The organism is Pseudoalteromonas sp. Xi13, from assembly GCF_003952205.1.
GTDB classification, from domain to species: domain Bacteria; phylum Pseudomonadota; class Gammaproteobacteria; order Enterobacterales; family Alteromonadaceae; genus Pseudoalteromonas; species Pseudoalteromonas atlantica.
In genome coordinates this window covers 1,075,589-1,190,931 of the sequence record NZ_CP034439.1, presented here as the reverse complement: position 1 = coordinate 1,190,931, position 115,343 = coordinate 1,075,589, and the positions used below count along the sequence as shown (strand labels likewise).

The window sequence follows — 115,343 nt, the reverse complement described above, 5'->3', positions numbered from 1 at the left end:
CGTCTGCGCTTGTAAAACCTCTGCTTTAGAAAGTTTACCGTTTGTGTTGGTATGAAACTTTGCAAATGTGCCAGAAAATACCAGCGCGATTGCAAGCAAAGTTGGGTATCGCTTTTACATAACGATTCCTTCGCTATGCGTTTATAATAAAGTGCCCTGTGTATTACACTGTCCTTGTTATTCTTTATGGTAAGCTCCCTTGCCTACTTAGGTTGTCTTTGGCAACTCAGAATTAACGTGCCACTGGGCGTTAACTACTCAAAGCACTCACTTATGCTTTGTCGAACTCACTCTTAGATAGCTCGTTGTTTTTGTCAGTATCAAGTTTTGTAAACTGACTCATTAATTCAGCATCAGCAGATGCTTCTAACGGGCTTAATGTGCCACTGCCATCTTTATCGAGTGTGTCAAAATCTGTTACTGCAAAAGCCGCTGATGAAGAGGCTAAAGCCATTAATACCAATGTTGATTGTGCCTTTTTCATAATGAAAACCTTCATAGGGTTAGGGGAGTAGCCAATTGGCGTTACCCACGTTTTGCTTAATACAGCTTAGCTATTACAACTTCAGTGCCATGTTTTATTTTTACTTAATAAACAATGAGTTATATGATAAGCATATGAAAAAATTAAGTTTCGAGGGGTATTTTTGTCGCTTTTTAGCAACAGCTAGATGAGCCACTTAAAATAAACCATTAGAATCAACAGCTTATGATTTATAAAAAAGCCACACATGAGCTAAAAGCTAACTAAAAACATAATGTGGGGAAGTTTAAGAATAAACTAAAGCTGAACAGCTTAATTAAAATGATTAAACGTCATAAAATCTAAAACATAACCAATTGAAATATATTGATATTTAAAAAATATTTAGCGTTTATTTTTTAAAAGTATGGCAAGCCTGTAAAAAACAGGCATTTGTTGCCAAATGGCGAATCTAGTAAAAGGCAGAGATTAAAAAGGGAGCGCATTGCATTTTTTTGGGCATAACAAATTGGTGTTTTTAAAGTATAAAAACAATTTAACTACTTCCAGCCTTGACGCCATTTTTGTGTGTCTTTTAAATCTCGCCAACGTATTGAGTACTGATTTTTAGAAAATACCGACTCGGTAATGCATTCAATTACATGACCCTCTTCATCGTATTCTACTTCTACAATGATAAAGTGTTTTTCTTTGTTGATAGCTGGAGTGGCAGTCCACTTACTGTTTAGTAATTTTTTAGGGTTTAAGTTATTCATTAATTAATCTAGTGTGCTTAATTAACACTAATACGACATAACCCGTTGTTTAGCTCAACATAAAGTTAGACCGTATTAATGTTACTTCATCAACTCACTGGTTACTCAGCGATTAACTTACCTTTATACATTTTCATTTGGCAATGAAAGTCGTACTCACCTGCTTTAAGTGCAGGCAAAGTGATTTTATTATCTCCCATTGCAAGGCTTTCGCTTACATCAAGCTGCGGGAACACCATAGTTTCGGCGCACGGTGCACTGTCTTTTCTATCAAATGTAAGTGTTATTTTTTTATTCGCCGCCACCTTTATATGACTTGGTTGATAAACGCCGTTATCTACCACTATGGTTTGCGTATTATCATTACTGTGTATTTGCTTTGGCTTATAAAGCCAAAACCAATAAATAATGGCCACTATTAATACTGCACCAAGTAAATTTATCATTAACATTATCGACTCCTTAGCGCTTATTGGGTTTATAAAAACGTAAGCGATTAGCATTGGTGACTACTGTCAGTGATGAAAGCGCCATAGCTGCGCCCGCCACTACTGGGTTTAGTAGTACACCAATAAACGGATACAACACACCGGCTGCAATAGGAATGCCCGCAACATTATAAATAAAGGCACCAAACAAGTTTTGTTTAATGTTTTTAATTGTTGCGCTGCTAATGGCAATAGCATCGGCAAGGCCATGCAGTGAGCCACGCATTAAGGTAATATCGGCGCTTTCTATGGCTACATCTGTACCTGTGCCAATTGCAAAACCGACATCTACTTTAGCAAGCGCGGGGGCATCATTGATCCCATCACCCGTCATGCCTACAATCTCGCCTTGCTGTTGACGTTTAGTAACTTCGTTTACTTTATCCTCTGGCAACACTTCTGCGATAAAATCATCAATACCGACTTTTTTAGCCACAGCGTGTGCGGTCGCTTTATTATCGCCAGTGAGCATTACTAGATGAATACCTTCATTTTGCAGGCGCTTGATGGCCTGTATTGAGTCTTCTTTTAACGGGTCCGCCACCGCAATTAAGGCCATTAGTTGATTATTACAGGCAAAGTACATCGGGGTTTTTGCATCATTTGCAAAGGTGTGTGCTTGCTCTGTGGCGTTATCGACTGCAATCTCGTATTTATCCATAAGCGCTTTATTACCAAATAACAGTGTTTGCTCATTCACCGTTCCACTCACACCTTTACCGGTAATGGCATCAAAGTCGGTAACTTTACTCAAGGTTACGTTTTGCTTTTTAGCGTACTGTGTAATCGCCTCCGCAAGTGGGTGCTCAGAGCTACTCTCTAGGCTTGCAACTAATTGCATTATGTTATTTTCATCTGCGTTATTAAACGTTACAACATCTGTTACTTGTGGTGCACCTTGGGTGATGGTGCCGGTTTTATCTAAAATCATGGTAGTAATTTTAGAGGTCGTTTGCAGTGACTCGCCATTGCGAATTAATATACCAAACTCGGCGGCTTTACCTATTCCCACCATTACCGACATAGGCGTTGCTAAACCCAGCGCACACGGGCATGCAATAATTAGCACGGTGGTTAACGCTACCACTGCATAAGCAATTGAAGGGGCTGGGCCAAAATTCAACCATGCAAGGGCTGCTAGTATCGCAATTATCATTACTGTGGGCACAAAAATGCCCGATATAACATCGGCTAATCGCCCTATTGAAGGCTTAGAGTTTTGCGCGCGTTTTACCATATTAATAATATTGGCAAGGGTTGTTTCTTGCCCTATATGTGTGGCTTCAAATAGTAATGTACCACTTTTATTAATGCTGCCAGCAACCACTTTATCGCCAGCTTGCTTACTCACTGGCATAGGCTCACCCGTGAGCATAGATTCATCTAATCTGCTGCTACCTTCGAGCACATCACCATCTACCGGGATTTTTTCGCCTGGGCGTACCCTTACATGGTCGCCTTTTTGCACATCACTAATGTCTATATCTTGCTCTGCGCCATCGCGTATTACACGGGCTGTTTTTGCTTGTAAGCCAATTAAACGCTTAATAGCCTGCGAAGTACGTCCACGCGCTTTCACTTCAAAAGCCAAGCCTAAACTAATTAAACCAATTATCATTGAAGAAGCTTCAAAATAAACGTGCCTTGCAACCTCAGGTAGTAAGCTAGGCGCAAGTACAACAAACATTGAATATAACCACGCAGTGCCCGTTCCCAAAGCAATAAGCGTATCCATGTTAGCACCATGATTTTTAAATGACTGCCAAGCGCCTTTATAAAATTGCTTACCTGCTACAGCCATAACGACAAACGTGATAATACCGACCACACCCCATGCAATTCGCTGGTTAGTGGTTGTCACGCTCATATCAAAAATAAGCCCATAAATCATAAGCGGTACGCCCACACCTAAAGCCAGCATCATGTTGCGCATTAGCTTTTTGTAATGTGCCTCGTCTGACTTGGCTTTTTCATCAAGCGCATCTTGCTCTGATGTGTTATCCATAGGTTTTGCGCCATAACCTATATTTTCAACGGCGCTAATTAATGTGCTTTGCTGCGCGCTGCCCTCTACTCGTACCGTGCGATCTGCAAAGTTCATTTCGACATTGTTTGCGCCTTGCACACTATTGAGGGCTTTTTCTATTTTGGCTACACAACTGCCACAATTAGCACCTTCAATAATAAAGTTTTGCTCTGTTGTTTTACTGCTACTCATTGCACATCTCCGCTTTTATTTGGCTCAACAAGTGGGTCAACAAACGTCTCTATTAAGCTACACACATCACTTGCAACAGCGCCGTCTGCCGATGTTTCCCACTGTTTTAACGCCGCTTGCATACGCACTCGTAATTTAAGGGTTTCTTGAAACAAGGCTTCGGTTTCTTCTAAACGTTTTGCAATAATTTGCCGTGTAAGTGGGCATGGGCAATGCCCTTGTTCTGACTCGCCAATGATATGCTGTATATCTTTTAGGGAAAACCCGAGCTTTCGGGCGCTTATAATAAACTGTAAACGTTGGCGGTCTGCTTTTGTATATTGTTGATAACCATTACTTTGGCTACGTATGGGCGTTAAAAGGCCTATTCGTGTGTAATGACGAACTGTATCAGGCGTTACACCCATTAACTTCGCTAATTGCTTAACATACATAATTTAGCCCCCTTAGATTTTAGAGCTCAATTGTAAACCTATGTGTGACACACAGGTCAATAGAGGGGAGCATTAAAGCATAATTTAAATTTACTGGAGCTGATAAAATAAAAGCGCGCTAATGAGCGCGCTTAAAAAGAAGCAGAGAGATTAATTTTCTTGTTGGCGAGAGGCTTTTAGCTCTTCACTAAGCTCACCGGCTATTTGCTGAATTTTTGGCATTGCATCTTGCACTAAGCTTTGCGACATTTGCATAGACTCTTGCATTACTACAGGCATTTTTTGAAGAATTTTTTGCCCTGTTTCAGTTTTATAAAACGCCAACATGTCGGCAATTTCTTGCTCGTTAAAATGTTTATCGTAAACGTTAACCATCATCGGCTGCATTTTTTTCCAGCTCATTTCGGTTTTAAGTACGTTGGTCATATCTGCGTAGTATTTATCAAAAATAGCTTGCTCAGAGGGCTTAACACCCATTTGTGCAGACATGTTTTTCATCATGCCTTCAACTTGCCCGTACATAGAGTCAACCATAGCATCCATGTTCATCACGTTTATCAGCTCATCTATTTTTTGCTGCTTAGTTGCCTCGTCAGCCAATACGCTGCCAGAAAATATAAGTAACGAAAGTAATAGTGCCTTAGCCATTGTCATATCCTTAAATATAAAAAGTAAGACCATACTCACATGATTAATATCAATCCGCAATAATACTTACTCATTTTGCGGGGCTAAACGGGCCGTTACTTACGTTAAAAAATGCTCATTCAGAACAACTAAATAGCTAATTTTTTACTAAATTATCAACACGTTTTACCAGCCTCAGAATAAATCACTTAATTAAGCGAACGGGTATAAAATAGTTTGTAAATGTGTAAACCCATACTAAAAAGGCCAAATAAAACGTGTTTATTTGGCCTTTTTATCAGTGCACAGGGGCTAATCGTCTTCTACGTTATCGAGCCCTTTTGTGCCTTCTTTTGCTTTAAGCTTATGATGAATCGCTGATTTTATTAACATATACCCACTAATAGGGGCAGTAATTAATAAAAACACGGTAATTAAAATCTCTTTTACGCTTATGGTGTGCACCGACGTTGCAAAAAACACCATTGCAGCAATTAATATGCTGGCCATACCTAGTGTTGTTGCTTTAGTAGGGCCGTGTAAGCGCATGTAAAAATCAGGTAATTTAATTAAGCCCAGCGATCCTATTAAAATAAATAGCCCACCAAATAGTAGTAATATTGATACAACCCACTCGCTTATCATTTTAATATCCTATTCAATTAAGTCGCCGCGTAGTAAATACTTACATACTGCAACAGTACTTATAAAGCCAAGCATCGCGATTAATAACGCTGCTTCAAAGTACAAACCAGTGCCCATACTAATACTGTATAAAATAATTAACGCGATAACATTAATGTACATAGTATCTAGGGCTAAAACTCTATCAGGCACTGAGGGGCCAATAATTAATCGCCATAGGTTTAACAGTAACGATAAACCAATCATGGCAAATACAATAAGTAATACAGTATCTAACATTGAAATATCTCCTTTAGTGGAGCTTCGTAGCGCTGTTTAATTTGTTTAATAAGTGCCTCTTCATCTTTTAAATCAAGCACATGTATAAGTAAATAGCGCTGTTTAGGCTTTTCGCCTTCGTCTAGTGACTCAGGAATAGGATATACCTCGGCACTTACTGTACCAGGTGTAAGAGATACACAACTGGCAAGAATAGTAATGGGCATATCGTGTATTAAATCTATAGGCACTTTAACAAAAGCAGGACGTAACTTTTTAGCTGGACCAATGATTAATAAGGCTACCTGTAAATTAGCAACCACTATATCGTAAAGTACAATGAGTAATTGTTTTAGTGCCAAACCTGGTTTTAGTATTAAAGGTTGCGGATCACGTAATGAAACACTTAATAGCGGTATAAATATCGCAAAAAACGTAGCTAATACTATATGCCCTGCGGATACACTATTATTAAGCAACAACCAAATTAAAAATAAAAACAAACTACGAAACGGCGTTGGCAACCAACGATAACGGGCTTGTAACCTCATTACTCACCTCCCTTCATAACTGCATTAATGCCACCACTTATGTCATGCAATTGCGTAGCAGCACTAACCATGTATTCACTTATTGGTCCGCCAAAAACAACTAACAAAGGTGAGCACGCAAGTAACCCTACAATTATCATCACTTGTAATGGGTGAGCATTTTCGCCCTCGGCGCTTTCTGCTTTATTGCCTTTTCTTTCCCAAAACATACTTGTACCAGCACGAGAAAGTGCAACTAATAAAACAAAGCTAGCAATTAAATAGACAGGCCAAAATAGTAAGGCTTGCTCGCTATTTAAGGTTGTTTTGAGGATCCAAACTTTTCCAACAAATCCAGATAGCGGCGGCATACCTACTACGGTTAATGCAGCAATTACAAAGCATGCTCCCAATAAGTAAGGTTGGTTTACGGCTCGTCCGGCAACCAGTCTATCCCCTACTTTGCCCCTTTGTGTGGCAATTAAATCAGCTAATAAAAATAGAGCAGCGCTGACTAAGGTGGAGTGCACTAAATAATAAAGCAGTGCAGCTGTTGCAGTTACGTTTTGCAGTGCAATTAGAGCGACTAACGTGCCCACTGATACAACAACTAAATTTGCCGTTAACTTACGTAAATCTTGCGCAGCCATTACGCCAATTGCACCAACCACTATAGTAGCAATGGCTAAGCCCCATAACCATGATTGCGCCATATGCTCAAGCTCACCGGCTTGCTCACCAAAAATAACGGTATAAACGCGCAGCATGGCGTATACACCCACCTTGGTCATAATAGCAAATAAAGCGGCAACCACAGGCTTTGCACTGGCATAAGTATTAGGTAGCCACAAGTGCAAGGGGAGCAATGCGGCTTTTAAAGCAAATACAACTAACAGCAGTAAGCCGCCGGCCTTTGCCAAATAGACATCATCGCCCGTTAACAGGGCTACTTTTTGCGTCATATCAGCGATGTTTAATGTACCCAGTACGCCGTATAAAATACCTAAACCAATTAAAAATACGCTCGAGCCAACCAAATTTAATATGACGTATTGGAGCGCTGCACGGGTATTTTGTTTATCTCCGGCATGCATAAGTAGTGAGTATGAGGCAATCAACAACACCTCAAAAAATACAAATACATTAAATAAGTCACCCGTTAAAAATGCCCCATTAACGCCTAATATTAAAAAGTGAACTAATGGATGAAAAAAGTTTCCTTTTGCATCATCGCCGGCACAGCCATATAAAATGACTCCCATTCCTAAAAAGGATGTAAGTGCAACCAATAAAGTAGAAAGCATATCAGCAACAAGCACTATGCCAAAAGGAGCAGACCAATTACCAATAGCGTATACATTGATACCACTGTTATATATATGGATTAACAGCAATGCACTGACAACAAATGTGATCACCGCCATAATTGAAGAGGCAATGCGGCGAATACGTAAACTTTTACCACAGGGTGGTAAAAGCAATATTACCGCTGCCAACATAGGTAATAAAATAGGCAAAGAGGTTAAATGTTGAATCATTTTTGCTCCTTGCTATCGGCTGCGCTTTTGATGATTTGCCCATCAACATGATCGCTCCCTAAATCGGCTCTACCACGTATGGCCAAAATAACCACAAACGCAGTCATTGCAAACCCTATCACTATTGCAGTAAGTACTAGTGCTTGAGGTAAAGGGTCGGCATATTCAGCCCCTGTACCAAGCACAACCGCTTTATTTATGGTTAAGCGACCCGCAGAAAACAAAAATAAGTTAACGGCATAGGAAATCATAGTAAGGCCAAGCACTACCGGAAACGTACGGGCCCTTAGCAGTAAAAACACACCACAACTAACTAATACACCAACGCAAGATGCGTACAATAGCTCCATTAAATATTTACCTCTTTTTTCTGGGTATCTGCTGTCATGTTGCCAAGGCTTGCTAATATCATTAACGTGGCTCCCACCACTGTTAAATAAACGCCTAAATCAAACACAATTGCGCTTGCAAGTTCTGTTTTGCCAATAAATGGGATATCGAAATAATCAAACCACGTAGTTAAAAACGGCCGTTCAAAGAACCAGCTACCGACTCCAGTAAACAAGGCAATACCGATACCTGATGCAATAATTTTCCGGTAGTTGACTGCAAAGCGCTCGCTTATCCAAGCTGAGCCATGAGCCATATACTGCAATATAAAGGCAATTGATGTTACTAACCCTGCAATAAAGCCGCCGCCAGGTAAGTTATGACCACGTAAGAAAATATAAGCCGATACTAATAATGCAAGCGGTAATAAGCTATGCGAAATACTGGCAAGTAGTATAGGGTGGCGCTCGCGTGCCCATGGGCGCCCTTCACCATCACTTGCTGGCATGAACAATGGAATACGAGAAAGCACTTTAAATATACCCAACGCTGCAATACCCAATACGGTTATTTCGCCTAGGGTGTCAAAGCCCCTAAAATCAACCAAAATAACGTTTACTACATTGGTACCGCCACCTCCTGTTTTGGCATTGGCTATGAAAAAATCTGATATGGATTCGAGTGGGCGTGTAAGTAATGCATAACATATACTTGCCACCACAACACCTAATGTTGAGGCTATCCCTAAATCTCTGAGTACTCGTAACGAACTAGACTCTTTAGGCGTATGTTGTGGTAAGAAAAACAACGCCAACATTAATAAAATAACGGTTGCTACTTCTACCGTTAATTGCGTAAGCGCTAAGTCGGGCGCAGAAAAACGCGTAAACGCCACCGACACCATAAGTCCTACAATAGAAATCATTAGTAACGCAACTACGCGTGAGCGATGCCAAATAACGGTAGCAAAAGCACCTATAATCAGTAGGCCTGCACCTATTGCGTTATGCACATCAACCGGAATACGCGGCATACTGCCCGCTAATTGTTGCATTTCAAATAATGGCCAACCGGCACATAACAATACCACCGCCAGCATTACAAAAATGTAGCGTTGTAATGAGCCGTTTTCGATAGTGTTTACCCTGCTTTGGCACCAATTAATAACTTTAAGCACAATTAGCTCAAAGGTTTTTTTAGCATTAAGTGGCGGTAATGATGCTTGAAATTGAAATAGGTATTTACGATTTATATAAATAAACAAACCACCCACTACCGCCATGGCGCTCATTAATAGCGGTAAGTTAAAACCATGCCATATAGCCAGTTCGTACTCTGGTACCTTTTGACCAAGTACAGCCAAAGACGCAGCAGATAAAATGCCATCGACTGAAAAATGCGGGAACAAACCAACCAGCACACACAGCACAACCAATACTTCAATAGGGAGTCGCATGTAACGCGGAGCCTCATGCGGCTGGCGTGGTAAATCAATTGGTTCGCCATTAAAAAATACATCGTGAATAAAACGCGACGAATAAGCCACCGATAACGCCCCTGCAATAGTGGCTAACACCGGGATTAACCACGACATAGAGCCAAGCACTTGCTGATGTAAGGTTTCGGCAAAAAACATTTCTTTAGATAAAAAGCCGTTAAGCAATGACACACCCGCCATTGAAGCAGCCGCAACCATGGCAAGTGTGGCCGTATACGGTAAATACCGCCACATACCATTAAGCTTACGCATATCACGAGTGCCGGTTTCATGGTCAATTATACCTGCTGCCATAAATAGCGAGGCTTTAAACGTGGCATGATTAATAATATGGAATATTGCCGCCACAGTAGAGAGCTCAGTATCTAGGCCCAATAACAGGGTAATTAACCCTAAATGGCTAATGGTTGAGTACGCTAACAGGCCTTTTAAATCGTGTTTAAATAAGGCGATATAAGCGCCAAATAAAAGCGTTGTTAAACCGGTTAAACCAACCAGTAAAAACCAAGTATCTGTACCCGAAAGTACTGGGTGAAAACGCGCTAATAAAAATATACCTGCTTTTACCATAGTCGCAGAGTGTAAATACGCGCTAACAGGGGTTGGGGCTGCCATAGCGTGAGGTAGCCAAAAATGAAACGGAAACTGCGCCGATTTAGTAAATGCACCTAGCAAAACTAATACCAGTGCTGTTTCGTATAAATCATGTGATTGAACAATTGCCTTGCTAGCTAAAATTACATCTAGGTCGTAACTGCCAACTATATCGGCCACTAACATTAAACCTGCTAGCAATGCTAAGCCACCGGCACCGGTAACAGCTAGCGCCATGCGAGCGCCCTTTCGTGCTTCTGTTTTATGCCACCAATAGCTAATTAATAAAAACGAGCTAATGCTGGTCAGTTCCCAAAACAGCCAAAGCTGAATAACATTGTTAGACATAACAATGCCCAGCATTGCGGTCATAAACAGCAATAAGTAACTATACAGCTTAGCTAAGGAGTCGTTTTTACTCAGATAATAACGTGCGTAGGTAATTACCAGTATGCCTATGCCTAAAATCATAAACATAAACAGTAAGCTCAAGCCATCAAGACGAAATGATAAGTCCAGTCCAACAGCGGGGATCCACGTTACAACATAACGAATCGTTTCACCTGCCAAAATAGCGGGGGTGTGGTATAGCGTAATACCTAATGCTGCTAAAGGGGCAAGTACAGTGACAGCTGCAGCTTGCGTACGGGATAGTTTGCCGGTGCATGAAGAAATAACACTGCCAATTAAGGATAACAAAGGTATCCAGAGCAAAGTCATAATGTAGGGCCTTTTATAATCATAAGTTTATCCTTACGTTTTATACATCACGAAAAGATGCTTTTACTGTCTGTTTTTAAACGACATTAATACGTACAGTTATACTTATAAACGGCCATTTTGTCTATAGATAGCAAGCCTAATCGATTTAAATTTAATCAAGCTGAGCGGTTTTAGCAGCATTGATTTGATCAACCCACAAAGCCCTGTACCGCTTTGATAAACCGAGTTGTTGATACTGCATAATTGACCATTGCTTAGCTGGCTTATATGCCACGCCGCCTTGCTGGCAACTTAAGCTTTTGTACCATCCATTTGGCGCAGCCTCACCTTGCGAAATATATAAATTTGGGGCCACGTATCCTTGGCGTTTACACAACCAACGCTGTTTAGAAATAGGTAGCGTATATTCATCTTCAAAACCACTAAAGTGCATTAGCTCATGCAAAAATACATTATAGTTTGCTTGGGTACTTAGCTGCATTTTTTTACCTGTTACATTGGCGCTGCCGCTCGTACCCATAATTACAGTGTAGTCATAGCCGTTAGTAGACTGCGCTTTTAAGTGCGCGTTTTGCCATAGGCAATTAGACATGCCCGAGGTGGTAGCGCAGTCAATTGCGCCCCCAGCGTAAACCGGTTTACTTAAACAATACGCCCCGCTTTGCGGCTCAGGTTTTTTATTATACTGCGCGGCAAAACTTGATAACTTAAACAAGGCTTCTCTATTTACACCCAATAGCAGCACATTGTAACTACAGCTATTATTAATCGGCGGGCGTGTATTTAACGCTGCAAAACCAAGCTGATGTAAAAAGGAAGGCGAAACTTGCTCATAGTCACTCCCTTTGTGCAGCGCTAAATGGTTAAATGCTGCGCCTTTAGGCAGTAAGTTTTGAGCTAACAATAGTTGAAGGTCATTCCAGCGCTCTTGCTTTAAAAGAGCATGCGCGAGTTGTTGGCGCTTGTTATGCCCAATATGCTCAATACTTTGTAACCAAAATAACTTTGCTTGCTCGTTTTTGCTTGCATTAATCAGCTTTAAAGAATAATTGTACTGAGCTGATGGGATATTTTTACGCGCTAAAAAGCCTAAGGTCAGCTCGGGAAGATGTGCAATATTATTTGAAAAGTAGCGGGGAAATTGCCAATAACTTTGCAGCGGATTAGCCTGAGCGTGAAGTACATGCCAAAAGCTAATGCTGCTTAACTGGTTGCTAGAGCCTGCAATAAGCAGGCTAATTAGCAAACCAACTAGCGTGCTTAAACGTTTAGCTTGCGTCAACACCAGCCATCAGCTCAAGCTCTAAGCGCGCATATTTATATTCAATAAATTCGTGCACATTTGTGGCTAGTGCCAGTCTAAAGTAATCAGCTGCTAAAAATTGCTCACCTGCTGCTTGGTGCATTTTTGCTAGATAAAAATATGCCTCACATAAACGCTGTGCGTATTCTTGCTCAGATTTAACGCCATCGCTTATCCCAGATAAAAACGTATGTTCGCTCATATCACCGGTATAAAGCGAAATCAGCTGATACGCCCACTGCGACTCATCAAGTGCCGCTGCATTAGTTTTAAGTGATTCAAGTGCTTGTGCTTTATCTTCTTGTGATTGAGCAAGGTAGAGCCATAAAACGCGGTAAGGGTCGTTTGGTGAGCGCGCTAAAAACTCGTCAAAATCGCTTTGCGCAAGCCCTGCTCTTTCACCATAATATAAAGCAATACCACGGTTTAAATAAGCATACTCATGCTCTTCGTTAAGCTCTAAGGCTGAGTCAAAAAACTCATAGGCTTTTTCGTATTGCTGCATAAGCGTATGTTGAATACCCAAAAAATTATACACTTCGGCTAAATCAGGCTTTAATTTTATCGCGCGATTAAAATCTATTCTCGATAACGTGGTCATGCCTAAGCTATCAAATAATACCCCACGGTCGTAATAAAGCTTAGCTTGTTGCTCGGTGCTTAAATCGGCTCTGTTTAATAACTCAGAATAACGAGCTATGGCAATTTCACTTCTAAAGTCTGAGGCAAGTGGTGCTGTAAAAGGCACATTCACTATCGGCGTAGGCTTTGATTCGGTCGTTGTTTGGCAAGCGCTTAAAGACAAAATAGCAAAAGATGCCAAAGCTAAATGTTTGAGTATCATTAAAATCCTTAATACCAAGATATATCGCAATAAAAATAAGACAGACCTTGTCTAATAAGGTTTCATTAAAGCATAAAAAAAGGGGCTAAACAGCCCCTTTTTTATTATCCCGCTAATATAGCCGGGTTAAAGTTTTGCAATTATGCGTCTTTTGACTCATCAGCAGCTGGTGCAGCTGAATCCATTGCTTCTTTAATGCTTAGACGTACACGGCCTTGGCGGTCTACTTCTAGTACTTTAACTTTAACTTCTTGACCTTCGCTTAGGTGGTCAGTCACGTTGTTAACACGTTCTGTGCTGATTTGTGAGATATGCACTAAGCCATCTTTACCAGGAAGAATGTTTACAAACGCACCAAAGTCAACAATACGTACAACTTTACCAGTGTAGATAGTACCTACTTCAAGTTCTGCTGTTAATTGCTCAATACGTGTAATTGCGTTTTGTGCGCTTTCACCGTCTGTTGCAGCAATTTTAATTGTACCGTCGTCTTCAATTTCAATAGTAGTGCCTGTTTCTTCAGTAAGTTGACGAATTGTAGCGCCACCTTTACCGATAACTTCAGCGATCTTCTTAGCAGGAATTTGCATAGTGTAGATACGCGGAGCAAACATTGATAATTCTTCAGAAGGTGCAGAAATCGCTTCATCCATTACACCTAAAATGTGTAAACGTGCAGCTTTTGCTTGTTTAAGCGCAATTTGCATGATTTCTTGCGTGATACCTTCAATCTTGATATCCATTTGTAGTGCAGTGATACCGTTTGAAGTACCTGCTACTTTAAAGTCCATGTCACCTAAGTGATCTTCATCACCTAAGATATCTGAAAGCACTACGAATTTTTCGTCTTCTTTAACTAAGCCCATCGCGATACCCGCAACAGATGCTTTAATTGGTACACCTGCGTTCATAAGCGCTAGTGACGTACCACATACAGAAGCCATTGAAGAAGAACCATTTGATTCTGTAATTTCAGAAACAACACGGATTGAGTAAGGGAACTCAGTAAGTGTAGGCATTACAGCAGAAATGCCACGCTTAGCTAGGTTACCGTGACCGATTTCGCGACGCTTAGGAGAACCTACAAAACCAGTTTCACCCACACAGAATGGAGGGAAGTTGTAGTTAAGCATAAAGTGGTTTTTGTGTGTGCCAGTTAAATCATCGATTAACTGTGAATCACGTTCTGTACCAAGTGTAGCTGTAACTAGTGCTTGAGTTTCACCACGTGTAAAGATAGCAGAACCGTGAGTACGCGGTAATACGCCAGTCATTACGTCAAGAGCACGGATCATATCTGGTTCACGACCATCGATACGTTTTTCGCCTGCAGCAATGCGGCCACGTACAATTTTCTTCTCAAGTGAACCGAATACTTTACCCACTTCTTGCTTATCAAGCGTTTCGCCTTCAGCAAGTTCGCCTGTTAGTGCTTCGATTACTGCATCTTTAGCTACGCCAAGTGCTTCTTTACGCGCTACTTTATCAGTAATGCGGTAAGCTTCGCCTACTTTATCTGATGCAAGTGATGCTACTTTTTCTTCAAGAGAAACGTTTTTCTCAGGTGCAGTCCAATCCCATGTAGGCTTGCCTGCTTCTGCTTTAAATTCGTTAATTGCTGTAATGATAGCTTGAGATTGCTCATGGCCATATACAACAGCACCAAGCATTACGTCTTCTGCAAGTACGTCAGCTTCTGACTCAACCATTAATACTGCGTTATCAGTACCAGCTACTACTAAATCAAGTTGGCTTTCTTCAAGCTCTTTTAGCGTCGGGTTAAGTACGTACTCACCGTTGATGTAACCAACGCGAGATGCGCCAATTGGACCACTAAACGGGATACCAGAGATAGCAAGTGCAGCTGAAGTACCAATCATCGCAACCATATCTGGTTGGATTTCAGGGTTAACAGAAACAACTGTAGCAATAACTTGTACTTCGTTTACGAAGCCATTTGGGAAAAGTGGACGAATTGGACGGTCAATAAGACGTGCAATTAGTGTTTCGCCATCGTTAGGACGACCTTCACGCTTTAAGAAACCACCTGGGATACGACCAGCAGCGTACATACGCTCTTGGTAGTTAACTGTTAGTGGGAAGAAGTCTTGACCTGGCTGAGCTTCACGCTTACCAACAACAGTAACAAGTACTGAAGTGTCGCCAATGCTTGCTAATACTGCGCCGTCTGCTTGACGTGCGATAGCACCTGTTTCTAGGGTTACTGTGTGTTGACCTAGTTGAAATTCTTTAATAATTGCTTGCACTTAAAATATTCCTTAAATGTTTTTATATTTCATTAAGTAAGTGTCATTAAAAGGGCCAATTACAGTACATAATTGTATTCAGTTGGAAATCAATTAAGTACTACAATTGGCAAAATTTTTAATGACTGCAGATAACCTATTTATCTACGCGCATAGTATATACCAAAGCGACGTAAAATTGCGAGTCTACCCCAAGATAAAAGTAATCGCTTTTATCTCATTATTTATCAATTACTTTATATAAAACGGTTTATAGCAATTCGCTTAATTAAGGCAGGTTTTTTAAGGAGAGATATTCGTGCTGGTAAAACGCTAAAGTTCTTTGTTTTGTTAAACGAATGAGTATTTTAAAACATCGTAAAGCCAGCTGGTAAAGCTATTATGGATGATTTTAAATTACAAAATTTAGGCACAAAAAAAGGAGCTATAAAGCTCCTTTTCTCGTAATCAAGTTCTTAGCGACGTAGGCCAAGCTCTTGGATTAACGCAGTATAACGCGAGATATCTTTACCTTTAAGGTAATCAAGCAATTTACGGCGAGTACTTACTTTACGAAGCAGACCACGACGTGAGTGGAAGTCATGCTTGTGGTCAGCAAAGTGACCTTGAAGCTTGTTGATATCAAAAGTAAGTAAAGCTACTTGTACTTCAGGTGAACCAGTGTCGCCTTCAGCACGTGCAAATTTAGCAATGATATCGATTTTTTCTTGATTGCTTAGTGACATAATAACTCCAAAAGTTAAATTTAATAGGTGCTTTAGCCGATCACTAATTCAGCCAAAACGATTAAGCGGGCGTATTCTATCAACTATGAGAATAACTACAAGTTAAAGTTTACTCTGGAAGCTGATTAGACAAGCCACGCTTTGATTTTAAATGTCCATCGGGGTTGCGCTCACCGGTGCCAATAAACACACCATCAGCAAGTACTTTAATTGCCCCTTCAGGTAAAGTGGTGCCTAACACCACAGCTTGGCCATGACTAAACGCAACACCCTGCTCTTTGGTTATTTCAACCACAGGTAAATCTACCAAGGCGCTATCCATTGGTAATAGCAACTCATCTAGGTAAGTAGATGGTGCAACATCCTCTTCTTTAGCTTTCGCTAGTAGAGCCTCAAGCTGTTCAAGAGAGACCATTTTATCTGCAGGATAATGCCCAACCGCTGAGCGGTGCAGCATAATTACATGTGCGCCACAGCCTAGGTTTTCGCCTAAATCATCAACAATGGTACGAATATACGTGCCCTTTGATACATGCGCGGTCATTTGTACTTCGTTGTTTTGCTCATCAAACTCATCTAGCGTTAAGCTAAACACGTTGATTTTTCGGCATTTACGCGGTACTTCAATACCTTCTCGTGCGTACTTGTACAAAGGTTTACCCTCATACTTAAGCGCTGAATACATTGATGGATACTGATCTGATACACCTAAAAAGGCTGCAATTTCGCTTTTTAGTTGCTCAATAGTGACATTAACATCTTTGGTGCTAACAATTTCGCCGTCAGAGTCTGATGTTGTTGTACGCTCGCCTAATTTAGCACGCACTACGTAGGTTTTATCAGTGTCGAGCAAAAATTGAGTAAACTTAGTCGCCTCACCAAAACAAATAGGCAGCATGCCTGTTGCTAGTGGGTCTAGCGCACCGGTATGCCCTGCTTTTTGCGCAAAGTAAATACCTTTAGCTTGCTGTAGGGCTTTGTTCGATGAAATGCCTTGAGGTTTGTTTAACAACAAAATACCATCAATCGGACGGCCTTTACTGCGTCTTGCCATTAGTCTTTAGTGCCTTCTTCGCTATCTGTTTCGTCGTTTACATGCTTAGCGTTATCTTCGCGAATAACCGAATCTACTAAGTTAGAGATACGCATCCCTTCCATTAGCGAGTTATCTACAACAAATTTAAGCTCTGGCATGATACGCGCACGAATACGCTTACCTAGCAGCGAGCGAATATAACCGGTTGCTTCATTTAGTATTTTTGCGCTTTCTTTTGCTTTGTTTTCATCTTCGGTATTGAACACCGTGATGAACACTTTTGCGTAAGATAAATCGCGCGATACTTCTACCGCAGACACTGTCACCATGCCTAAGCGCGGATCTTTAATTTCGCGTTGTAAAATAACAGCAATTTCTTTTTGAATTTGCTGAGCAACACGATCAGTGCGAGAAAATTCTCTCATGATTGTTTTCCTAAAATCATAACCTATTGAATTAAATTAATAAGTTAATTAAGTAATGGATACAGAAATGGGGGCAAAGCCCCCATTTACAATCTTAGCTTACAAGCAATTAAAGTGTACGTTGTACTTCAACTGTCTCGAATACTTCGATTTGGTCACCAACGCGAACGTCGTTGTAGTTCTTAACGCCGATACCACATTCCATGCCATTACGAACGTCTTGAACGTCATCTTTAAAGCGACGTAGTGACTCAAGCTCACCTTCGTAAATAACCACGTTGTCACGTAGAACACGAATAGGCGCGCTGCGCTTAATGGTACCTTCAGTAACCATACAACCAGCAATTGCGCCAATTTTTGGTGACTTAAATACGTCACGTACTTCTGCAAGGCCGATAATCTCTTGCTTAAACTCAGGAGCAAGCATACCAGACATGGCTTGCTTAACTTCTTCGATTAATGCGTAGATTACGCTGTAGTAACGAAGGTCTAAGTTTTCAGTATCAATCACTTTACGTGCAGATGCATCAGCACGCACGTTAAAGCCAACTACGATTGCATTTGATGCAGCAGCTAGTGTTGCGTCGGTTTCGGTGATACCACCTACGCCAGAGCCAACAATCTTCACTTTTACTTCATCAGTAGAAAGCTTAGTTAATGAGTCTGAAATTGCTTCGATTGAACCTTGTACGTCTGCTTTAAGTACCACGTTAACTTCAGATACATCGCCTTCAGCCATGTTAGTAAACATGTTTTCAAGCTTCGCTTTTTGCTGACGAGCAAGTTTAACGTCGCGGAATTTACCTTGACGGTATAAAGCAACTTCACGCGCTTTACGCTCATCTTTAACAACAGTCGCTTCATCACCTGCAGCCGGAATACCCGATAGACCTAAAATCTCTACTGGAATAGAAGGACCAGCCGATTTAATGTCTTTACCGTTTTCGTCTTTCATTGCACGAACACGGCCGTATTCAAGACCACACAGTACGATATCACCTTGGTTAAGGGTACCAGATTGAACTAGGATAGATGCAACCGGACCACGACCTTTATCAAGACGAGATTCAATTACAACACCTGCTGCCATGCCTTCTGAAGGAGCGCGAAGCTCTAAAAGCTCAGATTGCATAAGAACAGCTTCTAGTAGGTCATCAATACCTAAGCCTGTTTTAGCTGAGATATGAACATATTGCGTATCGCCGCCCCAATCTTCTGGGATTACGTCTAGCTGAGCTAGCTCGTTTTTAACGCGATCTGGATCTGCGCCTTCTTTATCCATTTTGTTTACAGCAATGATTAAAGGAACGCCAGCTGCGCGAGCATGCTGTACCGCTTCTTTAGTTTGTGGCATTACACCATCATCTGCTGCAACCACTAGGATTACGATATCTGTTGCTTTAGCACCACGAGCACGCATTGATGTAAACGCGGCGTGACCTGGAGTATCTAAGAAGGTGATCATGTTGCCGTTAGTTTCAACGTGGTATGCACCTATGTGCTGTGTAATACCACCGGCTTCGCCTGATGCAACTTTAGCTGAACGAATGTAATCAAGCGTTGACGTTTTACCGTGGTCAACGTGACCCATTACAGTAACTACTGGCGCACGCGGCTCAGATTGACCATCTTCATGACGGTCATTTAGTACTGTTTGCTCTAATTCGTTTTCTTTAACGATGATAACTTTGTGACCCATTTCTTCAGCTACAAGTTGTGCTGTTTCTTGGTCAATCACTTGGTTAATGGTAACCATGTCACCCATTTTCATCATTGTTTTAACAACTTCAGCGCCTTTAACAGCCATGCGCGATGCAAGCTCAGCTACTGTAATTGTTTCGCTAATGCGTACTTCATTTTTGACATCAGCCGTTGGCTTTTGGAAACCATGCTGTAGTGAAGTCGGTGCTTTTAGCTTGCCTTTACGGCCTTTAGCGCCTGCAAATTTATCTTTTGCTGGGGCTTTTTTCTTTTTCTTCGCACGGCGTGAACCTTGCTCATCACGCGCATCAGCAACATCTTCTGCTTCACGTGCGTAAGTAGAAGTCGTAAGGTGGTGATCCGCTGTTTCTTCGCGTTTCTTACGTTCTTCTTCTTCTTTCTTCCAGCGTGCTGAATTCTCTTCAGCTAGCTTTCTTGCCTCTTCTGCTTGACGTTTCGCTTCTTCTTCAGCTTTCTTCAATGCGGCCTCTTCTGCTTCTTTCTGCAGACGCTCAGCTTCGATGCGATCTTTCTCAGACTTAGCACTTTGCTCTGGGGTCATCTGCTGTTGTTTAGCTTTACGCTCAGCATCTGCTTTGCGTTTAGCTTCCTCTTTGGCTTTACGATCAGCGTCTTCTTTTGCTTTACGCTCTGCCTCTTGTTTCGCTTTTAATTCAGCGGCTTCTTGTGCAGCTTTTTGCTGCTCTTCGATACGCGCTTGTTCTTCAGCGGCTAGACGTTGCTGTTCTTGTTCTTGCTCCATTGCGCTTTTCTTCACGTAAGTACGTGTTTTGCGAACTTCAACTTGAACAGCTTTTGCTTTACCTGTAGAGCCTGTAACACTTAATGTGCTTTTGCTCTTACGTTGTAAAGTCATACGTGCTGGGCCATCTGAACCAGTACCACCATGCGATTTGCTTAAGTGATCAAGTAACTGCGCTTTTTCAGCTTCTGTTACGTTGTCACCCGCTTTTTTAGTGATACCCGCTTGTGAAAATTGCTGTAGCAATTTATCAACAGTTGTACCTATATCGCCGGCTAGTTTTTCAACATTTACTTCTGCCATAGTGTGTAATACCTCCGTTAATAAATTACTCGTCTGCGAACCAACAAATATTACGTGCAGCCATAATTAACTCACCTGCTTGTTCAGGCGAAAGCTCTGTAATATCTACTAATTCATCAATACCTTGCTCAGCTAAGTCTTCAAGTGTTACTACACCTTTGCTTGCCATAACAAATGCTAGATGACGTTCTAAACCGTCAAGCGCAAGTAAGTCTTCAGCTGGCTCTACGCCTTCTAAGCTTTCTTCCGTTTTAAGTGCTTTCGTTGTTAGTGCATCTTTTGCACGTGAACGTAACACATCAACAGTTTCTTCATCTAAGCCGTCGATTTCTAAAAACTCTGAAGCAGGTACATACGCTACTTCTTCAAGTGTTGAGAAACCTTCGTTGATAAGTAATGATGCAAATTCATCATCAATATCTAAGTTTTCAGTAAATAAGTTAATTAACTTATCTGACTCAGCTTCATTTTTAGCGCGCATGTCATCAACAGTCATTACATTTAGTTCCCAACCAGTTAACTGGCTTGCTAAACGAACATTTTGACCATTACGACCGATTGCTTGTGCTAGGTTATCGGCTTCTACCGCGATATCCATTGAGTGAGTGTCTTCATCCATTACGATTGAAGCCACTTCTGCTGGTGCCATTGCGTTAATAACAAACTGCGCTGGGTTGTCATCGTAAAGTACGATATCAACACGCTCACCACCAAGTTCTGATGATACAGCTTGTACACGTGCACCACGCATACCTACACATGCGCCTACTGGGTCAATGCGCTTGTCGTTAGATTTAACGGCAATTTTAGCGCGAGAACCAGGATCACGTGCTGCGGCACGAAGCTCAATCATTTCTTCGCCAATTTCTGGCACCTCAATGCGGAATAATTCCATCAGCATTTCTGGTTTAGAACGCGTTACGAATAACTGAGCGCCACGCGCTTCTGGCTTAACTTCGTAAAGAAGACCACGGATACGATCGCCTGGGCGGAAGTTTTCGCGTGGCAGCATGTCGTCACGGTAAATAACCGCTTCTGCGTTGTTACCTAAATCAAGTACGATTGCGTCACGAGTGGCTTTTTTAACCACACCAGTTACTAACTCGCCTTCTTGATCTTTGTATGCTTCTACCACTAGCGCACGCTCAGCTTCACGTACTTTTTGTACGATAACTTGCTTAGCCATTTGTGTAGTTATGCGGTCAAATTTGATAGATTCAATCTGTTCTTCAACATAATCACCCATTTGCAAATCAGGTTCTTCAACTTGAGCTGCTTCTAGCGTAATTTCGCTGTATGGGTTTTCTAATGAACCATCTTCTTGAACTTCTGCAATCTGCCAACGACGGAATGTATCGTAATCACCAGTTTTACGGTCGATTGATACACGTACTTCAATTTCGCCATCGTGTTTTTTCTTTGTCGCTGTCGCTAGAGCGAACTCTAGAGCTTCAAAAATCTTTTCTTTTGGAACCGCTTTCTCATTGGAAACGGCTTCAGCAACCAATAATATCTCTTTTGCCATGGGTAATGCCTCGCTTGCCCTATTCCTTCGCACTCGAATTAAAACTTTGCGATGATGTTCGCACGCTCGATATTGCTAAGCATGATTAAGTGCTCTTCGCCATCGCTTTTAAGTGTGATCATATCACTGCTAACTGCTACTAAGTCGCCTTTAAAATTACGGCGACCGTCTTGTGGAAGCTTAGTACGCACACGTACTTCCTCTCCTTGCGCCTTCTCGTAGTGATCTTGTTTGAATAATGGACGATCAACACCAGGAGACGATACTTCCAAATCATATTCGTTTGTAATTGGGTCTTCGACATCTAAAATCGCACTTACTTGGCGACTCGCATCCGCACAATTATCTACTGATATTCCGTCCTCATGGTCAATGTAGACCCTTAAGGTAGAATGGCGACCTGCTTGTACAAACTCAAGACCATGTAATTCAAAGCCTAACATTTCTACCGCAGGCGTAAGCATGGTTAATAAATCTTGCTCAAGTTTTGTCACGAAAATCCTCCATACAAACAAAAAAAGGGCTTATAGCCCTAAAATACTGAGTTTAAGTTTTGATTTAATGACAAAGCCATAAATCAATGGTGCAGATACAACAACGCCCCGAACCAAGCGGGGCGTCACACCAATAAAGCATAAAACTGTGTGGCCTCAGGCCAAGCTTGGCTGCGGGTCATAGTACTGACCAAATTAAACTACATTAGCTTAAACGCAAAACGCGCATTACTTAGAATGCGCGATACAGAATTAGTAAGGTTTATACCTACTATAAAGATTGGTTGCGGGAGCCGGATTTGAACCGACGACCTTCGGGTTATGAGCCCGACGAGCTACCAGGCTGCTCCATCCCGCGCCAATAGATATTAAACCTAAAATTCAATATCGCTGTTAGCTGTTAATTAACCGCTAAACAATGGCGGCTATTATAAGGATGTACGGGGTAATTAGCAACCATAATAACGAATAAGTTTGATAAAACCGCCGATCCTACGTTTTAAGCTTAGCCTGTATGTATTATGATTATGGCGGCTTTAAAAATAAAAATTTACCCTCATAAAAGCTACGTAAAATAAAGCATATTAATTAACTAAATATTTAAAATTCATAAAACTGATACATTTTTATGCTTTTTACGTTTAGATTACGTGCGATATTTGAGCTAAGCACTATAATAAAGGCTCACCGATGTGGATAAAAATAAAAATTATAAATACTTAATGAGATAGCAAATGAATACTTATCAGCCACAATTAATTAAAAGCTTGAACGCAATCAAGCCTAACTTCCATGCTTTTACAGCACGGTTTCATGGCAAGCTTGAAGCATCTGCCATTACAATGCAGTACCCAAGTGCAGCTTACTTTAATGAGAAAAGCTACATTTTGTACTGTGTTTTAGAGCGTATTGTAAGGCATTTAGATAACCCGTCTTCTGTTGCCCCTTTTTTGACGCACCACTTACAGTATTTAAAAAAAATGAATGCAACTGCCAAAGACATTACAATATTGTGTGATGCTTTTTATGACACGCTAAGTGAACATTTAGGACGTTTATTTACTTCGCAAACTCAATCGGCATGGCAACAAGCACTTAGATACTTTGAAAGCTTTGCTAATACTGCATTATTTAAAAAATCTAACGTGGTATCGCTTGAGCAAAAAATTAGTGAGCTTCGTAGTAATAAACTATAACTGGAAAGCTAAAAGCTTAGTTGTTTACAAAAACAGTTAAGCTTTTAGCATTCTTCTCCCCCATACCCCCTAACCCGCATGCAATTCAATATCATCGCTTGCTTAGCAACGCTTTTATTACTTGATAATGAAAATAGACATAAGATCGCTATATTAAATACTTACGTATGATTCAAATTTAGGTTTGTTATGGCTAACTTCAAAGTATTGCGTCTTATTCTAGGCGACCAACTTAACGCGTCACATTCTTGGTTTAAAGAAAAAGACCCTGACACACTTTATTTAATCGCAGAACTGAAACAAGAAACACACTACGTTAAGCACCACGTTCAAAAATTGTGCGCTTTTTTTTATGCCATGGAGCGATTTGCTGTTGCATTAAAAACTGCAAATTATAATGTGCTTCATCTTAGCTTAGATGAAACCTGCCAAGATAAAACATTACCAGATTTGTTAACGCGTATTGCCAATACTCACAACTGCAAAGAAATACACTACCAATACCCTGACGAATACAGGCTTAAAAAACAATTATCTGATTTTAAAAAAAGTAGTACATTTGAAGTGACTTCCTTTGATACAGAACATTTTATGTTGCCGTTTGAGCGTATTACAGAACGTTTTGAAAAAAATAAGCATGTCACTATGGAGCACTTTTATCGCTCTATGCGTAAGCAATACAACATACTGATGGACGGCGATAAACCACACGGTGGAAAATGGAACTATGACACTAATAATAGAAATAAATTTAAAAAAGCTGATATTGCAGCCATTCCGCAACCTAAGCTCTTTAATAATGATGTAAGTTCTATTTTATCTCGGCTTAAAAAACACAATATAAGCTACTTTGGTGAGCTAGAAAATAACCAAGTACCTTGGCCACTTACACGTAAACAAGCACAAAGTTGCCTTGCTTATTTTTGCGAGCATTTACTTAAACATTTTGGTCAGTTTCAAGATGCTATGACTGACCAAGTAAACAATAACGCAAGTCTGTACCATAGCCGTTTGTCGTTTGCGCTAAATGCTAAGTTAATTCACCCTCTGTATGTTATTGAATGTGTGATGCGGGAATTTAATGCCAATAAAGACACGATTTCTATTTCTCAAGTAGAGGGTTTTATTAGGCAAATACTTGGCTGGCGGGAATACGTGCGCTGCGTATATTGGATAAACATGCCTGAATACGCAGATAAAAACCAATTAAATGCCACACAGACCCTCCCCACTTACTTTTGGGATGGAAATGTAAAAATGAATTGCCTAAGCCATGCATTAACGCAAAGCTTAGAAACAGCGTATGCCCATCATATTCAGCGATTAATGATTATTGGTAATTTTTGCTTACTTACAGGTATACACCCTGATGAGGTAGATAGTTGGTATTTAGGAGTTTACATTGATGCAATTGAATGGGTTGAAATGCCAAATACACGTGGCATGAGCCAATTCGCAGATGATGCAATTATAGCTACTAAACCCTATGCAGCCAGCGGAAATTACATTAATAAAATGAGCGACTATTGTAAAAAGTGCCAATACGACGTAAAACAAAAAGTAGGTGAAAAAGCATGCCCATATAATAGCTTATACTGGCAATTTATGAATAAGCACCGCTCTTTACTCGAGAAAAACCCGCGCATAGGCATGGTTTACAAAAACTGGGACAAACAAGATGAACAACTCAAAGAGCAAACACTAGCACAAGCCAAGCACTATTTAACAAATTTAAATAAGTTATAAAAATTAAAAAACCGCCTCATTGAGGCGGCTATATCCAGGGAAATTTAACGGTTATTATTTACCTTCGAGTAGGTTACCACCGCCAATTTCTATTTTACGTGGTTTGAGTGCTTCTGGAATTTCGCGTTCTAAGTCAATGCTTAGTAAACCATTAGCGAGATCTGCACCCAATACTTTTACGTGATCCCCAAGTTGGAATTTGCGCTCAAAGTTACGCTCTGCAATGCCTTGATGAATAAATTTTCGCTCAGCGTTTTCATCTTTATTTGCTTTAGTGCCCGCAACTTTTAACGTGTTGTTCTCTGACTCAATAGTCAGCTCTGTTTCACTAAAACCAGCTACAGCCATAGTGATTCGGTATTTGTCTTTATCTAGTGCTTCGATGTTATATGGAGGAAAGCTAGGCTGCTTGTCTGTGCGAGCCGCGGCATCCATTAAAGATGCTAAATGATCGAAACCAATAAATGAACGATAAAGTGGTGATAAGTCTACAGTACGCATAATAATATCCTCATATTTAAGCGATATAATGTTGTAACTTTTCGTTTGAACAAGCACAACATAATTAAATTAATAATATAAATTTCAATTACTTCTGTTTATTTTGGGACCCATCAGGCGTCCTCACTAAACTATTTATGGGCAGTAAAATTGTTTTCAAGTAAATAAAGTAAAAAATTTTTAAAATAATAAAAAAAGGCACAAAATGTGCCCTTTTCAATCGTTAGTATTCATTATTTTATAAACGTACCACGAATTGGATAATCGTTTTCCCGTGAAAATTTAATTCCTGCTAATACCTGCTTAAGGCTTGGGCGAACAAACGGGCTATTTGATTTATCTAGCATCTGAACTTGGTTATCTTCATTTAGAACAATAATGCATGGCTCTGCAAATGGATGGTCGGTTTCGGCATCACTACGAGGCTCGCTTATGTATAAACCTAAGTCAGTCATTTGCTCTATAGTCAAATTATAATAAAGCGGAAAGTTCACATCTATTTTTTCAAAGTGCTTTTTAAGCTGTGCTTCACTGTCAGCACTTACTGCTACAACTTCAACACCGGCTTGAGAAAAATCATCATGCATGGTTGCTAATTCGTTAAGTTGCTCAGTACATTTAGGGCAATGCTGCCCTCTGTACACCACTATCATTTTCCACGGTTTTTCGCTTACGCGGTCAACTATATTCACATCATTGTGATCTAAATCGCTTACTACTAACGGCTGCATTACGCTGGCTGGTTGTAAATTAACGTTACTCATTGTGATCTCCTTTTACTATTAAACTTGGGGTGTAGTAATAGAGCTTAGGGTATCTTTTTTTATTTCAACCATGAAAATGTAACCAAGACGTTTTTTTGCTCACGGTGTCGTTTTAATTACACCGCTAATATGGAGGGATGTTAAGACCAACCTTTTATTTTTCTATATATTGTAGATGCACTTACACCTAAATAAGCAGCGGCGAGTGGAATGTTATCGTCACAAATTTCTATAGCAGATTCAATAGCACGCTTTTCTATTTGCCATAATGGCTCTATGTCATGTACACCCATTAGTGCACCTGCTTGTGTGGGGTTGTTTGCAGGTAGTGTACTCGTTGTTTTTACAGAAGCGGTAGAGTCAACCCCGAATGAGCTAGGTAGCATATCTAGCTCGATGACTTCGCCTTCATTAATCACAACTGTATTTTCAATTACGTTTTGTAGCTCTCGGATATTTCCTGGCCAGTCATAATTACAAAACAGCTTTTCTACCTCTGGTGAAAAACCTATAAACTGCTTTGCATTACTCTCACTTTTTTGTTTTAAAACATGTCGAGCAAGTAGCAATATATCGTTACCACGCTCTCGCAGTGGCGGTAATTTAACAGGAATAACATTAAGTCTATAGTATAAATCTTCTCTGAATCGCCCTTCAGCAACCTCTACAACAGGGCTACGGTTAGTTGCACAAACAAGCCTGACATTACTGTGTAAAACTTCGCTACTGCCCACACGATTAAATACGCCTGTTTGCAAAAACCGCAGTAATTTAGCTTGCAGGTTTAGCTCCATTTCGCATAATTCGTCTAAAAATAAAGTACCTCCGTTTGCAACTTCTACCGCACCTTTTCTGTCACTTAATGCGCCGCTAAAAGCGCCTTTAACATGGCCAAAAAATTCTGACTCAAATAAGTCCGCAGGTATAGCTGCACAGTTTATCGCGATAAATGGACCTTTACTTCTTGGACTTGCATCATGTAACGTTTGTGCACATACCTCTTTACCTGTGCCGCTTTCGCCAGTAATAAATACGCACGCTTTACTTCGAGCGGCGCTATCTAACAGCCTAAAAACTGTTTGCATCGCTAAAGATTCACCAATAAACCCAGATGCGCTATGAGACTCTTCTTGAGGAGCATTTTGAGGTAATGATTCTTTTTGGGTAGAGGCACTTTCTACCGCGCTAACTAGGCGCTGGCCTGAAAATGGCTTTTCTAAAAAATCGAAGCCACCTAAGCGCATAGCCTCAACGGCCACATCAATAGAACTGTTAGAAGTTATCATCACTACATTAGCTGGGGTAGATTGCTTTTTAACAAACTGAAGAACTTCAAGCCCGCTTATATCTGGTAAACATACATCTTGTACAATTACATCCGGCATAACTTCTTTTATAGCAACTAATGCAGAGTAACCGTCTGTAAAATGTTTACATTCATACCCCGCTTGCTCTAATTGGCTAGCATATAGTGCACCACTAGCAATACTATCTTCTACTACATACACCAACGCTTTTTGTTTGGTTTGATTCATAGCACAGCCTCTTAGGTAATATTTTTTGCCATAAGCTGATACGCATCATGGGTCTTTTCTAAGTTATGCTGAACTATTTGTGCAGCGCTAATATTCTCTTTGGTATTTACAGGAGGTGAATCATGTAGCTGACTTGCAAGGGCGGCGAGCGTCATAGCCCCATAAAGCGCTGCAGAATTTTTAAGGACATGCATTATCTCTTTAATTTTATCTACATTTTTCTCTTCAATAGCAGCGTCTAAGCGTGTAAGCATTTCTTCAAGTTCATTAATAAATAAGTTTACCAACCTAACAAGCGTAAGTGAGCCAACGTCTTGCTCAAGCTGGGCCAAAACATGTGACTGGGTAATACTATTATCGATGTATTCTTCTGGTATTGGCATAAAAGGCCTTTATTTATTATTGTGCTAAACAGCTGTATTTTATGTTTTATACTTTTAGAATAAGTTGTTTTTCGCATTTTGCAAATCAAGACATACCACTTTACACATCATTTAAGCCACGTTGCTGTGCTATTTTCCAAACTACTTGGTCTACCTAATAAATAACCTTGCGCTACATCGCAGCCTAACTGCTCAAGGATTTGTAATTGCTCTCGCTGTTCAATCCCCTCTGCTATCGTTTCTAAGCCTAATCGCTGGGCCATAGCTATAATCGCACTGCATAAAGTAAAGTCTTCATTATTAGTTGCAATTCCATTAATAAAGCTGCGGTCAATTTTCAATCCATCAATGTTAAACTGCCTTAATAAGCCAAGCGAGGCGTAGCCAGTCCCAAAATCATCCAGCCAAACCTTTACACCTTCTTTATTAAATTGCTCGAAGGTTTTAGCAATTTTATGAGGGCTATGGATCAAGGCCGTTTCAGTTAATTCTACTTTTATTGAAGCCGGATCAACATTGTGTTTTTTTAGTAGCTTCATTACCTTAGAAAACACATCACCTTCAATAATTTGTACCGGCGAGATATTTAAAGAAATAGTGATGTCCTCCATCCCTATTTTTTTCATTTTGCTAAAATCATGCAGCGTTTGCTCTAATATCCAATCACCTAAATCGAGTATCATTCCTGACTGTTCTACATGCGGAATAAATTCATCAGGTCCAACAATACCGTAGCGAGGAGACTCGCATCGGACCAAAGACTCAAAGCCCATAAGTTGACCCGAGGTTAACGACACAAGTGGTTGATATACCATTTTAAAGTAATGGTTTTTCATAGAGTGAGCCATTATTTGCTCAAGTTCATGCCACCGAGCCATATTGACCGTATTTATAGACTCTAAGGTATTAAAAGCATTCATGATTTACTCCAAAATTAATGACTCACGAGAACTACTTGTAAATAGCAAATTGCAGACCATATTCGCCCACTAACAAATAAAAATAAAGCCTTTAAAAACAACTAGCTACATAAACAAAAAAACCTAACCTCAATTAGTTACACTTTTTTGCATTTTGCAAATCACCCTGAATTGCAAGTTGATGGCCTAAAGCTAATTTTTAGGTGGGAGTGAATTAATTACAAAAGCCTATTTTTGAGAGGGCATAAAAAAGCTGGCCTAATTGCTTAGAGCCAGCTGAAAAGTAAATACTAAAGGAGAAGTATTAATTAGTTATTCAAACCTTGCGTGTTTTGAATTGCGTTTTGCTGTTCGATATTTTGCGCGAAATTTAACGATTCACTTTCAAGGTCATTGGTATTTGAGGTAGATGAATTGTACTTAGTAGCAAAAATTTCAGTATTCGCTTTATTAACGGGCTCAATTGTCACTGTGCCTCTTAACGCTGTTGTACCTACTATTACTGCTGCAACAATAATAATAGACAGAACCATTAATTCAGGTGTTAATACAAAAGACATCTTTTTTGGTTGCTGTTTTACTTTAGTGTTAGTTTGCATAATGAGTACCTTTAAAATTAATAGCGACTAAATTTGATTACGTATCAGCGATGAAAACGCTTTACTTACCTGTACTATTGCGAAGGTTGTGCCAAAACGACGAAGTTTTTAATTAAAAAATTTAATATATTAAAATTCATATACTTAAGTTTAAATTAAAATAATTAGCTTAAATTTTATTTAATCTTTATTAGTCCGGTTAAAGTGAGGTGTCATTATGGTTTGCAAAATGCAAATCAAATTAAAAAACATACCTAAAAACTAGGTGAGTTTTAGTAATTAGTTAAAAGTAATTAGTTTTTGTGCCGTTTTTTAATTATTTTATCGTTTACATGCCTTTAAATAGAAGAAATACAATTTAAAGAATAATAAATAAGCCCTCTCTAGCATTTTAATAAAAGCGTCATTTTTAAAGCCTTTACCTAATTTATAGCTAAAGAGCCTAAAACCAAGGCTAAGCACTAAAAATGGGTAATAGCAGCTTTATTTTAAAAGCGTCCATATTTCGCTCATACGCTCAAGTTTTGTATGTTTTAAGTTACTTAATTTAGGCAGGTGCTTATCTAATAACGCGTTAAGCTTATTACCAATAATAGGTTTTGCTAAATAGTCATTCATACCCGCTTCAATAAAACGCTCTTTATCGCCATGTATTGCATTTGCAGTTAAAGCAATAATTGGCGTAACTATAGATAACTCCCTTATTTTTTTTGTTGCAGAAATACCATCTAAAATTGGCATTTGTATATCCATAAAAATTAGGTCAACTGTTTGATATTGCACTTTTTCGAGTGCTTCTTGTCCGTTATTTGCTATTTCTACAGAGCAGCCTTGTTGCTCTAAGAGTTGTTTAACGACAATTTGATTGTTTTTATTATCTTCAACTACAAGAACATAAGTACCTTTAAATGGCTGATTAGCCTTTTTTTGCCCGTTGATAGCTGTATCTTTTTTATTCGTAAATATTATATCTAAATGAAACAGTTGTTCGTCTAATATAGAAATAGCACGAGGTAGATGTGAAGGCTTAAAAGGACCATTAACTCTTAACATTCCATCGCTAGGGGCAGCTGCTTTTTGAGTTTTACCAAGCAAATCTATAAACAAAAGACAGGGCTTATTTAGGCAGTCATAACTTTTTAAAAAATGCTCGGCTGCCAATAAATCATCTTTATTAGTAACAACAATAGCGTCCGGTGTAATAATATTTTTGGGTAACGCATTAATATCGCTAAACCCGGTAAAAGCAATCGAGTGACGCGTTAACATATGCTCTATCGCTTGATTTAAAATAGAGTAGCCACTAAATATCCATACTTGCGGCTTTTTGCTTCTAGCCGAAAACCCTTCCCTTTGCACACTGTCGGTTGTATCAATTGAAAGTGGGTAATTTACAATAAACTCACTGCCTTTGTTGAGCTCAGAACTGACCGAAATACTCCCACCAGCTGCATCACATATTTGCTTGCAAATAGCTAACCCTAAACCACTACCACCGTGCTCTCTGGTAATTGAGTTGTCTGACTGAATAAATGGCTTAAACATGCTATCAAGTTTATTTTTAGCTATGCCTATCCCAGTATCTTTAATGCTAAGTTGCAGGGTAAAATTATTATTATCAAATTCTATACATTTTGCTTTTATAATAAGCGAGCCGGTTTGCGTAAATTTAATTGCATTAGAAAGCAGGTTTATAGCAATTTGCCTAATCCGCACATGATCCCCCACTACTTGTGCAGGCACATCGGGGTAAAAATCGAATATTAATTCTAGGCCTTTTTGGACGGCGCTTTCGCTAACAATATCGATTGCTTCTTCTAGACAGGTGTCGAGGCTAAAGGGTTGGTTATCTATAGAGATAGCTTGCGCTTCAAAACGCGAGTAAGTTAAAACATCGTCTAAAATACTAAGCAACGCATCTGAGCTTGTTTTTATCATTTGTGTATAACGTTTTTGCTCAGTAGTTAGCCCAGTGTCGTGCAGAATGTCGGCACACCCTATTACCGCATTAAGCGGCGTACGTATTTCATGGCTAATATTGGCCATAAAACGACTTTTTGATTCGGCTAAGGTTTCTGCTTGGTGCTTAGCATCAAGTAATATTTGCTCTGCCACTACACGCTCTTGAATATCAACAACGGTTGCTGCTATTGATGTTAAGCTGTCGTCGTTATAAGACTTTATTGGTGTTAGGGTCATTTCAACCCAGTTCTCTTCACCTGTAGTCTTAGTAAAACGTACATCAAATCGCTCTATACCACGGTGTCCATTTTGATACCGGTTTAAAACATCCCTAACCTGCTGCGCATCTTCAGTAACTATAAAATCATCAATTGGCAGGCCTATATTTTTGGCTATATCAGTCTGAAAAAAGTCTTGCCACGCTTTATTCATAAACAAAAGTTTACCCTGCTCATCTAACCTTAAAACAATCTCAGGGATATTATCGACCACTGAATGATAGTTGTATTCTATCTCTGCCATTGCTTGTTCGGCTTTAACTCGCTGCGTAATATTTGTTTCAATTGCTATAAAATGCCTAACTTTATCGTTTTCATCTTTTACTGGCGTGGCATCTATTGCAACCCAGTATTCATTGTTATATTTATCGTAATTAACTGTTTCTATTTGAAAAGGCTGACCATTTTTAACCGCTTTAGCCATTAACTGGCGCGACTCTAGGCTGGTTTTAGGCCCTTGCAACAGTTTACCGGGGCTAAGCCCGATGACTTCTTCACATTTATAACTAGTAAGCGTTTCAAAGCTTTTATTAACCCATTCTATTTTGCCAAATTGGTCGGTAATAATAACTAAATTATTTGTGTGGCTGGCGACTAAAGATAAACGCTTTGCGTACTCTTGCTGCTGGGTAAGAAGATATTGAAAATCTTTATGTCTTTGGATGTCGTGTAACGACCCTATAAAGCCACCATTGTCATCACACGCTAGACGAAGCTCAAACCAATTAGCTAAACCATCACTATTATTTATTTTAAGTTCTAAACTGGTATTTGATTCACCATCAAGTACAGAGCATGTATACGCACTAAGTTTTAAAGCATCTTGCTTAGTTAGTAACGATGTTATTTTTTTACCTATTAGCATTGGGGATGTAAAACCGAGCTTACTTTGCCAAGCTTCATTTATGTAACTAAATGCTAAGTTTTTATCGCATTCAAACACGCACTCATCTAGTAATGCTAATAACTTAGATTGCCTGCGCGTATTAGCAGAAAGCTGCTCAATTAACGCGTAATGTACTTGTACTTGAAGCTCATCTTTCTCTTCCATATACGCCTCATTAGTCTATTAGTTCTTGATGGCTACACACTGTGGCGTATAGAGGAAAAACTTCTTCGCAATAAAATGATTGCTCAAATGGTGTTCTACTCGAGGTACAGTCACTTAAAACCGTTACATTAAAGCCAAGTTCAACTGCTGAACGCGCCGTTGAATCTATACAAATTGAGGTAACAGTGCCTGCTAAAACAATATTAGTGATGCCATTTTTATTAAGCACATTTGCAAGCTCTGTATGAGTAAACGCATTTAACCCGCGTTTACCGGGGATTTGCATAATACGTTTGCCATATTTATCAAATTCTTTAATGCCTTGAGCACCATAAGAGTCGGCTTTAAAAGCCCCTACTTCGGCAATCACTTTTAAAATACCAATTGGGTTTTTAAGCTCGCTATAATCTTGTGTAAAGTGAATAGGCGTACTGAGCACTAATGCAAATTTATCTATGTATTTGTCTAGCAGCGCTAACGTGTTATTTACCACGCCGGTTACTCTTGATGACTCTTCAACCACTTGGTATAAAATGCCATCAGGCGAAAAGTAATCATTTTGAAAACCAATGAGCAGCAAAGCTGTTTTTGATAAATCGTTCATAACGTCCTCCTAAACGGGCCTTTAGGCAGCTTGCCAAGGCTTAATAAACTCTTCTAATACAGCTTTTGTTACCGGTTTTTGAAGATAGTGCGTCACCCCTTTTTCGAACAACTTAGCAATTTGTTGCTCCTCAGTAATGCCCGTTAAAATAACTTTTGGCGTGTTATCGTTTGGGGTGTTTTGTTTAATGAGCTGCTGAGCCACATCACTGCCAAACATACCTGGCATACGCTCATCTAACAGCAGTAAATCGAAAGGTTCTTGCTGGGCAATAAGTAAGGCACTTGAGCCATTTTCTGCACAGGTTACTGCGCAGCCAAGCATTTCAAGCATGACTTTGGTCGCAACTTGGCTTGGCAAGCTGTCATCAGCAACCAATACAGATAATTTGCTGTGGGTATTTAAATTATTAACCGCATTTACTAAGTCAGTATCAAAAAACGGCCACGCCAATACAGGTTGAGAAATAGCGTGATGGCTTTGCAGCTCACTGAGCGCATCAAATGCGCAAATTTTTATACTCTGAGACGCCCCATTATTTAAAAAGTTACTCGCAAGTTGCTCTGCAGATAGGTGACGCGCATCTTCAATTTTTAAAGCGTTGGTGTGGTTGCTATCGGCGAGTTTTAAACCATAGTTTTTCGCACTAAAGTTAACTAGGTAATGAATGCTTTGCTCTAAGTCGTCTTTACTATTGGCTGCGCTAATAAACTCTTTGTTTGTATCTACCGATGAAATTGGCTCACGGGTTGCTAGTAAACCGTGTATATCAATGGTGTGCATTTGAGGATTCGAATCTACCCAGTAATTTAAATTAATGCCCTGTAAATTGGCCTCTACTGTTAGCAAAAAATGGCTTTTAGCGGCTTTTAGCGAAGGCAAAATAAACGCTTCACACTGGATAATCATTTGTTCAGGAGACACCTGTAAACAAATATAATTACACTGTAATTTGTTGATGAGTGTAATTGCCACATTTGTGTTGTCTGCTTTGCAAAAGCGGGCAATTACCCCTTGAATAATTTCTAAAACATGGCTGTTATTACTCATCATCGTTCCTAATAAGAATGGCTCTGTAGTTAAATATCAATTTACATGCCACTTGCAGCGTCTTTACTAATACGATGAATTCATTAGATTTAAAAATTACACATCCTTTAAATAAATGCGCTTTTGCAAATTGCAATTCAAAATGCATGGCAAATGAGTAATTAAGCAGTTAACACTAAAACAGAATTAACCAATCGATTTTTTGCGCTTTAAATTATTAATTAATCGTTTAATATGAACCCAACTAAATTGAGGAGAGTATTATGCTTACAGTAATTTTTGGCCGCGAAGGCTGCCCATTTTGTGTACGTGCTAAAGATGTTGCCGAGCAACTATCAAATGAGCGTGATGATTTTAAGTTTCGTTACATCGATATTATCAAAGAAGGCATTAGCAAAGCGGATTTAGAAAAGTCTGCAGGAAAACCATGCCCAACTGTGCCGCAAATTTTTGTAGATCAAACTCACATTGGTGGATTTACTGAATTTGAAGCTTACGCAAAAGAAAATCTAGGCCTATATAAATAACGCTTTGTATATAGCTTGTTAACCAGTTTAAAAAATCAAATATTTAAACTGGTTAAATTTCGACCAACATCAACCACATACAAATTAGTTGTAATTTATACAAGCAATTGCCTCGTATTTCCTATACAATGCGCGCCTCTTTAAATTCGTTGAGGCGTATTAATGTCAGAACCAGTCACGTTTGAATCTCTAAATCTTTCTCCTGCAATTTTAAAGGCAGTTGAAGAGTTGGGTTACAAGACACCATCTGAAATCCAAGCTCAATGTATACCGTTATTGCTAGAAAGAAAGGACGTACTGGGACTAGCACAAACGGGTACAGGTAAAACTGCAGCATTTGCACTGCCGTTACTAAACAATATTGACCCGTCTGTGAAACAGCCACAGATCCTTGTACTCACACCAACACGTGAGCTTGCGATCCAAGTTGCTGAGGCATTTGAACAATATGCAAAAGGTACTCGTGGTGTTGAAGTATTAGCACTGTACGGTGGCCAAAGCTACAGCATTCAATTAAGCGCACTTCGTCGTGGCGCACAAATTATTGTTGCTACTCCGGGTCGATTAATCGATCACATAAACCGTGGCACTATCAAGTTTGATGCTTTACAAGCACTTGTACTTGATGAAGCCGATGAAATGTTACGTATGGGCTTTATCGATGATGTTGAAAACATCATGGAAAAAACACCGCGCGAAAAGCAAACATGTCTTTTCTCTGCGACCATGCCTAAGCAAATTCAAAACATTAGCAGCAAATATATGAATAACCCTGAACAGGTTCATATTTCTGCGCGTAACTCAACTGTATCATCTGTTGAGCAAGTGTTTTGGAATGCACACGTACATAAAAACAAAGCCATTGTTCGTTTCTTAGAAGCAGAGCAATACGAAGGTGCTATTGTTTTCGTACGTACACGTAACGACACAGTGCAACTTGCTGAGTTACTAGAACGCGAAGGTTTCTCTGCTGCGCCACTTAATGGTGACATGAACCAGCAAGCACGTGAACGCACGGTAGATCGCTTAAAAAGCGGTATGCTAAACGTTGTTATTGCAACAGACGTAGCAGCACGTGGTCTTGATGTAGACCGTTTAAGCTTAGTTATCAACTACGACATTCCGCAAGACTCAGAAGCCTACGTTCACCGTATCGGCCGTACAGGTCGTGCTGGACGTACTGGTAAAGCAATTTTATTTGTTAAGCATAACGAACGTTATTTACTTAAAAATATCATTCGTCATACTAAGTCTGAAATTGCACAAGTTGAGCTACCTACAGCTAAAGTAGTTGAAGAAAAACGTATTAATGCGTTAAAAGAAAAGCTTACGCTTGCTCTTGAAAACAAAGACATTACGTTCTTCAATGAAGTTGCTGCTAGCATGGCACAAAAACTAGACTTATCTTTAGAAGACCTAGCGGGTGCATTACTGTGTTTAGCACAGCAACAGTCGCCAATTAAAGTTGAAGAAGTTAAGATTCAACCTCGCAACGAGCGTAATACACGTAACGAGCGTGGCGATCGTAATGACCGTCGTCGTAACGAACGTGGTGACCGCCCTGAGCGTAAACCTCGCGAGCGTAACAGCCGCGATGCAGGCCCTATGGATACTTACCGTATCGAAGTGGGTCGTGAGCACGGTGTACAGGTTAAAAACATTGTTGGCGCGATTGCTAACGAAGCTGATATCTCAAGCAAGTTTATTGGTGACATTCGTCTACACGACAGTCACAGTACGGTACAATTACCGCAAAACATGCCTAAAGATGTACTTGATCACTTCCAAAAAGTGTTTATTTGTAAACGCCCAATGGGTATGACACTAACACAAGATCAAGGCCCAGCTGAGCCACGTGGTGAACGCGCTGAGCGCCCAAGTGGTGATAAAAAGCGTAGCTTTAACAAAGACAACCAACGCGGTGATAAGCGTGGCGGTCCTCGTAAAGAACGTCGCCCTGTGAGCTTCACATCTAACTAAGCTTTATAGCTTACGTTATAAAAAACCTTGCCACGAAAGTGCCAAGGTTTTTTTGTTTTAAAGCCACTGCTTTTGTAAAAAATAAAAACTCTGTAAACTAAGAAAAATTATAATTCACGGACGAATTCACATTGAAAAAGTATTATGACAACTTGCTCTTTGCAGCAATAATAAGCTTTCCAATACTGAGCATTGCCATGCTTATGTTAATGGATTTTACCGATCCGCCATTTATCGAAAATAAAATTTATGAGGCTATTTTTTATATAGCGCTTCCTATTTTTTGCGGGGCATCATTTATCTATCTCCATGTACTTGTAATCAAAAAATATAGACGTTGCAGTGACTATAGAGAGCACCTTAAAGATAGCTTTTCAGATACAAAAATGAAGTTATCATTAATCTTCATCTACCCATTACTCCCTTTGTTAATCTATGCGACTCTCTATTTTTTACTCTCTGCCCCCATTGAGTTATGGGCTTACTACACGCAAGGCGATTATTGGTATAAGGAATATATCCTCACTGATGTACAAGAATGTGGGTCTGATTATGAAGATAGTTGTACTCGTTTATACTTCAAAGACCCTACAACTAACAAAACGCACGACTTTAGATGGTACGACGATAAGTCTACAATAATGAATAACAAAAACGATTATGTGTATATTGTTGGTGAGGCGAGTTTATTTGGCTATACAGTGAGAGAATTAGAAAGGTAATTAACACTACTTTTTACATTGCTGCATTTTTATATAAAAAACCTCACTCCAGTGAGTGAGGTTCATAAATTAAGGTTTAAGTTAAGGTAACGCCGGATAAACGTAACTAGCATCTAACCCTAACGGAATACCGAGTGCCCAATACCCTAGCAAGAAAATACTCCAGCCAATCATAAACGCGATTGAGTAAGGGATCATAAGCGCGATGAGCGTGCCTATACCGGTATCTTTTACGTACTTTTGGCAGTACACCACAACCAATGGGAAATAAGGCATAAGTGGGGTAATAATGTTTGAGCTAGAGTCTCCGATTCTGTAAGCCGCTTGGGTTAAATCGGGTGATATACCTAGCTGCATTAACATTGGTACAAAAATAGGCCCCAGTAATGCCCATTTTGCTGAGCTTGAGCCAACGAACAAGTTTACAAAGCCGGTTAAAAATATAATACCCACAACCGTTACGGCGCTGGGTAACTCCATTGCTTTTAAAAGCTGCGCCCCTTCAATGGCCATTAATGCCCCTAAGTTAGACTTAGAAAACGCAGCAATAAATAACGCACAAAAGAACGCCATTACAATGTAATAAGCCATGCCACTCATCGCGGTACTCATCGCATCTATCATATCTTTTGAGTTTTTAAAGGTACCAACGGTAAAACCATACACGGCACCGGGTATCCAAAATAATAAAAAGATTAAAGGCACGATAGATTGCATCAGGGGCGATCTAAAATTAGTTAGTGAGCCATCAGCACTGCGCATTGCTGAATCGGCAGGAGCGGATACAAACGCAAGTAAAGCAAGTCCTGCAATCATTACGCTACTGGCTATAAAAAAAGCGCGTTTTTCATCACTTTTAGCTTCATCAAACGCGGGTAAGTTTTGGGTGTCTTCATTAAGTGCTGTGTTTTTTAACCGAGGCTCTATTATTTTATCAGTGATATACCAGCCTAATAACACAATAAATAAACTCGAGGCAGAAGTGAACGCCCAGTTATTAAGCGGGTTAATCGACATATCGGGGTTAATAATTTGCGCTGCACTTTGGGTAAAGCTTTGCAGTAATGGGTCTATTCCTGATGGGATAAAGTTAGCGCCAAATCCACCACTCACACCAGCAAATGCGGCTGCAATACCCGCTAATGGGTGTCGCCCTGCGGCAAAGAAAATAACACCCGCTAATGGGATCACTAATACGTAGCCAGCATCGGTTGCTGTATGGCTTACAATAGCTACCAAAATGACTGAAGGGGTTAGCAGTTGCCTTGGGGTAACTTTAAGCATTAGCTTAAGGCCCGTATTGATATAACCCGAGTGCTCAGCCACTCCCACACCTAACATGGCAACCAGTACCACCCCTAGCGGTGCAAAGCCTGTAAAGGTTTTTACCATAGAAGATAAAAACGAGGCGAGTGAGTCGCCCTCTAATAGGTTATTTACAACAATGGCTTGGCCAGTCCGTGGGTCTAACGCGTCAAAGCTCACCCCCGACAGTAGCCACGAGCACAACCAAATAAGTAACATAGCGAATAAGAAAATAATCGCTGGATCGGGAAGTTTGTTACCAACTCGCTCCACAAAGTTTAAAAAACGCGCGATTAACCCTGTAGGTACCGCAGCTTGATTATTATTGTTCATTTAAAGCTCCCAAAATAGGTTTAAGTAACAATATACTATTAATGTGTAACAGTAAATTAACTAATAAATCTATTATGGGCACAAATAGAGCATAAAAAAACGCGGCTCCATTACCGTCGCCGCATTTTTATAATTGTGAACTAAACATTGGTTAAGCGAGGGCTTTCACTTCTTCCCAAAGCCTAACAACCAAGGTTTTATCTTCTTCGTTTAGCTCGCCATTGCGGTATGCTTTTACTAAGCTTTGCTCCACGGTTTCGTTGAGCTCATCAATAGAAATTGTCAGCTCTTCGACTTCTGCATAGCCTACTGCAAGGTCGTAATGTCCGCGCAAGTAACCACCAGCGAACAGCTCATCATCTGTTGCTTTAATTACTAAATCATCAAAGTATTGCTGCGCAGCATCAATATAATTCACTAAACTCATTGTGTTACTTCTCCTGGTTTTCATAACCGACAGCATACATAATATGGTCGTTATAGCCGGTGGTTACTTTAATGTAACCTGTTAATTCATCATCTAAAGCGCTGTCGCCGGTGTCACAAATAAGTGGACGCCCGTTCAACGCGTGTAATTTGGTTTTAGTTGCCACCACAATAATGTTTTCTTTGCCAATGGTGCGAATAAGCTCAGGGCTTAGCTGCTGATTCCCTCGACCAAAAATATGGCCTTGCCCGCCTATTAATGTAATAACTAATTGAGTCGCTTGCCCGTGCGTGTACTCAAGTAGCTGTTTAGCAGTTAAGTCTTGCGCAACTAGGGTTTGATCTTTAATTAAATCTACGCCTAATAAAGTATTATCTAGCCCCATTTCTTGCATTATTGCTTCAACAGTTGAGCCACTACCCATAATGTAATAGGTGTCTTCATCCATTTCGCTCACCACATGCGCTGCAATGTCGGCAAGTACTAATTCGTCTGTTTCTTTACCACCATTTTTAACCGCTTGTACATAACGTACTTCGCTTGGTATTTGCATTTCACCGTAGCGCTTAGCTTTTACGGTGCCTTGCCTAAACGCCTCTTCGTCAATATCCATTACATCGGCATCTGCAAGTGTAACTAGATCGCCTTTTACTAGCATTTCTACTACGCGCCCTGCTGCTTTAGGTGTAATTGCATATACGCCAGAGTGAATTTTACAGCCAGCAGGTATACCCAGCACAGGTACGGTATCTTCTATGGCATGACAAATATTGCGCGCAGTACCATCGCCACCAGCAAACAGGACTAAATCTACGCCCAAATTTTTAAGTAGTTTAGCGCTAGCCTCTGTATCATCGGCGCTTGTTACGGTATTGGCGGTATAAATTACTTCAACATTAAAGCCTAGTGCGCGGGCTGCTTTTTCGCCCATATCGCCATTTACAGTATAAATTGTTAACTGCTCTTTATAGGGTACAAGCACTTCTAGGGCTGCCTGTGTGCGGCTGTTAGCTTTGGCTTGCGCACCCAGCTCAATTGCCTTTGCAGCAGTGTTTTCGCCATCACTGCCTTTTAAAGCAACGCTGCCACCAAGTCCTGCAACAGGGTTAATAATTAAGCCTAACTTAAACTGCATTTTGTAACTCCTGAGGGTGGTGCCAATTAAATTGTTGAGCGGTTAACGGCCACGGTGTTTTATAAAAATCACTTAACGCTTTTAATAATGCATGGGTACGTGCGTTAACTCCCTGCTCTAATAACATTAATACTTGCTGGTGTACTCGCGCCTGAAAGTCAAACCGGCAAGTTTGCTCGCCGTTCAAGTTATCTACCGACACATTAAAATCAAAGCCAGCAGCGGTGCTGAGCAGCCACTCTATGGCTTGTGGTTTTATTTCTACGTTTTCAAATTCAGTTTGCTGGTGTTTATCTCGCCCATCTGGGCAGTACCAATACCCATAATCTTCAAGCTCTCTGCGTTTATTGCCAGCCACTAACCAATGCGCTATTTCATGTAGGGCACTGGCGTAAAAGCCGTGTGCAAATACAATTTGATTAAAACCATGGGTATTATTGGCAGGTAGATAAACAGGCTCATCATCGCCTTTTACTAAGCAAGTGTTATGGCTTTGATAAAAAACACTATCGAAAATAGATATAAGATCGGCTATGTGATGCATAAAAACTGATTAATTCGTCTCGGTTACAGCGCAAAATTAGCGCACTAAAAACGAGACGAATTGTACGGGCTTTTACCTTTAAAGTAAAAGTGATGAGCGAGTTATACCTCTACTCCCGCCTCATCGCACTGCACTATATCGGTTTCTGTAAGTGCTTGGGTTATCCACTTTTGCAAAACAGGGCAACGCATCACAAAATCACAATACTGCTGCGCCGCTGGGGATAAGGTAATCTGATACGTTTTTAAACGAAGTACAATGGGGGCGTACATCGCATCGGCAATACTAAAGTCGCCAAAAAACCATTCATTAGGAAACATATCTTGCTGCTGGGAAAATATCTCATCAATACGTTGAATATCTTTTAGTGCAGCACTTGATAGCGTTACTTTACGTGTAGCTCTTATATTCATCGGCATTTCGTTTCTCAGTGCCATAAAGCCGGCATGCATTTCAGCGCTTAATGCGCGCGCTGTAGCTCGCTGTGTAATATATTTAGGCCACCCTGCTCCCGATAAATGGGCATCGTTAATATATTCACAAATTGCGAGCGAGTCCCACACCTGCAAATCTCCATCAATTAACGCCGGCACTTTTTGAACGTGGAAGTGTTGTTTTAGTTCGTCGTAAAAGTCACTGGTGTCGAGCACAAGCTGGGTTTCGTCAAACGGGACATCAAATTTACTCATTAAATACCATGCGCGTAATGACCAGCTAGAATAGTTTTTATTACCGATAAATAATTGCATTTTGTATATACCAAAGTGAATAGGCTTCCCTACTTTACTAGGTGATTAAACAACCAACAACACTTTGTTTTTTATTCTTAATGCTAAATTTAAAGCCTCTAAAATAAACAGTATTACTATCAATTAGCTAACTGCGCATTTAAATGTTTTTTTAATAAACGGGTATTGCGGGTGTTGGCTTTAAAAAAAGCATCAAATATATCGCCAAAAAATGGAACTAAGCCGCCTACAAAATCAATCAGCATATTAATGATCATCTTCGTTTTTATGCGTTTACTTACGCCCAAACGCTGCGCCTCTACCAGTACATAGCTTGATAAAATAAGCCCTGCGGCATCACCTATAACGGGTATTAAACCAATCACAGCCTCTAAGCCAATATTAAATTTAGTAAAAGGGATACCAATGCTGCTGTCTGTAAGCTTACTAAAGCGCTCTAGCCTTGCTATAGCAGCTTGGGTTTCAAGGTGTGTGTTATCGTGCTTATTATCGTTCATGATTACTCTCCTCCTTAAAACAGTATATAGCGCAAACTTGAACAACCCCTGAAAGGCTTAAAAGCAAATTACAGGCACAAAAAAACGCGGTACTCCGCGCTTTTTTAAAATATTAACGGTTAAACAGAGCCATTAATTGGTCTATGTTCGTGGTTAACATGTGGGTTTTGCCCGCGCTGGCGCAGTAAATGGTCCATTAAGGTAATGGCCATCATTGCCTCAGCAATAGGAATTGCACGAATACCAACACACGGATCGTGGCGCCCTTTGGTGATCATCTCTACTGCTTCGTTTTCAGTATTAATACTTTTACCTGGAATAGTGATACTTGATGTAGGCTTAAGCGCAATAGAGGCAATAATATCTTGCCCTGTAGAAATACCAGCAAGTACGCCACCCGCGTGGTTTGAGGTAAAGCCTTCTGGGGTTAACTCATCACGATGCTCTGAGCCTTTTTGCTCTACCACATCAAAGCCATCGCCAATTTCTACACCTTTAACGGCATTAATGCTCATTAGTGAATGCGCAATTTCAGCATCTAGCCTATCAAATACAGGCTCGCCTAATCCTACCGGTACGTTGCTAGCCACTACTTTTACTTTAGCGCCCACTGAGTCACCTTGCTTTTTAAGGTCTCGCATGTACTCATCAAGCGCTTCTAGCTTACTTGCATCAGGGAAAAAGAATAGGTTGTTTTCAACTTCATCCCAATCGTAGCTTTCAGCTTTTATTGGCCCAAGTTGGCTTAAACATGCTTTTACTTCAATACCATGAAACTGCTTTAAGTATTTTTTAGCAATTGCGCCTGCCGCTACACGAATTGCGGTTTCACGCGCAGAAGAACGACCACCGCCGCGATAATCGCGCAGGCCGTATTTGTGCCAGTAAGTGTAATCGCCATGACCTGGGCGAAACACATCTTTAATTTTACCGTAGTCTTTTGAGCGCTGATCGGTATTTTCGATAAGTAAACCAATGCTTGTGCCTGTGGTTTTACCTTCAAAAACGCCTGAAAGAATTTTTATCTGATCGTCTTCTCGGCGCTGCGTTGTATAGCGGCTTTGCCCTGGTTTACGACGGTCTAAATCAATTTGTAAGTCAGCCTCTGTGATCTCAAGGCCTGCGGGAGTACCATCTACAACACCGCCTAGGGCAACGCCGTGGCTCTCACCAAAGGTGGACACTTTAAACAACTGCCCTATGCTATTACCTGCCATTAACTTTCCTCATTCCTAATGACTACAAAAGTTGCCGAGCATACGCTCGGCCTAAAATTTATTTTGCAAAATACGTATCAAGCTGCGCTTTGCTTATTACAAATACACCTAAGCCGCCTTGCTCAAACTCAACCCACTCAAATGGTGCGCCCGGATACAAAGCATCCATATGTACCATAGAGTTACCAACTTCTACAAATAACAAACCGTTATCAGTTAGATGATTGCTAGCATGCTCTAAAATAGTACGGGTAACGTCTAAGCCATCATGCCCAGATGCTAAACCAAGCTCAGGCTCATGATGAAATTCTCGTGGTAAATCAGCCATGTCCTCAGCATCAACATACGGTGGGTTGGCTACTATTAGGTCATACTTTTGCCCTGGTACACCACTAAATACATCTGACTGAATAGGCAGTACGCGGTCACTTAGCATATAGTCGTTTATGTTTATATCTGCTACTTCAAGCGCTTCATACGAAATATCAACCGCATCTACTTGCGCCGTTTCAAACGCCTGAGCAAGCGCAATAGCAATACAAGCAGAGCCTGTGCATAAATCTAAAATACGGTTAACGCTTTGCGGCTGCTCAAGCCACGGTGAAAACTTATTAGCAATAAGTTCAGCAAACGGCGAGCGCGGAATAAGCACACGCTCATCAACATAAAATGGCATGCCCGCAAACCAAGCAATGTTTGTTAAATAAGGAACCGGCGTGCAGTCATTTATACGCTCTGCGATTAACCCTGCTAGGCGGTTTTTTTCTGTGCTTGTTAACCGCGCATGCATTAACTCTTTGGGGGCATCAATAGGTAAACTTAGCGCAGGAAGTAATAAGCTAACTGCTTCATCCCACGCGTTATCTGTGCCATGTCCAAAAAATATTCCACTACTTGCAAATTGGCTTGTAGTCCAGCGTAACCAGTCATGTAACGTTGACAGTTCTGCAACAGCTTCATCAAGTGTTGCTTCTTCTATTTGTAAATCACTCATATTTTTTACCTGTTTTAGCTAACTGACTGTTTTGAGTCTTTGCGACGATTGCATTGCCTAACTGTGCTGAGCAAATTACAATTGCCCCTCACCTTTATATTGTACCGCCTTTTGCGCTGCGTTTTTACGTTTTTTTGTTTAGGTAAAATTTATGAAAAAAGACATCTCATCACAATCGTCCCTAAGCAATGACGACATTGACCTTTTTCGCCAAACAATTACAGGCGCTAAGGTGTTTAAACAAGATACCCATAGGTTTGATACAAAACCTAAGGTGTCACAAGCGAAGCAATTTGCCCAGCAAAAAAAGCAGGTTGAGTCTGAATTTTTCTTCTCTGACGAATATATTCCCGATATAGACACAAATAGTACCATTAATTACGTGCAAAATGGCCACGACTCTTTTTTAGCAAAACAGTTGCGACGCGGCGACTTTGCGCCCGATTTAACACTCGACCTGCACGGGCTTAATAAAGAACGTGCAAAAGATGAACTTGCGGGGCTTATTCACGAGTGCAAAAAACAGCATTATTACTGCGCGTGCATAGTGCATGGCATTGGCGAGCGTGTTTTAAAACACAAAGTACCGCAGTATTTGGTGCAGCACCCCGATGTAATTGCCATGCACCAAGCACCGCTAGAGTATGGCGGGCGCGGTGCCGTGCTGATTTTAATTGATTTACCACAAAGCGATGAGTTTAGACGCTAATTAAAGGAAGAATACGTGCAAATTTTTTCGATTATTTTTCCCTTAATTTTTATTGTCGCACTGGGCTACACCTGTTGTTATTTTAAATTTTTTAATCAGCAGCATATTGCCGGCTTAAGTAAATTTACTTTTTATGTGAGCTTACCCGCCTTTTTGATGCTCAATATGTCGCAAATAAATTTGCATCAAAGTATTAGCCTCGAAGCATTTTTAAGCTTTTATATTCCTGTATTAGCGGTATTTGCTTTGGGCATACTTATTGATAGGTACTATTTAACTAAACAAGCCAATGCTGGAAATTATCAACAGCATAGTGTGTTTGGTCTTGCCGGTAGTTATTCAAATATGGTGTTAGTGGGTATACCCATTGTTATTGCTTCACTTGGCAAAGACATGATTGCTATCGCCTTTATGATCATCACATTTCATAGCACGCTGCTTTTTGCGTTAACTTATTTAATAGGCGCGAAAGGAAACACAGCTGACTTCTCGTGGGCAAAATTTGCTAAAAACATGGTCCTTAACCCTATAGTGTTAAGTATTGGCTGTGGATTACTTTTTAATGTGTCGGGAATTACATTATTTGCTAATTTAGCCAATGCCTTAGAGCTAATCGCCAGCCCTGCTATTGCATGTGCTTTATTTGTGTTAGGCGCTAATTTGGTGTTTTATAAGGTGGCAGCAAATTGGCAGCCGGCCCTTATTTCTTCACTGTTAAAAATACTGATTTTGCCTGCTGCTGTGTGTGTAGCAGCTACGTGGGTGTTTGTACTAGATACGCAAATTCGTAACGTACTGGTATTGCTGAGCGCCTCGCCTGTTGGCGTTAATGCGTATTTAATTGCAAGCCAATTAAATACGCATCAAGTTACGCTCGCCGGTGCAGTGGTGCTTTCAACGGTGCTTAGTGTTGTAAGCTTTTCGTTTTGGCTTGCTGTGCTTTTATAAAATCGCTTATTTAAGTGCGGCCACTACCGAAATTTCGACCAATAGCGCATCGCGCGCCATTTTAGCTTCAACACAGGCGCGTGCTGGTGCATAACCTTCTGGCACCCATGCATCCCATACTGCATTCATATCGGCAAAATATTCCATGCTCTTAACGTAAATAGTTGCGCTTAGCATATGCTTTTTAGAACTCCCCGCCTGCTCAAGTAAGGCCTCTACTTTGTCGAGCATAGTTTGCGTTTGCTCTGTAATGTTTTGCTCTGCATCGCTGCATACTTGTCCGCATAAATAAACGGTTCCATTATGTTTAACTATACGGCTCATGCGCGCACCCGTTTCAAGGCGTTCTATACTCATTGTTATCTCTTTTCTCTATATATTTGCAGGCGCATTAATATTTACATATTCACTGCGCTGTGAGGTTTCATCATACTGAATTACAGCAACCGCTGCGGTGTTAAAAATAGGCATATTACCCGGGCTGAGCTGATCAACTATATAGCTCACAATAGGCATATGGGCGACCACTAACCAGGTATTACACTGAGGATGCATAGCAATAAGTGTTTCTAAATAATCAGCTGCTATTTGTGGCTTTCCCTCGGGGATTATGTCGCTACAGGTTTCACTAAATTTAAATACATTGTTTTTTTCAACTTCTTTAGCCGTTTGCTGCGCGCGCGAGTAAGGACTTACCAATAACGCATCAACAGAAAAGTGTTTGTGTAGCCATAAGCCCATTTTTTCTGCTTCTGCATGGCCTTTCGGTGTTAGGTTTCTTGCTGCGTCGTTAGCTTGCATCGGTGTCGCTTCGCCGTGGCGCATAATTAAGATTGTTTTCATAAAAAATCAACCGATTAATGAATATAAAACAGTAGCCAGTTTGCCCATTTGTCCGCTATATTAACTATTATTCCAAAGAATAATTCTCTCATGATATTCAGGTAAATCTTTTCGCTATTTTTTCGCTGTCCTGAAGCTATCATCTGTTGTTAACAAGTAAACGTCTAGTTTCAGGAGCATCATTTGAATATCAGCCGCAATGATAACAGAGCATACCGCGCCATTACACTCGACAATGGGCTAAAAGTATTATTAGTGCAAGATAAAGATTCAACTAAAGCCGCTGCTTCTATGGCGGTTAACGCTGGCCATTTTGATGACCCCCTTGACAGGCAAGGCCTTGCACACTTTTTAGAGCATATGCTTTTTTTAGGTACCGACCAATACCCTGATTCTGGAAGCTTTAATAATTTTGTGTCTCAATCGGGTGGTAATACCAACGCCTGGACCGGCACTGAGCACACCTGCTATTACTTTGATATTAATAATCAAGCCATTGAAAAAGCACTTGCGCAATTTAGCCGTTTTTTTATTGCCCCATTATTAAACCCAGCGGAAACCGAAAAAGAACGTAATGCCATAGAGGCTGAGTTTAAATTAAAAATAAAAGATGATGGGCGTCGTATTTATCAGGCTCATAAAGAAACCGTAAACCCAGCTCACCCCTTTGCTAAATTTTCGGTGGGTAATTTACATACCCTCGCCGATAGAGATCGCTGCATAAGTGACGAGTTAAGAGATTTTTTTAATAAGCACTATCAAGCGCAGTGGATGACACTGGTAATTTGTGCCAACGAACCGCTTGATACACTTGCTCAGTGGACGCATCATTATTTTAGTGGCATTAACGGCCATAAAGGTGCGCTTAAAGCCCCTATTGAGGAGCCATTATATCGCGCGCAAGATATTGGCAAAGTACTGCACATTGAACCACACAAGCACATGCAAAAACTCATTATTAGTTTTGCTATGCCAAATATCGATGACTTTTATCGCCACAAAACCGTCAGCTTTATAGCCCATTTACTAGGCTACGAAGGCGCAGGCTCGTTGTACTCTATTTTAAAAGAACAAGGGTGGATTAACGCACTTTCTGCCGGCGGCGGTATAAATGGCAGTAACTTTAAAGATTTTAACATTAGCATGGCGCTTACCGATGAAGGCATTGAATACTTTGAAGACATAATAGAAATTGTGTTTGAGTATATTTGTCTAATCAACGATAACACCGACAAACTACCGCGCCTGTATCAAGATAAAAAAAACCTGTTACAAATTGCGTTTGATAACCAAGAAAAATCGCGCTTAATAGATTGGGTAAGTAACCTAAGCATTAATATGCAGCACTACGACGAAGCTAACTATGTGCAAGGCGATTACTTAATGGAGGGCTTTAATAAAGCCACTCACGAAATGGCGATGCAATGGCTTACCCCACATAATATGCGCTTAGTACTTATTCATCCAGGCGTAGAGGCAGAGCACACCACCGCGTGGTACAACACCCCTTACAAAGTTGAGCCAATTTCGCCGCATTGGCTGGAGTCGCTTGCGCATATAAATAAACCGCTGAGCACTATGCTGCTGCCCACAGCAAACCCCTATTTAACAAAAGAAGTGGTGTTATACGAAGTCGAAAAACCACAAACCAAGCCTTTACTGTTAGTTAAAGAGCCAGGGTTTGACTTTTGGTTTAAACAAGACAACACCTTTAGAGTGGCCAAAGGTCATTTTTATTTAGCAATGGACTCTCACTTTGCAGTAAAAGATGTAAAGCACATGGCATTAACGCGCCTTTTTAGTGACTTATTTATGGACAGTGTTGGCGAGCAGTTTTACCCCGCAGAATTGGCAGGTTTAAGTTATCATTTAACCTCTCATCAAGGCGGGCTTACGTTGCACACCGCTGGGCTATCGACTAGTCAGCTAGAGTTGGTGGAGCAATTACTTGATGCGCTATTTAATGTTGATATTTGCGCACGCCGCTTTGCCGAATACAAAAAGCAATTGGTAAGGCACTGGCGCAACAGCAACCAAAATAAACCCGTGAGTGAATTATTTAGCGTGTTAGGTGCCAAAATAATGCCATGGAACCCACAACCCGACGAGTTAGCCACTGCACTTAAAAATACATGTTTTCAGCAATTTAACGAATTTAGAGCCGATTTTTTTAAAGCCTTACATGTTGAGTCGTTTTTACACGGTAATTGGCAACAAACAGACGCGAAGGTATTTCATAAAAAAGTGGCAGAGCATTTAAAAAACGCCACGGCTATTGAAGATTTAACACGCCCGCTGCACGAGATAGACCAAGTGACTCGCTGCGAACTTGAACTGCCATGCAGTGATAACGCCATGGTCATTTACTACCAGGCACAAACTGCAGAAGTGGATGAAAAAGTTAAATTAATGGCACTTAATCATATAATTAACCAAGACTATTTTAACGCGCTGAGAACCACACAACAGCTAGGTTACTTAGTTGGCTCTGGCTATGCACCATTTAACACCCGCGCCGGTATTGCTTTTTATATTCAATCACCAAAATTTGAAGCTCAGACTCTACTGCACAGGCATAATCATTTTGTAAGCCAGTTTATTGCTAACCTAGACTCCCTAGATGAGACAACATGGCAGCAGCATAAACAAGGTTTGACAACTCATATTGCTGAAAAAGATAAAAACTTACGGTTACGCTCACAGCGCTTTTGGCTTGCAATAGGCAATAAAGATCATGACTTTCATATGCAAAAACGCCTGCTAGAGGCACTGCACGCCCTCAGCCTAGAAGAAATGAAAAGCTATGCCATAGCTACTTTTTCAAAAGATAGGCCAAGGTATGAGTTATTAAGTAGCGCAAAAGTAAATAAATCGCAAAAAATGCCGCTTTGCTCGCAATCTCTTTGACTCTGCAAGTAGCATGATTTAAATTATCATTTGTTAATTAGTAGTAATAAAACAAATGATAAAAATAACAACAATAAAATGTGGTTTTTACTGGTTGCTGCTAAGCCTAGCACCCGCAGCGGTTGCCTTTGAACACGCCTTTAATATAAATACCAACACCGTTTTAATTATTGCCAGTGCCCTACTTGCGCTGGCTTTGCCATACCTATTATTTGTAATTTATAAATTAAAGCGCTCTCGGTTACAGCACAGCCTCTCAGAAAAGCGCTTAAAAAGCACGGTTGAAGGCAGTGGCGATACGCTTTGGGATTGGAATATAAAAACTGGCGAAGTTATTCGTATTAACGATAAATACATGATGGATTCAACAACGTTAATGGGTTTTCCGCCAAATAAAAGCTTGATCCACCCACACGATATTGCCTCAGTAGAGCATTTATTAAAAAAACACTTTGCTCAAAAGTCCGCTTTTTTTGAAGCCACTTACCGTATTAAAGACACCTTTGGCCACTGGCACTGGGTATTAGACCGCGGAAAAATAATAGAAAAAGATGCCAACTTAGCGCCACTGAGAATGACCGGCACAGTGCGCGATATTTCAGTGTTAAAATCAACACAAGAGCGCCTCAATTTATTTGCTAAGTGTGTAGAATCACTCACTGATGCACTTGCTATATATGATAAAAACTTTAACTTAGTTGATATTAACCCCAGCTTTTTAACGCTTTTTGGTGGCGTTAGAGAGCAATATCTCAAAAAGCCTTTTAATTTACCTGGTTACGATAAAAGCTACACAGAAAACATTAAAAATATAGTGCGAGAGCGGGAGCGAATTCAACAAGAGGTAAAACTGCGCAATAGTGAGCGAGTGTTACTGCCAATAGAGATTTCTATTGATGAGATAAAAAACGAACAACACCAAATAACAAACTATGTAGTGGTTTATTCAGATTTAACCGAACGTAAAAATGCACAATCGCAACTGCATAATTTATCAAATAGAGACCGTACGACCAGCTTACCTAACAGAAATTTATTTTTTACCGACCTACAAAAGCTAGTAAAACAAAATACCCACCATGCCCTTTTGGTATTTGATTTAGATAACTTTAAAAAGATTAATGATTCATTAGGCCACCAGCTAGGCGACAGCCTATTAGCAAAACTGGCTATGCGATTAAATAAATTAACTCGAGAGAATGATGTTTTTTACCGCCTAGGGGGTGATGAATTTGCCTTAGTTATGGCAGATACTAATGATATTCATGTTATTACTCGCATGGCAAAGCAATTTTTAGCTGCAATTGCGACCCCATTTAAAATGGCAGGCCACGAGCTCGCTATTACCTCAAGCGTAGGCATAGTGTTATTCCCTGAAGATGGCAGTACGCCAGAGCTACTATTAAAAAACGCTGATACCGCAATGTATCATGCTAAAAAGAAAGGTAATAGTTACCTGTTTTTTAACGACACCATGAACCGCCAAGCGGTTAAACGCTTACAAATAGAAAACCTAATGCGCTTTGGTCTAAAAGAAAACCATTTTGAAGTGTATTACCAACCAAAAATGAATATTCGCACAGGTAAACTTACCGGAATGGAAGCATTAGTGCGCTTTATAACCCCTAAAAAAGGCGTTATTAGCCCCGGTGTATTTATTCCTATTGCAGAGGAAACCGGGCAAATAATAGAAATTGGTGAAGTGGTTTTAAACAAAGCGTGTCGCGATGTAAAACAATGGCTAGACGATGGGCTATTTAGCGGCCGCGTTGCAGTTAACTTATCGGCTAAGCAGTTTAGCTTGCCAGATTTAACGACCCGTATTGACGTGATATTACAAAAAAACGAGCTACCTTCTTACTTTTTAGAGCTGGAAATTACCGAAGGCACGGTAATGGACGACCCACAAGAAGCCATTGCAATTATGCGATCGCTAAGTGCGCGTGGTATTCATTTAGCCATGGACGATTTTGGTACAGGTTATTCATCTTTAGCGTACTTAAAACAATTTCCGCTGAATACCTTAAAAGTAGATAAAGCATTTATTGATGACATGAAAACCGAACGAGGCCGCAACATGGTTGACTCTATCGTGACGATTGCGCAAAACCTCGACTTACATGTGGTTGCTGAAGGTGTGGAGCAAGCAAGCCAAATTGACATACTTAAAACGCTAAATTGTGAAACCGTACAAGGCTACTTCTATTCAAAACCGCTTTCAAAAGATGAATTTACGGCCTTTTTAAAACAGCAACAAAGCAACTCTACGCCAAGCCTTATTAGTGCTAATAAACATTTAGCGCAAATAAGGTAATGTTACGGGCGCCATATACACGCACCAGCTCCTACGTTGCGTATAAAAGCACGCCTGTAATGCAAACCAAATAAGCACCATGCGCCAGGGCCGATTAGTGCCCCTAATAAAATCCACCGTTTAATTGGCATACCTTTTTTAAGCGCTTGAACGTAAATGGCCAAAGCACATAGAGCGTTAATAAAAACGAAAAGCAAACATCACCCCAACTGAGCTCAAAACAACGCTGCGCATTTTAACGGCAAATAACACACTTTTAAAGCAGCAGGCTTGATAAGCCAATGAGTCGCCATTTTAGCTATCAGCGCATATAAATTAAGTATTGATGCAGATTACTATTCCCTAGTTTAAAAATTTAGCCATAAAAAAAGCCGGCATAGCGCCAGCTTTATTGTATAGCTTGGGTTACTTTTCAGCGCGGCCCATAAATTTGTGCTCAACCGTATTAATACGGATACGGTCGCCCGTAGATATATGCTCAGGCACCGAAATGGTTAAACCCGTGCTCAGGCGTGCAGGCTTAGAGCGTGCACTGGCAGAAGCGCCTTTGATTGAAGGGTCTGTTTCTTCAACAACCAGCTCTACGCTTGATGGCAAATCTAAACCTACAGGCGAGCCATCAATCACAATAACGTGTACGCCTTGCGTTTCTTCGTTAACGAACTGAATTTCTTCTGCTATCGCCTCTTTGTTTAAGTTATACGGCGTGTAGTCTTCATTATCCATAAACACGTATTCATCGCCATCAATGTAAGAAAGCATTGCTTCGCGGCGAGTTAAATCTGCTAAGGTTAGCATGTCGCTGTCTTTGAAGGTTTCGTCTACTTTTGCACCTGTTACTACATCGTATAAGCGCATACGGTACAAACTACCGCCTGCACGGCCTTGTGGTACTGAACGTACAATATCTTTAACTACCAACACGCGATTATTATACTCAATCGCGGTTCCTTTTTTAACTTCACTCGCCTTTGGCATGGGGGTTTTCCTATTATTTTTTTGATTGCCAGAAACATACCACGAACTGGGTATTGTTCAACTAAAAATACGTTAATTTGGGGCTGCATTTGATATAGACTTGCAAATTTTTAATTTAAAACTAAATACCTATAATCAAAAGCGAAAAAAACTGCTATGGTATCTCTACCGAGTATGACTTCAAGGATTGGATCATGGACCAAAACACAGTACATGAGTATTTAGTAAAGAAGCCCTTGGTGCAAGTGACAAAACCATTTGCTCAAGAGGTTGATGTTTATAAAGTAAATCATAAAATGTTTGCCACCCTTGCCTTAGGTAATGATGGAGACGTTAATGATGATGGAGATCCTATTTGGTGGCTTAATTTAAAGTGCGATCCCGATGAAGCACTTAAATTGCGTGATATTTTTCCTGCGGTGATCCCTGGCTATCATATGAACAAGCGGCTTTGGAATACGGTGATATTAGATGGCTCTATTCCACAAGGCGAAATTGAAAGAATGATCGATAATTCGTTCAAATTAGTTGTTGAGAATATGCCAGAAAAAGACCGTAAAGCAATTGAAGCACATCTATAGAAACCACCATCACGGGCTAGCTTGCTAGCCCTATTTGCTACAATTTTAATGTGTATATCAAATCATCATAACGTGTATTATTAATAGTGTGCGCTTGCGTATTAATGCCAGTTAACGTTAATCCACACTTTTGTAATACCTTTTCAGACCCTATATTCCCCTTTGTAACCACGGCTTTAAACTGTGTAATACCGCATTGTTGCCATGCCCACTCAATCACGGCACGCAATGACTCACTGGCAAAGCCTTGATTAAAATACGCGGGTAAAAACAAATAGCCTAGCTCAGCTTGCTCAAGTTCATATGTAAACCCCGTCACACCCATGGGCTCATTTGAATGCTTATCAAATACCACAAGGCAAAGTGGATGAGTAGAAGTGCTATCCCAACTTTTTAAACGTTGTTCAAACCTGCTGCGTACAAACGCTTCGCTGGGCATATCGTAGCAATAACGGATCACGGTAGGATTTTGATGTAACTGCAAAAATAATGGCCAATCACTGCTTTGAAGCGGGCGCATTGCCAATCGTGCTGTAAACAACTGCATAATGGTTTACCTCTTATCTGCTTAGCTGCAAAATAAGCTAACATACTTTATAGCAAGCCACTTAATTATAAGACTTATTTGAGGGTAAAAACCTGTCGATAACTAGATAAAAACTGGCAATTTAGGTTTTATAAATGCACGTTTTTAACACAGGTAGCGACACGTTTAGCCCCGCAGAATGATTAAGTATTATTGCGCCCTAGAATTCTATATTTACAAATAGCAGATATAAAAAAACCGCATATAATGCGGTTTTTTTAATCAAGCTGTTTACGAGTCTTGCTTTGGTGAGTCAACGCTCTCTTCTTGAGGTTGCTCATCAGCAGGTTCTGCTTCTATTGCTTGTTCAGCAACAGGTGCTGGGCTTGGCTCATCTGCAACAGGCTGCGTTTGATAAAACTTAGCGCCTGATTCAGCCATACTTACTAACGTGTCGCATGGGGCAAAATTTGCATTGCTATTAGCTAATGTAGACATTTCAGAGCTAACCTTGCTGGCACCCAATTTATCCATATAGCTAAACGGTCCACCTAAAAATGGTGGGAAGCCAATACCAAATATAGCGCCAATGTCGCCATCACGTGGGCTGGCAATAATGCCATCGTCTAAACAACGCACGGCTTCGTTAAGCATTTGTGATACACAACGCTTAGCAATTTCGCTTTTATTTAAACGCGGTGCAGGGGTTACACCTAATAGCTCATACACTGACTCGTCAACTTTTTTGCTCTTTTTATCGTACTCATAAAAACCACGACCCGTTTTACGGCCTAGGCGTTTTGAATCAATCATACGAGAAAATGCATCTGGCGCTTTAAAACGCTCGCCTAATTCTTTTTCAAGAATTGGGGCAATTTTAGAGCCTATATCAATCCCTACTTCATCAAGTAAAGCAAGCGGCCCAACTGGGAAACCAAACTCTACAAGGGCTGCATCAATTTTTTCAATTGGCTCACCGGCAAGCATTAAATTAGCTGCTTCATTTACATAAGGCGCTAAAATACGGTTTACGTAAAAACCTGCCATGTCTTTTACCACAATAGGCGTTTTACCTTGCTTACGTGCAAAGTTAACTACGCGCGCAATAGTCTCTTGAGAAGTCCCTTCGTGCGGAATAATCTCCACTAATGGCATTTTTTCAACTGGCGAGAAGTAATGCAGGCCTATCACGTTTTCAGGGCGCTGTGCCTGTGCTGCAATTTGTGAAATAGGCAGTGATGACGTGTTACTTGCAAAAATAGTATTGCTTTGGCATTGCTGCTCTATATCGGCAACCATACCTTGCTTTAAGGCTAAATCTTCAAATACAGCTTCTACTACTAAATCAATGTGTTTAAAGCCACTGTAGTTTGTAGTGCCGGTAATACGGTTCATTGTTAACTGCATATCAGCTTTAGACATAATGCGGCGTTTAAGGCGCTTATCTAAAATTTTGTAGGTGTAGTTCATGGCATTACTAATGCCCTGCTCTGCTACATCTTTAATACGTACAGGTACTTTGGCTTTTACTGCGCTTACATGCGCAATACCGGCACCCATTAGGCCGCCACCTAAAACAGCGGTTTTACTAATTGCTGGCGCATCGTCGTTGCGCCACTCTTTTTTCATTTCAGTAGTTGCAAAGAAAATACCGCGAAGCGCTTTAGATTCATCACTCATTACAAGTGTTGCAAAGCTTTCAGCTTCTGTTTTATACGCTTTTAATTTATCCAGCTCTACACTTGCACGCACAGCCTTAATAATTGCAAGCGGTGCAGGGTAATGTCCGCCGGTTTTTTTAAGGACGTTTTCTTTGGCTTTTTTAAAGATAAAGTTGCGGCCAAACGGGTTTGACTCTAATAATTTGCTTACTTTATCAAGCTTTGGCTCTTTATCTGCTGGCTTTTTCTTAGCCGCAAATTCTTTAGCGACTTTTAGTAATACGCTTTGTGGTACTACATCATCTAATACGCCTGCTTTTTTAGCTTGCTTAGGGCGAATCTGCTTGCCTGTTAGCATCCATTCGAGTGCTTTTTGAATGCCTACAATTTTAGTTAAACGCTGCGTACCACCGCCACCTGGTAATAAACCAAGTTGTACTTCAGGCAGGCCTACTTTAGTCATATCGCTATCTGTGCCTATGCGGTAATCACACGCTAAAGCAAACTCTAAACCACCACCAAGCGCAGCACCATGTATTGCACTTACTGTTGTATAAGGTAGTTTTGTCATATCAAAAAAGGCTTGATGACAAAGTTCACTAATTGCTAACGCATCTTCACGCTTTTGCACGCTATCAAGCATTTTTACATCAGCACCCGCGATAAAGTTATCGCTTTTACCACTTATAAATACCATCCCCTTTACTGACTCTTGTTTGGCTTGTTCAAGTAAAGCTTTTAAGTCATCAGCGAATGAGTCGCGCAGGGTGTTCATTTTCTCACCCGGCACATCAATGGTTACTACGGCAATTTTGTTTTCATCTACCGTTAAATTAAATACTGAATCTGTCATTACGCGCTCTCCAATACAAAGGCTGCACCTAAACCACCAGCAGCACACGCTGTTGTTAATGCTAAACCGCCACCACGACGTTTAAGCTCGTGTAAGCTTTGCGTAATTAAGCGAGCACCGGTTGCAGCAAATGGGTGACCATATGCCAGTGAGCCGCCGTTAACGTTAAACTTATCCATGTTAATTTCGCCAATTGCTTTGCTACGACCAAGTTGCTCTTGCGCAAACTTATCTGATGCAAACATTTTCATATTGGCAAGTGTTTGCGATGCAAAAGCTTCGTGCATTTCAATTAAATCTAAATCAGCAAGTGTAATTCCTGCTCTATCAAGTGCGATAGGCGTTGAATGCGCTGGGCCCATTAGCATGTCTTTTTCTACACCAATTGCCGAAAACGCAAAGCTACGTACATAACCTAAAATTTCGTAGCCTAGTGCTTTTGCTTTGCTTTCGCTCATCATCAGTACGGCAGCTGCACCATCGGTTAATGGTGTTGCATTTGCAGCGGTAACCGAGCCATGTTGGCGGTCAAATACCGGCTTAAGCTTAGCGTAGCCTTCAACTGTAGAATTTTTACGAATGTTATTATCTTCTTCAATAAAGCTTTTATATGGCGGTAAGTGCGCCGTCATTACTTCATCTTTTAACTTGCCATCGGCCCATGCTTGGGTTGCAAGTGAATGCGAGCGATGCGCTAGTGCATCTTGATCTTCACGGCTTATATTATGTGTTTTAGCCATTTGCTCAGCAGTTTGCCCCATTGAAAGGCCTGTTGAGTACTCAGCAACCGCAGGCGGTACTGGTAATAAATCTTTTAAACGCAGTTTTGAGAATATTTGTAAACGCTGGCCTAAGGTACGCGCTTTGTTTAAATCAACTAAGCTACCTGCCAATTTTTTACTTACGCCAATAGGTAATACTGAAGATGAGTCGGCGCCACCGGCAATACCTACATTTACAGAGCCTGCCATAATAGATTCAGCTACATTAGCAATGGCCTGAAAGCTGGTAGCACATGCGCGCGATACTGAATACGCGTCTACGCCTACTGGCATACCCGTACCTAAAACAATTTCACGTGCAATATTTGGCGCTTCTGGCATTTGTACTACTTGACCAAATACAAGTTGATCGATTTCTGACTTGTCGAAATTTAATCGTTCAAGCATTTCGTTAACCACCAACTTACCCATATCAAGGGCTGGTACATGGTGAAACGCTGTTGCTTGTTTTGCAAAAGGAGTACGTAAGCCGCTAACGATGGCAATACGGTCGCCTTTTGGTGTTTTTAGTATGTTTTGCTCAGACATTTATGCTCTCCCGCTGACAGGTCTGACCTGTTTGTTTTCCTCGATTCTAAACAACCCGTGTGCTAAAGCCAATAGATAAACACAAATTTATACAAAAGCACTAAAGGTAGATATATACATAGTGCTTAATATTGACTACCACAATAGGCTTTTTTACGCGTTTTTACAAAGTTTTGTGGTACGCTAAAAACCGTTAAAAAATAACGAACTATTTTTAAAAATACAGTCTAACTCTTGAGTTACTCACTTATAAACCTTATAACTAGGTCAGTATTAATTACCTAAAATAAATTAGGTACAAACCCAGCTGACGAGGAAGTCTATTTATTATGGCAGCTAACGCATTCAAACAATTAAAAACGTACTTAGATACACAAATTATTGGCCAGCCAGAGCTTACTCAAGCACTCCTTATTGCCATTTTAGCTGATGGCCATCTATTAGTAGAAGGCCCGCCAGGGCTTGCAAAAACCCGTGCTGTTAACGCCCTTGCTAAAGGTATTGAAGGCTCGTTCCAGCGCGTACAGTTTACGCCCGACTTATTACCTGCCGATGTAACTGGCACCGATATTTACCGCCAACAAACCAGCGAGTTTGTGTTTGAGAAAGGCCCTTTATTTCATAACCTTATTTTAGCCGATGAAATAAACCGTGCCCCAGCAAAAGTACAATCAGCACTACTAGAAGCCATGGCAGAGCGCCAAGTAACGGTAGGCAAAAACACCTACCCGCTAAGCGATTTATTTATGGTAATGGCTACCCAAAACCCGCTGGAGCAAGAAGGGACTTACCCACTGCCAGAGGCACAATTAGACCGCTTTTTATTACATTTAAGCATTGATTACCCAGGTGCAGAGCACGAGCTAGACATACTGCGATTAACCCGTGGTGAAGCACTTAATGAACAACAAGCGGTTATGCAACAAATTACCCAAAGCGATTTATTTGCCGCTCGCCAAGCTATTTTAGGCTTGTATTTAGCCGAGCCGCTTGAGCAATATTTAGTACAGCTAATTATTGCCACTCGTGAAGGAGCTAAGTTTGATGAGCAACTTGGCCGTTGGATTGAGTTTGGCGCAAGCCCGCGTGCCACCATTGCACTTGATAAATGTGCCCGTGCCCACGCTTGGTTACATGGCCGCGATTTTGTAGCACCCGATGACATTCAAGCCGTTGTACATAATGTACTGCGCCATCGTATTATTTTAAGCTACGAAGCACAGGCTGATGGCATTACTAAAGATCAGGTTATAAGCCGCATTGTTGAACTTGTAGCCGTACCCTAAGTTATGCAAACACAATTAGACTCAAAGGCGTGGCTAAAAGAAAGCCACAGCCACGGTGTAAATTTAGCGCTAAAAGAACTGCTGTATTACAAAGCTAAAGCACAGTTATTAGAGCTGGCACCTAAAGTTAAAATTAAAAACAGTTTAACTGGGCAATACCTTGCGCCCCATAAAGGCCGAGGTATGGAGTTTGCCGAAGTGCGTCATTACCAGCAAGGTGATGACATTCGCTCTATTGACTGGCGAGTAACAGCGCGTACCGGCGAAACCCATACAAAGCTTTTTCAAGAAGAAAAAGAGCGCCCTGTTTTTGTATTTACTGATTTTTCAAACTCTATGCTATTTGGCTCAAAGCTGCTGCTTAAGTCGGTACAGGCTGCGCACATTAGCGCGCTAGTTGCGTGGTCGGCGTGTCAACGCGGAGATAGAATTGGCGGTATTGTGTTTAATCAACACTCGCATTTAGAACTAAAGCCCAGCGCCCGCGAAAAAGCGGTATTAAAGCTGTGTCATAACCTATGCGACAGCCACCAGCAAGCACTTAACAATATAGATAAACAAGTAACCAATAACTTTAGCGATAATTTAAAACGCCTTAACCACTTAGCTAAACCTGGCAGCTTAGTGTATTTAGTCTCTGACTTTAATGCCTTAGATGATGCAAGCTTTAAACAATTAGAAATATTAAGCCGCCACTGTGAGCTGATAGGCTGTCATATAAGTGATCCGTTTGAACATACGCTCCCCGCGTTTAAAAACGCTGTCACTGTTAATGCCAACGGCCAAGATTTTGCGCTACCGCTTATGGATAAAAGCTTTAGAGAACGCTTTGCAAAAAACGCCGAGCAAGCATTTAGCACACGTCTAAATCGCTTAACTAAATCGGGTCTTAACTTAATATCATTCAATGCAGCGAGCCCGCTTGAGCTGCAATTAGTGAGAAAATAACCATGCAAACCAATCCACTCGATGGCCTGCACGATATAATAGCGCCAAGCCAAGTTAGTTGGTGGCCACTCGCCCCTGCTTGGTGGGTTATTATTACCCTGTTGTTTATAGCACTGTGTGCAGCTGCTTTTTGGTTTTACAAAAATTATAAATTTAAAAAGCCTAAGCGCTACGCAATTGATTTAAGCCACAACGAGCAAAGCGCGCAAACACTTCATATTATTTTAAAGCGCCTAGTAATAGAGTATTACGATAAACGCCTAGCAACGCAATCAATTGCTAACTGGTGTAACACACTTAATACCTTAACCGGTTTAAGCTTTACCGAGCATGAGCTTTTAAGCCTGTATAATGCGCAGCAAACCAATGACGCGCTTAACGAAAAATTACGCCAAGGCATAAAGCAATTTAAACTAAAGGAGCCAGTACATGTTTGAATTTAGCTGGCCATGGTTGTTTTTATTACTACCTCTGCCCTTATTACTTTTATTATTAAAACCTGCTGCCAGTAACGCACATACCCGGTTACGTATTCCAAGCTTTGCCAAACATAACTTAGCCAGCCAAAGCCTTGAAAAAAGCGCACGTAAACTAACTATTTTTGAATGGCTACTTTGGCTATTACTGGTCACTGCTGCAGCCAACCCGACATGGTTAGACGACCCCATTTCATTACCAAACGAAGGGCGCGATATAATGCTTGCGGTCGATTTATCTGGCTCAATGACCGAACAAGACATGGCTTACAACGGCCAATATGTTGATCGCCTCACTATGGTAAAGGCGGTATTGAGTGACTTTATAGAGCAGCGCCAAGGTGACAGGTTAGGCCTGATATTATTTGGCGACACCGCATTTTTACAAACGCCACTGACTCGCGATGTTAAAACCGTAAGTAAAATGCTCAGCGAGTCTCAAATTGGCTTAGTTGGGCGTGCCACTGCTATTGGCGATGCGCTAGGTTTATCGGTAAAGCGTTTTGCCAACAAAGATAAAAGTAACCGTATTGTGGTGCTATTAACCGATGGCCAAAACACAGCAGGTAATTTAAAACCTGAAGATGCCCTACTCCTTGCCCGCGAGGAAGGCATAAAAGTATATACCATAGGTGTTGGCTCAGATAACCCCCGTGGATTTAGCCTATTTAATATGGGTGGTATGAGTGGGGGCAGCTTAGATGAAAGCTTGTTAAAAGACATTGCCGAACAAACCGGTGGGTTATATTTTAGAGCCAAAGATGTGGCTGGCCTTCAGCAAATTTACGCAGAGCTTGATAAATTAGAGCCAATTAGCGCAGATGAGCAAACATTTCGCCCGCAAAGCTCATTGTTTTACTACCCACTACTTATTGCTATTTTACTCATTAGTTTAAAAGTAATGTTAAGCACCTTACGTGCATTAAAGGAGCCTAACTAATGGACTTTACATTTATTCGTCCCGCTGTTTTGTGGCTTTTAATACCTGCACTTGCGTTGTTTTTTATAGCCTTTATTAAGCATAAAAAACAAAGCGCAGATAACCTAATTGCCCCTCATTTGGCGCCGTTTATTATGAACGAGTCAAACACTAAAGCCAGCCAGCCACTTTGGCTGGTCGCTGTATTTTGCTGTTTAGCTATTATTTTTAGTGCAGGCCCTAGTTTTGAAGAAAAACAGGTCCCTGTATTTCAAAGTAAAAGTGCCCGTGTGATTGTAATGGATATGTCGTACTCAATGTACAGTACCGATATAGCACCGAACCGTTTAATGCAATCACGCTTTAAAGCACTCGATATGATTGAGCTATTTAAAGAAGGCGACACCGCTTTAGTTGCCTATGCCGGTAGTGCATTTACTATTTCGCCACTTACAAACGATGCCACTACGCTTACTAATTTAATTCCGAGTTTAAGCCCCGACATTATGCCCGACAAAGGCTCTAATGTTTTGGCTGGCCTTGATATGGCAAAAGAGCTTTTAACGCAAGCAGGCTATATTGATGGCGATATAATATTAGTCACCGATGGCATAGACCAAGAAGAGCAAAGCGATATTACTAGCTTTACCAGTAATTCTTCTTATCGGCTAAATATTTACGGCGTAGGCACAGAGCAAGGCGCACCTATTAAATTACCTGAAGGCGGTTTTTTAAAAGACAGCTACGGTCAAATAGTCATCCCCACCATTAACATAAGCAGCTTAAAAAGCCTAGCGACCCGCAGTGGTGGAAAGTTTGCCCTTTACCAACCAAGCAGCAGTGACATAGCCACTTTTGCACCAAGTGCCAATAGTGAGTTATTAAAAGATGAAAAACAAAGCCATGCCCTGTGGCGCATAGACGCAGGTATATATGGGTTACTTATTTTACTGCCCTTAGGCCTTTATTTATTTAGAAGTGCAGCATTTGTAGGGGCCTTTTTAGTACTCAGCGTTTTGCCAACCCAACAGGCAAGTGCATTAGAGCTCCCCTCTTTTTTAAAAAACACTGATCAGCAAGCGCTTGATGCTTATAAAAATAAAGATTTTGAACGGGCCGCCAATGCCGACTCAAGCAGCTTAAAAGGGTCTGCATTGTACCAACAAGGTAATTTTGATGCCGCACTAGAAGCCTTTAGTAAAGATAAATCAGCCACTGGTTTTTATAACTATGCCAACGCGCTTGCCAAATCAGGACAGCTAGAACAAGCCATAGATGCTTACAAACAAGCACAAACGTTACAACCTAACTTTAGCGAAGCCGCTGATAACCAAGCTTTGGTTGAGCAATTGCTCGAGCAACAGCAGCAACAGCAAGAGGGTGATTCGCAAGATAATCAGCAACAATCTGATCAAAGTGAGCAACAAAACAATCAGCAATCAGATCAAAGCCAACAAAGTGAAAATAGCGATTCTCAATCAGAGCCAAGCCAAGGCGAGCAATCACAAGATCAGCAAGGTGAGCCAAATGATGAGTCTGACACTGAGCAAGACCAACAAAGTGCTGAGTCGGGTTCACAATCAGATAAACAAAATGAGCCAGAACTACAAACTCAGCCACAAGCTAATCAAGAGCAAAAACAGCCTGAGCAAACAAACGAAGAACAAGCTGAAAATACTCAGCCGCAAACAGCGCAGCAGCAAACGTTAACAGATGAGCAAAAGCAAAACGCTCAACAACAAGCCGCGCAAGCACAAACGCGTGAGCTCACCAACGAAGAGAAAGAAAAAGCCCAGCAGCTTAACCAGTTATTAAGAAAAGTACCGGACGATCCGGCAATTTTATTACGGAATAAAATGCAATTAGAAGCCCAAAAAAGACAATATCAACGTCGCCCTACAGGAGTAGAAAAATCATGGTAATGCGATTATTTTGCTGTTTATTGCTATTAAGTGCGATGCCATCATGGGCCGCCACCAAATTAGAGGCAAGTGTAGATAAAAACCCAGTCCTTGCTGGCGAATTTTTTATGCTTAACATTTCAGTTGACGACACAATAAAAAGCGAGCAACCCGACACCTCGGTGTTACTTAAAGACTTTGTCGTTGGGCCAACAAGTTTAAGTACGCGCACCAACATTATAAATGGCAGCATTAACAAGCAAACAACCTGGTCTGTTAAGTTAATGACCCGTAATGAAGGTGAATACACCATTCCGGCTTTTAACGTGGCCGGTTTAAGCTCGCAGCCAATAAAATTAAAAGTGGCAAAACGCGCTGGCGATGCTGATAAAAATAACGATATTTTTTTAAAAACATCGCTCTCAAGTGACTCGTTGTTTGTTCAAGAAGCTGGCGTATATACGATTAAACTCTATCTAGCAAAAGAGCTGCTTGATGGCAGCCTAAGTACGCCCAGTATGCAAGATGCACAGCTTACTCAATTAGGTAAACAAACCGAAAGCTATGAGCTTGTAGATGGTAAACGTTATTTAGTGATCACCCGAGAATACTTACTACAGCCGCAAAAAAGTGGTGTATACACCATTGTTGGTCCTACTTTTCAAGGCCGTGTACAGCAAAATTACCGCCAATTAGAAGTGTCGGCTTTAGGGGATGATCAGCAACTTGAGATAAAACCTATTCCGGCAAACTATAAAGGCGCATGGCTACCCAGTGAGTTAGTTAATATTGATGAGCAGTGGCAGCCTGATGAAAATACAGTAGAAGTTGGCACGCCTATTACACGCACTATTACCTTAACCGCGTTAGGGGTTACTAAAGAGCAACTGCCCGAAATTGATATGAAAACCATTGCGGGAATTCGCAGTTACCCCGATGATGTAGAAACAAACAATGCCGTAAGAAACGGACGGGTTGTATCTCAGCAAACAGCGTCATTTGCGTTATTACCACAAAAAGCGGGCTCCTACACCCTCCCAGAAATAACACTGCCTTGGTATAACACCAAAATGAACCGCATTAGCTACGCTACATTGCCTGAGCGCACTATAACGGTAACTCCTAGCGCCAATGCTATAAACCCAGGTGCTATTGCAAACGACAACCTTAATACAGGTGAGCCAACTTTGCCTGCTAATAAAGTAAGTAATACACAGCAGCCCAATACAACAATAGCCGCGCCGCAAAATGTTATTCCGCTTTGGTTAATTATTATTGCCGTGCTTGGGTATATTTTTTGGATAATCACTGCAATTTTTTATTGGTTAAGCCGTTCTACTAATAATGAGCAAAAAAATAACAGTGTATCTGTAAATAAAGCCCAAACGCTTTCATTAAACGCGCTTAAAAATGCAGCTAAATCAAATAATCTCAATGCATTTTATAGCGAATTAAATGCGGTAGCGATTAAGCTTACGGGCAAAAAGGTGGCTGCGATAGATACGTTAATACACAACATCAATAATGATGAACTGGCGACGCAGGTTAACCGTTTACAGTCAGCTCTTTATGCAAATAGCAGTGCAGATGTCGATCTTAATGCTATTATTAACATAATTGAGCAGCACCAAGTTCAACGTACAAAGTCGCAACAAGCTGTATTAAAAGACCTTTATTAACTAGTTTGATAAATTTAGGTCTTTTCATGCATTAAATAATAAATTTTAATTAAAAAAGTACTTATGCTTGGAAAGAAAAAATCAAATAATCAGGTCTTAGTTGATATGGCAGAGAAACAAAAGCGCTATGAAGCCTTGGTCCATGTATATAATAAGGAGCTTTATCGCTTTGCTTATTGGTTATGCCGTGACCCACATATTGCAGATGACCTAGTACAAGAAACGTTTTTACGTGCTTGGCGCTCGCTTGACTCATTATTGGATCAAAAAGCCGCCAAGCCGTGGCTGCTGACTATTTTGCGCAGAGAAAATGCACGTCGCTTTGAGCGCAAGCAGTTTGACTACAGCGATGTAGAAAACGATACACTTGTCGATGAAACCAGCCATTCGTTAGATGATGAAATGGAGCAAACGGTTATCCAACGCCAAATTGCGCTGCTATCTGATGAATACAGAGAACCCTTACTTCTGCAAGTTGTTATGGGGTGCTCTGGTGAAGAAATAGCAGAGATTCTCGATTTAAATAAAAACACGGTTATGACTCGTTTATACCGTGCCAGAAACCAACTTAAAGAGGCTTTAAGCCGTGATGATGAACAACTTAAAGGGGCATCAAAATAATGGATGAACTTGAGTTTCGTCGACGCACTATTGCGCAGCCAAACAATTTAGATAAGGAGCTTTTAGAGTTTGCTAAAGAGAGCTCTGAGCGACAAAACTTTATAAGCGACATGAAAGACTTTGATAAACAAATTCAAGATGCGTTAGATGTGCCTGTGCCTGACAACCTTGCTGAGCGTATTCTTTTAAACACCTCGTTAAAAGAAAAAGCAATGCAAGAAGAGCAAGCAACTGGGGATAACGTTGTAGATGCACGCTCACGTTTTAAGTTTGACCGTGTTCACTTAGCCCTAGCCGCGTCTTTTTTTGTAGCTATTGGCGCATTCTTTTTTAGCACAGAGCAACACATTGCCCATGAAGCAGGCGAACATGCTTTAACCCATGTTTACCATGAGATTACCGCCCTTGAAAAAACCAATGCTATTAGCCTACAAAGCGTTAACGATAAGCTTGCACTGCTTGGCGCTCATATAGAAGAGCTGCCAGGTAAAATTACTTATGCGATGTTTTGCGACTTTAAAGGTGAAAAAGGGCTGCACTTAATTTTTGAGTCGGACTTTGGCCCCATGACGGTCTTTATTGTTCCTTCTGAGAATAAGTCGTTTGGGTTTGGCGAAGATGATTTTCATGATGCGCGCTTTGCAGGTCATATTAATCGAGGCGACAAAGCCGATACTATTTTAGTGGCTAATTCCGGCGCGCCAATTAATGTGTACAACGAACGGGTTACCAATGCCATTCGCTGGCTGTAACTAGCGCTTAACGACTAAAAACCGCTGAGTAACACTGAGCGGTTTTTTTGTGCCTATTCAGCGCTCACTTTTCATCCAAAACAATTGATTTTAAATGTAATTATTAATTTTTACTGAAAAGTTAATTATACTCACCGCTTAGTTTAACTTAGGGAATTACATGAAGAACATCATCGTTATATTTTCATTACTTGCACTACTGTGTACAGCAAGTTTTGATGCACACGCACGCAAAAAGTTTGGTAGTAGTAAACGCGGTACAACCCCTGCAACACAACAAACCACACAAAAGCAAAAAGCGGATACCACAGCACCTGCAGCCAAGACAAAAAGCAGTAAAAAAGGCATTATGGCCGGCGTATTAGGCGGATTGTTAGCCGGCGGTTTAATTGCCGCTATGCTAGGAGATAACTTTGAGGGCATGCAGCTATTAGAAATTATTTTATTAGCAGGCGTTGCCTTTATTTTGTTTAAGCTTATTACGGGGTTTATGCGCGCTCGCCACTCCCCGCAATTAGCCGGTACACACGCTACAGGGCACTCTGCTTTTAAGCAAACTGCCCCAGAGCAACCTACCAGCAGTGGTTTTACCCAGCAAAGCGCACACACTGAGCAAGTACCTTTCAATTTACCCCCTAATTTTGACGTAAATGGCTTTTTACAAGGCGCACGTAGCCACTATCACACTATGCAAACTGCGTGGAATAATGCTGATTACGCCACGATGGCTGAGTATTTAAGCCCATCGTTAGCTCAAGAGTTTAAAACTGAGCGCGAAGCGATTGAACGGGTAGCGACTGAGGTGATGTTTATTGATGCCGAGCTTGTGCGCGCTGAAACAACAGCAAATTCGTGGCAAGTAAGTGTGCAATTTAAAGGCAAATACCGCGACTTAGACGATAAAAAAGAAGAGCCTATTTTAGAGATTTGGCACCTTGAGCGTGCTACCACCTCAGATGCTCCATGGCTGATTGTAGGCGTAGAAGACTTAATCGATAACGAATAGTGCTGTAATTATAGTTATACCAATTCGCTTAATTAAGTGATCTACTTTGAGGGAGGATAAACGTGTTGATAGTTCGGCAAAAAATTCGCTATTTAGGTGTTCTAAATGAGAGCTTTTTAACGCAGGTAGCGACACGTTTAGCCCCGCAAAATAATTAAGTATCATTGCAGATTGGTATTAGCTAATTGGTATAAATAACAGCTAAAAAAACCGCCCAGCCTAAAGTTTAGGCTGGGCGGTTTTTTATTACTGCTAAGTAAAAGCGTTATTTACAAACGTCAGCAACGGCGTTTGCGAAATACTCAATGTTAGTATCACTAATACCCGCTACATTTACGCGGCTAGAACCAACAATGTAAATACCATATTCTTTTTGTAGGCGCGCAATTTGCTCTTTATTAATACCTAAGAAAGAAAACATACCGTGTTGACGTTCAATAAACGAAAAGTCTTGCTCTATCTCTTTTGCTGCTAAGCTTTCTTTAATTAAGCTACGTAAACCATTAATACGATTACGCATTTCATCAAGCTCACTGTGCCACATTTGCGTAAGCTCTGTGCTGCTTAAAATAGTGTTTACGATGTCAGCACCGTGCGCTGGAGGCATAGAGTAAATACTACGAACAACACTTAATAGCACTGAATTTGAAATATCAGCGGTTGCAGTGTCTTTTGCAATAATTGAACACGCACCAATACGCTCACGATATAAACCAAAGTTTTTAGAACATGATGAACAAATAATTAGCTCTTCTACTGCATCAGCTAAAATACGTAGTCCACGTGCATCTTCTTCAAGTGATGAGCCAAAGCCTTGGTAAGCAATATCAATAAGTGGTGTAAAACCAACTTCTTTTGCAAGCTGAGCAACTGTGTTCCACTGTGTCTCGTTTAAGTCCATACCACTTGGGTTATGACAACAAGCATGAAGTAGCACAATATCCCCTTTTGGTACTTGCTTAAGGGTGTTTATCATGTCGTCGAACAATAAATCTTTGTTTTCGTAATCGTAGTACGGGTATTCTTTAACATTTAAACCAGCAGCTTCAAACAAGCTAATGTGGTTTGCCCATGTTGGCGTAGTTACCCACACTGTTGCGTCTTTATTGCAACGCTTAACAAATTCAGCCGCAACGCGAAGTGCACCTGTACCACCTGGTGCTTGTGCAGTACGTACGCGGTTTGCTAAAAGTGCTTGGTGCTCACCTAGTAATAGGTTTTCCATTTTTTGACAGTAGTCTAAGTTACCCGCTAAACCAATGTAAGATTTGCTTGTTTCGTTTTCTAAACGAAATGCTTCAGCTTTTTTTACCGCTTTTAATACCGGTGTGTTGCCTTGCTCATCTTTATAGACACCTACACCTAAATCAATCTTGTTAGGGTTTGTATCTTGTTTATAGGCTGCCATAAGGCCAAGAATAGGATCTGTTGGTAATGGTTTTAATTCTGAGAACATTAGCTATCTCTTATCATTAATTAGGGGTTGGCTGTTGTAGTAAGCTTAACATAAAAGCTTACCTTCTTGGCTAGTGATATTTACACTAGAAAGTGAGGAATTTTAATGCAGCACGCAACTAATACAGCCAGTGTACGGCTATCAAAAAAGTCGTTACTAAATGCCTCTGCATCTATAATACCGACGCATTCATGTTGCTCATTAAATAAGGGTAAACAGGTTTCAGCTTTCACTTTAGGGTCACACGTATAGTACTCACCACCTTGCGCTAAATAGTTTTCTACGTTGTTAATTACACGCCCGCGCTTAGACAATGCAACTTGTACATTATTGCTGCCTGCTGCAAATGCTTCAGTAAGAGGAAACAGTGGACGGCTTGGCGCACCTTGATACGCCAGCTTTAATAATTGCGGACCCTGAGCAGTGTCAACCGCTTGATAAATACCATACCAATCGACCTGTGTTTGCTGCTCTATGTAATTAACTATATTTTGTAGGTTTGCTAGTTTTTGCTCGTTTTGAGAAGTCGCGCTCACGTGATCAGTAAGTTTAAATGGCTCATCTTGTAGATAACCAAACAAACTACACGCACCGCCTTCACCGAGTTCAGGAATTTGATATTCCCAACGTACAGACGGCTGCGCGCTTGCAGCAATATACTGTTCTAGCTGCTCTAGCTCTTTGGCAATTAATTGTGGGTCTATATTTAATTGCGCAATATCAAGGTAAGAAGAAATCATTTGGCCATCCATACATCTAAAATTTTTTAGATAATAACATGGAAATTTTTTCTGAGCTATAGCAACTTGTAACACATTTCGACTTGGTTACCACTTGCGTTATACGTGACTTTTTCTGCCACTTCTTCGAGTAACGATAAGCCACGGCCAAACTCTGCGTTGAGTTCGGTACGTGTAGAGGAGTCACTTGAGAATCCCCTGCCCGAGTCACAAATAATAAAGTACAAGCACAAGGTATCTGGGCAATAACGCATATCAATAATAATCATCGCCTCTTTCATTTTACTCAGTGCTTGCTCTCTTAATTCATAGTATTTAAAAAAGCCATCGTCTTGTTTTTTTATGTCTGAATCAAGGCCTAACACACCATGATCAAGTGCATTGTTATACGCCTCAGAAAGCAATAAAAATATATTTGAGCGATGCGACCTAAGCCCCTCAACACTGCTTAATACATTAACAACATCATACACAGGGTCTGTGCATTTAATTTGCTGCGCGTTCAAGCTAAGTGAAAAGTTAAATGCCAAATTAGAATACGCCTCTTTGGCCTCAGGCTCTGGGGTTAGCGGCAAACAATTAAGCAGCACTAAGCTTAAGTCGTCTAATTGCTCACTGCCATTGGCAAAGGTATTTACATTATCTATAACACGCTGACTGCTGATCATCGGCTTGCTTTTAAGTGCTGCTAAAAAGCGCTGCTCACCATAAAAAATATCGGCGTCGTTGTTAGTTTCTATTATGCCATCGGTTGAAAGCACTAAGCGGGTGTTTTTATCAACTTCTAAATTAATTAGCTCATATTCAAATTCATCGCGGTCTAAAATCCCCAGCGCCATATGTTGCGACTCAAGCGTTTGCTTTACTTCACCATCGGTATTTATTAAGTACGCATCTGGTAAGCCGCCAAGCCATGCTGAAATACTTTTGCCCGAGGCACTGAGCTCAATAATAGTCGCCGCGCAGAACATGTGCTCTGGCAGTAAATTATGCAGTAATATATTGATCTCAGAGGCGATATCGTTAACAGCCATGCCTTTTTGCACCATAGTGTAAAACACCCGTGATGCAGGCAATGCTCCAATCGCGGCCGCTAACCCATGCCCGGTAAAATCACCCAACATGCAATATAAATTGCCTATTGGGCTTTGCGCGACTAAAAACATGTCACCGTTAAACATAGAAGCAGGAGAAAGGCTAAAGTCTAAATGGTCTTTAAACTTATCTTGGTTTTCGAGCGAGTTATTAAAAATGTGCTCAATTATTTCGTGCTCGCGCTCTATTTGATTGCGATGATACTCAAGTAAGGTGTTTTGTTGATGGGCTTTTTTACTTAATTCGCGCGTACGGCTGTGCGCTTTAATTTTTGCGTTTAAAATTACTTTTTCAAACGGCTTTTGAATAAAGTCATCCCCGCCTACTTCTAAACAACGCTCAAAGCTGCTTTGATCTTCAAGCGAAGTAATAAAAATAATGGGTAGATAAACGTCGTTGTATCGCTGCTTTATCAGCTTTGCAGCTTCAAAGCCATCCATTACCGGCATAAGTACATCGAGTAGAACAATATCAATCGCTTCTTTTTCTAACACCTCAAGTGCTTCTAGGCCGTTAAACGCAATTGATATTTTATAGTTTTCTTCGAGCAGCATTTTTTCGAGCAGGATGCGATTAAGCGCCTGATCGTCAACAATAAGTACGTGGGTCATTAGTTAATATCAAACTTCTTATCAAAACGTGATATTTGCAGTATTTTTTTAAGCTGAGGCTTACAATTACTGATCTCTATTGTTTGTACCTGGCTTTCAATGGTTTTTTTCATGTTAAGCAACATACCAAGAGCAGAGCTATCCATGTAGTCGGTCTCTCTTAAATCGATAATCACTTTATTTGTTTTAGGCTCAATTTGGGCATAGGCTTGGCGAAATGATTGCACTAAATTAAAGTCAAATTTGCCTTTAATTTGTATCGTTAAAGTACTTTCATCAACCGATAAACTCTTTGTTAAACTCATTATAAACTCCAATAATATTTCCTTTGACCTAAATATAACCTGTTAAAAGTATTTAGCAAAAATAAAAACACTCGCCAGCAAATTTGTTATTATTTAATACATCAATAAAAACGTTTATTTAGGTAAATTATGAGTGATAACCGCTTAGTATATTCAACCGATATGGGCCGAATTAGCCAGCCAAAGGTTGAGCAAGAACCCACTGCAAAACTATTTAAAGATGGCTTTATCCGCATAGAGCGCCAAACTAAGGGGCGAAAAGGTAAAGGTGTGATGTTGGTTGTGGGTATAGATCCAAAAGCGCACGATCTAAAAAAGCTAGCTAAAACCATAAAAAGTAAAATGGGCCAAGGTGGCGCGGTAAAAGAAGGCATTATTGAAGTTCAAGGCGATGATCGCGAAAAACTAAAAGGGATTTTAGAAACCCTTAAATTTAAAGCAAAAATTGCGGGTGGCTAAACCCGCAACTTTTTATTTGCTACTAGCAAGGTTAGGCGTATCGTTTAAGTTTTTGTATAACGCTGGCAATTCGCTCTCAGCAATCGGTTTGCTGTAATAAAACCCTTGCACAATATAACAATTATTATTTTGCAAAAACTCTACTTGTTCAATCGTTTCAACCCCTTCTGCAACTACGTCTAATTTAAGCTTTTGCGCCATGGCTATAATAGCGGCGGTAATTTCCATGTCATTAGAATCTGCAGGGATATCTTTTACAAACGAGCGGTCAATTTTTAATATGTCGACCGGGAATCGTTTTAAGTAACTTAGCGACGAATAGCCAGTACCAAAATCATCAATCGATATTGAAATACCCAGTGCTTTTAGTTCGTGTAACTGCGTAATGGCAGCTTCAACATTGCCCATTAGCATACTTTCGGTAAGCTCCAAGTGTAACCGCTTAGCACTTACCCCTGTTTGTTTAATAATACTGCTGAGCATGGGCACTAAATTAGCGTCTTTAAACTGACGTGCCGATAAATTAATAGATACGTTGTTATCTCGTCCATCTTGCGCTAAACGCACGGCAAACTCGCACGATTGCTGTAATACCCACTCACCGAGTTCAACAATAAGCCCTGTTGCCTCAGCAATAGGAATAAACTTGGTCGGCGATATAAGCCCTTCTACTGGGTGGAACCAGCGTAGTAGCGCTTCATAGCCTACAACGTGCTGAGTTAATGAGTTTATTTGCGGCTGATAATAAACCTCAAACTGTTTTTCTTTAATCGCATGGCGTAATTCGTTTTCAATGAACAGCCTTTCATTGGCAGCCGCGTTAAGCTCTTGGCTATAAAAGTGGTAAGTATTACGCCCTTTGGCTTTTGCCTCATACATTGCTAAATCAGCATGTTTTAAAAGCTGATCTTCTTCTAGGCTATCGTAAGGGGCCATTGTAATACCAATACTAGCGCTGACTATTACTTCGTTATTGCCAAGCTTTATAGGCACATTAAGTGTTTTTTGAATAGTATTTGCGACATCACTGGCATGCTCTTGGCTTTCAATACCACTGAGTAATACAGCAAATTCGTCGCCCCCTAGGCGGGCAATTGTATCTTCGGCGCGTAAGCGTGCTTTAAGGCGGTTAGCAACTTCAATTAGTAACTGATCGCCTGCATCGTGGCCTAACGTATCGTTAATGCGTTTAAATTCATCTAAATCAAAGTAAAAAAGTGCAAACGCATAATGGCCGCGCTCAGCCAAAGCCATTGATTTACGCAGCTGCATTCTAAAAAATGTTCGGTTTGCTAAGCCCGTTAACGTGTCAAAGTACGCAAGCTGCTCCATTTTGCGCTGGCTTTCTTTAACAAACGAAATATCTTGTGCGGAGGCTACATAACTGGTGATCTCACCGCCGTCTTCGCGAATAGGAGAAACACTTAACGATACCCAAATAGGCTGTTTATCATTGCCCTGAATCAAGGTATCACCACGCCAGTAGTTTCTACTGCGAAGGTCGATATTGATATCTTCAACCAAAATGGCCATCTCAGATGCGATAATATTCAACAGCGGCGCGCGGTTAAAGTGGCTCTCTGGGTAGCCTGTCATCTCCAGCATTTTGGGATTAACGTATTCTATAACAAAGTTTTCATCGGTGATCACCACACCGGTTCCTGAGAAGGCAACGGCTTTAGAGAGCCTATTAGCGGCTTTCTCGGCAATTTCTTTTTCTGTAATTCGCTGGTTTAACCCATCTATAAGCTTACGAATTTCTACGGTCATATCTCTAAATGAGCCGTTTAGCGTGCCTATTTCGTCTTTGTTCTCTGGCGGGAATTCGGTTAGTAATTGCCCTTTACCAAAGCCAGTAACCGCATGTACTAAGGTGTGAATTCTGCGAAGCACTAATTGATACAGCGCTTGGTGTAACAATAAGGCAACCAAGACCGCATAAAGCACAAACAAACCAAAAAACTTCAGTTTTAAATCTTGCAGAGCTGAGAGCGTTGATGAGCGTTTTTTATAAACCCCAATGTACCAGTCTAGTTTATCAATTTTACGAATATTAATAATGTGTGCTTCATCGTTTTGTACAAACGAATTAGCATACTCTGGTAATTTCATGGTAATTGCTTCATTTATAATGGCTTGCAATTGCGGATTAACGAATTCGTTTGTTGTTATTGTTTTATCTTTGCTGCCATAACTTGCTTGTAGCGCTGGGTTAAGGCTCGGGTGAGCAAGCAGTTGGCCTTTTTTATCAAAAACCAGTAAATGTTTTTCTTTATCGCCCACAGGTAAAAATGAAATCAGCGTGTTTAAATCTATATCGCTGCCGGTCACCCCTAAAAATTCATTATCAACATACAAAGGGACAAGCAGACTAATAACCCATTTATGCCATACTTTATCGTAATAAACCTTAGACCAAACAGGTTCTCTGCTGGGGTTTAAATCACTTTGTACATACTTAAATGTTGCACCATTAGAGCCTCTGAGTTCAGCCGGTGCGTTTAACGCCCAATTGGGAGGCGAGACACGGATGAAATCGTCTTTGGTGATCATATAAAAATTAAAAAAGTCGTGAATTAAGGTTGGTGAAATGACTTTCCATAACGACTCTGAGTTATTAAATAAACGCTTATAAAAAGGAGAATAATGCTGCTGAGGAAGAAATGCGGCTGAAAGGCCGTCGCTCGATGCACTGCGTATAGTGCCGTCGCTATTAAATTGTAACTGGGTTTTGTTAGATAAATTGATTGCTGAACTATCACTAAATAGCTGCTCTGACACAACATTATTAGCCTGTTTGGCAACGGCTGATTTTGTTTTGATTAGTGCGTCAAATTGCCTGATAAGTAATTCGGTGGAGCTTTTAAGTACTTCATGCTCTTCGAAAACTAATTGTTTTTCTTCAGATTTAAGCATCAGCGCGGCAGCGCACACACCGGCAATTAAACAAATTGCAGATATAAGCAACGACAGCTTTACACTTAAAGAATTTAGTCCAAAACGCGATGGAGGGCGTCTATACACCACAGGCCAACCTTACTATTTTAGTTGTTGTTATTTTTAGCTAATACCTGAAATATACCAGATCCCTATTCATATTTATAAACTATTTGTAAATTTTATCTAAATGTTAGCTAGGAGCTGATAATTATTCATTATGTCTATTTAAACTGGCTTGCTTGTTGACTTTGCTAGTAACACCTCATACATTAACAGCATGAAAATTATCTTATCTTGCACTTTTTTTTCTTTTTTTAGCTTCTTTATATAAAAGAGGCTGAACTGTTTGTGAGATAAAATCAATCGAATAGCAAAGCCTCCCACTTGGGAGGCTTTTTTGTTTTAGTTGCACTAAGCAACTTATTTTTGGAATGAGGAAACCAAAATGACCAACGATGTTTTAAACGCGCTCAGACACGATATTAACGAAATAGACTCTGATCTATTGGTGTTATTAGCTAAGCGCCGCCGTATTAGCCACGGTGTTGTTGAGTATAAAATTGCGAATAACAAACCAATTCGTGATGAAGCGCGCGAACTAGCCTTACTCGAAAAGCTGATTGGTTATGGCAAGTCGCTTGGTCTAGATGCGTATTATGTGAATAACGTTTTTCAAACCATTTTGGAAGACTCTGTGCTGCATCAGCAAGCCATGCTGCAAAAAAACTTAAACCCCGATGCATTAAGCGAAACACATCGCGTTACTTACTTAGGCGGGCAAGGCTCGTACAGTCAGCTAGCATGTCATAAATACTTTAGCCGCCGCCCTGGCAAGTTAGTCGAAATTGGCTGTACCTCGTTTGATGAAATTACGGGCAAAGTAGAAAATGGCCAAGCAGATTTTGGTTTGCTGCCTATAGAAAACACCAGCTCGGGCAGTATTAACGAAGTATTTGATTTATTACAACATGCTCAAGTATCAATTGTAGGTGAAGTTACACACAGTGTAGAGCACTGCTTACTTGCTACCCCAGATACTGAATTAAGCCAATTAACTAAAATTTATGCCCATCCTCAGCCATTTGCTCAATGTAGTCGCTTTTTACAAGGCCTCGGTGATTTACAACATGAAACCTGTGATTCAACCTCAAGTGCTCTACAATCAGCTTTAAATACGCCAAATAGTGCGGCCATTGGCTCAGCGCAGGCAGGTAAAAACGTTGGTCTTGAAGTGATTAAATCAAACCTTGCGAATCAAAGTGAAAACCACAGCCGCTTTATCGTGGTGGCGCGCAAACCTCTGCAGGTATCTAAACAAATACCGACTAAAACCAGCCTTATTATGGCCACTAAACAACAAGCAGGTTCATTGGCTGATGCGCTAATGGTGTTTAAGCAACATCAAATAAACTTAGTTAAACTAGAGTCTCGTCCTGTACCGGGTAATCCGTGGGAAGAAGTGTTTTATGTAGACTTAGAAGCAAACCTTGCCGATAGCCAAGTACAACATGCCTTAGAGGAGCTAAAAGAGCATACTCAATATGTGCGCGTTTTAGGCTGTTATCAAAGTGAGTCTTTACAAGCTGTGAGTGTAAATACCTAACCTAACACGCAAATACTAAAAAGGGCCTAAGTAGGCCCTTTTTTAATCGCTGATTTAAAATGCTTTCAACGTATAGCTTAAGTAACTACACATTTTTAACCCTTTTAATCTAATACCTTGGCGTCATTTGCTTTATTTAGCAGGCTACGGCTTTGCGTTAAAAAGTGCGCGGTCGAGTCTGAAAAATACGCTTTAGCATCAGCAAATGCATCGATGAGTGCGCCTTTATCTCCCGCTTTTAGCTTTTCAAGAGTTTGTGCAAAGGTCTCTTGGTATTGCGCTAGTAAACTCTCAACATTATCAAACTGGGCCAACATTATATCTGAGTATAGCTCAGGAGATTGTGCAAATAGGCGCCCTACCATCATCAACTCTAACTGATAAATAGGAGACGAGCAGCTTCTTAGTTCCTCAAGCGTATGGCTTTGCTTTGCTAAAAACTGCCCATAAACAAAGGTCGTTAAGTGGCGCATTACTTGTATAATTTGCATTGCTTCATCATGCTTTTTAGCATCTAGCTCAACAAGTTGGCAACCCCATACTTGCAACTGCTGCAGTAAGCCTTTTGCAGCATCATGCGCTCGGCCTTCACACACAACAACGGTTTGTTTAACCCAGTGGGAAATATCTGGGCCAAACATAGGGTGTAAACCAACAACGGGCCCAGAGTGCGCCGCTTTTAATGCTTTAATGGGTGATTGCTTAACTGAGGTAATATCAACAAGCAAACAGTCATCATCAAGTTTAGGTAGCTTAGCAACTACGGCCTCAAGTGCATTGATAGGTACACTGATCATCACTAATTTTGCGCCAGCTAAAATGGCTTTAGCATCGTTTTGCTGATCTTTATCTAAAATCTTAACTTCATAACCTGAACGAATAAACTGCTGAGCAAATAACTGGCCCATTGCCCCTTGCCCACCTACAATTACAATAGGTGATAAATCAGGGGCGGCACAGGCAAGTTTAGCTTGTTGGTTTTGATAGGCTTCGCGCATCATGCGCCTTAATATGTCTTCAACAAGTTCAGGGCTGACTCCTTGTTTAATCGCTTCATCACGACGAGCAGCGAGCAAAGCAGCTTCTCTTTCAGGGGCATGCAGGGGGGCGCCATTTTGCTGCTTAATAGCACCAATTTTTTGGGTTATTGCATTTCGCTTTGCAAGTAAAGCAACTAATTGCGCATCGCATTCATCTATGCCATCTCGTAATTGTGATAAATCACTTAATTCAGCCACGTTTCTCATTCCACCTATAAACAACTCATTTCGTAAATATATATTTACATTTAAGTAAACTAATCAATACGTTAAATACTAACAGGATCAAGTATGGGTTAAAAGGTTAATGTAGTAACGCGAGTGAAGATTACTTAATACAGAGGGATACTTTTGTGAAGAGGTAGTATGTTATTTAATGCTTAAAAACCAAAACGGGTTGCAACCGTGAGGCTGCAACCCGTTTTCTTTGCGTTGATAAACAGCGCGTATTAGTTAAGTTTTTCTCTAATACGTGCAGATTTACCAGAACGCTCACGTAGGTAGTAAAGCTTAGCACGACGAACCGCACCGCGACGCTTAACTGTTACGCTATCAATAAGAGGGCTGTGCGTTTGGAATACACGCTCAACACCTTCACCGCTCGAAATTTTACGAACTGTGAATGCTGAGTGAAGACCACGATTACGCTTAGCGATTACAACACCTTCAAAGGCCTGTAGACGCTCTTTGTTACCTTCTTTTACACGTACCTGTACAACTACTGTATCACCAGCGCCGAATGCTGGTACGTCTGTTTTAAGCTGCTCTTCTTCAAGCGCTTTAATAATATTTTGGTTTACTTTTGCCATTATGTTTCTCACTTTCCTAGGTGTAACTGTCTTCTAGCCACAAGCTTTTTGGTACTCTTGCTGAAATTGTGCGAGTAATACCGCTTGCTCCTCAGTCAGAGCTAGGTTATGCAACAAGTCAGGACGTCGTAGCCAAGTTCTGCCTAATGACTGCTTAAGCCGCCATTTTGCTATCTCTTGGTGGTTTCCACTGAGTAGTACAGCAGGCACCTGTTTGTCGTCCAATGTTTCTGGCCGTGTATAGTGAGGACAATCTAGCAAGCCATCCGAAAATGAGTCTTGCTCTGCTGACTGGTTATGACCTAACACGCCTGGCACTAATCGCGCTACTGCATCAATTAATGTCATGGCAGGTAATTCACCACCACTCAAAATAAAATCACCAATTGACCATTCTTCGTCAACGTATGACTCTATTATTCTCTCGTCTATACCTTCATAGCGACCGGCAATCAAAATCAGTTTATTAGAGTTAGCGAGTTCGCTAGCGCCCTGCTGATCAAGTTTGCGCCCTTGTGGGGACATATAAATTACTTTAGCGCCATCACCTGCCGCTTTTTTAGCGTCAAGAATGGCTTGTTTTAATGGCTCAACCATCATTAACATACCTGGTCCGCCCCCGTAAGGACGGTCATCTACGGTTCTGTGCTTATCTAAAGCATAGTCACGTGGATTCCAACAGTTAAAGTCAATTAAGCCATTTTTCACTGCGCGACCAGTGACACCTTGGTGTGTAATAGCATCAAACATGTCTGGGAAAAGGCTTATCACCCCTACCCATAATGAACTAGTTTGAGTCATTAAAACCCAGGATCCCAGTCTACGGTAATTTCTCTCGCTTCGTATTTAACTTCTTTAATTACTGAATCAGTTAAAAAAGGAATCAAACGCTCAGCTTGACCAAATGCATCTTTACTGTTTGCCTTAACAACCAGTACGTCATTCGATCCTGTCTCCATCAGGTCATCAACAGTGCCTAAATTGTAACCTTTATCAGTTACAACCGACATGCCAATGAGATCTCGCCAATAAAACTCGCCTTGCGGGAGTTCTGGTAATTGCGCTGAATCAACAGATATTTCTGCATGGGTATAAGCCATTGCTTCGTCTCTGTCGTTTACTTGCGCAATTTTAGCGATAAAGCCTTTGTTGTGGCGACGCCAGTCGACCACTTCTAAGGTCTGCCATTTACCTTGTTGCCCTATCAACCACGGGCTGAAATCGAAGATCCCTTGGGGATCATCAGTAAATGAATGTACCTTAAGCCAGCCCTTTATACCATATGGGGCACCGAGCTTTCCTACGACAATAATTGATGAGGTGTTCTCTTGACTCATGGTTACACTTACGCCTATTAAGCCGCTTTACGAGCGTCTTTAACTAACTTAGCTACACGATCAGAAAGACCTGCGCCCTGACCTACCCAGTGATCAACACGAGGTAAATCTAAACGAAGTTTTTCTTCTTGACCTGAAGCAATTGGGTTAAAGAAACCAATTTTCTCGATGAAGCGACCGTCACGCGAGAAACGGCTATCCGCAACCACAATTTGATAGAAAGGGCGTTTTTTAGCGCCACCACGTTGCAAACGAATAGTTACCATACCGTCCTCTAAATAGATTGACTGTTTTCATTAATAAGATTTACTCCCCAGTATGGGGAGCTGGGGAATTGTACGAGTTTTTAGCAACAATGCAAGTAAGAAGTGAAGCAAAAAGCCACTTTAGTAGGTTAAACTGTGATCTGAGCCACAATTAATAGATTATCATGCACCACGCGCATAATTTATTCAACAAAAAAGGGCCAATCAGCCCTTTTGTTATACATTATATAGCGCCTATTTAAGCGCTACATTAAAATTTAGGGCCACCGCCGCCCATCATTCCAGGTGGTAACATGCCTTTCATGCCGCGCATCATTTTTTGCATGCCGCCTTTACCTTTCATTTTTTTCATCATTTTTTGCATTTGCGTAAACTGTTTTAGCAGTTTATTTATCTCTTGTACCTGTGTACCAGAGCCTGCGGCTATACGCTTTTTACGAGAGCCTTTAATAATCTCAGGGCGCGCACGCTCTTGTTTGGTCATAGAGCTGATGATTGCTTCCATTTGGATGAAGGTTTTGTCGCCCATTTGGCCTTTTACAGCATCGGGTAAGTTTTGCATACCAGGCAGCTTATCTAGCATCGACATCATGCCACCCATATTTTTCATTTGCTTTAATTGCTCTGCAAAATCATCAAGGGTAAAGCCGTTGCCTTTAAATACTTTTTCGGCGACCTTCGCTGCTTTTTCCTTATCGACTTTCATTTCGACTTCTTCGATTAATGAAAGTACATCCCCCATGCCTAAAATACGCGATGCGATACGATCGGGATGGAACGGCTCTAGTGCATCTGTACGCTCACCCACACCCATAAATTTAATTGGCTTGCCGGTAATATGACGAATAGATAAAGCAGCACCACCGCGTGCATCACCATCTGTTTTAGTTAAAATAACACCGGTTAAAGGTAGCGCTTCATCAAATGCTTTAGCGGTATTCGCCGCATCTTGACCCGTCATTGCATCAACCACAAATAATGTTTCGATTGGGTCGATTGCTTTATGAAGGTCTTTAATTTCGCCCATCATTTCGTTATCTACGTGCAAACGGCCGGCGGTATCGACTAAAACAACGTCTATAAATTTCTTTTTAGCATGAGAAATAGCAGCGGTGGCGATATCTACTGGCTTTTGCGAAATATCACTTGGGAAAAAATCCACGTCAACTTCGCTGGCAAGTGTTTCAAGCTGTTTAATAGCCGCCGGACGATATACATCGGCACTAACAACTAGCACTGACTTTTTCTTACGCTCTTTTAAAAACTTAGCAAGCTTACCAACACTGGTTGTTTTACCCGCACCTTGTAAACCAGCCATCATAACAACGGCTGGCGGCTGTGCATTTAGGCTAAGCTCTTCGTTGGCTTCACCCATCGCTTTTTCAAGCTCTTCGCGCACTATTTTTATAAATACTTGGCCAGGGCTTAAGCTTTTAGTTACTTCAACACCTACGGCACGTTCTTTAACTTGCTTTACAAACTCGCGAACAACAGGCAACGCAACGTCAGCTTCTAAAAACGCCATACGTACTTCACGTAGCGTGTCTTTAATGTTGTCTTCTGTTAAACGGCCGCGGCCACTAATATTTTTTAAGGTTTTACCTAATCGTTCTTGGAGGTTCTCAAACATGTAACGGTTCCGATAAGACGTTTATATTGACCCAATAAGCTCACGCTTATTTGCATTTTACTTATTAGATGGGAGCAATAGTATTAAATTTCAATTAAAAACAGTATACCGTAAATGATGGCGCACAATACAGTATTGAAGCACAGCTTATTGAGTTTCTTTTTTTAGGTCTATGCAATTGCTTTGCTATAAAATACAATGTGCTTATAACAACAAGAATTATTTGACTCTAATTATAAGTGGCCCAAGCACAATGCTGATTATTAGTTTAACTATTATTGCCAGTTTATTTTATGTGTTAGCAACGTCTCACGTGTTAACACGCCTGTTTCATCAACAAGGTCCTAGCCAAAAGGTAACGGTTATTTTAAGTACCGTGGCTATACTAGCGCACATGCTGCTGTTGGTTAATTCGGTGTTTCGCTCCGACGGGCAAGATTTAAGTATTGTTAATGTTGCACTGCTGACCTGCTGGGTTATTGTGGTGTCGGTTACTGCGGTGTCGTTAAAGTTCCCTGCTACATTGCTGTTACCGGTTGTCTATGGCTTTGCAGCCCTACTCACCATTGCGAGTTTGTTTATACCGCACCATATTTTATTACAAAGCTTTAATATTGAAATAGGCCTTATCACACATATATCGCTATCACTGTTAGCATATTGCGTGTTAATTATTGCCACTTTATACGGCGTGCAGTTTTACTTTATTGATAAACGCTTAAAACGTAAAGATTTAGCAATTGTGCATAGCCATTTGCCACCATTAATGGTGGTAGAACGTCAGCTCTATCAACTATTAAACTTAGGTACGGTGCTACTTACCTTTGCCTTATTAACAGGATTTGTGTTTTTAGATGGGATGTTTGCAAAAGAATTTATCCATAAAACCATTTTATCGCTTGTCGCATGGGTTATTTTTGTCACTGTTGCGCTTGGGCACATGAAAAAGGGCTGGCGTGGTAAACCTGTGGTTATTACCATCATGGTCGCTGCATTTATCCTCACACTTGCTTATTTTGGCAGCCGTTTTATACAAGAAGTGGTGTTAAATAAGTTTTAACTTGACTCTGTTAGCTCACTCTAGCTTAATACGCATTGGTTTATAAAAAAAGGATCCATCGTTGGACGACATATCGACAAGTACCTTGTTTATCATTTTAGGTTTATTGGTGCTTTTTTCTGCTTATTTCTCGGGTTCAGAAACCGGGATCATGTCAATTAATCGTATACGCTTGCGCCACCTTGCAAAAGAGGAACATCGCGCAGCTAAACGAGTCAGTAAATTACTTAGCCGTCCAGATAGACTCATTGGCCTAATATTAATTGGTAACAACCTTGTAAATATCGCTGCTGCCCAGGTAGCCACTATCATTGGTATTCGTTTATACGGTGATTTAGGTATTGGTATTGCAACCGGTGTGTTAACGCTAGTGGTACTAATATTTGCAGAAGTAACCCCAAAAACGCTTGCTGCGTTGTACCCTGAAAAAGTAGCCTTTCCAAGCTCTATTATTCTCAAAGGGTTACTCAAAATACTATTCCCATTCGTGGTTGTTGTGAACTGGATGACCAACGGTATTTTACGTCTATTTGGTATCAGCTCAGCACAAATAGATGAGCACAGCATGAGTAAAGAAGAACTTAAAACAGTGGTGAATGAGTCAGGCGCATTACTGCCAGCTCGTCACCAAAGCATGTTGACTTCTATTTTAGACTTAGAGCAAGTGACCGTTGAAGATATTATGATCCCTCGTAACGAAATAGTGGCGATTGATATTAACGACGATTGGAAGCTCATTAGCCGCCAATTAACTCATGCTCAGCACACCCGTGTATTACTTTATCGCGACAATATTGATGACGCGGTAGGTTTTATCCATTCGCGTGACGCTCTTCGTCTTTTAACCAAAGAGCAATTTGATAAACCGTCATTATTGCGTGCTGTACGTGAGATTTACTTTATTCCTGAGGGGACGTCCCTAAATACCCAGCTATTAAAGTTCCAACAATCAAAAGAGCGTATTGGTATAGTGGTTGATGAATATGGCGACATACAAGGCCTCGTAACCCTTGAGGATATTCTTGAAGAAGTGGTTGGCGATTTCACTACCACGCAAACACGTACGCCAAGTGAAGAAGTGACCACACAAAGTGATGGCTCTTACCTTGTTGATGGCGGCGCTAACGTGCGCGACTTAAACAAAGAGATGGGCTGGGAGTTTCCTCTTGATGGCCCTAAAACACTCAGCGGTTTAATTGTAGAATACCTAGAAGATATTCCAGATGCTAATTTAAGCCTTAAAATAGCCGGCTACCCTGTTGAGGTGTTAGAGGTAAAAGAGAATATGATCAAACAGGTAAAAATTAAGCCAAATCAACGTAAGTTGTAAGTGTAAATAATGCATTAAAAAAAGGAGCCTTGGCTCCTTTTTTTTGCTTTTAAGATATGTAGTTAGCCAAAAAGCAGTCGCTCAAACCAGCCTTTATCAAGCTCCTCTTCACAACGTTTAAGCTGCGCACCATAACGGCTTGCGCGGTGTTTTACTTTATTAGCAACACTCATTAGCCACTTTTTCTTTTTATAGGTACCGCGTTTATAACCGCCCCACCCTTCGTGATAATTTAAGTATTGGGCGTAAGCATCCCATTTAGAGATACCATTTACTTTATGTGTTTTATAAACAAACCATGCCATAAAGTCGATTGCATCGTCAAAATCATCTCTATCAGCCCCACTGTTACCCGTTTCACGAATATAGTCAGACCAAGTTGGAGTTTTTGCTTGTGAGTACCCGTAAGCATCACTGGCACGCCCAGTTGGAATTATCCATAAAAAATACTCCATGGGTGGTGCGGCATCATGACGAAACGAACTTTCTTGGTACATCATGCTCATAAGAACATGTTTAGGTGAGCCCCATTTTTCTTGTGCATCTTTTGCATCAAAGTACCAATCTGACTTTTCTTCAAAAATTTTACAAAGATCATTAGGTTGCTTTGGCGGCGCAGTGGCACACCCAGCTAAAGAGAGGGCAAAAGATAAAATAATTGCATTTTTTTTCATTTTTATAAGATCTCACTGAACTTTTTAAAAAAGCGTGGGTCTGAGTATATGAATGCAGCAGTATAGCATTGTTTCATCCCTGAAGAATATTTACGCAGCCACCTTGGGCTGCGTTTTTTTTGCTTAAAAAAACTTAAGCAGATGCTTTGGCATTAAAATATTCATCTAAAAAGTCAGTAAAGCTTAGCGTGTCGGCGCGCTCTATTTCTTCTCGCGCTTTATCCGAGAGAACAACTTGTTGCTCTAGCCATTCTTTAGAAAACACATTGTAGTTGGCTTGAGCATGGCTTTGCTTATATTTATTAGCCAATTGAATAGCAAATAAACCGTTATCTATACCCGCACTTTCTAGCTCGCGCACATAACGCCCTGAAAAAGTCAGCGCTGGGTTATCAACCCAAGTAGCCATTTGTGCGATGGTTTCGCTGTAATAGGTCACCCCATACGCCTTATCCATATGCTCAGCGACTTCACTTAGTTGGTCAAAAATTTCTCTCCCCCAACTTTGTAACGTACGCTGTTGGTTGTTGTCGTTAAGCATAACACCTAACTGACGCCCCTGATTAACCACTGTATCTAAATTCTCAGTGCTGCGGGCTTGCTCTTTCCACTGCATTTCTGGAGAGTCTTTCAACAAACAATACGTTAAAAACACATCTAAAAAATGAATTTGCTCTATATCAATGCCGGTTTCACTAAACGGGTTTACATCCAGCGCTCTAATTTCAACATACTCAATGCCTGCTCTTAATAATGCATCCGTTGGTTTTTCACCACTTTTAGCATTACGTTTAGGGCGGATCGGCGAATAAAATTCGTTTTCGATTTGCAGAATATTTTTATTAAGCTGCTTAGGTGTTGCTGTGGTGTAGTCATCAATATCGCCGTATAAGTCAGAAGGCGTGTTGATTGCTTTTTTAAGCCCAGCAACGTACTCATCAAGTGAGTTATACATTACGCGTAATGAAGATTGCGCACTGTTGGTGTAACCTAAATCACCCAAGCGTAGCGCGGTTCCTACTTCTAAATAAAGTGTTCCTTTACCTAGCTTTTTAAACGGTAGGTCAGTTTTGCGCCCTTGTAAAAAAGAATTACATAATGCAGGTGAGGCACCAAACAAGTAACTAATTAACCAAAGCTCGCGTTTAAAATTACGAATAAGCGCTAAATAACCATCCGATATAAATGCTTCTAGGCTTTGCTCACTTTGCTTTAAGGTGTGTAAAGATTGCCAAAGTGTTTCTGGAAAAGAAATATTAAAATGAACACCCGCAATCGCTTGCATCATACTACCGTAACGGTTTTTTAATCCTTCACGGTATAGGGTTTTCATACGCGCAGTATTTGAGTTACCAAATTGAGCCAGTACGATGTCGTCTTGATCTTCAATAAAGCATGGCATACTGATGGGCCATAAAAGCTCATCACCCATGTGCTCAAGTGTAAACTTTTGCAGGTCTTTTAATTGCGCTAAGGTTTCTGTCGCTGATTCACTAACAGGGGTAATAAATTCAAGTAATGACTCTGAAAAGTCGGTAGTAATATGTCCGTTTGTTAATGCACTACCTACGCCTTTAGGATGTCCTAAAGTGGAAATGGCGCCATTACCTTTAATACGCAACGACTCTCGCTCAATACCACGTTTGATCCCTTTAATTGCGTGCTGATGCGGTGTTGCTGATAACGCGTTTAGCGCGCTAGATAAATCATGTATAGTCAAAAAATGCTTCCTCGGCCACGTGGCTTAATCTTAGGGTTATGGGGGCTAATTGCCCATACTCAAGATTAAATTGTTAAGAACAATATAATTTTTCAAAATTTTTAGCTATTTACCCTGTTGAGCATGCGCTTGATACAATAAGCATCAACCAGCAAGCTAATCTTGCCACTGCTCACGCTAATATACAATCGCTTTGCTAGGGCGTGTTGGCCTTTGTGAATTGAAATTTGTCCAAACTAAGGGCGATTCAATCGCAGCGCGATATTTGTAACCTAATGGGCTCGATAACTACTCTGCATTATTCTAATAACTTACACCCATGTAAGAATAAGTAAAAACCGAACAAAGCTTTCGCGTCCTGCTCATACCCCTTGCCTAAAAACCAAACACACTGCTGTAAATTCAGCCACCAAAAATCCTCACGCCCCAAACATAAAGACCCTGAATTAATAGATTACACTTCATAAGCTTTAACATTTTAAATGCAGTATTTGATATAGATCATAAAAAGTCGCAATTTTGATGACAATTTTATTTAGCGCAGCGCCTTTACTTCACCTCCTTTTGTTTACCCAATACAATGACAAGTTAATTAAAAAGGATGGTTAAAACTAACATGCGTCATAATCAAAGCTTAATAAATGAAGAGGTTCACTTTAGTGATGCTCAGCAATTGGTATCCACAACCGATTTACGAGGAGTCATTACGTATGCAAATAAGGCATTTTGCGATGTAGCAGGCTTTAGTGCCCAGGAGCTCGTTGGTAAAAATCATAATATTGTGCGTCACCCAGATATGCCCAAAGCAGCATTTAAAGAAATGTGGAGTACGCTAAAAAGCGGCCACTCATGGCGCGCCATAGTAAAAAATCGATGTAAAGATGGGCGCTATTACTGGGTTGATGCATTTGTAACCCCTATCTTTGAAGGTGATCAGTTAGTTGGCTATCAATCTGTACGTACAAAACCAGATAAAAAACATGTTTTAACAGCCCATAAACTATACGAAAAATTAAATAGCGGTAAAGCCGCTTTTAATTTTAAAGAACGCACACACTTGCGCCAAATGCTTACGTTAGCCATTGTATTTAGCTGGCTAATAATGAGTGGGTTTGCCTTTTCAACCATGGCAGCGGTTATCAACGTATTAATTTGCGTGCTTATTTTGGCCTTAAATTATCAAGAGCTTGTGGCAACCCCTGCTAAATTAAACACCGATAAAGAACATTCTGACTCTATCTCGCGCTATGTTTTTTGCGATAACTCACCGCTAAGTGTGAGTGACTTTAAAGAGCAAATGTTACTTGCTAAGCTCAGAACTGTATTGGGGCGCGTAAAAGATGCCACCTATGCCTTTAATAACATTGCTGAAAACCTAGATGATAAATCGACGCTCACCGAAAAAGGCATTGAGGCGCAAAGCACACAGCTTACACAAATCGCCACTGCTATGGCGCAAATGACCGCCACTATTGGTGAGATTTCGAATAGTACAACAACTACCGCCGACAAAGTTAATTCTACTCAGCACAGCTGCGCGGATATAAAACAACATATTGCTGATAACAAAAAAATGGTATCTGAGCTGGCAACCCACGTAGATCATGCTGCCAATACGGCTAATAACCTCGCGCAGGAAGCAGATAAAATAGGCCAAGTAATGAATGAGATAGAAGGTATTGCTGAGCAAACCAATTTACTAGCGCTTAATGCAGCAATAGAAGCCGCAAGAGCAGCCGAGCATGGCCGTGGTTTTGCCGTAGTTGCTGATGAAGTACGTGCCCTTTCATCTCGTACGCAAAGTGCTACGGGGCAAATTCACAGCTCGATTAAAGATATACAAGATACATTGGTTAATTGGTCAAAGGTAATGCAAAGTACAAAACTACAAGCTGAGGGCTGCGTACAAACAACCGAGCAAACACACCAAGAGCTCGATAGTATATTCAATCAAATTAGTGAAATAGCATTACTTACAAACAGTATATCGACGGCTGCAGAGGAGCAGCAGATGGTGAGCCATGATATTGCTAATAATGTAGATAATATAAAAGAGGTGAGTAACGAAAACTTAGCTTTAAGTTTTGACGTTGCTAAAGATGCCGCAGAATTAGTTGCCGGCTCTCAAAAAGTAAACAACCTACTTTATACATTTAAAGTATAAAGCAAGGCAATAAGCCGCCTGCTTGGCGGCTTATTGTGCGTCTATATTAGCGTTTTGAAAAAATCAGGCCCTGCTCGTTTGCATCTATCACGACAATATCGCCAGGGTTATATTCTCCCCCTAATAGCTGCTGAGCCAGTGGGTTTTCAATTGTTTGCTGAATAGCTCGTTTTAATGGGCGAGCACCGTAAACAGGGTCGAACCCGCTAGAGGCAATTTTTTCAAGCGCCGCATCACTGATCTCTAATAAGTAGCCCATTTCTGTTAAACGCTCACGCAATTTAACAAGCTGAATATCGGCAATTTCTTTAATATGCTCATTGGCAAGTGGATGAAATACGACGGTTTCATCAATACGGTTTATAAATTCTGGCCTAAATTCGTTAACGAGCACATTCATAACTTTGCTCTTAAGCGTTGCGTAGTCGTTTGAACCCGCTTGCTCTTGAATAATATCTGAGCCTAAATTTGAGGTCATAATAATAACCGTATTTTTAAAATCAACCGTACGCCCTTGCCCATCAGTAAGGCGGCCATCATCGAGTACTTGCAATAAAATATTAAATACATCGGGGTGCGCTTTTTCTATTTCATCAAGCAAAATTACAGAGTAAGGCTTACGGCGAACGGCTTCGGTTAAATAGCCGCCTTCTTCGTAACCAACATAACCGGGAGGCGCGCCCACTAAACGTGCTACAGCGTGTTTTTCCATAAACTCTGACATGTCGATACGCACCATGGCATCTTCTGTATCAAACATAAAACCTGCAAGCGCTTTAGTAAGCTCTGTTTTACCCACCCCAGTTGGTCCTAAAAATAAAAATGATCCTATTGGTCGATTAGGATCGGCAAGCCCCGCACGAGAGCGTCGTATCGCATTCGCGACCGCAACAACTGCTTCGTCCTGCCCTATCACTTTACTGTGAAGTTGTTCTTCCATTTTTAACAGTTTTTCTCGCTCACCTTGCAGCATTCGGGATACTGGGATCCCGGTCCAACGAGAAAGTATTTCTGCAATTTCGTCTTCGCCTACTTGGTTTTTTAGTAAGCTCATTTCTTGCATTTCAGCTTGCGAGGCTAAATCAAGTTTTCGCTCAAGCTCTGGAATTCTTCCGTATTGCAGCTCCGACATACGCTGTAAATCGCTTGCTCGGCGGGCAACCTCTAAATCAAGGCGCGCTTGTTCAAGCTCAGCTTTAATTACTTGCGTGCCTTGTAACGAGGCTTTTTCCGCATTCCATACTTCATCAAGCTCTCGGTATTGCGCTTCTAAGACGGTGATGAGCTGCTGCATTTCGCTGCGCCGCTTTTGGCTTGCATCGTCTTTTTCTTTAGCTAAAGCGTTATCTTCAAGTTTTAATTGAATAATACGGCGCTCAAGCTTATCTAAAGACTCAGGCTTTGAATCTATTTGCAAACGAATTGACGAGCCAGCCTCGTCAATTAAATCAATAGCTTTATCTGGTAATTGTCGGTCACTAATATAACGGTGCGATAAATGCGCAGCGGCGACAATTGCCGGGTCAGTAATATCCACAGAGTGATGTAACTCGTAGCGCTCTTTTAAGCCACGTAAAATGGCAATGGTGTCTTCAACTGAGGGCTCTTCAACCAATACTTTTTGAAAACGACGCTCAAGTGCGGCATCTTTTTCTATGTATTGGCGGTACTCATCAAGCGTAGTGGCGCCCACACAGTGTAGCTCCCCTCTAGCAAGCGCTGGCTTTAACATATTGCCAGCATCCATAGCGCCGTCGGTTTTACCTGCGCCCACCATAGTGTGAATTTCATCAATAAATAAAATCACTTGGCCTTCTTCTTTAGCCAGCTCGTTGAGCACCGATTTTAAACGCTCTTCAAATTCACCACGGTATTTAGCACCCGCCACCAGCGCGCCTAAATCTAGCGATAAAACACGCTTACTTTTTAGGCCCTCTGGCACTTCGCCATTTATAATGCGCTGCGCTAACCCCTCTGCAATGGCCGTTTTACCTACCCCTGGCTCACCAATAAGCACGGGGTTATTTTTAGTACGGCGCTGCAAAACTTGGATCGTGCGCCGAATTTCGTCATCTCGCCCAATAACGGGGTCGAGCTTACCTTGCTCTGCGCGCTCGGTTAAATCAATGGTGTATTTTTCAAGTGCTTGTCGGGTTTCTTCGGCGTTAGGGTCATCGACCTTTTGGCCACCGCGAATTGCATTTATAGCACTTTCTATTTTAGTTGCAGTGATATTAAGCGCTCTAAAAATATCACCTAAAGGGCCTTTGTCGTCACAGGCAGCTAATACAAATAATTCGCTCGAAATATACTTATCTTTACGCTTTTGCGCGTACTTATCACATAAGTTAATAAGCGAAGCCATATTATTAGAAAGCTGTAGGTCGCCCCCTACTCCTTCGACTTTAAACAGCTTTTCTATTTCTTGAGAAAGCTTGGTGTTGAGCTCATCTGCACTCACGCCTGCTTGTGCAAGCAAGGCGCGCACGCTAGAGCCATTTTGCTGTAAAAGCGCATACATTAAATGTACGGGTTCAATAAATTGATGATCGCGCCCTAATGCTAGCGACTGAGCATCTGAAAGCGCAGATTGAAATTTACTTGTGAATCTATCTAAACGCATGAGGGTTTACCTATTTAATAAACTAATTGCTTAATAAATGGGTATGTTAATAGAATTGTTCAAGGTGTTAAGAAGAATATTGTGGGGAAATAGTGTTTTATTTGCGCCAGATCAAACTTGCCATACGTCCTGTTTTACCTTCTAGCCGATAAGAAAAAAACAGTGATGGCTGAGAAACAGTACAATAATCGCCTCCGCTAATATTAATAACGCCTAATTGCTCAAGCTCAATGCGAGCGATTAGGTAAATATCGCACAAGTATTTATTATTGCTTTGTAATTTAAACGCCTCTTTAAACAACGGGGATTTTGCAATAAATTGCGTAGCAACCTCGGCGCCAACTTCAAATTGCTCAGCACCAATAGCAGGCCCAAGCCACGCATATATTTGCTTACTAGGCGCGCTAAAACAGGCAAGCGTATTTTTTATAATCCCTTTTTCAAGGCCGCGCCAACCACCATGCACTGCTGCAATTTCATGGCCATCATGACTTGTAAGCAAAATAGGCAGACAATCTGCACTCATAATAGCAAGAGGCTGATTTTTAACTTGGGTATACAACGCATCAGCACTGTGTAGTGTTTGAAAATTAAAATCTGCATCAACACAGAGCACATCGGCGCTATGCACTTGATTAAGCCACAGTGGCGGGTTTGGCAGGGATTGCTCAACCAAAGCACGGTTTTTTAGCACGTGCTCTGGATCATCATCAACATGTAGGCCTAAATTTAAGCTATTAAAAGGCGGCTTTGACACACCGCCTTCTCGGGTGGTACTGAGCGTACCTACCGAGGTTAAATTAGGCCAAGGGGCTGACAAAAAAGCCATTAATACTCTATGTTAGGGTTAGCTTTCGTATCTTCTCTAAGCACCTGAGTCATTGCCACCATGTCATCTGGAATAGGCGCTTGCCAAGTCATCATTTCGCCCGTAATAGGGTGCGCAATACTCAATTTTACTGCGTGTAAGGCTTGGCGATTAAATGTACGTAACATTTCAAACAGCTCTGGCGTAGCACCTTTAGGTGGACGAGGACGCCCGCCGTAGGCTCTATCGCCAATTAACGGGTGGTTTATATACGCCATATGAACACGAATTTGGTGTGTACGTCCGGTTTCTAGGCGAAGGCGTAAACGTGTATGAGCACGGAATTTTTCAGCAACACGGTAATGTGTAATAGCAGGCTTACCCATTTCGTGAACTGCCATGTGTGTACGCTGCGTTGGATGACGGCCAATCGGCTTTTCAACCATGCCACCTGCGGTCATAGTACCATTACATAAAGCTTCGTATTCACGCGTAAAGTTTTCGCGTTTTTGCAGTGCTTTAACTAAATGTGTTTGCGCCTGAATAGTTTTAGCCACCACCATTAAGCCTGTGGTGTCTTTATCTAGACGGTGCACAATACCTGCACGCGGTACGTTAATAATATCCGGAAAATGATGCAGCAATGCATTTAGCACTGTGCCATCTGGGTTACCTGCACCTGGGTGAACGACTAGGCCCATAGGTTTGTTGATAACCAAAATATCATCATCTTCATAAACAATGTTTAATTTGATATCTTGTGCTTCGTATTCGCGTGGTGCTTCAATGCTGGTTTCAACATTTACAACTTCACCACCGAGTAGTTTTTCTCGTGGTGTGTTATAGATTTCACCGTCAACGGTGATTTTATCATCCAATATCCATGTTTTTATACGTGAACGTGAATAATCAGGGAACAATTGCGCTAATACTTGGTCTAGACGTTTACCACCTAACTCGGTAGGAACCTCGGCTTGAAGTGAAATTTGTTCTGACATTAGTAACTTTACCCAATTTACCAGTGCAAGCTGTGCCTGACTGGGTTAGAATCGCTTTTAATAAAAGCATAATATAATACGCATAGTTTACTCGGTTTTACCGCCGTGGCCTAGCCGAAGACATCGAAGGTAACAAATAAAATGATAAATAAAATAGGGAAACGTGCATTCGCCATTGTTTTTTCAGCTTCTGTACTTACTTTAGGGGCCTGTTCTTCTGCGCCTGATCAAGAAGATATCCAACGCGTTCCTAACAAATCTGCACACGCTTTGTATGAAGATGCAAAACAGACGCTCGACTCAGGTTTATACGCCCGAGCAATTGAGCTGTTAACCGCTATTGATTCACGCTACCCATTTGGCCCTTTCTCAAAGCAAGTACAAATGGATTTAGTGTATGCCCATTACCAATCAGGTAATACAGAGCAAGCATTAGCTACTATCGACCGCTTTATTCGTTTAAACCCAAACCACAAAGATTTAGATTACATGTACTACATGCGTGGCTTGGTTAACATTAAAGCAGATAAAAATGCCTTCCAAGAGTATTTTGGCATAGACAGAGCTGACCGCGATGCAAACCGAACACGTGTTGCATTTACCGATTTATCGACGCTTGTAAAACGCTTTCCAAAGAGTGATTACGCACCAGAGGCTAAACGTCGTTTAGTGTGGCTTTTAAACCGCATGGCGCGTTACGAGCTAAAAGTGGCTAATTACTACTACGAACGTGAAGCTTACCTAGCGGCCGCTAATCGTGGTAAGTACGTTGTTGAGCATTACTCGCAAAGCAGCTATTTAGAGCCTGCACTTGAGATGATGGAAAAAAGCTACGAAAAGCTTGGTCTGACAGATTTAAGTGAGCACGCAAGACTAACGCGTGAATACAATGAATCTAACAAATAAGAATGGCAGAGGTTTTTATTTAAACCTATGTTGATTGTTTAAAAGCCCTCTCTGAGGGCTTTTTTATTGCCTAAAAATAGGTTTTGTTGATGGCAGTGGCACTTTTTAATGCTTAGCGATTAGCCATCGCACCACACTAAATATATCAATAGCAATTGCATCACACGCTTGTAGAGCGCTTGTAACAAAGGGATTCACTGTTGATCTAAGTTTTTCTTTTTACAGGCGAAAAAAAAGGTAAGCCTAAGCTTACCTTTTAATTAACTCATTGCGGGTAATTAAAGCTCAAAGTCTTTTTTGAATTTTAAACCAAACTCGCTACGGTCATTACTGCGCATTACACCAACAAAACCTGACTGCTGTAAACGACCTACATCGTAAACCTCGTTTAATACGTTTTCACCGTATAAGGTTACTTCCATATCGCCATAAGGGTTAGTGTAAGAAATATTAAAACCAACTAATTCACGCGAATCAATAGTCTCGCTTTCATTGTAAACCGACTGGCCTTGCATTTCGCTTCTGAAAGAGTAGTTAGCGTTAAATGCAACGGTTGCACCACTGTCTAAATCCATAAAGTAAGAAGGGGCAATCATTACAGTCCAACGTGGTGTTAATGCTGGTGAATCACCTTTACCAATACCTTGTACGCCTGCATCTACTTCTGTAATTTCAGAATCTAAGTAACCTACAGAGCTGCGAATTGTGAAATCGTCTGTAATGGCAACGGTAGTTTCAAGCTCAATACCTTGCGCTTTAGACTCACCTGCATTTTCAACAATCGTTACAAAACCACCGCCTGCAGTAGGGTCAGAAAATGGTAAAGCAAGGTCGGTGTAATCAGTTACAAATACAGCCAACATCATAGATACATTTTCATGTACTTGGCCTTTTAAGCCCATTTCGTAGTTAATTGCTTTAGTTTCATCAAACGATACAAACTGATCGGGGCCACCAAATGGACGTGGAGGGAAACCGCCTGTTTGGTAACCTTTTTGAATTTGACCATAAACATTCATGTTATTGCTGATTTGATATGATGCGTTTACATCCCATGTTACAGCGTCAAACTCTGCACTTACGTATTTACGTTCAGCAAATGTTGGGAAAATCGCATCGGCATCTTTCTCATCTTTTGAGTAACGAAGGCCACCACCAATACTTAAATCATCTGTTAAATCGTAACTTGTATTAAAATATACAGCGTATGAGTTTGTTTCTTGGTTAATTTCAAAATCGCCATAGCCACCAAATGAAGGTGTAACACCATCGTTTAATAAGCCATTAGGTGTATTGAATGGGCTAAATACAAATGGACCTGAACGTGTAAAGCCATCTTCATTAAAGAAGTAAAGGCCTGATACAAAGTCCATATTATCGTAAGTCGCATTTAGTTGAATTTCAAACGAGTATTGGTCTGCACCCCCCTCTTCTGGGAACTCAGATAAATTAAGTGGTGAGGCATCATCATCAAGTCCACCTTCGTATTCAGAAGTACGGTAACTTGAAATAAATTTAGCCGTGTACGTATCATCAATTGCCCAATCAGCAGTAAATGACGTACCCCACCCTGAGTAAGACGTAGATTCAATACCAGCAACGGTAGTGCCTAAATCATCGGGGTCAGATGGGATCATATCCTGTGTTAATAAAGGAAAGTCACCATTAAATACATCATTTGCATCAAGCGGCTCAGTTAGCTCAATAGTGTAAGGCGATTGACCCGACTCGTTATCAACACCGTCAAGTGAAAAAGTAAACGCTAAATCGCTATTGGCTTGCCATTTAAGGGCTACGCGACCGCTAAACTCTTCTTCTTCACCAATTTCTTTTTCTGGGTTAGCTAAATTGACAGCTTCACCCACACCATCGCGCGTTTTGTATGATGCACTTGCAGACATACTTACTTCATCTGTTAGCGAGTTATTAAAGTATACATCGCCAGCAATACGTCCGCGGCTACCAATTTTAGCTGTAGTTGAAACAATCCCTTCATCACCTGGTTGCTTAGTAATTACATTTACTGCGCCACCTAAGGTATTACGACCATATAATGTACCTTGTGGTCCACGTAGAACTTCAACACGCTCTACATTTGGTAAGGATAAGTTTGACCCCATTTGACGGCCTAAGTAAACACCATCTAAATAAACACCTACACCCGGATCGGTTGTAATTATGTGATCTTGTAGACCAATACCACGAATAAACACAGAGGCATGCGCCGCATTACCTACACCGTAGCGAGTGATATTTAAGTTTGGAACGTATTTACCAATATCTTCTAGGTTACTCATATTGGCTTTATCAATTAGGTTAGCACCAATTGATGTGATAGCGGTTGGAGATTCAAACAAGCTCTCTGTACGTTTACGAGCTGTAACTTCGATTTTTTCAAACGCGTCTTGTTTTGCTGTTGTTTTAGCTTCTTCAGCATTTACTGAGGTAGTTAGTGCAGCGACAATTGCGAGGCTTAACTGTGAGAGTTTGCGTAGTTTCAAAATATTCTCCAAAGGATACCGTATAATTTAGTTATGCGAACTTATTGGCTTGGGCAATAAGTTTTGGGCATAAAAAAAGACGCCTAATAGCATCTTTCCTCTGGAAGGGCATTATATTACATATTTGTGAAGAAATGTATAAAAATTTTCATTTAATAAACATACAGGTACAAATTAATTATAATTTTTGATTATTGTTGGATAATATTACTTACATTATAAATAGTTAAGGCATGCCATAAGGCCTCACTTTTAAGCAACCTATTCAAATACATAGCAAAACAGTGTAATACATATAGGTGAACTAATTTTCTTTATAGTAATAGTTGCTTCAAATAACGGCTTTAAACTTCATTGAAATCGGCAATAAATAACAATATAGTATAATTATCAACCTTATGGATTGAATCGTTATGGAATCAGACAATACTAGTAATAAAAGTCTTAAATGTTTTAATAACCCTGATTACACCTCGCTATTTTGCGTAGCTGCGAAATACAATATTTTACTGGTTAACTACCAAGCACTTAACATAATTACTACCCATGATTTAATTACGCAATTTATGGCGCAGAATAAGCAACAAGGGTTAGTTATTTTTGATGTCCCTAAAAATTGCAATGCACTTTCTTTGAAAGAGTGGCCTAATCTAAAAGGGTTATTTTACGAAAATACCGATGAAAAATATTTTCAAAAAGGCCTTGAGGCAATTGAAAAAGGGAAGCTCTGGTTTCCACGAGATATTTCTGATTGTTGGATGAAGCAAATGCTAGCCACTGAGAAGCAGTCAGCGGTGCAATCTAGCAACTTAACTAGCAAAGAAATAAAAGTGTTAAACTTGTTATTCTCAGGGCTACACTCCAGCGCCATTGCTGACAACTTATTTATTAGCGAAGCAACAGTTCGTGTACATTTGCATAAAATTTATCAAAAAATTTCTGTTAAAAACAAGCAGCAGGCCTTGTTATGGTGTCAAGCCAATCTTAATAAAGTAAATAATTAAGCTTAAAGATGTAGCATAACGACAAATGTTTTTAGGCTTTTATATGCGCAATAAGCTTATATTAATAAAATAGTACTCCACTCTTTAATCATTATTTAGTACCAAAATAAAAAATATCTAATGAAATCATACTGCTTTAAATAGTAGCTTCTATGATTTAACATTTGTAACCAAAAGAAAAACACGGTCGGTAAAGTTTTTTTAACTAACTTCCTAAAATTATTAGATAAAAACTAAAATCACTTCTATAATCCCCATGAAATCAACATCTAAATAACAAATAGGAAATACATATGAAAAAGCTATCTGTAGCAGTAGCAATATGTGCCGCACTTGCATCTAGTTACACGAGTGCTGAAGTTCGCATAAATGGCTTTGCATCTATAGTGGGTGGCAAAAGTCTAGACAGTGATCAAACTTTATACGGATATGATGACGATATCTCATTTAAAAATGAGAGTGTATTTGCATTACAACTATCTGCCGATCTTCAGGAAAAGCTCAGCGCAACAGCGCAAATTGTGGCTCGCGGCGAGAATGACTTTGATGCAGATTTTGAATGGGCGTATTTAACTTATGAGTTTAGTGATGAATTACAACTCAGCGCTGGTAAAATGCGTGCGCCATTTTACAAATACTCTGACTTTCTAGATGTAGGTTACACTTACCGCTGGGTTCGCCCTCCTCAATCGGTTTACAATTTACCATTTTCTACTTACGAAGGGTTGAGCTTACTATATACATCACAAATCGGTGATTGGGACTCAAGCCTTCAAGTCATATATGGTAGCTTTGAAGATAATATCGCAGTAGTGTCGGTCAATGGTGAAACTGAGCTTAATGATATCGCTGGTCTTAACTGGTCACTTAGTTACGATTGGTTTAGCGCACGTGTTGCCTATTTTGTGGCAGAGACCACCATTGACATTGAAAATGATACTGATGCTGGTATCGCCCTTAATGGCCTAGAGGCAACTCTTCGCAGCTCGGGTTTCACAGATCAAGCAGATAGCATTGCTGTAGATGAAGACGATGGAGCATTTTTCGCACTTGGCTTTTCAATTGACTACAACAATATTTTATTTGATGCAGAGTATACTCAGTTTGAAGTCGATAACAGCGCTTTAGCTGAGCAAACTCAATACTATACCTCTCTAGGCTATCGTATGGATGAGTGGCTTGTTCACGTTACCTATGAAAACAACGACGATAAACACGATAACAACCGTTATAATTCACTTACAGCTGTGCCGCAATTAAATGCAGGTATAAATTCAGCATTAGAAGGCTCTAAAGCAAAAAGTAATGTTTACACCATCGGCGCCCGTTATGACTTCCACCCATCAGCTGCATTTAAAATCGACTTTAGTCGCTTAGATGACGACATAACAAACATTGAAACTGATGTAGTAGCTGTCGGCGTTGACTTAGTATTCTAATTGGAGCGAAATATGAAAAAATTAATCCTAGCCAGTGTACTGTCGGTATGTGCGTTTAGCGCCTATGCTGAAGTTGCGGTAATAGTAAACCCTAGCAATGCAAGTGCACTTGATGCCGATACTATTAAAAAGATTTACCTAGGAAAAGCAAAGTCATTTGCTAACGGTAATAAAGTGAACCCAGCTACTCAAAATGGTACCGCTGTTGCAGATGAATTCAATTCTAAAGTAGTTGGTAAATCAAGTAGCCAATTAAATGCCTATTGGTCAAAACTTGTTTTTACCGGTAAAGGTACACCACCAGAGAAATTTGATTCTGACCAAGCTGTTATTGATTTTGTTGCTAGTAATGGCGACTCAATTGGTTATATAGACAGCAGTAAGGCAACAGATAAAGTTAAGGTAGTTGCTACGTTTTAAGCGCGGTAGCTAGATATAAAAAAAACCACCGATTAGGTGGTTTTTTTATATCAAAATATTACGGCTTTATACTAATACCCTTAAATAAATGAGCAATTGAGTGGCGGACAAGTGTGTAGATAGCTAGGCAAAAAAACGTTATTTAGTTGCTCTAAATAACGATTTTTTAATGCAGCTACCGCCTAGCTTAGCCTCTAAAATGATTAAGTATTATTACGGGTTAATATTACTCAATTTTAAACTTCGCGGTGGCATCTAAAAGGTTATCTGAAAGGTAGTGTAGGTTTTTCGCTACATCCCTTACCGCCGCGAGTGAGTCCATGGTGTCTTCAAACGATTCATGCATATTCGTCACATTTTCTACAACCATCGCAGCAACCGATGTTTGCTCTTCTGTTGCAGCGGCGATTTGTGAGTTCATACCATTTATTTCTAACATTTGCTCTGCAATTTTTTCTATCGAAACGCCAGTTTTCTCTGCGGCTGTTGCGTTATCTGTGGCCATATCTCGCGCTGATGTCATCGCCGTCACAGACTCATTTGCAGCCTCAGTCAAGGTGCTTAGTAACTCACGAATTTCATTCGTTGAATGTGCTGTACGTGATGCAAGCTCTCTTACTTCATCCGCAACCACGGCAAAGCCTCTACCATGCTCACCTGCACGGGCCGCTTCTATAGCAGCATTTAAAGCTAATAAATTAGTTTGCTCAGCAATAGATGTGATCACATTAAGAATTTGAGACACATTTTTTGTATCATCAGCTAACTTATTGATAGTTGAGGCGGCTTGATTTATTTCATCACTTAACGTACGTGAGGCGGTGACTGACATTTGAACTTGAGTTCTGCTTTGTTCTACCTCTTTTTCTGCTGTTTGCGCTGCATTTGATGCACTTGCCGCCGATTGAGAAATATCCCCCACGCTTTGCTTCATCTCTTCCATAGACTGTTTAACCACCTCAGCCTCTGTTGTTTGCTTTGTGGTAGCGCGTTCAGCCTGCTCCATACCTTGCACTAAGCGAGTTGAGTTCTCCATTAGTGGCTCACATACCGCGATTACTTCAAGTACTGTTTTTTTCAGCAAAGCGATGAAGGAGTTGAAGTTAATTGATACTTGACCAATTTCATCCTCTGAATTTACGCTCAGATTAGTGCTCAGCGACCCTTTACCATTTGCAAGTAGACTCAGGTTATTAGCGGCATCACTTGCAGATGCAGCAATACGTTTGGCAATCCAAATAGCCATAAATAGCAGTAAAATTAACGAAACAATAGATACCACCAACATAAGTGTTAGCGCGTGATCAGAACGCTCTTTAGTACTTGCAACTAACTCAAAAAAGCGATCGTCTGCTTTTGCTTGAGCGGTTTTAAACTTTTCAAGCACATCATTATACAGTGCTGTTTTTCTTTGTGCTTGTTGCTGAATTTTACTGAAGTCAGCGGTTCCATTTACCATGCCATTGGCAATACTGGCTGATATTTTTTCGTAGTTTGCTAACTGAACTTTCGTGTCACTATGAATATACGAAGCGTTTATTTGCTCAACCGCATTTATGTTGTTGCTTAGTGCATTGTATGTATCAGCTGCTTTCTCTACTAACTCCTGCTCACCAAATGTAACTGCTTGCGTATAAAGCTCATCGAGCTTTTCTAAAAGACTTACATTTGCTGATGTTAACTTAACAACCTGATATGAAGACTTTTCCATTTCATCAAGTGCGATTCTATTGTCATTCATTGCAAAGTAATTAATCAAAACGATTGCTAAAAATGCTACAACCGCAATGCTGGTAATCGCATGTATTTTTTTACTTATGCTGAGGTTTTGAAAAGAGAAGCCTGAAGCCATTGTGTATACCTTATTTTGTTGTCTATATCTATTATCGGCTTATTACCTATAAGTGTTAACTAAATTTGTAATATTTCTAGTTTTTTTTACAAATACAGCGAGTTTTAAACAACTAATAAACGCAAAAAGGATCAAGTGATTAATAAGTGAGCAAGCGGAGAGTTTCTCATAAAAAAACCAGTAACATTGCTGCTACTGGTTTTATAATTTGGTGCGGATGGGGGGACTTGAACCCCCACGCCCGAAAGCACTACCCCCTCAAGGTAGCGTGTCTACCAATTCCACCACATCCGCATTTTTAAGCTTTCGCTTAGGTGTTGTTAAACTTATTGACTTACTTGAGGAGTATAAGTCGTTTAACGTTAGCTTTACGCTAAATTAGTTTGGTACGTCAGAGCTCTGCTGTTGAGTAACAGGTACATCTTCTTCTGCTGGCGCTACAGTTTCTACTGAAGGTGCTGCTTCAAGGTTTTCCCACTCATCGGTCTTTTTAATTTGACCGGCAGTTAAGTTACCTAACACAATACTTAAAACAAAAAACACTGTTGCTAAGCTTGTTGTTGTTTTGGTCATGAAGTTACCTGCACCTGATGAGCCAAAAACTGTGCCCGAAGCACCGGCACCAAATGAAGAACCCATGTCTGCGCCTTTACCTTGCTGGATTAAAACCATACCAACTAAAGCCAAAGCAACAACTAAATAAACTACTAATAAAATTTCGTACATCTTATACGGTCCCTTTTGCACTGTTACAGATTGCAGTGAACGAATCTGCTTTTAGACTAGCTCCGCCAATAAGGCCGCCGTCTATATCTGGTTGTGCAAATAATAATTCGCTATTTTTTTCGTTAACGCTACCACCATATAAGATGGTAAGCCCTTGTGCTAAATCGCTATCTAATGAAGCAATTTTGTCACGGATAAATTTATGAACAGCTTGTGCCTGTTCTGGCGATGCAGTCTTACCTGTGCCTATGGCCCAAACGGGCTCGTATGCTATCACAGAATCTTTCAGTGCTGCTACACCTAATTTCTCAATTACTGCATCAATTTGTGCAGCAACCACGTGTTCGGTTTGACCGTTTTCTTGTTCGCTCTCGCTTTCGCCGATACACAAGATAGGTGTTAGTCCCACTTGCTGCGCACGGGCAAATTTTGCGGCTACGGTTGCATTGCTTTCTTTGTAAATACTGCGTCGCTCTGAATGACCTACGAGTACGTACTTAGCACCTAAATCTTTAATAAGCTGAGCATCCACTTCACCGGTAAAGGCGCCAGGGGTATTTTCACTTAGGGTTTGGGTACCCGTGGTAACACCACTGTCAACCAGTGCTGATACTAATGGAAATGGAGGAAATAAAACAATGTCTATTTCATTTGATTTAACACTGTTAATGGCATCAGACAGTTGAGCGACAAGCTCTAAAGAGCCATTCATTTTCCAGTTGCCTGCGACCATTGTCTTACGTATTGCCATTTTCCACTCCAGATTAGAAAGCGGGCGAGATATTAACTTTTCTCGCCCTAAGTTACAAGAGGTTATTGTTCTCAATCAGTTTATTTGCTCATAGATTCGACAACTGCTGCAATTTTTTGCGCGCTGTCTATGACTATTTTTTCTTGTTCGGCTTCAACCATAACACGTACTACCGGTTCAGTGCCTGATTTACGCAGTAAAACACGGCCTTTTTCGCCTAAAGCTTGCTCTACTTGCGCAACCGCATCTTGTACTTCTGGTGCTTGTGTAGGGTCTGTGCCAGGTGTGTAACGTACATTAATCATTTTCATTGGGTACTTTGTAAAACCAGCCCCTAAATCTTGTAATGTGCGATTTTGAGCCACCATTGCAGCCAATACCTGAAGGCTTGAAATAATACCATCGCCCGTGGTGATTAAATCAAGATTTAATACATGGCCTGAGCTTTCACCGCCAATTCTCCACCCTTTTTGCTGCAGCATTTCCATTACATAACGGTCACCAACTTTACTGCGCGCAAATTCAATTCCTTTTGCTTTTAATGCATTTTCAAGCCCCATGTTCGACATAACCGTGCCAACAACACCACCACCTAGCATATGATCTTCAGCCGCTTGGCAGGCAATAATGTAAACTAAGTCATCACCGTCAAATACGCGACCGTTGTGATCAACCATCATTACGCGATCACCATCACCATCGTAAGCAATACCCACATCAGCTTTGTGCTCTAGCACTTTGCGTTTTAACGTATCAACGTGTGTAGCACCACATTCATGGTTTATATTCACCCCATTAGGCTCACATGCATGAGTAATCACTTCAGCGCCTAGCTCACGCATTACCGACGGTGCAATATGGTAGGTTGCGCCATTGGCACAATCTAGTACAACTTTTAAACCTTCAAGTGATAAGCCTTGTGGAAATTGGCTTTTACAAAATTCAATATAACGCCCATCAGCACTTACTAAGCGCGAGGCTTTACCTAGTTTATCTGAGGCAACACAGGTCATTGGTTCATCAAGCATCGCTTCAATTTGTAGCTCAACGTCGTCATCCAATTTTAAGCCTTGGCCATTAAAAAACTTAATCCCGTTATCGTAATAAGGGTTATGCGATGCACTAATTACAATACCTGCTTCGGCTCTAAACGTTTGCGCTAAATATGCAACAGCGGGCGTTGGCATTGGCCCAAGCAGTACGACATCTATTCCTGCGGCAATTAAACCAGCTTCAAGCGCGGTTTCTAGCATGTAACCTGAAATACGGGTATCTTTACCTATAATTACTTTTTTTGTTCCACTTAGAGACAAAACTCGACCTGCGGCCCAGCCTAATTTCATTGCAAACTCAGGGTTAATTGGAGCTGTGCCCACTAAACCACGCACCCCATCGGTACCAAAATATTTTCTTTCGCTCATTATAAAGCTCCTTTTTCGCAAGCTTGGAGTACACCAAGCACATCTGCTGTTTCTTTTACATCGTGTACACGAATAATTTTTGCGCCATTTTGCGCGGCAATTAGCGCACCGGCTAAGCTGCCCGCTAATCGCTCATCTGTTTTTCTGTTTAGCAAATTACCTATCATCGACTTGCGTGAAAGACCTGCTAAAAGCGGTAGTTCAAATTTATTAAATGCATTAAATTTAGCAAGTATTTCAAAATTATGCTCTAGGGTTTTGCCAAAGCCAAAACCTGGGTCGAGGATAAGTTGCTCCACCTTAATACCCGCTGTTTCGCATGCGCTTATGCGCTGCTCAAAAAAGAGGTTAATTTGCGCTAGCAAGTCAGTATAAGTGGGTTCACTTTGCATTGTCCGTGGCTGCCCTTGCATATGCATCAAACAAATTGCTACATCGGGATACTTAGCGAGTGTGCTAAGGGCGTGGGGCTCTTGTAATGCACGTACGTCGTTAACTATATCAGCACCTGCTAAAATCGCCTGCTCCATGACCTGCGCTTTACTGGTATCTACCGATATAACGCAGTCACTTTTAGCTCTAATTGCTTTTATTGCAGGTATCACACGATTAAGTTCATCGTCTAAATCAACATCTGGCGCGCCTGGGCGTGTAGACTCCCCGCCAATATCAATGATAGTTGCACCCTCGTCTAGCAACTGCATTGCCTGTTGCACCGCGTGCGCTGTATCTAAAAACTTTCCACCATCAGAAAATGAATCTGGGGTCACATTTAAAATACCCATCACACATGGTTTTTCTAAATTAAGTTTACGCCCACGGGGAAGGTTTATTATGTTAGTCATCGCCAACCTTTTAGTTATTTGATACAAAAAAGCCCCGAAGTACGGGGCTTTTAAAGTATTATTTTAACGATTATTCAGCTTTATCATCAAGGTTTGTTTCATCTTTTTTCGATGAATCATCCGGTTTTTGGCTTTCATCAACCGGCTTTTCTTGAGGTGCAACTGTTTTAGTTGGCTTATCGTCTAAACGGTCGTGTGCATCACGTGGTTCACGCACAGGCTGACGCGCCATTAAATCATCAATTTGTTTAGCATCAATTGTTTCGTATTTCATTAATGCATCTTTCATCGCATGAAGAATATCAATATTTTCTTTTAATATATCTTCTGCTCTTTGATAATTACGGTCTGAGAATAAGCGTACTTCGGCATCAATTACTTTAGCTGTTTCATCAGACATGCTCATTGCGCGACCACCGCCGCCACCCATGTACATCTCGTTTTGATCTTCAGCGTAAAGTAACGGACCTAGTTTTTCACTCAAGCCCCACTGCGTTACCATTTTACGTGCAATATCTGTTGCACGCTCAATGTCGTTACTCGCACCCGTTGTTACCTTGTCTTCGCCATAGATAAGTGCTTCAGCAATTCGGCCACCGTAAAGGCTTGAAATCATTGACTCTAAAAGCTCTTTAGAATGACTGACACGGTCCTGTTCAGGTAAGTACATAGTTACACCAAGGGCACGGCCACGTGGAATAATCGACACTTTATAAACTGGGTCGTGCTCTGGCACCATACGGCCAACAATAGCATGGCCCGCTTCATGGTAAGCCGTCATTTCTTTCTCTTGCTCACTCATCACCATGGTCTTGCGCTCTGCACCCATCATGATTTTATCTTTAGCAGCATCAAATTCGGCCATACTTACAACACGTTTATTACCACGTGCGGCATAAAGTGCGGCTTCGTTTACAAGGTTTGCTAAATCAGCACCAGAGAAACCAGGCGTACCACGTGCAATAACTGCCGCTTCTACGTTATCGCCTAATGGCACTTTACGCATATGTACTTTAAGAATTTGCTCACGGCCACGAATATCAGGTAAGCCAACCACTACTTGACGGTCAAAACGACCAGGACGAAGTAATGCAGGGTCTAGTACGTCAGGGCGGTTAGTTGCCGCTATAACGATAATACCTTCGTTACCTTCAAAACCATCCATTTCTACTAGCATTTGGTTTAGTGTTTGTTCACGTTCGTCGTGTCCACCACCCATGCCAGCGCCACGCTTACGACCTACAGCATCAATCTCATCTATAAAGATAATACAGGGTGCAGCCTTTTTAGCTTGCTCAAACATGTCACGTACACGCGATGCGCCCACACCAACAAACATTTCAACAAAGTCAGAACCTGAAATGGTGAAAAACGGTACTTTTGCTTCACCGGCTACGGCTTTTGCAAGTAATGTTTTACCCGTACCAGGAGGACCCACCATTAGTACGCCCTTAGGAATACTACCACCAAGTTTTTGGAACTTAGAAGGGTCACGTAAAAAGTCTACTAACTCTGTTACGTCGTCTTTTGCTTCATCACAACCTGCTACATCAGCAAAAGTTGTTTTAACTTGGTCTTCGCTCATCAGGCGCGCTTTGCTTTTACCAAACGACATTGCGCCTTTACCGCCACCGCCTTGCATTTGACGCATGAAGAATATCCATACCCCTATAAGCAGCAACATTGGGAACCAAGAGATAAAAATACTTGCTAAAAACGATTGTTCTTCAGGCTGTACGCCTTTCACATTTACATCGTTTTTAAGTAAATCATTAATTAAATCTTCATCGTACATTGGCATTGTGGTTTGAAAACGCTCACCACTACTTTTAGTACCTGTAATATTACCCGTTCCACGGTCAATAATAACTTCTTGTAAAGAGCCGCTACGCACGTCTTTTACAAATTGAGTGTAACTTGTTTGACGATCAACTTGATCGCCGCCATTAAAGCTCTGAAATACTGACATTAGCACAACTGCAATAACCAGCCAGAGTATTAGATTTTTCGCCATATCGCTCAAGGGGTTAACCTCTTGTATCCAATTAATTTAAATTCAACTAAACGCCAAGCAACTGTACTACAGTTTGTAGCCGGTCGCTACTATATATACTTCCCGAGAACGGGCACGTGAGGCATCAGGTTTGCGTATTTTCACTGCTTTAAAACTATTACGAACATCTTGCAAGTATTGATCAAAGCCTTCACCTTGAAACACTTTAACAACAAATGCACCATTTTTCTTTAATACTTGATGACACATATCAAGTGCTAATTCTACCAAATACATGCTACCCGCTTGATCTACCGAGTTATTACCGCTCATATTTGGTGCCATGTCAGAGAGTACCACATCAACATTTTTACCATCAATGCGTTTTAACAATGCATCAAGTACGGCTTCTTCACGAAAATCGCCTTGTAAAAAGTCAACCCCCGCAAGTGAGTCCATAGGTAATATGTCACACGCAACAACCTGACCTTTATCAGATACTTTCTCGGCTAAGTATTGTGACCAGCTGCCAGGTGCAGCACCTAAATCAACAACGGTCATACCAGGGCGAAGCAGTTTATCTTTATTTTGGATCTCATCTAATTTGAAAACAGCTCGAGAACGCCAGCCTTTTTTTTGCGCTTGCTGAACATATTGATCATCAAAATGTTCTTTCAGCCATCGCTTTGAACTGGCTGAATGTTTTTTATTTGTCATAAATTAACACGCAACTAATTAGTAATATTCTTTAGATGGCGTTAGAATACCCTTAATTCAAGCCATATTCAGCAAAATTTGTATAAACATGACATTATCAAACAAACAAAAGCAGTTTTTAAAAGGTCAGGCGCATAGCCTTAAGCCTGTAGTTTTACTAGGTTCTAACGGTTTAACCGAGGGCGTAGTAGTCGAAATTCAAAGTGCATTAGAAATTCACGAATTGATTAAAGTAAAAGTACCTACTGACGATCGTGAAACAAAAGCACTTATTTTTGATGCAATCGTTCGTGAAACCGGCGCTACTAAGCTACAAACAATAGGTCACACTGTTGTATTGTATCGTCAAAGTGCAGAAAAAAAGATTCAATTACCACGCGCATAAGTTAATTGTGCAGTGAGCTTTTTATAAAAAAACCAGCATTAAGCTGGTTTTTTTATTATATGTACTTATTTATGCTTTTTACCTTTAAACAATAAATTTAAAGCACGGCGCTTTTTAGGCAATTTTAGGCCTGTTTTATTTAGTGCGTTTGTATTTTAATAAACGGTCTAAAAATTCAGTAGTTAATTCATTTATCACGCCTGTTTCCGCGTTAACAATCAAGCTAAAACCCACATTTAAATGCGGTATAACCACTAAGTCACTGCGATAGCCTTGCACCCAGCCACTATGATAATAAAGCGTTTCATCGTTATAGTTATAAACACGCCAGCCTAATCCATAATAAGCTTGTTCTAATTCCTTTTTCCATACTCGTCTATAACGCTCTTTTTTTGTAAGTGTATAAGGACGTGTTTGTGTAGCAAGTGCATCTAAAGAAAGTACATCTAGGTTTTGCCCTAATTGCGCATTTAACCATTTTGCCATATCGGTGGCACTTGCATTTACGCCCGCAGCAGGGCCGACTTTATAATAGTTTTTTTTCAGCTTGGCTGTGTACCAACGTTTTTTGCCTCTAACGTGCGGCAGCGCATAATTTTTATCCTGCACCATTGCATCGTAGCCTAAGCTGGTATCGCTCATTTTTAATGGTGTAAAAATTCCCTCTTGCAGCCACTGGTCATATTTTTTATTGGTACTGCTGTAAATGACATCATCAATTAAACTAAACATCACGTTTTGATAGCCATAGCATTGGCCTGGTTCGCAAATGGGCTTTACTGTTAATAGCTTTTCGACAATATCGGGATAATTCATTCTTGATTCGATTAAATTGTCATACGCATTAGGAACCAAACCGCTGGAGTGGCTTAATAAGTGAAATACTTTTAAATTATCTTTATAAACCGTGCCTTTAAAGGCAGGTATATACTCACTTACCGGTTTAAATAAATCTATTAACCCTTCACTTGCAAGCTTTGCAGTTAACGACCCTGCAAATGTTTTTGACACAGAAGCCAACCTAAAGCGGGTGTGGCGGTTAACCTGTGTGCCACTTCTTGCCTTAGTGCGGCCCATGGTGTGGATATAATCAGCGTTACCAATACTCACTATCGAAAGCGCAGCGCCAGGAATACCTTTACTGTTGAGTTTTTTTTCTGCGTAGCGTCCATACTGTTTTACGAATCCATCCCAGCTTGAGTCTGCTTTAGCTATTGCCTGAAGCGGTAAAGATAGACAAATAGCGACCCAAACATACATAAAATTAGTGAGATACTTCATTCGTTACAAATTTATTCTTTTTTAACTACATCTATGTGCATAATATCATGAAGTTTTGATAGGACTAACGTACAATGTTGCGATTATTGGCTTTTTAAGTGGATGTTAAGTATTTATGCGTTTTATAGTTGTATCACTTTTTATATTATTATCAGCAGGTTGTGCAATTACCAAACAGCCGGCCGAGCCTTTGGCTTTACCGTTAAAGCCAACATTAAAGAGCGAAACTTACCAGCTTGAGTATAAAACAGAGCACGCATCGCCAAAAGTTAAGTCTGTACAGTTACCGGCGCACAAAGTAACACGCGGCCAAACAGTGCGTATTACAACCGATAAAGCAAGCGTAACAGACACGCTATTAAAGCAAATAACCCAAGCCTTGAACGATAAAGGCTTAGAAGTGACTGATAGCAAAAACAGTGACTACACGTTAGCTATTCATCAGTTAGATTTAGCATTTACTGACGATACAAAATATGCGTTAACTCAACCTGAAAACCCTTACCCTTTATTTGCCAAAGTAGCGCAGCAATACCCTACTCAACAATGCGCCACCATACTAGCGCAAGTGAGCATGCGCATTACGCACCGCGCCTCTGGCGATGTGGTATGGTTTGCAAAATCATCAATAGACAGCGCAAGCTTCCACCGTGAGCCTTTATTGTTTAGCTTTGCCCAAGAGCAAAAAATTACTAATGAGTTAGAAGTGGCAACATTTGTACATCAACAAAATACCGAGCAAGCCCGCATAGCGCGCGCAGGTAAGGAAGTAACTGTGCCGCCCTTTAAAACCATTACTAAATTAAGCAGCTTAACTAAACTACAAGGCCCATGTACGCGTACAGAGGTGAGTGCCTTAACGCCTATGATGCAATATTACTTAAGCAGTATTTTAATTGACAAAATAAAAGTGCAATAACGTAAAAAACTACATTTTTTTACAGATTCAAGGATTCACTTACCAATATAATACGCTTAATAACAAATAATAATTAGGTCCCCAGGGATGAAAAACGCTTTCTTACAGCATACTTTTATTAATAGCGTATTGCTTTGCGCCAGTTTTTTGAGCTTTCAAAGCCAGGCAAGCAATCGATACTATGCTGATAACACGCTAGAGCCCACCCAAGGTTTTGCGTGGGATTGGAGCGCTGGGGCTGGTTATTATGTAGAAGACTCTTACCTAATTGGCCTTGATTCCTACGACGATGGCATTGAACTCGATTTAAGCCTGGCTATTTCCTACGAAAACTTTTATCTCGACTTTGATCATAACCAGTTAAGCGGCGGCTTAGTTGTGGGTTACAGCCTTATAGATAAATTTGATTGGGGCTTGGATATATTAGGCACCAATACTCAAGCTGGCTTTGATGACAAAGGCTTAGGTTTTTACAACCACGGTGTAATAGAAGAGCTTGCGGGTATAAAATCGCGTAATTACGATTTTGATGCTGGGCTAAGATTAACGCGCCGCTTTGAAAACTCGCAAATTTCGTTTGAGTTTTTACATGATATTACAGGTACACATAATGGCTGGGTGTTTAACACCTTTTTTAGCCATATTTTGCCATGGCGTAATTGGGAGTTTAGATCTGGGGTGGGTATTAGCGCTTATTCAGGCAGTTTTACTAACTATTACTTTGGTATAGATGCAGACGAAGCCACCGCTAATCGCCCTATTTACACCCCTAATGGCAGTACCAGTATTATGTTTGAGTTTCATGCTGAGTACCCTATTTCTCAAGATTGGGTGTTTTTGTCTGGCTGGTTAACAACGTGGTTTTCAAAAGAAATAGACGACAGCCCCATTATTTCTCAAGGGTATCAACATAAAGCCAAGGTAGGCCTACGTTATGTATTTTAGATGGATCTGTTTATTATTGATCTTCCCTGCTATTTCATCTGCTAAAACCACAGATAAAACAGCCCCATTAATTGCGCTGCCCGACACTTGTGTTGCGCTACGTGAGGGCCGTAATTGCTACGCTGATGTAACGCTTAGCTGGCAGCAACCAACTATTGGTAATTACTGCCTAAGAGACGCAACATCAAAATATATAATGCAATGCTGGTTAAAGCAGCAACAAGGCGTATTTGAATATACCTTCGACTCCCAGCAAAGTATTTCTTTTGAATTGTTTGATAGTAATACAGCCCAAGTTATTGCCACAACAGAGGTTAAACTGCAGTGGGTTTATCAAAATAGACAAAAAAAACGCCGCTGGCGCTTGTTCTAATTAGAGGTATGACATTTCGTGATTGATTTTACAGCAATGTGTTTGCTAATTAAGTAAGTCAGCGCTTATAAAGTGTGGTTGTTTACCTATATAGGCACTAATGCAGCATAAATCCCAAACCTATGCAGCCCTTAGGGTTATTTAAGGGCGAGTTTCAATCCACACACGGCAACCCACTAGCACTAAGGAAGCTTTATGGATAATTACGGCACTATTTTATTAGTTGAAGATGACACCTCTTTAGCCCAATGGGTTGCAGAGTACTTAACCGAGCAAGGCTATACCACCCATGTTTGCCACCGCGGCGATGAAGTAATAAGCCAGGTAAAAAACTTAAACCCTAACATAGTGTTGCTCGACATTATGTTGCCAGGCCAAGACGGTATAAGTGTGTGCAGAGAGCTACGTAGCTTTTACACTGCGCCCATTATTATGCTGACCGCCCGCGATGATGAAATGGATGAAGTAATTGGTTTAGAAGTAGGTGCGAGTGATTACATCATGAAGCCAGTGCGCCCTCGTGCATTACTTGCCCGTATAAAAGCAGCACTGCGCCTTACCAGCGAACCGACTAAAGTAACCACTAAGGAGAGTGTGATTACTGTAGGCGCACTCAGTATTGATACTCAATCACGCAGTGTAACGCTTAATAATCAAGATATGGCTATTTCTAGTGCTGAGTACCTCCTACTGCACTATTTAGCCAGTAATGCAGGCCAAGTAGTCTCGCGTGATGCTGTGTTTAAAGCAACCAAAGGCCGTGAATACGATGGGCTTGATAGAAGTGTTGATGTACTAATATCTGCGCTGCGCAAAAAGTTTCATGATGACCCGCAAAACCCAGAAAAAATTAAAACAATTTGGGGGCGTGGTTATTTACTTGTTGCCACTGCGTGGGAATAGTAACCGTGGCGGTTTAAATGAAAAAATTTTACATTTCACTACTCGGTAGTGCGCTGCTTTCTATTGTTGTATTGGGCTGGCTAATCGATGCATTTAGCCAACAAACTCAAACACCGCATGATGAATTTAGCCTACAAAGCCAAATGATCAACGGCTTTAGTAAACATTTGAGTAGTGTAGCGACCTCAGAGCGCGCAGCTTATGTAAAGCAATTGGCAAACGACTTTAATGTAAAGCTTGATTACAAAAACAATGAATCCCTTGCCCTGCCGCCGTCTTTAATACTACAAATGCATACCCAAAGCGGCCTTATTTTAGAAGACCAGCAAGGTTTTTATATGCTCTACAGTAGCGAAGTATTGTCGCCTTATCATCTTTCCATGCGCCTAGATAAAGGCTTTGAAACAGATCAGCGCAACGATATTATTTTAACTTTGTTGTTTTATGCTGGACTCTGCATTTTTATGGGCTTTATTATTGCCCCACTAGCTAAACGCTTAACAGTATTAAACGATGCGGCTAAAAAGTTTGCCGCAGGTGATGTACAAGCGAGAATAAAGGTCTCTCACTTTACCTACATAAGAGATGTTGAGCTTACATTTAACCGCATGGCTAGCCAAATAGAAAAGCTCGTGGCGGAAAACAAATTAATGGCATCGAGCTTATCGCACGATATTAGAACCCCTATCGCATGTTTACGCTTTGGCTTAGATGCTGCGCTCGACAGCGCAGATATGCCTAAAGTTAAACAATACCTTGTGCGTATGGAAAACGATCTCGATCATATGGAATCGATGCTTAAAAGCTATTTAGCCTTTGCAACCCTTGAGCAAAATGCCAACCAGCTCACCTACTCGCAAACTAATTTATCGCACTATCTTGAAGATTTACTTACACAGCTTTCGCCTAAAATTGAAACCAGCCAACTTAAAATACAACTAAACAGTAGTGACGATATGGTTTTTGCTGACTTACATTGGCTTGCTCGGGCTATTAGTAATTTAATTGGCAATGCCTGCGACTTTGCAAAAGACACTATTTATGTCAGTGCAAAGCGCGATGAGCATTATTTATATATTACAGTTGAAGATGATGGCCCAGGCATCGCACCAGAGAACTTTAATAACGTTTTTAGCCCGTTTTTTAGAGAAGAAAGCCACCGTAACCGTGCTGATAAAAGCTATGGCTTAGGGTTAGCCATTGTTGCAAAAGTGGCAGATTGGCATCACGGCAGTGTAAGCGTTAGTAAAAGTACGCGGCTTCAAGGGGCGTGTTTTACCCTTAAAATTGGCCAGCATCACGATTCGTAAAATATTATTTACACAACAGTAATTAGGGCCTGTTGGCCTTTTAGGGTTATAATTTGTTCTATCTAGGGGCTGTTTAATCGCGGCGCGAGGTTTGTAACCTAGTGGGCTACGTAAAAACCGAGTAACAAAGAGTAAATAGCCCCTAGGCAGAACCCTTAGGGCAGCGCCTGTTTGGCATTTATACGTCGTTATCGCCTATTTATGGGGAACAACCACACTAAATAGGCTCTGCCTTGCCT

Annotated in this window: 104 protein-coding genes and 2 tRNA genes; 34 read left to right on the top strand and 72 right to left on the bottom strand. The window is 40.7% G+C overall.

Annotated elements, in window-relative coordinates:
* Positions 1-271 precede the first annotated feature (271 nt).
* From EJ103_RS05380 to EJ103_RS05275, 22 genes are all read right to left on the bottom strand, one after another.
* Entirely contained in the window at positions 272-484 is a 213-nt protein-coding gene (locus tag EJ103_RS05380; RefSeq protein WP_004585903.1) for a calmodulin-like protein, read from the bottom strand.
* A 539-nt stretch (positions 485-1,023) separates the two neighbouring features.
* Entirely contained in the window at positions 1,024-1,239 is a 216-nt protein-coding gene (locus EJ103_RS05375; protein WP_126006418.1) for a TIGR02450 family Trp-rich protein, read from the bottom strand.
* 101 nt (positions 1,240-1,340) lie between these two features.
* Positions 1,341-1,691, bottom strand: a complete 351-nt coding sequence (locus EJ103_RS05370; protein WP_126006417.1) for a cupredoxin domain-containing protein — start codon at positions 1,689-1,691, stop codon at positions 1,341-1,343.
* A gap of 10 nt (positions 1,692-1,701) precedes the next feature.
* The gene (locus EJ103_RS05365; protein WP_126006416.1) at positions 1,702-3,945 is read right to left on the bottom strand and encodes a heavy metal translocating P-type ATPase; all 2,244 of its coding nucleotides are present in this window, start codon (positions 3,943-3,945) and stop codon (positions 1,702-1,704) included.
* Positions 3,942-4,379 carry a MerR family transcriptional regulator gene (locus tag EJ103_RS05360; protein WP_024033781.1) on the bottom strand — a complete coding sequence of 146 codons (438 nt, stop codon included), beginning with the start codon at positions 4,377-4,379 and terminating at the stop codon, positions 3,942-3,944. The genes EJ103_RS05365 and EJ103_RS05360 overlap by 4 nt, the downstream gene beginning before the upstream one ends.
* Before the next feature lie 150 nt (positions 4,380-4,529).
* Positions 4,530-5,027, bottom strand: a complete 498-nt coding sequence (locus tag EJ103_RS05355) for a DUF2059 domain-containing protein (protein WP_054982209.1) — start codon at positions 5,025-5,027, stop codon at positions 4,530-4,532.
* A 291-nt stretch (positions 5,028-5,318) separates the two neighbouring features.
* Complete coding sequence (locus EJ103_RS05350) at positions 5,319-5,651, bottom strand: Na+/H+ antiporter subunit G (RefSeq protein ID WP_004585897.1); 333 nt, start codon at positions 5,649-5,651, stop codon at positions 5,319-5,321.
* Between the two features lie 9 nt (positions 5,652-5,660).
* A complete protein-coding gene (locus EJ103_RS05345) occupies positions 5,661-5,930 on the bottom strand; it encodes a K+/H+ antiporter subunit F (protein ID WP_004585896.1) in 270 nt (89 codons plus the stop codon).
* Positions 5,924-6,460: a Na+/H+ antiporter subunit E gene (locus tag EJ103_RS05340; protein WP_029772199.1), complete on the bottom strand. Its 537-nt coding sequence runs from the start codon at positions 6,458-6,460 to the stop codon at positions 5,924-5,926. The genes EJ103_RS05345 and EJ103_RS05340 overlap by 7 nt, the downstream gene beginning before the upstream one ends.
* On the bottom strand, positions 6,460-7,977 hold the full coding sequence (locus tag EJ103_RS05335; protein ID WP_126006414.1) for a monovalent cation/H+ antiporter subunit D: 1,518 nt from the start codon (positions 7,975-7,977) through the stop codon (positions 6,460-6,462). Before EJ103_RS05335 ends, EJ103_RS05340 begins: the two co-directional genes overlap by 1 nt.
* Complete coding sequence (locus EJ103_RS05330; protein WP_004585893.1) at positions 7,974-8,327, bottom strand: Na+/H+ antiporter subunit C; 354 nt, start codon at positions 8,325-8,327, stop codon at positions 7,974-7,976. Before EJ103_RS05330 ends, EJ103_RS05335 begins: the two co-directional genes overlap by 4 nt.
* Positions 8,327-11,119, bottom strand: a complete 2,793-nt coding sequence (locus EJ103_RS05325; RefSeq protein WP_126006412.1) for a monovalent cation/H+ antiporter subunit A — start codon at positions 11,117-11,119, stop codon at positions 8,327-8,329. Before EJ103_RS05325 ends, EJ103_RS05330 begins: the two co-directional genes overlap by 1 nt.
* 154 nt (positions 11,120-11,273) lie before the next feature.
* Positions 11,274-12,407, bottom strand: coding sequence for a hypothetical protein (locus tag EJ103_RS05320; protein ID WP_126006411.1), 1,134 nt, complete (start codon positions 12,405-12,407; stop codon positions 11,274-11,276).
* Positions 12,391-13,269 (bottom strand): lipoprotein NlpI, encoded by an 879-nt coding sequence (nlpI, locus tag EJ103_RS05315; protein WP_126006409.1) that lies wholly within the window; start codon positions 13,267-13,269, stop codon positions 12,391-12,393. Before nlpI ends, EJ103_RS05320 begins: the two co-directional genes overlap by 17 nt.
* Before the next feature lie 140 nt (positions 13,270-13,409).
* A complete protein-coding gene (gene pnp / locus EJ103_RS05310; RefSeq protein WP_089347171.1) occupies positions 13,410-15,536 on the bottom strand; it encodes a polyribonucleotide nucleotidyltransferase in 2,127 nt (708 codons plus the stop codon).
* A gap of 455 nt (positions 15,537-15,991) precedes the next feature.
* The gene (rpsO, locus tag EJ103_RS05305; RefSeq protein ID WP_004585888.1) at positions 15,992-16,261 is read right to left on the bottom strand and encodes a 30S ribosomal protein S15; all 270 of its coding nucleotides are present in this window, start codon (positions 16,259-16,261) and stop codon (positions 15,992-15,994) included.
* A 109-nt stretch (positions 16,262-16,370) separates the two neighbouring features.
* Positions 16,371-17,315 (bottom strand): tRNA pseudouridine(55) synthase TruB, encoded by a 945-nt coding sequence (gene truB / locus EJ103_RS05300; protein WP_126006408.1) that lies wholly within the window; start codon positions 17,313-17,315, stop codon positions 16,371-16,373.
* Positions 17,315-17,722 carry a 30S ribosome-binding factor RbfA gene (gene rbfA, locus EJ103_RS05295; RefSeq protein ID WP_089347169.1) on the bottom strand — a complete coding sequence of 136 codons (408 nt, stop codon included), beginning with the start codon at positions 17,720-17,722 and terminating at the stop codon, positions 17,315-17,317. The genes truB and rbfA overlap by 1 nt, the downstream gene beginning before the upstream one ends.
* Before the next feature lie 109 nt (positions 17,723-17,831).
* Positions 17,832-20,489 (bottom strand): translation initiation factor IF-2, encoded by a 2,658-nt coding sequence (gene infB / locus EJ103_RS05290; RefSeq protein WP_089347168.1) that lies wholly within the window; start codon positions 20,487-20,489, stop codon positions 17,832-17,834.
* Between the two features lie 25 nt (positions 20,490-20,514).
* On the bottom strand, positions 20,515-22,014 hold the full coding sequence (gene nusA / locus EJ103_RS05285) for a transcription termination factor NusA (protein WP_089347167.1): 1,500 nt from the start codon (positions 22,012-22,014) through the stop codon (positions 20,515-20,517).
* A 38-nt stretch (positions 22,015-22,052) separates the two neighbouring features.
* Positions 22,053-22,508, bottom strand: a complete 456-nt coding sequence (gene rimP / locus EJ103_RS05280; protein WP_089347166.1) for a ribosome maturation factor RimP — start codon at positions 22,506-22,508, stop codon at positions 22,053-22,055.
* A 281-nt stretch (positions 22,509-22,789) separates the two neighbouring features.
* Positions 22,790-22,866 (bottom strand) — tRNA-Met (locus EJ103_RS05275).
* Between the two features lie 376 nt (positions 22,867-23,242).
* On the opposite strand from EJ103_RS05275, the gene EJ103_RS05270 reads away from it, so the two are divergent.
* Together EJ103_RS05270 and EJ103_RS05265 are read left to right on the top strand one after the other, a co-directional pair.
* Positions 23,243-23,704 carry a globin gene (locus EJ103_RS05270; protein WP_126006407.1) on the top strand — a complete coding sequence of 154 codons (462 nt, stop codon included), beginning with the start codon at positions 23,243-23,245 and terminating at the stop codon, positions 23,702-23,704.
* A 189-nt stretch (positions 23,705-23,893) separates the two neighbouring features.
* On the top strand, positions 23,894-25,450 hold the full coding sequence (locus EJ103_RS05265) for a cryptochrome/photolyase family protein (RefSeq protein WP_126006406.1): 1,557 nt from the start codon (positions 23,894-23,896) through the stop codon (positions 25,448-25,450).
* Positions 25,451-25,504: 54 nt separating this feature from the next.
* Here EJ103_RS05265 and EJ103_RS05260 read toward each other — a convergent pair whose 3' ends face one another.
* From EJ103_RS05260 to EJ103_RS05220, 9 genes are all read right to left on the bottom strand, one after another.
* A complete protein-coding gene (locus tag EJ103_RS05260; protein WP_089347163.1) occupies positions 25,505-25,951 on the bottom strand; it encodes an Hsp20 family protein in 447 nt (148 codons plus the stop codon).
* Between the two features lie 233 nt (positions 25,952-26,184).
* Entirely contained in the window at positions 26,185-26,715 is a 531-nt protein-coding gene (locus EJ103_RS05255) for a redoxin domain-containing protein (protein ID WP_126006405.1), read from the bottom strand.
* Positions 26,716-26,855: 140 nt separating this feature from the next.
* Positions 26,856-28,250 carry a sigma-54 dependent transcriptional regulator gene (locus tag EJ103_RS05250; RefSeq protein WP_126006404.1) on the bottom strand — a complete coding sequence of 465 codons (1,395 nt, stop codon included), beginning with the start codon at positions 28,248-28,250 and terminating at the stop codon, positions 26,856-26,858.
* 11 nt (positions 28,251-28,261) lie between these two features.
* Positions 28,262-28,633, bottom strand: a complete 372-nt coding sequence (locus EJ103_RS05245; RefSeq protein ID WP_126006403.1) for an Hpt domain-containing protein — start codon at positions 28,631-28,633, stop codon at positions 28,262-28,264.
* A gap of 107 nt (positions 28,634-28,740) precedes the next feature.
* Positions 28,741-29,553 carry an EAL domain-containing protein gene (locus EJ103_RS05240; protein ID WP_241232297.1) on the bottom strand — a complete coding sequence of 271 codons (813 nt, stop codon included), beginning with the start codon at positions 29,551-29,553 and terminating at the stop codon, positions 28,741-28,743.
* A 308-nt stretch (positions 29,554-29,861) separates the two neighbouring features.
* Complete coding sequence (locus EJ103_RS05235; RefSeq protein ID WP_126006402.1) at positions 29,862-30,152, bottom strand: hypothetical protein; 291 nt, start codon at positions 30,150-30,152, stop codon at positions 29,862-29,864.
* A gap of 483 nt (positions 30,153-30,635) precedes the next feature.
* Complete coding sequence (locus tag EJ103_RS05230; RefSeq protein ID WP_126006400.1) at positions 30,636-33,443, bottom strand: PAS domain-containing hybrid sensor histidine kinase/response regulator; 2,808 nt, start codon at positions 33,441-33,443, stop codon at positions 30,636-30,638.
* 10 nt (positions 33,444-33,453) lie between these two features.
* The gene (locus tag EJ103_RS05225; protein WP_126006397.1) at positions 33,454-34,047 is read right to left on the bottom strand and encodes a cysteine hydrolase; all 594 of its coding nucleotides are present in this window, start codon (positions 34,045-34,047) and stop codon (positions 33,454-33,456) included.
* 21 nt (positions 34,048-34,068) lie between these two features.
* Positions 34,069-35,100, bottom strand: a complete 1,032-nt coding sequence (locus EJ103_RS05220) for a response regulator (protein WP_241232296.1) — start codon at positions 35,098-35,100, stop codon at positions 34,069-34,071.
* A gap of 260 nt (positions 35,101-35,360) precedes the next feature.
* Here EJ103_RS05220 and EJ103_RS05215 point away from each other — a divergent pair, with 260 nt between their 5' ends.
* The 3 genes from EJ103_RS05215 to EJ103_RS05205 all read left to right on the top strand — a co-directional run bounded on the left by EJ103_RS05215 (position 35,361) and on the right by EJ103_RS05205 (position 38,326).
* The gene (locus EJ103_RS05215) at positions 35,361-35,624 is read left to right on the top strand and encodes a GrxA family glutaredoxin (RefSeq protein ID WP_004587283.1); all 264 of its coding nucleotides are present in this window, start codon (positions 35,361-35,363) and stop codon (positions 35,622-35,624) included.
* Positions 35,625-35,786: 162 nt separating this feature from the next.
* Positions 35,787-37,604 (top strand): DEAD/DEAH box helicase, encoded by a 1,818-nt coding sequence (locus EJ103_RS05210; protein ID WP_004587284.1) that lies wholly within the window; start codon positions 35,787-35,789, stop codon positions 37,602-37,604.
* A gap of 131 nt (positions 37,605-37,735) precedes the next feature.
* The gene (locus EJ103_RS05205) at positions 37,736-38,326 is read left to right on the top strand and encodes a membrane protein (RefSeq protein ID WP_024031896.1); all 591 of its coding nucleotides are present in this window, start codon (positions 37,736-37,738) and stop codon (positions 38,324-38,326) included.
* A gap of 81 nt (positions 38,327-38,407) precedes the next feature.
* On the opposite strand, the gene EJ103_RS05200 is transcribed toward EJ103_RS05205, so the two are convergent.
* From EJ103_RS05200 to prmB, 8 genes are all read right to left on the bottom strand, one after another.
* Positions 38,408-39,964, bottom strand: a complete 1,557-nt coding sequence (locus EJ103_RS05200) for an AbgT family transporter (RefSeq protein WP_126006395.1) — start codon at positions 39,962-39,964, stop codon at positions 38,408-38,410.
* 151 nt (positions 39,965-40,115) lie between these two features.
* On the bottom strand, positions 40,116-40,391 hold the full coding sequence (locus EJ103_RS05195) for a YfcL family protein (RefSeq protein WP_004587288.1): 276 nt from the start codon (positions 40,389-40,391) through the stop codon (positions 40,116-40,118).
* A 4-nt stretch (positions 40,392-40,395) separates the two neighbouring features.
* Positions 40,396-41,526 (bottom strand): ATP-NAD kinase family protein, encoded by a 1,131-nt coding sequence (locus EJ103_RS05190; RefSeq protein WP_126006393.1) that lies wholly within the window; start codon positions 41,524-41,526, stop codon positions 40,396-40,398.
* Positions 41,516-42,070 (bottom strand): elongation factor P hydroxylase, encoded by a 555-nt coding sequence (locus EJ103_RS05185; protein ID WP_126006391.1) that lies wholly within the window; start codon positions 42,068-42,070, stop codon positions 41,516-41,518. The genes EJ103_RS05190 and EJ103_RS05185 overlap by 11 nt, the downstream gene beginning before the upstream one ends.
* 101 nt (positions 42,071-42,171) lie before the next feature.
* The gene (locus tag EJ103_RS05180) at positions 42,172-42,819 is read right to left on the bottom strand and encodes a glutathione S-transferase family protein (RefSeq protein WP_054982195.1); all 648 of its coding nucleotides are present in this window, start codon (positions 42,817-42,819) and stop codon (positions 42,172-42,174) included.
* Positions 42,820-42,938: 119 nt separating this feature from the next.
* Positions 42,939-43,316, bottom strand: a complete 378-nt coding sequence (locus tag EJ103_RS05175) for a DUF4112 domain-containing protein (protein ID WP_024031891.1) — start codon at positions 43,314-43,316, stop codon at positions 42,939-42,941.
* A gap of 119 nt (positions 43,317-43,435) precedes the next feature.
* Entirely contained in the window at positions 43,436-44,533 is a 1,098-nt protein-coding gene (aroC, locus tag EJ103_RS05170) for a chorismate synthase (protein WP_126006389.1), read from the bottom strand.
* A gap of 58 nt (positions 44,534-44,591) precedes the next feature.
* On the bottom strand, positions 44,592-45,527 hold the full coding sequence (gene prmB, locus EJ103_RS05165) for a 50S ribosomal protein L3 N(5)-glutamine methyltransferase (RefSeq protein ID WP_004587294.1): 936 nt from the start codon (positions 45,525-45,527) through the stop codon (positions 44,592-44,594).
* A gap of 151 nt (positions 45,528-45,678) precedes the next feature.
* Here prmB and smrB point away from each other — a divergent pair, with 151 nt between their 5' ends.
* A complete protein-coding gene (smrB, locus tag EJ103_RS05160) occupies positions 45,679-46,236 on the top strand; it encodes an endonuclease SmrB (protein ID WP_024031888.1) in 558 nt (185 codons plus the stop codon).
* Positions 46,237-46,251: 15 nt separating this feature from the next.
* Positions 46,252-47,184, top strand: coding sequence for an AEC family transporter (locus tag EJ103_RS05155; protein ID WP_126006387.1), 933 nt, complete (start codon positions 46,252-46,254; stop codon positions 47,182-47,184).
* 6 nt (positions 47,185-47,190) lie between these two features.
* Here the strand turns inward: EJ103_RS05155 and EJ103_RS05150 are convergent, their stop codons facing one another.
* Together EJ103_RS05150 and sixA are read right to left on the bottom strand one after the other, a co-directional pair.
* Positions 47,191-47,541, bottom strand: a complete 351-nt coding sequence (locus tag EJ103_RS05150) for a RidA family protein (RefSeq protein ID WP_004587297.1) — start codon at positions 47,539-47,541, stop codon at positions 47,191-47,193.
* Between the two features lie 15 nt (positions 47,542-47,556).
* The gene (gene sixA, locus EJ103_RS05145; RefSeq protein ID WP_004587298.1) at positions 47,557-48,027 is read right to left on the bottom strand and encodes a phosphohistidine phosphatase SixA; all 471 of its coding nucleotides are present in this window, start codon (positions 48,025-48,027) and stop codon (positions 47,557-47,559) included.
* A 183-nt stretch (positions 48,028-48,210) separates the two neighbouring features.
* On the opposite strand from sixA, the gene EJ103_RS05140 reads away from it, so the two are divergent.
* Entirely contained in the window at positions 48,211-50,934 is a 2,724-nt protein-coding gene (locus tag EJ103_RS05140; RefSeq protein WP_126006385.1) for an insulinase family protein, read from the top strand.
* A gap of 55 nt (positions 50,935-50,989) precedes the next feature.
* The gene (locus EJ103_RS05135) at positions 50,990-53,248 is read left to right on the top strand and encodes an EAL domain-containing protein (RefSeq protein WP_055253033.1); all 2,259 of its coding nucleotides are present in this window, start codon (positions 50,990-50,992) and stop codon (positions 53,246-53,248) included.
* A gap of 2 nt (positions 53,249-53,250) precedes the next feature.
* On the opposite strand, the gene EJ103_RS20215 is transcribed toward EJ103_RS05135, so the two are convergent.
* Positions 53,251-53,445, bottom strand: a complete 195-nt coding sequence (locus EJ103_RS20215; protein WP_029773485.1) for a hypothetical protein — start codon at positions 53,443-53,445, stop codon at positions 53,251-53,253.
* 208 nt (positions 53,446-53,653) lie between these two features.
* Complete coding sequence (gene yeiP, locus EJ103_RS05125) at positions 53,654-54,226, bottom strand: elongation factor P-like protein YeiP (protein ID WP_126006383.1); 573 nt, start codon at positions 54,224-54,226, stop codon at positions 53,654-53,656.
* 194 nt (positions 54,227-54,420) lie between these two features.
* On the opposite strand from yeiP, the gene EJ103_RS05120 reads away from it, so the two are divergent.
* Positions 54,421-54,807: an MmcQ/YjbR family DNA-binding protein gene (locus EJ103_RS05120; RefSeq protein WP_004587303.1), complete on the top strand. Its 387-nt coding sequence runs from the start codon at positions 54,421-54,423 to the stop codon at positions 54,805-54,807.
* A gap of 37 nt (positions 54,808-54,844) precedes the next feature.
* Here EJ103_RS05120 and EJ103_RS05115 read toward each other — a convergent pair whose 3' ends face one another.
* The 3 genes from EJ103_RS05115 to fadI form a co-directional block, all read right to left on the bottom strand.
* Positions 54,845-55,354 carry a GNAT family N-acetyltransferase gene (locus EJ103_RS05115; RefSeq protein ID WP_024031882.1) on the bottom strand — a complete coding sequence of 170 codons (510 nt, stop codon included), beginning with the start codon at positions 55,352-55,354 and terminating at the stop codon, positions 54,845-54,847.
* A 270-nt stretch (positions 55,355-55,624) separates the two neighbouring features.
* Entirely contained in the window at positions 55,625-57,847 is a 2,223-nt protein-coding gene (gene fadJ, locus EJ103_RS05110; RefSeq protein ID WP_126006381.1) for a fatty acid oxidation complex subunit alpha FadJ, read from the bottom strand.
* Entirely contained in the window at positions 57,847-59,157 is a 1,311-nt protein-coding gene (fadI, locus tag EJ103_RS05105) for an acetyl-CoA C-acyltransferase FadI (protein ID WP_024031879.1), read from the bottom strand. Before fadI ends, fadJ begins: the two co-directional genes overlap by 1 nt.
* Positions 59,158-59,486: 329 nt before the next feature.
* Here fadI and EJ103_RS05100 point away from each other — a divergent pair, with 329 nt between their 5' ends.
* From EJ103_RS05100 to EJ103_RS05060, 9 genes are all read left to right on the top strand, one after another.
* Entirely contained in the window at positions 59,487-60,443 is a 957-nt protein-coding gene (locus tag EJ103_RS05100; RefSeq protein WP_004587307.1) for an AAA family ATPase, read from the top strand.
* A gap of 3 nt (positions 60,444-60,446) precedes the next feature.
* Positions 60,447-61,391 (top strand): DUF58 domain-containing protein, encoded by a 945-nt coding sequence (locus EJ103_RS05095; protein ID WP_126006379.1) that lies wholly within the window; start codon positions 60,447-60,449, stop codon positions 61,389-61,391.
* A 2-nt stretch (positions 61,392-61,393) separates the two neighbouring features.
* Positions 61,394-61,828, top strand: coding sequence for a DUF4381 domain-containing protein (locus tag EJ103_RS05090; protein WP_126006377.1), 435 nt, complete (start codon positions 61,394-61,396; stop codon positions 61,826-61,828).
* Positions 61,821-62,807 carry a VWA domain-containing protein gene (locus EJ103_RS05085; RefSeq protein ID WP_024031872.1) on the top strand — a complete coding sequence of 329 codons (987 nt, stop codon included), beginning with the start codon at positions 61,821-61,823 and terminating at the stop codon, positions 62,805-62,807. The genes EJ103_RS05090 and EJ103_RS05085 overlap by 8 nt, the downstream gene beginning before the upstream one ends.
* Entirely contained in the window at positions 62,807-64,708 is a 1,902-nt protein-coding gene (locus EJ103_RS05080) for a VWA domain-containing protein (protein ID WP_126006375.1), read from the top strand. Before EJ103_RS05085 ends, EJ103_RS05080 begins: the two co-directional genes overlap by 1 nt.
* On the top strand, positions 64,702-66,366 hold the full coding sequence (locus tag EJ103_RS05075; protein WP_126006374.1) for a BatD family protein: 1,665 nt from the start codon (positions 64,702-64,704) through the stop codon (positions 66,364-66,366). The genes EJ103_RS05080 and EJ103_RS05075 overlap by 7 nt, the downstream gene beginning before the upstream one ends.
* A gap of 63 nt (positions 66,367-66,429) precedes the next feature.
* Positions 66,430-66,987 carry a sigma-70 family RNA polymerase sigma factor gene (locus EJ103_RS05070; protein ID WP_039972214.1) on the top strand — a complete coding sequence of 186 codons (558 nt, stop codon included), beginning with the start codon at positions 66,430-66,432 and terminating at the stop codon, positions 66,985-66,987.
* Entirely contained in the window at positions 66,987-67,739 is a 753-nt protein-coding gene (locus EJ103_RS05065; protein WP_126006372.1) for a DUF3379 family protein, read from the top strand. Before EJ103_RS05070 ends, EJ103_RS05065 begins: the two co-directional genes overlap by 1 nt.
* A 160-nt stretch (positions 67,740-67,899) precedes the next feature.
* Positions 67,900-68,745, top strand: a complete 846-nt coding sequence (locus EJ103_RS05060; RefSeq protein WP_126006370.1) for a Tim44-like domain-containing protein — start codon at positions 67,900-67,902, stop codon at positions 68,743-68,745.
* Positions 68,746-69,010: 265 nt separating this feature from the next.
* On the opposite strand, the gene EJ103_RS05050 is transcribed toward EJ103_RS05060, so the two are convergent.
* The 4 genes from EJ103_RS05050 to EJ103_RS05035 all read right to left on the bottom strand — a co-directional run bounded on the left by EJ103_RS05050 (position 69,011) and on the right by EJ103_RS05035 (position 72,952).
* Positions 69,011-70,201: an amino acid aminotransferase gene (locus EJ103_RS05050; RefSeq protein ID WP_004587316.1), complete on the bottom strand. Its 1,191-nt coding sequence runs from the start codon at positions 70,199-70,201 to the stop codon at positions 69,011-69,013.
* A gap of 80 nt (positions 70,202-70,281) precedes the next feature.
* Complete coding sequence (locus tag EJ103_RS05045; RefSeq protein ID WP_126006366.1) at positions 70,282-70,941, bottom strand: GAF domain-containing protein; 660 nt, start codon at positions 70,939-70,941, stop codon at positions 70,282-70,284.
* Positions 70,942-70,997: 56 nt separating this feature from the next.
* Positions 70,998-72,647: a fused response regulator/phosphatase gene (locus EJ103_RS05040; protein ID WP_029773472.1), complete on the bottom strand. Its 1,650-nt coding sequence runs from the start codon at positions 72,645-72,647 to the stop codon at positions 70,998-71,000.
* Positions 72,647-72,952 (bottom strand): STAS domain-containing protein, encoded by a 306-nt coding sequence (locus EJ103_RS05035; protein ID WP_126006364.1) that lies wholly within the window; start codon positions 72,950-72,952, stop codon positions 72,647-72,649. The genes EJ103_RS05040 and EJ103_RS05035 overlap by 1 nt, the downstream gene beginning before the upstream one ends.
* A 129-nt stretch (positions 72,953-73,081) precedes the next feature.
* Between EJ103_RS05035 and EJ103_RS05030 the strand changes: the two genes are divergently transcribed.
* Positions 73,082-73,411 (top strand): stress response translation initiation inhibitor YciH, encoded by a 330-nt coding sequence (locus EJ103_RS05030; protein WP_126006362.1) that lies wholly within the window; start codon positions 73,082-73,084, stop codon positions 73,409-73,411.
* A 12-nt stretch (positions 73,412-73,423) separates the two neighbouring features.
* Here EJ103_RS05030 and EJ103_RS05025 read toward each other — a convergent pair whose 3' ends face one another.
* Positions 73,424-76,438: an EAL domain-containing protein gene (locus EJ103_RS05025; protein WP_206435492.1), complete on the bottom strand. Its 3,015-nt coding sequence runs from the start codon at positions 76,436-76,438 to the stop codon at positions 73,424-73,426.
* Positions 76,439-76,796: 358 nt separating this feature from the next.
* Between EJ103_RS05025 and EJ103_RS05020 the strand changes: the two genes are divergently transcribed.
* The gene (locus tag EJ103_RS05020; protein WP_054982179.1) at positions 76,797-77,954 is read left to right on the top strand and encodes a chorismate mutase; all 1,158 of its coding nucleotides are present in this window, start codon (positions 76,797-76,799) and stop codon (positions 77,952-77,954) included.
* Between the two features lie 104 nt (positions 77,955-78,058).
* Here EJ103_RS05020 and tyrA read toward each other — a convergent pair whose 3' ends face one another.
* From tyrA to ffh, 6 genes are all read right to left on the bottom strand, one after another.
* Complete coding sequence (gene tyrA, locus EJ103_RS05015; RefSeq protein WP_029773468.1) at positions 78,059-79,192, bottom strand: bifunctional chorismate mutase/prephenate dehydrogenase; 1,134 nt, start codon at positions 79,190-79,192, stop codon at positions 78,059-78,061.
* 251 nt (positions 79,193-79,443) lie between these two features.
* Positions 79,444-79,803 carry a 50S ribosomal protein L19 gene (gene rplS, locus EJ103_RS05010; RefSeq protein WP_004587324.1) on the bottom strand — a complete coding sequence of 120 codons (360 nt, stop codon included), beginning with the start codon at positions 79,801-79,803 and terminating at the stop codon, positions 79,444-79,446.
* Between the two features lie 33 nt (positions 79,804-79,836).
* Positions 79,837-80,604: a tRNA (guanosine(37)-N1)-methyltransferase TrmD gene (gene trmD / locus EJ103_RS05005; RefSeq protein WP_126006358.1), complete on the bottom strand. Its 768-nt coding sequence runs from the start codon at positions 80,602-80,604 to the stop codon at positions 79,837-79,839.
* Positions 80,604-81,140: a ribosome maturation factor RimM gene (gene rimM / locus EJ103_RS05000; protein WP_004587326.1), complete on the bottom strand. Its 537-nt coding sequence runs from the start codon at positions 81,138-81,140 to the stop codon at positions 80,604-80,606. Before rimM ends, trmD begins: the two co-directional genes overlap by 1 nt.
* Positions 81,141-81,157: 17 nt before the next feature.
* On the bottom strand, positions 81,158-81,406 hold the full coding sequence (gene rpsP, locus EJ103_RS04995) for a 30S ribosomal protein S16 (RefSeq protein WP_004587327.1): 249 nt from the start codon (positions 81,404-81,406) through the stop codon (positions 81,158-81,160).
* Positions 81,407-81,656: 250 nt separating this feature from the next.
* Positions 81,657-83,036, bottom strand: a complete 1,380-nt coding sequence (ffh, locus tag EJ103_RS04990; protein WP_126006356.1) for a signal recognition particle protein — start codon at positions 83,034-83,036, stop codon at positions 81,657-81,659.
* Between the two features lie 253 nt (positions 83,037-83,289).
* Here ffh and ccsA point away from each other — a divergent pair, with 253 nt between their 5' ends.
* Complete coding sequence (gene ccsA, locus EJ103_RS04985; protein ID WP_024031858.1) at positions 83,290-84,096, top strand: cytochrome c biogenesis protein CcsA; 807 nt, start codon at positions 83,290-83,292, stop codon at positions 84,094-84,096.
* 61 nt (positions 84,097-84,157) lie between these two features.
* On the top strand, positions 84,158-85,426 hold the full coding sequence (locus EJ103_RS04980; protein WP_004587330.1) for a CNNM domain-containing protein: 1,269 nt from the start codon (positions 84,158-84,160) through the stop codon (positions 85,424-85,426).
* Between the two features lie 62 nt (positions 85,427-85,488).
* On the opposite strand, the gene EJ103_RS04975 is transcribed toward EJ103_RS04980, so the two are convergent.
* Both EJ103_RS04975 and gshA read right to left on the bottom strand, forming a co-directional pair.
* On the bottom strand, positions 85,489-86,100 hold the full coding sequence (locus tag EJ103_RS04975; RefSeq protein WP_024031857.1) for a transglycosylase SLT domain-containing protein: 612 nt from the start codon (positions 86,098-86,100) through the stop codon (positions 85,489-85,491).
* 133 nt (positions 86,101-86,233) lie between these two features.
* Complete coding sequence (gene gshA, locus EJ103_RS04970) at positions 86,234-87,820, bottom strand: glutamate--cysteine ligase (protein ID WP_126006354.1); 1,587 nt, start codon at positions 87,818-87,820, stop codon at positions 86,234-86,236.
* Positions 87,821-88,436: 616 nt separating this feature from the next.
* Between gshA and EJ103_RS04965 the strand changes: the two genes are divergently transcribed.
* Positions 88,437-89,984 carry a methyl-accepting chemotaxis protein gene (locus EJ103_RS04965; protein WP_126006352.1) on the top strand — a complete coding sequence of 516 codons (1,548 nt, stop codon included), beginning with the start codon at positions 88,437-88,439 and terminating at the stop codon, positions 89,982-89,984.
* Positions 89,985-90,030: 46 nt separating this feature from the next.
* On the opposite strand, the gene clpB is transcribed toward EJ103_RS04965, so the two are convergent.
* The 3 genes from clpB to rluD all read right to left on the bottom strand — a co-directional run bounded on the left by clpB (position 90,031) and on the right by rluD (position 94,413).
* Complete coding sequence (gene clpB, locus EJ103_RS04960) at positions 90,031-92,607, bottom strand: ATP-dependent chaperone ClpB (RefSeq protein WP_126006350.1); 2,577 nt, start codon at positions 92,605-92,607, stop codon at positions 90,031-90,033.
* Between the two features lie 97 nt (positions 92,608-92,704).
* Positions 92,705-93,436 carry a peptidoglycan editing factor PgeF gene (gene pgeF / locus EJ103_RS04955; protein ID WP_126006348.1) on the bottom strand — a complete coding sequence of 244 codons (732 nt, stop codon included), beginning with the start codon at positions 93,434-93,436 and terminating at the stop codon, positions 92,705-92,707.
* A complete protein-coding gene (gene rluD, locus EJ103_RS04950; protein ID WP_004587336.1) occupies positions 93,436-94,413 on the bottom strand; it encodes a 23S rRNA pseudouridine(1911/1915/1917) synthase RluD in 978 nt (325 codons plus the stop codon). The genes pgeF and rluD overlap by 1 nt, the downstream gene beginning before the upstream one ends.
* A gap of 141 nt (positions 94,414-94,554) precedes the next feature.
* Between rluD and EJ103_RS04945 the strand changes: the two genes are divergently transcribed.
* Positions 94,555-95,319 carry an outer membrane protein assembly factor BamD gene (locus EJ103_RS04945; RefSeq protein WP_024031852.1) on the top strand — a complete coding sequence of 255 codons (765 nt, stop codon included), beginning with the start codon at positions 94,555-94,557 and terminating at the stop codon, positions 95,317-95,319.
* 278 nt (positions 95,320-95,597) lie between these two features.
* On the opposite strand, the gene EJ103_RS04940 is transcribed toward EJ103_RS04945, so the two are convergent.
* Complete coding sequence (locus EJ103_RS04940) at positions 95,598-97,820, bottom strand: TonB-dependent receptor (protein ID WP_029773462.1); 2,223 nt, start codon at positions 97,818-97,820, stop codon at positions 95,598-95,600.
* Positions 97,821-98,233: 413 nt separating this feature from the next.
* On the opposite strand from EJ103_RS04940, the gene EJ103_RS04935 reads away from it, so the two are divergent.
* From EJ103_RS04935 to EJ103_RS04925, 3 genes are all read left to right on the top strand, one after another.
* A complete protein-coding gene (locus EJ103_RS04935; protein ID WP_096739941.1) occupies positions 98,234-98,824 on the top strand; it encodes a LuxR C-terminal-related transcriptional regulator in 591 nt (196 codons plus the stop codon).
* A 293-nt stretch (positions 98,825-99,117) separates the two neighbouring features.
* Complete coding sequence (locus tag EJ103_RS04930; RefSeq protein WP_126006346.1) at positions 99,118-100,263, top strand: porin; 1,146 nt, start codon at positions 99,118-99,120, stop codon at positions 100,261-100,263.
* 12 nt (positions 100,264-100,275) lie between these two features.
* Positions 100,276-100,683, top strand: coding sequence for a phosphate ABC transporter substrate-binding protein (locus EJ103_RS04925; protein WP_126006344.1), 408 nt, complete (start codon positions 100,276-100,278; stop codon positions 100,681-100,683).
* A gap of 226 nt (positions 100,684-100,909) precedes the next feature.
* On the opposite strand, the gene EJ103_RS04920 is transcribed toward EJ103_RS04925, so the two are convergent.
* From EJ103_RS04920 to rlmE, 8 genes are all read right to left on the bottom strand, one after another.
* Positions 100,910-102,535: a methyl-accepting chemotaxis protein gene (locus tag EJ103_RS04920; RefSeq protein ID WP_024031841.1), complete on the bottom strand. Its 1,626-nt coding sequence runs from the start codon at positions 102,533-102,535 to the stop codon at positions 100,910-100,912.
* A gap of 209 nt (positions 102,536-102,744) precedes the next feature.
* A tRNA-Leu gene (locus tag EJ103_RS04915) sits at positions 102,745-102,829 on the bottom strand.
* Between the two features lie 84 nt (positions 102,830-102,913).
* Entirely contained in the window at positions 102,914-103,261 is a 348-nt protein-coding gene (secG, locus tag EJ103_RS04910) for a preprotein translocase subunit SecG (protein ID WP_126006342.1), read from the bottom strand.
* A 1-nt stretch (position 103,262) separates the two neighbouring features.
* Positions 103,263-104,012 carry a triose-phosphate isomerase gene (tpiA, locus tag EJ103_RS04905; RefSeq protein WP_126006340.1) on the bottom strand — a complete coding sequence of 250 codons (750 nt, stop codon included), beginning with the start codon at positions 104,010-104,012 and terminating at the stop codon, positions 103,263-103,265.
* Between the two features lie 80 nt (positions 104,013-104,092).
* Positions 104,093-105,433, bottom strand: coding sequence for a phosphoglucosamine mutase (gene glmM / locus EJ103_RS04900; protein ID WP_004587342.1), 1,341 nt, complete (start codon positions 105,431-105,433; stop codon positions 104,093-104,095).
* Positions 105,433-106,278: a dihydropteroate synthase gene (folP, locus tag EJ103_RS04895; RefSeq protein ID WP_126006338.1), complete on the bottom strand. Its 846-nt coding sequence runs from the start codon at positions 106,276-106,278 to the stop codon at positions 105,433-105,435. Before folP ends, glmM begins: the two co-directional genes overlap by 1 nt.
* A gap of 70 nt (positions 106,279-106,348) precedes the next feature.
* Positions 106,349-108,292, bottom strand: coding sequence for an ATP-dependent zinc metalloprotease FtsH (ftsH, locus tag EJ103_RS04890; protein WP_004587344.1), 1,944 nt, complete (start codon positions 108,290-108,292; stop codon positions 106,349-106,351).
* A 66-nt stretch (positions 108,293-108,358) separates the two neighbouring features.
* Positions 108,359-108,988 carry a 23S rRNA (uridine(2552)-2'-O)-methyltransferase RlmE gene (rlmE, locus tag EJ103_RS04885; protein WP_004587345.1) on the bottom strand — a complete coding sequence of 210 codons (630 nt, stop codon included), beginning with the start codon at positions 108,986-108,988 and terminating at the stop codon, positions 108,359-108,361.
* An 88-nt stretch (positions 108,989-109,076) separates the two neighbouring features.
* Here rlmE and yhbY point away from each other — a divergent pair, with 88 nt between their 5' ends.
* Positions 109,077-109,373 carry a ribosome assembly RNA-binding protein YhbY gene (gene yhbY, locus EJ103_RS04880; protein WP_004587346.1) on the top strand — a complete coding sequence of 99 codons (297 nt, stop codon included), beginning with the start codon at positions 109,077-109,079 and terminating at the stop codon, positions 109,371-109,373.
* 135 nt (positions 109,374-109,508) lie between these two features.
* On the opposite strand, the gene EJ103_RS04875 is transcribed toward yhbY, so the two are convergent.
* Positions 109,509-110,654, bottom strand: coding sequence for a serine hydrolase domain-containing protein (locus tag EJ103_RS04875; protein ID WP_039972217.1), 1,146 nt, complete (start codon positions 110,652-110,654; stop codon positions 109,509-109,511).
* Positions 110,655-110,769: 115 nt separating this feature from the next.
* On the opposite strand from EJ103_RS04875, the gene EJ103_RS04870 reads away from it, so the two are divergent.
* The 5 genes from EJ103_RS04870 (at position 110,770) to EJ103_RS04850 (ending at position 115,104) form a co-directional block, all read left to right on the top strand.
* Positions 110,770-111,573 carry a hypothetical protein gene (locus tag EJ103_RS04870; protein ID WP_029773447.1) on the top strand — a complete coding sequence of 268 codons (804 nt, stop codon included), beginning with the start codon at positions 110,770-110,772 and terminating at the stop codon, positions 111,571-111,573.
* 87 nt (positions 111,574-111,660) lie between these two features.
* Positions 111,661-112,518 (top strand): MipA/OmpV family protein, encoded by an 858-nt coding sequence (locus EJ103_RS04865; RefSeq protein ID WP_004587349.1) that lies wholly within the window; start codon positions 111,661-111,663, stop codon positions 112,516-112,518.
* A complete protein-coding gene (locus EJ103_RS04860; protein ID WP_004587350.1) occupies positions 112,508-112,891 on the top strand; it encodes a DUF3019 domain-containing protein in 384 nt (127 codons plus the stop codon). The genes EJ103_RS04865 and EJ103_RS04860 overlap by 11 nt, the downstream gene beginning before the upstream one ends.
* 195 nt (positions 112,892-113,086) lie before the next feature.
* Entirely contained in the window at positions 113,087-113,794 is a 708-nt protein-coding gene (locus EJ103_RS04855; protein WP_126006336.1) for a response regulator transcription factor, read from the top strand.
* 17 nt (positions 113,795-113,811) lie between these two features.
* The gene (locus EJ103_RS04850; protein ID WP_126006334.1) at positions 113,812-115,104 is read left to right on the top strand and encodes a HAMP domain-containing sensor histidine kinase; all 1,293 of its coding nucleotides are present in this window, start codon (positions 113,812-113,814) and stop codon (positions 115,102-115,104) included.
* The last annotated feature ends 239 nt before the right edge of the window (positions 115,105-115,343 follow it).

Bases quoted from the DNA above. Each gene is read 5' to 3' on its own strand.
- EJ103_RS04855 (WP_126006336.1), top strand. From the start codon at position 113,087: ATGGATAATTACGGCACTATTTTATTAGTTGAAGATGACACCTCTTTA.
- rplS (WP_004587324.1), bottom strand. From the start codon at position 79,803: ATGGCAAAAGTAAACCAAAATATTATTAAAGCGCTTGAAGAAGAGCAG.
- EJ103_RS04850 (WP_126006334.1), top strand. From the start codon at position 113,812: ATGAAAAAATTTTACATTTCACTACTCGGTAGTGCGCTGCTTTCTATT.
- ccsA (WP_024031858.1), top strand. From the start codon at position 83,290: ATGCTGATTATTAGTTTAACTATTATTGCCAGTTTATTTTATGTGTTA.
- nlpI (WP_126006409.1), bottom strand. From the start codon at position 13,269: ATGATACTCAAACATTTAGCTTTGGCATCTTTTGCTATTTTGTCTTTA.
- tpiA (WP_126006340.1), bottom strand. From the start codon at position 104,012: ATGGCAATACGTAAGACAATGGTCGCAGGCAACTGGAAAATGAATGGC.
- EJ103_RS05270 (WP_126006407.1), top strand. From the start codon at position 23,243: ATGAATACTTATCAGCCACAATTAATTAAAAGCTTGAACGCAATCAAG.
- EJ103_RS05375 (WP_126006418.1), bottom strand. From the start codon at position 1,239: ATGAATAACTTAAACCCTAAAAAATTACTAAACAGTAAGTGGACTGCC.
- EJ103_RS05050 (WP_004587316.1), bottom strand. From the start codon at position 70,201: ATGTTCTCAGAATTAAAACCATTACCAACAGATCCTATTCTTGGCCTT.
- truB (WP_126006408.1), bottom strand. From the start codon at position 17,315: ATGGCAAGACGCAGTAAAGGCCGTCCGATTGATGGTATTTTGTTGTTA.
- EJ103_RS05020 (WP_054982179.1), top strand. From the start codon at position 76,797: ATGACCAACGATGTTTTAAACGCGCTCAGACACGATATTAACGAAATA.
- EJ103_RS05240 (WP_241232297.1), bottom strand. From the start codon at position 29,553: ATGAATGCTTTTAATACCTTAGAGTCTATAAATACGGTCAATATGGCT.
- EJ103_RS04975 (WP_024031857.1), bottom strand. From the start codon at position 86,100: ATGAAAAAAAATGCAATTATTTTATCTTTTGCCCTCTCTTTAGCTGGG.
- EJ103_RS05100 (WP_004587307.1), top strand. From the start codon at position 59,487: ATGGCAGCTAACGCATTCAAACAATTAAAAACGTACTTAGATACACAA.
- secG (WP_126006342.1), bottom strand. From the start codon at position 103,261: ATGTACGAAATTTTATTAGTAGTTTATTTAGTTGTTGCTTTGGCTTTA.
- EJ103_RS05220 (WP_241232296.1), bottom strand. From the start codon at position 35,100: ATGATGAGTAATAACAGCCATGTTTTAGAAATTATTCAAGGGGTAATT.
- EJ103_RS05345 (WP_004585896.1), bottom strand. From the start codon at position 5,930: ATGTTAGATACTGTATTACTTATTGTATTTGCCATGATTGGTTTATCG.
- EJ103_RS05185 (WP_126006391.1), bottom strand. From the start codon at position 42,070: ATGCATCACATAGCCGATCTTATATCTATTTTCGATAGTGTTTTTTAT.
- EJ103_RS05190 (WP_126006393.1), bottom strand. From the start codon at position 41,526: ATGCAGTTTAAGTTAGGCTTAATTATTAACCCTGTTGCAGGACTTGGT.
- prmB (WP_004587294.1), bottom strand. From the start codon at position 45,527: ATGAGTGATTTACAAATAGAAGAAGCAACACTTGATGAAGCTGTTGCA.
- EJ103_RS05030 (WP_126006362.1), top strand. From the start codon at position 73,082: ATGAGTGATAACCGCTTAGTATATTCAACCGATATGGGCCGAATTAGC.
- rimM (WP_004587326.1), bottom strand. From the start codon at position 81,140: ATGAGTCAAGAGAACACCTCATCAATTATTGTCGTAGGAAAGCTCGGT.
- clpB (WP_126006350.1), bottom strand. From the start codon at position 92,607: ATGCGTTTAGATAGATTCACAAGTAAATTTCAATCTGCGCTTTCAGAT.
- rpsP (WP_004587327.1), bottom strand. From the start codon at position 81,406: ATGGTAACTATTCGTTTGCAACGTGGTGGCGCTAAAAAACGCCCTTTC.
- EJ103_RS05200 (WP_126006395.1), bottom strand. From the start codon at position 39,964: ATGAACAATAATAATCAAGCTGCGGTACCTACAGGGTTAATCGCGCGT.
- EJ103_RS05230 (WP_126006400.1), bottom strand. From the start codon at position 33,443: ATGGAAGAGAAAGATGAGCTTCAAGTACAAGTACATTACGCGTTAATT.
- EJ103_RS05180 (WP_054982195.1), bottom strand. From the start codon at position 42,819: ATGCAATTATTTATCGGTAATAAAAACTATTCTAGCTGGTCATTACGC.
- EJ103_RS05370 (WP_126006417.1), bottom strand. From the start codon at position 1,691: ATGTTAATGATAAATTTACTTGGTGCAGTATTAATAGTGGCCATTATT.
- nusA (WP_089347167.1), bottom strand. From the start codon at position 22,014: ATGGCAAAAGAGATATTATTGGTTGCTGAAGCCGTTTCCAATGAGAAA.
- EJ103_RS05380 (WP_004585903.1), bottom strand. From the start codon at position 484: ATGAAAAAGGCACAATCAACATTGGTATTAATGGCTTTAGCCTCTTCA.
- pgeF (WP_126006348.1), bottom strand. From the start codon at position 93,436: ATGGCTTTTTTGTCAGCCCCTTGGCCTAATTTAACCTCGGTAGGTACG.
- EJ103_RS05195 (WP_004587288.1), bottom strand. From the start codon at position 40,391: ATGAGTTTAGTGAATTATATTGATGCTGCGCAGCAATACTTTGATGAT.
- EJ103_RS05235 (WP_126006402.1), bottom strand. From the start codon at position 30,152: ATGCAAACTAACACTAAAGTAAAACAGCAACCAAAAAAGATGTCTTTT.
- yhbY (WP_004587346.1), top strand. From the start codon at position 109,077: ATGACATTATCAAACAAACAAAAGCAGTTTTTAAAAGGTCAGGCGCAT.
- trmD (WP_126006358.1), bottom strand. From the start codon at position 80,604: ATGACTCAAACTAGTTCATTATGGGTAGGGGTGATAAGCCTTTTCCCA.
- EJ103_RS05225 (WP_126006397.1), bottom strand. From the start codon at position 34,047: ATGAACGATTTATCAAAAACAGCTTTGCTGCTCATTGGTTTTCAAAAT.
- EJ103_RS04865 (WP_004587349.1), top strand. From the start codon at position 111,661: ATGAAAAACGCTTTCTTACAGCATACTTTTATTAATAGCGTATTGCTT.
- sixA (WP_004587298.1), bottom strand. From the start codon at position 48,027: ATGAAAACAATCTTAATTATGCGCCACGGCGAAGCGACACCGATGCAA.
- fadJ (WP_126006381.1), bottom strand. From the start codon at position 57,847: ATGACAGATTCAGTATTTAATTTAACGGTAGATGAAAACAAAATTGCC.
- infB (WP_089347168.1), bottom strand. From the start codon at position 20,489: ATGGCAGAAGTAAATGTTGAAAAACTAGCCGGCGATATAGGTACAACT.
- ftsH (WP_004587344.1), bottom strand. From the start codon at position 108,292: ATGGCGAAAAATCTAATACTCTGGCTGGTTATTGCAGTTGTGCTAATG.
- EJ103_RS05260 (WP_089347163.1), bottom strand. From the start codon at position 25,951: ATGCGTACTGTAGACTTATCACCACTTTATCGTTCATTTATTGGTTTC.
- EJ103_RS05335 (WP_126006414.1), bottom strand. From the start codon at position 7,977: ATGATTCAACATTTAACCTCTTTGCCTATTTTATTACCTATGTTGGCA.
- EJ103_RS05150 (WP_004587297.1), bottom strand. From the start codon at position 47,541: ATGAGTATAGAACGCCTTGAAACGGGTGCGCGCATGAGCCGTATAGTT.
- aroC (WP_126006389.1), bottom strand. From the start codon at position 44,533: ATGGCAGGTAATAGCATAGGGCAGTTGTTTAAAGTGTCCACCTTTGGT.
- EJ103_RS04930 (WP_126006346.1), top strand. From the start codon at position 99,118: ATGAAAAAGCTATCTGTAGCAGTAGCAATATGTGCCGCACTTGCATCT.
- EJ103_RS05040 (WP_029773472.1), bottom strand. From the start codon at position 72,647: ATGACCCACGTACTTATTGTTGACGATCAGGCGCTTAATCGCATCCTG.
- EJ103_RS05095 (WP_126006379.1), top strand. From the start codon at position 60,447: ATGCAAACACAATTAGACTCAAAGGCGTGGCTAAAAGAAAGCCACAGC.
- EJ103_RS04965 (WP_126006352.1), top strand. From the start codon at position 88,437: ATGCGTCATAATCAAAGCTTAATAAATGAAGAGGTTCACTTTAGTGAT.
- EJ103_RS05090 (WP_126006377.1), top strand. From the start codon at position 61,394: ATGCAAACCAATCCACTCGATGGCCTGCACGATATAATAGCGCCAAGC.
- EJ103_RS04935 (WP_096739941.1), top strand. From the start codon at position 98,234: ATGGAATCAGACAATACTAGTAATAAAAGTCTTAAATGTTTTAATAAC.
- EJ103_RS05035 (WP_126006364.1), bottom strand. From the start codon at position 72,952: ATGAGTTTAACAAAGAGTTTATCGGTTGATGAAAGTACTTTAACGATA.
- EJ103_RS05340 (WP_029772199.1), bottom strand. From the start codon at position 6,460: ATGAGGTTACAAGCCCGTTATCGTTGGTTGCCAACGCCGTTTCGTAGT.
- EJ103_RS04870 (WP_029773447.1), top strand. From the start codon at position 110,770: ATGCGTTTTATAGTTGTATCACTTTTTATATTATTATCAGCAGGTTGT.
- EJ103_RS05250 (WP_126006404.1), bottom strand. From the start codon at position 28,250: ATGAATCAAACCAAACAAAAAGCGTTGGTGTATGTAGTAGAAGATAGT.
- EJ103_RS05175 (WP_024031891.1), bottom strand. From the start codon at position 43,316: ATGAACGATAATAAGCACGATAACACACACCTTGAAACCCAAGCTGCT.
- EJ103_RS05120 (WP_004587303.1), top strand. From the start codon at position 54,421: ATGGACCAAAACACAGTACATGAGTATTTAGTAAAGAAGCCCTTGGTG.
- rluD (WP_004587336.1), bottom strand. From the start codon at position 94,413: ATGTCAGAACAAATTTCACTTCAAGCCGAGGTTCCTACCGAGTTAGGT.
- EJ103_RS05210 (WP_004587284.1), top strand. From the start codon at position 35,787: ATGTCAGAACCAGTCACGTTTGAATCTCTAAATCTTTCTCCTGCAATT.
- EJ103_RS04945 (WP_024031852.1), top strand. From the start codon at position 94,555: ATGATAAATAAAATAGGGAAACGTGCATTCGCCATTGTTTTTTCAGCT.
- EJ103_RS04860 (WP_004587350.1), top strand. From the start codon at position 112,508: ATGTATTTTAGATGGATCTGTTTATTATTGATCTTCCCTGCTATTTCA.
- EJ103_RS05255 (WP_126006405.1), bottom strand. From the start codon at position 26,715: ATGAGTAACGTTAATTTACAACCAGCCAGCGTAATGCAGCCGTTAGTA.
- EJ103_RS05115 (WP_024031882.1), bottom strand. From the start codon at position 55,354: ATGCAGTTGTTTACAGCACGATTGGCAATGCGCCCGCTTCAAAGCAGT.
- folP (WP_126006338.1), bottom strand. From the start codon at position 106,278: ATGACTAACATAATAAACCTTCCCCGTGGGCGTAAACTTAATTTAGAA.
- rlmE (WP_004587345.1), bottom strand. From the start codon at position 108,988: ATGACAAATAAAAAACATTCAGCCAGTTCAAAGCGATGGCTGAAAGAA.
- EJ103_RS05265 (WP_126006406.1), top strand. From the start codon at position 23,894: ATGGCTAACTTCAAAGTATTGCGTCTTATTCTAGGCGACCAACTTAAC.
- EJ103_RS04920 (WP_024031841.1), bottom strand. From the start codon at position 102,535: ATGGCTTCAGGCTTCTCTTTTCAAAACCTCAGCATAAGTAAAAAAATA.
- EJ103_RS05085 (WP_024031872.1), top strand. From the start codon at position 61,821: ATGTTTGAATTTAGCTGGCCATGGTTGTTTTTATTACTACCTCTGCCC.
- EJ103_RS05075 (WP_126006374.1), top strand. From the start codon at position 64,702: ATGGTAATGCGATTATTTTGCTGTTTATTGCTATTAAGTGCGATGCCA.
- rbfA (WP_089347169.1), bottom strand. From the start codon at position 17,722: ATGAGAGAATTTTCTCGCACTGATCGTGTTGCTCAGCAAATTCAAAAA.
- EJ103_RS05325 (WP_126006412.1), bottom strand. From the start codon at position 11,119: ATGACTTTGCTCTGGATACCTTTGTTATCCTTAATTGGCAGTGTTATT.
- EJ103_RS05350 (WP_004585897.1), bottom strand. From the start codon at position 5,651: ATGATAAGCGAGTGGGTTGTATCAATATTACTACTATTTGGTGGGCTA.
- EJ103_RS05080 (WP_126006375.1), top strand. From the start codon at position 62,807: ATGGACTTTACATTTATTCGTCCCGCTGTTTTGTGGCTTTTAATACCT.
- EJ103_RS05135 (WP_055253033.1), top strand. From the start codon at position 50,990: ATGATAAAAATAACAACAATAAAATGTGGTTTTTACTGGTTGCTGCTA.
- EJ103_RS05215 (WP_004587283.1), top strand. From the start codon at position 35,361: ATGCTTACAGTAATTTTTGGCCGCGAAGGCTGCCCATTTTGTGTACGT.
- EJ103_RS04875 (WP_039972217.1), bottom strand. From the start codon at position 110,654: ATGAAGTATCTCACTAATTTTATGTATGTTTGGGTCGCTATTTGTCTA.
- EJ103_RS05245 (WP_126006403.1), bottom strand. From the start codon at position 28,633: ATGCCAATACCAGAAGAATACATCGATAATAGTATTACCCAGTCACAT.
- yeiP (WP_126006383.1), bottom strand. From the start codon at position 54,226: ATGCCAAAGGCGAGTGAAGTTAAAAAAGGAACCGCGATTGAGTATAAT.
- ffh (WP_126006356.1), bottom strand. From the start codon at position 83,036: ATGTTTGAGAACCTCCAAGAACGATTAGGTAAAACCTTAAAAAATATT.
- EJ103_RS05360 (WP_024033781.1), bottom strand. From the start codon at position 4,379: ATGTATGTTAAGCAATTAGCGAAGTTAATGGGTGTAACGCCTGATACA.
- smrB (WP_024031888.1), top strand. From the start codon at position 45,679: ATGAAAAAAGACATCTCATCACAATCGTCCCTAAGCAATGACGACATT.
- EJ103_RS05330 (WP_004585893.1), bottom strand. From the start codon at position 8,327: ATGGAGCTATTGTACGCATCTTGCGTTGGTGTATTAGTTAGTTGTGGT.
- EJ103_RS05355 (WP_054982209.1), bottom strand. From the start codon at position 5,027: ATGGCTAAGGCACTATTACTTTCGTTACTTATATTTTCTGGCAGCGTA.
- EJ103_RS05365 (WP_126006416.1), bottom strand. From the start codon at position 3,945: ATGAGTAGCAGTAAAACAACAGAGCAAAACTTTATTATTGAAGGTGCT.
- EJ103_RS04925 (WP_126006344.1), top strand. From the start codon at position 100,276: ATGAAAAAATTAATCCTAGCCAGTGTACTGTCGGTATGTGCGTTTAGC.
- fadI (WP_024031879.1), bottom strand. From the start codon at position 59,157: ATGTCTGAGCAAAACATACTAAAAACACCAAAAGGCGACCGTATTGCC.
- EJ103_RS05070 (WP_039972214.1), top strand. From the start codon at position 66,430: ATGCTTGGAAAGAAAAAATCAAATAATCAGGTCTTAGTTGATATGGCA.
- rpsO (WP_004585888.1), bottom strand. From the start codon at position 16,261: ATGTCACTAAGCAATCAAGAAAAAATCGATATCATTGCTAAATTTGCA.
- EJ103_RS05060 (WP_126006370.1), top strand. From the start codon at position 67,900: ATGAAGAACATCATCGTTATATTTTCATTACTTGCACTACTGTGTACA.
- EJ103_RS05065 (WP_126006372.1), top strand. From the start codon at position 66,987: ATGGATGAACTTGAGTTTCGTCGACGCACTATTGCGCAGCCAAACAAT.
- glmM (WP_004587342.1), bottom strand. From the start codon at position 105,433: ATGAGCGAAAGAAAATATTTTGGTACCGATGGGGTGCGTGGTTTAGTG.
- EJ103_RS05045 (WP_126006366.1), bottom strand. From the start codon at position 70,941: ATGATTTCTTCTTACCTTGATATTGCGCAATTAAATATAGACCCACAA.